Origin of the sequence: Actinomadura opuntiae, assembly GCF_030283205.1 — a bacterium.
Lineage (GTDB): Bacteria > Actinomycetota > Actinomycetes > Streptosporangiales > Streptosporangiaceae > Spirillospora.
The window spans coordinates 283,014-398,356 of sequence record NZ_JASNWF010000006.1 but is presented as its reverse complement, the minus strand read 5'-3'; the positions used below and the strand labels follow the sequence as shown (position 1 = coordinate 398,356).

General features: G+C 73.3%; 95 protein-coding genes and 1 tRNA gene (2 of these 96 cut by a window edge). 41 read left to right on the top strand and 55 right to left on the bottom strand.

What is annotated here, in order from left to right; translation table 11 throughout:
- Positions 1-2,768, bottom strand: partial view of a transcription-repair coupling factor gene (gene mfd, locus QP089_RS15590; protein WP_285912305.1) — the 5' portion only. Its footprint begins 859 nt before the window's first position; only the first 2,768 of its 3,627 coding nucleotides appear in the window; its start codon is at positions 2,766-2,768; its stop codon lies off the left edge, out of view.
- Positions 2,769-2,995: 227 nt separating this feature from the next.
- On the opposite strand from mfd, the gene QP089_RS15585 reads away from it, so the two are divergent.
- The 3 genes from QP089_RS15585 (at position 2,996) to QP089_RS15575 (ending at position 6,746) form a co-directional block, all read left to right on the top strand.
- Positions 2,996-3,943 (top strand): class I SAM-dependent methyltransferase, encoded by a 948-nt coding sequence (locus QP089_RS15585; protein ID WP_285912304.1) that lies wholly within the window; start codon positions 2,996-2,998, stop codon positions 3,941-3,943.
- Between the two features lie 105 nt (positions 3,944-4,048).
- A complete protein-coding gene (cysC, locus tag QP089_RS15580) occupies positions 4,049-5,623 on the top strand; it encodes an adenylyl-sulfate kinase (RefSeq protein ID WP_285912303.1) in 1,575 nt (524 codons plus the stop codon).
- 154 nt (positions 5,624-5,777) lie between these two features.
- A complete protein-coding gene (locus QP089_RS15575; RefSeq protein WP_285912302.1) occupies positions 5,778-6,746 on the top strand; it encodes a sulfite exporter TauE/SafE family protein in 969 nt (322 codons plus the stop codon).
- Here QP089_RS15575 and QP089_RS15570 read toward each other — a convergent pair whose 3' ends face one another.
- Genes QP089_RS15570 through QP089_RS15560 form a run of 3 tightly spaced genes read right to left on the bottom strand, consistent with a single transcriptional unit; the run spans position 6,747 to position 11,044 of the window.
- Positions 6,747-8,207, bottom strand: coding sequence for a lipopolysaccharide biosynthesis protein (locus QP089_RS15570; protein ID WP_285912301.1), 1,461 nt, complete (start codon positions 8,205-8,207; stop codon positions 6,747-6,749).
- Positions 8,208-8,230: 23 nt separating this feature from the next.
- Positions 8,231-9,865: a hypothetical protein gene (locus tag QP089_RS15565; RefSeq protein WP_285912300.1), complete on the bottom strand. Its 1,635-nt coding sequence runs from the start codon at positions 9,863-9,865 to the stop codon at positions 8,231-8,233.
- 18 nt (positions 9,866-9,883) lie between these two features.
- Complete coding sequence (locus QP089_RS15560) at positions 9,884-11,044, bottom strand: glycosyltransferase family 4 protein (RefSeq protein ID WP_285912299.1); 1,161 nt, start codon at positions 11,042-11,044, stop codon at positions 9,884-9,886.
- 160 nt (positions 11,045-11,204) lie between these two features.
- Between QP089_RS15560 and QP089_RS15555 the strand changes: the two genes are divergently transcribed.
- Together QP089_RS15555 and QP089_RS15550 are read left to right on the top strand one after the other, a co-directional pair.
- Positions 11,205-12,335, top strand: a complete 1,131-nt coding sequence (locus QP089_RS15555) for a DUF1972 domain-containing protein (protein ID WP_285912298.1) — start codon at positions 11,205-11,207, stop codon at positions 12,333-12,335.
- 4 nt (positions 12,336-12,339) lie between these two features.
- Complete coding sequence (locus tag QP089_RS15550; protein ID WP_285912297.1) at positions 12,340-13,257, top strand: phosphotransferase; 918 nt, start codon at positions 12,340-12,342, stop codon at positions 13,255-13,257.
- A gap of 76 nt (positions 13,258-13,333) precedes the next feature.
- On the opposite strand, the gene QP089_RS15545 is transcribed toward QP089_RS15550, so the two are convergent.
- From QP089_RS15545 to QP089_RS15535, 3 genes are all read right to left on the bottom strand, one after another.
- Complete coding sequence (locus tag QP089_RS15545) at positions 13,334-14,959, bottom strand: hypothetical protein (RefSeq protein WP_285912296.1); 1,626 nt, start codon at positions 14,957-14,959, stop codon at positions 13,334-13,336.
- Positions 14,960-15,239: 280 nt separating this feature from the next.
- Positions 15,240-16,883, bottom strand: a complete 1,644-nt coding sequence (locus QP089_RS15540) for a hypothetical protein (RefSeq protein ID WP_285912295.1) — start codon at positions 16,881-16,883, stop codon at positions 15,240-15,242.
- A 175-nt stretch (positions 16,884-17,058) separates the two neighbouring features.
- The gene (locus tag QP089_RS15535; RefSeq protein ID WP_285912294.1) at positions 17,059-20,316 is read right to left on the bottom strand and encodes a LamG-like jellyroll fold domain-containing protein; all 3,258 of its coding nucleotides are present in this window, start codon (positions 20,314-20,316) and stop codon (positions 17,059-17,061) included.
- 155 nt (positions 20,317-20,471) lie between these two features.
- On the opposite strand from QP089_RS15535, the gene QP089_RS15530 reads away from it, so the two are divergent.
- Entirely contained in the window at positions 20,472-21,053 is a 582-nt protein-coding gene (locus QP089_RS15530) for a hypothetical protein (protein WP_285912293.1), read from the top strand.
- Positions 21,054-21,149: 96 nt separating this feature from the next.
- The gene (locus QP089_RS15525) at positions 21,150-22,931 is read left to right on the top strand and encodes a right-handed parallel beta-helix repeat-containing protein (RefSeq protein WP_285912292.1); all 1,782 of its coding nucleotides are present in this window, start codon (positions 21,150-21,152) and stop codon (positions 22,929-22,931) included.
- Between the two features lie 259 nt (positions 22,932-23,190).
- Here the strand turns inward: QP089_RS15525 and QP089_RS15520 are convergent, their stop codons facing one another.
- Entirely contained in the window at positions 23,191-24,078 is an 888-nt protein-coding gene (locus QP089_RS15520; RefSeq protein ID WP_285912290.1) for a sulfotransferase, read from the bottom strand.
- A gap of 98 nt (positions 24,079-24,176) precedes the next feature.
- Here QP089_RS15520 and QP089_RS15515 point away from each other — a divergent pair, with 98 nt between their 5' ends.
- Positions 24,177-25,532 carry an O-antigen ligase family protein gene (locus tag QP089_RS15515; protein WP_285912289.1) on the top strand — a complete coding sequence of 452 codons (1,356 nt, stop codon included), beginning with the start codon at positions 24,177-24,179 and terminating at the stop codon, positions 25,530-25,532.
- On the opposite strand, the gene QP089_RS15510 is transcribed toward QP089_RS15515, so the two are convergent.
- Positions 25,476-26,402: a hypothetical protein gene (locus QP089_RS15510; RefSeq protein ID WP_285912288.1), complete on the bottom strand. Its 927-nt coding sequence runs from the start codon at positions 26,400-26,402 to the stop codon at positions 25,476-25,478. The genes QP089_RS15515 and QP089_RS15510 overlap by 57 nt on opposite strands.
- A gap of 162 nt (positions 26,403-26,564) precedes the next feature.
- On the opposite strand from QP089_RS15510, the gene rfbC reads away from it, so the two are divergent.
- Positions 26,565-27,164 carry a dTDP-4-dehydrorhamnose 3,5-epimerase gene (rfbC, locus tag QP089_RS15505; RefSeq protein WP_285912287.1) on the top strand — a complete coding sequence of 200 codons (600 nt, stop codon included), beginning with the start codon at positions 26,565-26,567 and terminating at the stop codon, positions 27,162-27,164.
- Here the strand turns inward: rfbC and rfbD are convergent.
- From rfbD to QP089_RS15445, 12 genes are all read right to left on the bottom strand, one after another.
- Entirely contained in the window at positions 27,137-28,012 is an 876-nt protein-coding gene (gene rfbD, locus QP089_RS15500; RefSeq protein WP_285912286.1) for a dTDP-4-dehydrorhamnose reductase, read from the bottom strand. The genes rfbC and rfbD overlap by 28 nt on opposite strands.
- Positions 28,009-28,941, bottom strand: coding sequence for a dTDP-glucose 4,6-dehydratase (gene rfbB / locus QP089_RS15495; RefSeq protein WP_285912285.1), 933 nt, complete (start codon positions 28,939-28,941; stop codon positions 28,009-28,011). Before rfbB ends, rfbD begins: the two co-directional genes overlap by 4 nt.
- A 65-nt stretch (positions 28,942-29,006) precedes the next feature.
- The gene (locus QP089_RS15490) at positions 29,007-30,074 is read right to left on the bottom strand and encodes a glucose-1-phosphate thymidylyltransferase (RefSeq protein ID WP_285912284.1); all 1,068 of its coding nucleotides are present in this window, start codon (positions 30,072-30,074) and stop codon (positions 29,007-29,009) included.
- A 63-nt stretch (positions 30,075-30,137) separates the two neighbouring features.
- Positions 30,138-31,400, bottom strand: coding sequence for a sulfate adenylyltransferase subunit 1 (locus QP089_RS15485; RefSeq protein WP_285912398.1), 1,263 nt, complete (start codon positions 31,398-31,400; stop codon positions 30,138-30,140).
- Between the two features lie 89 nt (positions 31,401-31,489).
- A complete protein-coding gene (gene cysD, locus QP089_RS15480; protein WP_285912283.1) occupies positions 31,490-32,407 on the bottom strand; it encodes a sulfate adenylyltransferase subunit CysD in 918 nt (305 codons plus the stop codon).
- A gap of 120 nt (positions 32,408-32,527) precedes the next feature.
- Entirely contained in the window at positions 32,528-33,511 is a 984-nt protein-coding gene (locus QP089_RS15475) for an inositol monophosphatase family protein (RefSeq protein ID WP_285912282.1), read from the bottom strand.
- A 108-nt stretch (positions 33,512-33,619) separates the two neighbouring features.
- A complete protein-coding gene (locus QP089_RS15470; RefSeq protein ID WP_285912281.1) occupies positions 33,620-35,095 on the bottom strand; it encodes a sugar transferase in 1,476 nt (491 codons plus the stop codon).
- A gap of 190 nt (positions 35,096-35,285) precedes the next feature.
- On the bottom strand, positions 35,286-35,861 hold the full coding sequence (pth, locus tag QP089_RS15465) for an aminoacyl-tRNA hydrolase (protein ID WP_285912280.1): 576 nt from the start codon (positions 35,859-35,861) through the stop codon (positions 35,286-35,288).
- A 75-nt stretch (positions 35,862-35,936) separates the two neighbouring features.
- Entirely contained in the window at positions 35,937-36,584 is a 648-nt protein-coding gene (locus QP089_RS15460; RefSeq protein WP_285912279.1) for a 50S ribosomal protein L25/general stress protein Ctc, read from the bottom strand.
- Positions 36,585-36,887: 303 nt separating this feature from the next.
- Entirely contained in the window at positions 36,888-37,868 is a 981-nt protein-coding gene (locus QP089_RS15455) for a ribose-phosphate diphosphokinase (protein ID WP_285912278.1), read from the bottom strand.
- A 190-nt stretch (positions 37,869-38,058) separates the two neighbouring features.
- Positions 38,059-39,549, bottom strand: coding sequence for a bifunctional UDP-N-acetylglucosamine diphosphorylase/glucosamine-1-phosphate N-acetyltransferase GlmU (gene glmU / locus QP089_RS15450; RefSeq protein WP_285912277.1), 1,491 nt, complete (start codon positions 39,547-39,549; stop codon positions 38,059-38,061).
- 162 nt (positions 39,550-39,711) lie between these two features.
- Positions 39,712-39,782: transfer RNA gene (locus tag QP089_RS15445), tRNA-Gln, on the bottom strand.
- 559 nt (positions 39,783-40,341) lie between these two features.
- Here QP089_RS15445 and QP089_RS15440 point away from each other — a divergent pair.
- Entirely contained in the window at positions 40,342-41,295 is a 954-nt protein-coding gene (locus tag QP089_RS15440) for an acyl-CoA desaturase (protein WP_285912276.1), read from the top strand.
- A gap of 53 nt (positions 41,296-41,348) precedes the next feature.
- Entirely contained in the window at positions 41,349-42,116 is a 768-nt protein-coding gene (locus QP089_RS15435; protein WP_285912275.1) for a TetR/AcrR family transcriptional regulator, read from the top strand.
- Positions 42,117-42,393: 277 nt separating this feature from the next.
- Here QP089_RS15435 and QP089_RS15430 read toward each other — a convergent pair whose 3' ends face one another.
- The gene (locus tag QP089_RS15430; RefSeq protein WP_285912274.1) at positions 42,394-43,188 is read right to left on the bottom strand and encodes a trans-aconitate 2-methyltransferase; all 795 of its coding nucleotides are present in this window, start codon (positions 43,186-43,188) and stop codon (positions 42,394-42,396) included.
- A gap of 127 nt (positions 43,189-43,315) precedes the next feature.
- Between QP089_RS15430 and QP089_RS15425 the strand changes: the two genes are divergently transcribed.
- Positions 43,316-44,116, top strand: a complete 801-nt coding sequence (locus QP089_RS15425; RefSeq protein ID WP_285912273.1) for a patatin-like phospholipase family protein — start codon at positions 43,316-43,318, stop codon at positions 44,114-44,116.
- On the top strand, positions 44,116-44,712 hold the full coding sequence (locus QP089_RS15420) for a Maf family protein (protein WP_285912272.1): 597 nt from the start codon (positions 44,116-44,118) through the stop codon (positions 44,710-44,712). Before QP089_RS15425 ends, QP089_RS15420 begins: the two co-directional genes overlap by 1 nt.
- A gap of 9 nt (positions 44,713-44,721) precedes the next feature.
- Here the strand turns inward: QP089_RS15420 and QP089_RS15415 are convergent, their stop codons facing one another.
- The 3 genes from QP089_RS15415 to QP089_RS15405 are packed head-to-tail and all read right to left on the bottom strand — an operon-like array spanning position 44,722 to position 48,739.
- Entirely contained in the window at positions 44,722-45,357 is a 636-nt protein-coding gene (locus QP089_RS15415; RefSeq protein WP_285912271.1) for a response regulator, read from the bottom strand.
- Positions 45,354-46,550, bottom strand: coding sequence for a sensor histidine kinase (locus QP089_RS15410; RefSeq protein ID WP_285912270.1), 1,197 nt, complete (start codon positions 46,548-46,550; stop codon positions 45,354-45,356). The genes QP089_RS15415 and QP089_RS15410 overlap by 4 nt, the downstream gene beginning before the upstream one ends.
- A gap of 5 nt (positions 46,551-46,555) precedes the next feature.
- On the bottom strand, positions 46,556-48,739 hold the full coding sequence (locus QP089_RS15405; protein WP_285912269.1) for an MMPL family transporter: 2,184 nt from the start codon (positions 48,737-48,739) through the stop codon (positions 46,556-46,558).
- A gap of 200 nt (positions 48,740-48,939) precedes the next feature.
- Between QP089_RS15405 and QP089_RS15400 the strand changes: the two genes are divergently transcribed.
- From QP089_RS15400 to QP089_RS15390, 3 genes are read left to right on the top strand one after another with little or no spacing between them, the layout of a single operon-like run.
- The gene (locus QP089_RS15400; RefSeq protein WP_285912268.1) at positions 48,940-49,860 is read left to right on the top strand and encodes a zinc-binding dehydrogenase; all 921 of its coding nucleotides are present in this window, start codon (positions 48,940-48,942) and stop codon (positions 49,858-49,860) included.
- A 20-nt stretch (positions 49,861-49,880) separates the two neighbouring features.
- Positions 49,881-50,279, top strand: a complete 399-nt coding sequence (locus QP089_RS15395; protein WP_285912267.1) for a nuclear transport factor 2 family protein — start codon at positions 49,881-49,883, stop codon at positions 50,277-50,279.
- A 50-nt stretch (positions 50,280-50,329) separates the two neighbouring features.
- Positions 50,330-50,818 carry a MarR family winged helix-turn-helix transcriptional regulator gene (locus tag QP089_RS15390; RefSeq protein WP_285912266.1) on the top strand — a complete coding sequence of 163 codons (489 nt, stop codon included), beginning with the start codon at positions 50,330-50,332 and terminating at the stop codon, positions 50,816-50,818.
- A gap of 8 nt (positions 50,819-50,826) precedes the next feature.
- On the opposite strand, the gene QP089_RS15385 is transcribed toward QP089_RS15390, so the two are convergent.
- The 11 genes from QP089_RS15385 to metG form a co-directional block, all read right to left on the bottom strand.
- Positions 50,827-51,942, bottom strand: a complete 1,116-nt coding sequence (locus QP089_RS15385; RefSeq protein WP_285912265.1) for an amidase — start codon at positions 51,940-51,942, stop codon at positions 50,827-50,829.
- Positions 51,943-52,018: 76 nt separating this feature from the next.
- Positions 52,019-53,800: an ABC-F family ATP-binding cassette domain-containing protein gene (locus tag QP089_RS15380; protein ID WP_285912264.1), complete on the bottom strand. Its 1,782-nt coding sequence runs from the start codon at positions 53,798-53,800 to the stop codon at positions 52,019-52,021.
- 42 nt (positions 53,801-53,842) lie between these two features.
- On the bottom strand, positions 53,843-54,133 hold the full coding sequence (locus QP089_RS15375; RefSeq protein ID WP_285912263.1) for a hypothetical protein: 291 nt from the start codon (positions 54,131-54,133) through the stop codon (positions 53,843-53,845).
- A gap of 36 nt (positions 54,134-54,169) precedes the next feature.
- The gene (locus tag QP089_RS15370) at positions 54,170-54,313 is read right to left on the bottom strand and encodes a hypothetical protein (RefSeq protein WP_285912262.1); all 144 of its coding nucleotides are present in this window, start codon (positions 54,311-54,313) and stop codon (positions 54,170-54,172) included.
- A gap of 181 nt (positions 54,314-54,494) precedes the next feature.
- A complete protein-coding gene (locus QP089_RS15365; RefSeq protein ID WP_285912397.1) occupies positions 54,495-55,415 on the bottom strand; it encodes a 4-(cytidine 5'-diphospho)-2-C-methyl-D-erythritol kinase in 921 nt (306 codons plus the stop codon).
- A 31-nt stretch (positions 55,416-55,446) separates the two neighbouring features.
- A complete protein-coding gene (locus QP089_RS15360) occupies positions 55,447-56,514 on the bottom strand; it encodes a glycoside hydrolase family 26 protein (protein ID WP_446474032.1) in 1,068 nt (355 codons plus the stop codon).
- Positions 56,495-57,601 carry a 16S rRNA (adenine(1518)-N(6)/adenine(1519)-N(6))-dimethyltransferase RsmA gene (gene rsmA, locus QP089_RS15355; RefSeq protein ID WP_446474030.1) on the bottom strand — a complete coding sequence of 369 codons (1,107 nt, stop codon included), beginning with the start codon at positions 57,599-57,601 and terminating at the stop codon, positions 56,495-56,497. The genes QP089_RS15360 and rsmA overlap by 20 nt, the downstream gene beginning before the upstream one ends.
- A gap of 18 nt (positions 57,602-57,619) precedes the next feature.
- Entirely contained in the window at positions 57,620-58,417 is a 798-nt protein-coding gene (locus QP089_RS15350) for a resuscitation-promoting factor (protein WP_285912260.1), read from the bottom strand.
- 659 nt (positions 58,418-59,076) lie between these two features.
- Complete coding sequence (locus QP089_RS15345; RefSeq protein ID WP_285912259.1) at positions 59,077-60,750, bottom strand: FAD-binding dehydrogenase; 1,674 nt, start codon at positions 60,748-60,750, stop codon at positions 59,077-59,079.
- 55 nt (positions 60,751-60,805) lie between these two features.
- Complete coding sequence (locus QP089_RS15340) at positions 60,806-61,633, bottom strand: TatD family hydrolase (protein WP_285912258.1); 828 nt, start codon at positions 61,631-61,633, stop codon at positions 60,806-60,808.
- Positions 61,630-63,432: a methionine--tRNA ligase gene (metG, locus tag QP089_RS15335; protein WP_285912257.1), complete on the bottom strand. Its 1,803-nt coding sequence runs from the start codon at positions 63,430-63,432 to the stop codon at positions 61,630-61,632. The genes QP089_RS15340 and metG overlap by 4 nt, the downstream gene beginning before the upstream one ends.
- A 197-nt stretch (positions 63,433-63,629) precedes the next feature.
- Here metG and QP089_RS15330 point away from each other — a divergent pair, with 197 nt between their 5' ends.
- A complete protein-coding gene (locus QP089_RS15330) occupies positions 63,630-65,240 on the top strand; it encodes an ArnT family glycosyltransferase (protein ID WP_285912256.1) in 1,611 nt (536 codons plus the stop codon).
- Between the two features lie 26 nt (positions 65,241-65,266).
- Here the strand turns inward: QP089_RS15330 and QP089_RS15325 are convergent, their stop codons facing one another.
- Both QP089_RS15325 and QP089_RS15320 read right to left on the bottom strand, forming a co-directional pair.
- The gene (locus QP089_RS15325) at positions 65,267-67,051 is read right to left on the bottom strand and encodes a hypothetical protein (protein WP_285912255.1); all 1,785 of its coding nucleotides are present in this window, start codon (positions 67,049-67,051) and stop codon (positions 65,267-65,269) included.
- A gap of 159 nt (positions 67,052-67,210) precedes the next feature.
- Positions 67,211-68,533 carry a glycosyltransferase family 2 protein gene (locus QP089_RS15320; RefSeq protein WP_285912254.1) on the bottom strand — a complete coding sequence of 441 codons (1,323 nt, stop codon included), beginning with the start codon at positions 68,531-68,533 and terminating at the stop codon, positions 67,211-67,213.
- A gap of 311 nt (positions 68,534-68,844) precedes the next feature.
- On the opposite strand from QP089_RS15320, the gene QP089_RS15315 reads away from it, so the two are divergent.
- Positions 68,845-70,635, top strand: coding sequence for a glycosyltransferase family protein (locus QP089_RS15315; protein ID WP_285912253.1), 1,791 nt, complete (start codon positions 68,845-68,847; stop codon positions 70,633-70,635).
- Between the two features lie 49 nt (positions 70,636-70,684).
- On the opposite strand, the gene QP089_RS15310 is transcribed toward QP089_RS15315, so the two are convergent.
- Together QP089_RS15310 and rsmI are read right to left on the bottom strand one after the other, a co-directional pair.
- Complete coding sequence (locus QP089_RS15310) at positions 70,685-71,005, bottom strand: hypothetical protein (protein WP_285912252.1); 321 nt, start codon at positions 71,003-71,005, stop codon at positions 70,685-70,687.
- Between the two features lie 167 nt (positions 71,006-71,172).
- Complete coding sequence (gene rsmI / locus QP089_RS15305; protein WP_285912251.1) at positions 71,173-72,012, bottom strand: 16S rRNA (cytidine(1402)-2'-O)-methyltransferase; 840 nt, start codon at positions 72,010-72,012, stop codon at positions 71,173-71,175.
- A 76-nt stretch (positions 72,013-72,088) separates the two neighbouring features.
- On the opposite strand from rsmI, the gene QP089_RS15300 reads away from it, so the two are divergent.
- Positions 72,089-73,849, top strand: coding sequence for a dolichyl-phosphate-mannose--protein mannosyltransferase (locus QP089_RS15300; protein ID WP_285912250.1), 1,761 nt, complete (start codon positions 72,089-72,091; stop codon positions 73,847-73,849).
- 55 nt (positions 73,850-73,904) lie between these two features.
- Here the strand turns inward: QP089_RS15300 and QP089_RS15295 are convergent, their stop codons facing one another.
- Positions 73,905-75,107 carry an MFS transporter gene (locus QP089_RS15295; RefSeq protein ID WP_285912249.1) on the bottom strand — a complete coding sequence of 401 codons (1,203 nt, stop codon included), beginning with the start codon at positions 75,105-75,107 and terminating at the stop codon, positions 73,905-73,907.
- A 93-nt stretch (positions 75,108-75,200) separates the two neighbouring features.
- On the opposite strand from QP089_RS15295, the gene QP089_RS15290 reads away from it, so the two are divergent.
- Both QP089_RS15290 and QP089_RS15285 read left to right on the top strand, forming a co-directional pair.
- Positions 75,201-76,232 (top strand): LacI family DNA-binding transcriptional regulator, encoded by a 1,032-nt coding sequence (locus QP089_RS15290; RefSeq protein WP_285912248.1) that lies wholly within the window; start codon positions 75,201-75,203, stop codon positions 76,230-76,232.
- An 85-nt stretch (positions 76,233-76,317) separates the two neighbouring features.
- The gene (locus tag QP089_RS15285) at positions 76,318-77,349 is read left to right on the top strand and encodes a magnesium transporter CorA family protein (protein WP_285912247.1); all 1,032 of its coding nucleotides are present in this window, start codon (positions 76,318-76,320) and stop codon (positions 77,347-77,349) included.
- A gap of 72 nt (positions 77,350-77,421) precedes the next feature.
- Here the strand turns inward: QP089_RS15285 and QP089_RS15280 are convergent, their stop codons facing one another.
- Entirely contained in the window at positions 77,422-79,077 is a 1,656-nt protein-coding gene (locus QP089_RS15280) for a penicillin-binding transpeptidase domain-containing protein (protein WP_285912246.1), read from the bottom strand.
- A 119-nt stretch (positions 79,078-79,196) separates the two neighbouring features.
- Between QP089_RS15280 and QP089_RS15275 the strand changes: the two genes are divergently transcribed.
- The 4 genes from QP089_RS15275 to QP089_RS15260 all read left to right on the top strand — a co-directional run bounded on the left by QP089_RS15275 (position 79,197) and on the right by QP089_RS15260 (position 85,517).
- Positions 79,197-80,159, top strand: a complete 963-nt coding sequence (locus tag QP089_RS15275) for a LysR family transcriptional regulator (protein WP_285912245.1) — start codon at positions 79,197-79,199, stop codon at positions 80,157-80,159.
- Positions 80,156-81,085 (top strand): serine hydrolase, encoded by a 930-nt coding sequence (locus QP089_RS15270; protein ID WP_285912244.1) that lies wholly within the window; start codon positions 80,156-80,158, stop codon positions 81,083-81,085. The genes QP089_RS15275 and QP089_RS15270 overlap by 4 nt, the downstream gene beginning before the upstream one ends.
- A gap of 118 nt (positions 81,086-81,203) precedes the next feature.
- A complete protein-coding gene (locus QP089_RS15265; RefSeq protein ID WP_285912243.1) occupies positions 81,204-83,912 on the top strand; it encodes an AAA family ATPase in 2,709 nt (902 codons plus the stop codon).
- 57 nt (positions 83,913-83,969) lie between these two features.
- Positions 83,970-85,517, top strand: coding sequence for a toprim domain-containing protein (locus QP089_RS15260; protein WP_285912242.1), 1,548 nt, complete (start codon positions 83,970-83,972; stop codon positions 85,515-85,517).
- Here QP089_RS15260 and QP089_RS15255 read toward each other — a convergent pair.
- On the bottom strand, positions 85,507-86,838 hold the full coding sequence (locus QP089_RS15255; RefSeq protein WP_285912241.1) for an amidase: 1,332 nt from the start codon (positions 86,836-86,838) through the stop codon (positions 85,507-85,509). The genes QP089_RS15260 and QP089_RS15255 overlap by 11 nt on opposite strands.
- 331 nt (positions 86,839-87,169) lie before the next feature.
- On the opposite strand from QP089_RS15255, the gene QP089_RS15250 reads away from it, so the two are divergent.
- The 6 genes from QP089_RS15250 to QP089_RS15225 all read left to right on the top strand — a co-directional run bounded on the left by QP089_RS15250 (position 87,170) and on the right by QP089_RS15225 (position 95,785).
- Complete coding sequence (locus QP089_RS15250; protein WP_285912240.1) at positions 87,170-88,765, top strand: gamma-glutamyltransferase; 1,596 nt, start codon at positions 87,170-87,172, stop codon at positions 88,763-88,765.
- Between the two features lie 120 nt (positions 88,766-88,885).
- A complete protein-coding gene (locus tag QP089_RS15245; protein WP_285912239.1) occupies positions 88,886-91,258 on the top strand; it encodes a phosphoketolase family protein in 2,373 nt (790 codons plus the stop codon).
- Positions 91,259-91,270: 12 nt separating this feature from the next.
- Entirely contained in the window at positions 91,271-92,332 is a 1,062-nt protein-coding gene (locus QP089_RS15240) for an acetate/propionate family kinase (RefSeq protein ID WP_285912396.1), read from the top strand.
- A gap of 100 nt (positions 92,333-92,432) precedes the next feature.
- On the top strand, positions 92,433-93,647 hold the full coding sequence (locus tag QP089_RS15235; RefSeq protein ID WP_285912238.1) for a PP2C family protein-serine/threonine phosphatase: 1,215 nt from the start codon (positions 92,433-92,435) through the stop codon (positions 93,645-93,647).
- Between the two features lie 21 nt (positions 93,648-93,668).
- Entirely contained in the window at positions 93,669-94,946 is a 1,278-nt protein-coding gene (locus QP089_RS15230) for a sigma-70 family RNA polymerase sigma factor (RefSeq protein ID WP_285912237.1), read from the top strand.
- Positions 94,947-95,005: 59 nt separating this feature from the next.
- Positions 95,006-95,785 carry an SDR family NAD(P)-dependent oxidoreductase gene (locus tag QP089_RS15225; protein WP_285912236.1) on the top strand — a complete coding sequence of 260 codons (780 nt, stop codon included), beginning with the start codon at positions 95,006-95,008 and terminating at the stop codon, positions 95,783-95,785.
- Here QP089_RS15225 and QP089_RS15220 read toward each other — a convergent pair.
- Positions 95,775-96,599, bottom strand: coding sequence for an alpha/beta hydrolase (locus tag QP089_RS15220; RefSeq protein ID WP_285912235.1), 825 nt, complete (start codon positions 96,597-96,599; stop codon positions 95,775-95,777). The two genes, QP089_RS15225 and QP089_RS15220, sit on opposite strands and share 11 nt — an antisense overlap.
- Complete coding sequence (locus tag QP089_RS15215; RefSeq protein ID WP_285912234.1) at positions 96,596-97,153, bottom strand: quercetin 2,3-dioxygenase; 558 nt, start codon at positions 97,151-97,153, stop codon at positions 96,596-96,598. The genes QP089_RS15220 and QP089_RS15215 overlap by 4 nt, the downstream gene beginning before the upstream one ends.
- A 91-nt stretch (positions 97,154-97,244) precedes the next feature.
- Here QP089_RS15215 and QP089_RS15210 point away from each other — a divergent pair, with 91 nt between their 5' ends.
- A complete protein-coding gene (locus QP089_RS15210; protein ID WP_285912233.1) occupies positions 97,245-97,688 on the top strand; it encodes a MarR family winged helix-turn-helix transcriptional regulator in 444 nt (147 codons plus the stop codon).
- Here the strand turns inward: QP089_RS15210 and QP089_RS15205 are convergent, their stop codons facing one another.
- The 3 genes from QP089_RS15205 to QP089_RS15195 form a co-directional block, all read right to left on the bottom strand.
- A complete protein-coding gene (locus QP089_RS15205; protein ID WP_285912232.1) occupies positions 97,689-98,936 on the bottom strand; it encodes an HNH endonuclease signature motif containing protein in 1,248 nt (415 codons plus the stop codon).
- Between the two features lie 353 nt (positions 98,937-99,289).
- Entirely contained in the window at positions 99,290-99,772 is a 483-nt protein-coding gene (locus QP089_RS15200) for a hypothetical protein (protein WP_285912231.1), read from the bottom strand.
- A gap of 69 nt (positions 99,773-99,841) precedes the next feature.
- Complete coding sequence (locus QP089_RS15195; protein WP_285912230.1) at positions 99,842-100,663, bottom strand: ArsR/SmtB family transcription factor; 822 nt, start codon at positions 100,661-100,663, stop codon at positions 99,842-99,844.
- A 223-nt stretch (positions 100,664-100,886) separates the two neighbouring features.
- Here QP089_RS15195 and QP089_RS15190 point away from each other — a divergent pair, with 223 nt between their 5' ends.
- On the top strand, positions 100,887-102,359 hold the full coding sequence (locus tag QP089_RS15190) for a DUF6882 domain-containing protein (RefSeq protein WP_285912229.1): 1,473 nt from the start codon (positions 100,887-100,889) through the stop codon (positions 102,357-102,359).
- 84 nt (positions 102,360-102,443) lie between these two features.
- On the opposite strand, the gene QP089_RS15185 is transcribed toward QP089_RS15190, so the two are convergent.
- Positions 102,444-103,007 carry a TetR/AcrR family transcriptional regulator gene (locus QP089_RS15185; protein WP_285912228.1) on the bottom strand — a complete coding sequence of 188 codons (564 nt, stop codon included), beginning with the start codon at positions 103,005-103,007 and terminating at the stop codon, positions 102,444-102,446.
- Between the two features lie 101 nt (positions 103,008-103,108).
- Between QP089_RS15185 and QP089_RS15180 the strand changes: the two genes are divergently transcribed.
- A complete protein-coding gene (locus tag QP089_RS15180; RefSeq protein WP_285912227.1) occupies positions 103,109-104,029 on the top strand; it encodes an SDR family NAD(P)-dependent oxidoreductase in 921 nt (306 codons plus the stop codon).
- Between the two features lie 125 nt (positions 104,030-104,154).
- Here the strand turns inward: QP089_RS15180 and QP089_RS15175 are convergent, their stop codons facing one another.
- On the bottom strand, positions 104,155-104,640 hold the full coding sequence (locus QP089_RS15175; protein WP_285912226.1) for an Lrp/AsnC family transcriptional regulator: 486 nt from the start codon (positions 104,638-104,640) through the stop codon (positions 104,155-104,157).
- Between the two features lie 128 nt (positions 104,641-104,768).
- Between QP089_RS15175 and QP089_RS15170 the strand changes: the two genes are divergently transcribed.
- Both QP089_RS15170 and QP089_RS15165 read left to right on the top strand, forming a co-directional pair.
- On the top strand, positions 104,769-108,251 hold the full coding sequence (locus QP089_RS15170; RefSeq protein WP_285912225.1) for an indolepyruvate ferredoxin oxidoreductase family protein: 3,483 nt from the start codon (positions 104,769-104,771) through the stop codon (positions 108,249-108,251).
- 165 nt (positions 108,252-108,416) lie between these two features.
- Entirely contained in the window at positions 108,417-108,953 is a 537-nt protein-coding gene (locus QP089_RS15165) for a hypothetical protein (RefSeq protein ID WP_285912224.1), read from the top strand.
- Between the two features lie 9 nt (positions 108,954-108,962).
- Here QP089_RS15165 and QP089_RS15160 read toward each other — a convergent pair whose 3' ends face one another.
- Positions 108,963-109,409, bottom strand: coding sequence for an HIT family protein (locus tag QP089_RS15160; protein ID WP_285912223.1), 447 nt, complete (start codon positions 109,407-109,409; stop codon positions 108,963-108,965).
- 70 nt (positions 109,410-109,479) lie between these two features.
- On the opposite strand from QP089_RS15160, the gene QP089_RS15155 reads away from it, so the two are divergent.
- Positions 109,480-109,923, top strand: a complete 444-nt coding sequence (locus QP089_RS15155) for a MarR family winged helix-turn-helix transcriptional regulator (RefSeq protein ID WP_285912222.1) — start codon at positions 109,480-109,482, stop codon at positions 109,921-109,923.
- 3 nt (positions 109,924-109,926) lie between these two features.
- Here the strand turns inward: QP089_RS15155 and QP089_RS15150 are convergent, their stop codons facing one another.
- On the bottom strand, positions 109,927-110,160 hold the full coding sequence (locus QP089_RS15150; protein WP_285912221.1) for a DUF3040 domain-containing protein: 234 nt from the start codon (positions 110,158-110,160) through the stop codon (positions 109,927-109,929).
- Positions 110,161-110,246: 86 nt separating this feature from the next.
- Positions 110,247-110,963 (bottom strand): helix-turn-helix transcriptional regulator, encoded by a 717-nt coding sequence (locus tag QP089_RS15145; RefSeq protein ID WP_285912220.1) that lies wholly within the window; start codon positions 110,961-110,963, stop codon positions 110,247-110,249.
- A gap of 118 nt (positions 110,964-111,081) precedes the next feature.
- Here QP089_RS15145 and QP089_RS15140 point away from each other — a divergent pair, with 118 nt between their 5' ends.
- Entirely contained in the window at positions 111,082-111,660 is a 579-nt protein-coding gene (locus tag QP089_RS15140; RefSeq protein ID WP_285912219.1) for a DUF2231 domain-containing protein, read from the top strand.
- The gene (locus QP089_RS15135) at positions 111,657-112,082 is read left to right on the top strand and encodes a hypothetical protein (protein WP_285912218.1); all 426 of its coding nucleotides are present in this window, start codon (positions 111,657-111,659) and stop codon (positions 112,080-112,082) included. Before QP089_RS15140 ends, QP089_RS15135 begins: the two co-directional genes overlap by 4 nt.
- Before the next feature lie 10 nt (positions 112,083-112,092).
- Here QP089_RS15135 and QP089_RS15130 read toward each other — a convergent pair whose 3' ends face one another.
- Positions 112,093-112,821: an SDR family oxidoreductase gene (locus QP089_RS15130; RefSeq protein ID WP_285912217.1), complete on the bottom strand. Its 729-nt coding sequence runs from the start codon at positions 112,819-112,821 to the stop codon at positions 112,093-112,095.
- 57 nt (positions 112,822-112,878) lie between these two features.
- On the opposite strand from QP089_RS15130, the gene QP089_RS15125 reads away from it, so the two are divergent.
- Positions 112,879-113,472 (top strand): TetR/AcrR family transcriptional regulator, encoded by a 594-nt coding sequence (locus QP089_RS15125; protein WP_285912216.1) that lies wholly within the window; start codon positions 112,879-112,881, stop codon positions 113,470-113,472.
- Between the two features lie 157 nt (positions 113,473-113,629).
- Here the strand turns inward: QP089_RS15125 and QP089_RS15120 are convergent, their stop codons facing one another.
- Complete coding sequence (locus QP089_RS15120; RefSeq protein ID WP_285912215.1) at positions 113,630-115,051, bottom strand: MFS transporter; 1,422 nt, start codon at positions 115,049-115,051, stop codon at positions 113,630-113,632.
- A gap of 67 nt (positions 115,052-115,118) precedes the next feature.
- Here QP089_RS15120 and QP089_RS15115 point away from each other — a divergent pair, with 67 nt between their 5' ends.
- Positions 115,119-115,343 carry the 5' end (the start) of a winged helix-turn-helix transcriptional regulator gene (locus tag QP089_RS15115; protein WP_285912214.1) on the top strand. 273 nt of this gene lie beyond the right edge of the window, so 225 of the gene's 498 nt are visible here — the first part of the coding sequence; its start codon is at positions 115,119-115,121; its stop codon lies off the right edge, out of view.

Here is a 115,343-nt window from a genome sequence, read left to right as displayed (position 1 = left end):
ATCGTGGTCGCGACCAGGACGTCGTAGTTCTTCTCCCAGAAGTCGACCATGACACGTTCGAGCTCGTGCTCGTTCATCTGGCCGTGCGCGGTCGCGACCCGCGCCTCCGGGACGAGCCGGGCGATGTTCGCCGCGACCTTGTCGATCGAGCGGACCCGGTTGTGCACGAAGAACACCTGGCCCTCGCGCAGCAGCTCGCGGCGGATCGCGGCGGCGATCTGCTTCTCCTCGTACGGGCCGACGAACGTCAGCACCGGGTGCCGCTCCTCCGGCGGGGTCAGGATCGTGGACATCTCCCGGATGCCGGTCAGGCCCATCTCCAGCGTCCGCGGGATCGGCGTCGCCGACATCGCGAGCACGTCGACCTGCGTGCGCAGCCGCTTCAGCTCCTCCTTGTGCTCGACGCCGAACCGCTGCTCCTCGTCGATGATCACCAGGCCGAGCTTCTTGAACTTCGTCTGCGCCGACAGGATGCGGTGCGTGCCGACCACCACGTCGACGGTGCCGTCGGCGAGGCCGCCCAGCGTCGCCTCGATCTCCCCGTCGGTCTGGAACCGGCTGATCGGTTTCACCACGACCGGGAACGCGGCGAACCGCTCGCTGAACGTCGACATGTGCTGCTGGACGAGCAGCGTCGTCGGCACCAGCACCGCGACCTGCAGCCCGTCCTGGACGGCCTTGAACGCCGCGCGCACCGCGATCTCGGTCTTGCCGTAGCCGACGTCGCCGCAGATCAGCCGGTCCATCGGGACGGGCTTCTCCATGTCGCCCTTCACCTCGTCGATGGCGGCGAGCTGGTCGGGCGTCTCCACGTACGGGAAGGCGTCCTCCAGCTCGCGCTGCCACGGGGTGTCGGGGCCGAACGCGTGCCCGGGGCTCGCCATCCGCGCCGAGTACAGCCGGATCAGCTCCCCGGCGATCTGCTTGACCGCCTTGCGGGCGCGGGACTTGGCCTTCTGCCAGTCGGCGCCGCCGAGCCGGTGCAGGCTGGGCGCCTCACCGCCGACGTAGCGGGTCAGCTCCTCCAGCTGGTCGGTCGGGACGAACAGCCGGTCGCTCTTGGCGTACTCCAGGATCAGGTACTCGCGGGTGGCGCCCTGCACCGTCCGGCTGACCATCTCCACGTACCGTCCGACGCCGTGCTGCTCGTGCACCACGTAGTCGCCGGGCTTGAGCTGGAGCGGGTCGATGCCGCCGCGCCGCCGCGACGGCATCCGCCGCACGTCCTTGGTGGAGGACTTCTGCCCGGACAGGTCCGTCTCGGTCAGCACCGCCAGCTTGACCGACTCCCAGACGAAGCCGTTCTCCAGCAGCCCGGTGGCGACGTTGACGACCGACGGCTCGGGCGCCCCGGGCAGGTCGGTCAGCCGCGCGCCGAGGCCCTCCTCGCCGACGAGCTGGACGAGCCGCTCGGCGGGCCCGTGCCCGGCGGTGACCAGGACGACGCGCCAGCCGCCGTCGATCCAGCCCTTGAGGTCGCCGACGACGCGGGAGGTGTCGCCCCGGTAGGCCTCGGCCGCGTGCACGCCGAGGGCCAGCGCCTCGCCCTGCCCGCCGGCGAGGGACGGGCCGCCGGGCTCGTCGCCGTCTTCCTCGCCGCGCATCCCGGGGTTGAGCGCGGTGACGCTCCAGCGCGGCAGGCCCAGCTCGGTGCTGTGCAGCCGCACCTCCTCCAGCGACCGGAACGCGGCGGCGCCGAGGTCGATGGGCGCCTCGCCGCCGGCGGCGGCGTTCACCCAGCTCGCCTCGAGGAACTCCTGGCTGGTGCGGACCAGCTCGACCGACCGGGTGCGGATCCGCTCCGGCTCGCACACCAGCAGCGCCGAGCCCTCCGGCAGCAGGTCGGTGAGCAGCTCCATGCTCTCGGCGAGGACGGGCGAGAACGCCTCCATGCCCTCGACGGTGTCGCCGTCGGCGATCCGGCCGAGGGTCTCCTCCAGCGCCGGGTGCTCCTGCGCCAGCAGCCTCGCCCGCTCGCGGACCTTCCCGGTCAGCGGCAGCTCGCGGCACGGCGGCGCCCACAGCCCGTCCTGCGCGACCTCGAGGGACCGCTGGTCGGCGGCCTTGAAGTAGCGGATCTCCTCGACGGTGTCGCCCCAGAACTCCACCCGCAGCGGGTGCTCCTCGGTGGGCGGGAACACGTCCAGGATCCCGCCGCGCACCGCGATCTCGCCGCGCTTCTCCACCAGGTCGACGCGGTGGTACCCGGCGTCCACGAGGCGGCGGACGGCGTCGTCCATGTCCGCGTCCGCGCCGGACACCAGCCGGACCGGCTCCAGGTCGGCGAGCCCCGACACGATCGGCTGCAGGACGGCGCGGACCGGCGTGACGACGACGTCCAGCGCGCCGCCCTTGCCCGGCAGGTGCGCGCCGGTCTCCTCCTCGGTGGGCGCGTCCGCCGCGTTCGGGTGGACGAGCCGGCGCAGCACCGCCAGGCGCTGCCCGACCGTGTCGGAGCGCGGCGACAGCTTCTCGTGCGGCAGCGTCTCCCACGCCGGGAAGTGCGCCACCCGGCCCGCGCCGATGAGGCTGGTCAGCGCGGCGGTGAGGTCCTCGGCCTCGCGGCCGGTCGCGGTCACCGCCAGCACCACGCCGTGCCGCCCGCCGGGACCGCCGGAGCCGGCGCCGACCGCGCGGCTCAGCGCCGCGGCGAGGATCGGCCAGGTGGCGGGGGGCGCGACGACCTCGGTGTCGAGGCGCGCCTGCTTCAGCGCGCGGTCGAGCCCGGGATCGGCGCACGCAAGGTCAACAAGTCCAGAAAGCGTCATCTTCGCCCGTAAGTTCGCGTTCACCCCGAGGGGCAGGGCAGCCCGAAGAACCGGAATCCGCGAGCGGACCCGGTTCCCGTACCAGACTACGCGCCCGCGACCACGCCCGCGCTGGCGGCGCCGCAGGCCGGGGCCCGGCCCGGGCGGGTCGCGCAGGGCGACACGGCGGTTACCAAGAATGGGCAAATAGCGGACAGAGCGCAGTCGGCCGGTTACGCTGCGAGATTGTGACCGATCTGCGTACGCCGCCGGTCAACGACGGCGATCTCTTCTCAGAACGCGCGAGGCAGTACGCACTGGAGAAGCCCCTGCAGCGGATCCACATCCTGGAGGCGGGCTGCGGCTGGGGCACCGGACTGGACCTCGGCGGCCGCGACCGCGTGGTGACCGGGGTCGACCTGGAGTCCCCGGAGCTGCGCGCGCACGCCTGCGAGCGGCCCGACCTCGACGAGTGGCACCTCGGCGACCTGCGCACGGTCCCGATGCCGCCGCGCGCCTACGATATCGTCCACGCGACCTACCTGGTCGAGCGGGTCCCGCACGCCGAGCTCGTCCTCGACCGGTTCGTCGCCGCGCTCAAGCCCGGCGGGCTGCTGCTGGTCCACCTGCGCGACCGCAACACCGCGTTCGGCTTCCTCGACCGGCACCTGCCGCGCTGGATGCACGCGTCCGGGCGGCGCAGGCGGGCCCGCCGCGCCCGTCCCGTCCGGGCCCCGCGGGGCGCGCACGCCCGCGTCCCGGCCCCGTCCGACGGCGCGGCCGGGGGCCCGGCGAAGACCGCGGGCCCGCCGGCCGAGCCGGAGCGGGCCGTCCTCGCGCGGGACGCGCAGGCGGAGCGGCCCGAGGAGCGCACGGCGCCCGCCGCGCCACCGGCGACACCGGCGGCGCCCGAGCCGCGCGCCGGACGGGCCCGGCCGCCGCAGCCGCCGCCCGCGATCTACGACCGGGTCGCGTCCCGGCAGGGCATGCAGTGGTACTGCGTGATGCGCGGGCTGATGGTCTCCGAGGAGTACACCTCCCGGCAGGCCATCGACGCGCTCGGGGCCGGAACCGGCCTCACCGACCTGCTGTGCCGGCTGGTGGCGGCGGCCAGCCGGGGCCGCCTCACCGCAGACCACAGCGACGTCACCCTCGTCATCCGCAAACCGGAGAACCGGTTCGCCCGGGTCATCTGACGGGGCCGGGGATGCGGGCACCGCCGCGACCGCAGTAATTTGGCGGGAAATCGTCCTTGACCTGCATCGGCCCGGCGCGCGCGCCGGGCGGGATCGGAGACCGCGGTGACCGCCGAAGCCGGCCTTCCCGACACGCTGCGCGACCTGCCCGGGTGGGCCCCGGACGCGGTGGAGCTCGCCGACCTGGAGCTGCTGCTGGCGGGGGTGTACCGGCCGCTGACCGGCTTCCTCGGCTCGTTCGACGCCGCGATGGTGATCGCCGGGGGGCGGCTCGCCGACGGGACGCCCTGGCCGGTGCCGGTCACCCTGTCGGTGCCCAAGGAGCTGACCGCGCACGAGCGGATCGTGCTGCAGGACCCGGAGGGCGTGCCGCTGGCGGTGCTGAAGGTCACCGAGGCGTGGCAGGACCCGACGACCCAGGGATGGCGCCTGGCGGGGCCGCTCGAGGCGCTCCGCTCCCCCGCCCACGGACCGTTCCACTCCCTGCGCCGCCGCCCCGACGAGCTAGACCCGGCGGACGCCCCGGCAGCGACCGGCGACCGCCTGCCTTCCGAGGGGGGGCGACCCCCCACACCCCCCGGCAACCGCCTGCCTTCCGAGGGGGGGCGACCCCCCACACCCCCCGGCAACCGCCTTTGTGTCGCCACCCGCGAACCCCTGCACCGCAAGCAGCTCGGCCAGATCCGCCAGGTCGCCGAGCGGCTCGGCGCGCAGGTCCTGGTGCTGCCGCTGCTGAGCGGCGAGCACGACGAGTCGCTCGTCCGGGCGCTGCTGGGCGTCCGCAAGGAGCTGCCGGACGGGACGCGGATCGTCCCCGTGCCGCTGCCCTGGCGCGGCGACCACGAGCGCGACCTGCTGCTGCGCGCGCACGTCGCCGCCGCGTACGGCGCCACGCACCTGCTCGCCGAGCAGGAGGCGGAGGGCACCGCGGTCCCGGTCGTGGTGCCCGAGCCGTGGGCCTACGACGCGGACGTGGAGATCTGGCGCCCGGTCGCGCGGATCGAGCCCGACCACGTGCAGGCGGAGCTGACGCCCGAGCGGCTCGGCGAGCTGCTGGACGCCGGCGAGCCCGTCCCCGACTGGTTCACCCCGCCGGCCGTCGCCGCGGAGCTGGCGCGGGCGCGCCCGCCCAAGCACTCGCGCGGCATCACGGTGTTCTTCACCGGCCTGTCGGGGTCGGGCAAGTCCACGGTGGCGCGCGGGCTGGCGGACGCCCTGGTCGAGCGCGGCGGCCGGACGGTCACGCTGCTGGACGGGGACGTCGTGCGGCGGATGCTGTCGGCGGGCCTGACGTTCTCCAAGGCCGACCGCGACCTGAACATCCGGCGGATCGGGTTCGTCGCGGCGGAGATCACCCGGCACGGCGGCGTGGCGATCTGCGCGCCGATCGCCCCGTACGCGGCGACCCGCGCCGAGGTGCGGCGGATGGTGTCGGCGGCGGGCGACTTCATCCTGGTGCACGTCTCGACGCCGCTGGAGGAGTGCGAGCGCCGCGACCGCAAGGGCCTGTACGCCAAGGCGCGGGCGGGGCTGATCCCGGAGTTCACCGGCATCTCCGACCCCTACGAGGTGCCGGACGACGCCGACCTCACGCTGGACACCTCGGCGATGGCGCCGGACGAGGCGGTCGACCGGGTGCTCGACCTGCTGGTCGCGGGCGGCTGGGTCCGCCCTGAGTAGTCCCGTTTCCCCACGTCAGAGGGTAGATCGCCAATTTCGACGGGTTTGTTGCGGTGCAGCCGGGTTAACAGACCCGGGTGCGGTCCCGTACTGTGTTAGGCGAGTTTTCCTATATAGCTGGTAGGTCATGCCGCCGTAGGGGGGTGAAGGCGTCGTGGACTTCGACTGGACCATGGCCCTCGGCTCGTTCCTGGTCGCGATCGTCGTCGGCCTGACGGGGATGGGCGGCGGCGCCCTGATGACCCCGATGCTCGTCACGTTCTTCGGGGTCAGCCCGCTCGCGGCGGTCTCCAGCGACCTCGTCGCGGCCGCGGTGATGAAGCCCGTCGGCAGCGCGGTGCACTACCGGCAGGGCACGATCAACATGCGGCTCGTCGGCTGGCTCTGCGCCGGCTCGGTGCCCGCGGCCTTCTCCGGCGTCCTGCTGGCCCGCGCCCTCGGCCACGGCAGCGGCGTCGAGGACCTCATCAGCAAGGCGATGGGCGTCGCGCTGCTGATCGCCGCCGGCGGCCTGGTCGTCCGCGGGCTGCTGTCCCGACGCGACCGCGACCGGCCCGGCGCCGCGGACGGCGAGGCGCCCGAGATCCGGGTCCGGCCGCTGCCGACCGTGCTGATCGGGCTCGTCGGCGGCCTGGTCGTCGGGATCACCTCGGTCGGCTCCGGCTCGCTGATCATCGTCGCGCTGCTCGCGCTGTACCCGGCGCTCAAGGCCAACCAGCTGGTCGGCACCGACCTGCTGCAGGCGGTGCCGCTGGTGTTCGCCGCCGCGATCGGCCACCTGCTGTTCGGCGACTTCCAGATGCAGGTCACCGCCGCGCTGCTGGTGGGCTCGATCCCCGGCGTCTACCTCGGCTCGAAGATCTCCTCGCGCGCCCCCGGCGGACTCATCCGCCGCGTGCTGGCGCTGGTGCTGGTCGCGTCCGCGCTGAAGATGTTCGGCGTCGGCGCCGTCCCGATCGCGTGGACGCTGACCGTGCTGGCCGCCGGCACCGTCGCCTTCTGGCTGGCCGGACGGCGGCGCGCGAACCGAACGGCGGCCGTCCCCGCCGGCGACGAGGCCGCGGACGGCGCTCCGTCCGCCCGCACGCCAGCCGCCGCGTCGGCCGACGAGTACGCCGCCTGATCAGGCGTTGCCGGCGGGGGCCCCGGACGGCCGGGAGGCCGCCAGCGGCTCTTCCGGCTCCGTGGCGGCCGCCGGGACGCCCCCGCGCGGCGGGTCGCCCCTGCGCAGCATCCGCCACAGCATCACGGCGGAGATGACGCCGCCGGCGCCCAGGCAGTAGGGGGCGATCGCGGCGTGCCCCGGGTCGGCGGCCAGCAGGCCGAGCAGCACCGCGAGGCCGGTGAGGCTCTCCACGCCGCGGATCACGAACACCGACCGGGACTGCTTGCGGGCCGTCGCGAGGCTGGCCAGCGGCAACGTGCAGGAGAAGCACACCGAGTAGAGCGCCCAGCCGCCGAGCGCCGTCCGGTCCACGTCGAACGACCCGCCGGTCACCACCGGGCCGAGCCAGCCCACCAGCGCGATCCCGCCGAGGCTCATCACCAGCGCGATCCCCGACATCAGCCCGCACGCCCGCACCGCCTGCCGGGCCCGCATCGGCCGGCCGGCCTTCTCCGCCTTGGCGAAGTCGCCGAGCAGGAACCAGCCGGCCCCGTTGACGAACGTCAGCGCGGGCGACAGCAGCAGCCGCGCCGCCTCCACCCCGGCCAGCGCGGCCGTGGACGCGAACCCGGCGATCATCACCCGGGCCAGCAGCAGCGCGGTCGGCCGGATGCCGGCCTGCACCGACCGCCACCACGAGAACGCGAGGATCTCCCGGAACGCGGTGCCGCGCAGCGGGGCGAGCGCGTACTCCTCGCGCGGCAGCCGCACCCGGGCCAGCAGGATCGAGGCCAGCGACCCCGCGCACATGGAGGCGAGCAGCAGCTCCACCGAGGCGTCCGCGCCGGCGCCGAGCGAGGCGCCGAGCACCGCGAGCGTCGTCAGCAGGTAGCAGCCGTCGTTGACGGTCAGCCGCCAGAACTCCATCCGGGCGGTGAAGATCCGCCGCCCGGTCTCCTCCAGCAGCCACAGGGCCACCGAGAGCGCGAACAGCGCGATGCCGAGCGGCCCGGCGAGGCGCATGACGGCCGCGACGGCCGCGCCCACGGCCGCGCCGGCGACCACGGTGCCGCCGACCGACAGCAGCAGCGCGCCGCGCACCCGCGGCTCGAACCGGTCGAACACCGTGAGGGTGTCGCCGACCCAGCTGGTCTGCACCGAGGTGATCATGACGATGATGGAGAAGAGCAGCGCGTACGCGCCGTAGCCGGACGCGCCGAGCGTGCGGGCGGCCAGCGACTGCACCACCAGGCTGCCGCCCGCGGTGACGAACTGCACGGCGACCGCGCCGCCCGCGGACGCCAGCAGCCGCCCGGCCTTCCCCGCGACCCGCCCGCCGCGGCCTGCGCCCGCCACGGCCGCGCCCCCGGCCCCGCCGCCGGGGGCCGCGCCACCGGGGCCCCCGGCGGCGGGGAGCACGCCGTCCGGAAGGGCGGGCATGTCGACGGCCGTCTCGACCGAGCTCTCAGGGGTGCTCAAGCTCCGTCCCGAAGCCCCCTGCGTCACCTGTCCAGGTCGTAGTGCATCAGGGACGTGTCGCCTTTTCCCTTGCCGGACCCGCTGCCCGGCTCGGGCTTGCCGCCCCTGCCCTTGTCGGGCGCGGGCTTGTCGGACACCGGCTTGTCGGCGGACGGCTTGTCCGCGCCGGGCGCCTTGCCGCCGAGCAGGTACAGCGGGTCCTCGGCGGTGCGGGTCGGGTCGCCGCCGTCGGGCCACAGCTCGGCGGCGATGTCGGAGGCGGGCCGCTTGTCGGCCTCGGCGGGCGCGTCGCCGCGGCCCTTGGGCGCGGCCTTGCGCGGCGCCTTGCCGGACGGCGGCTTGGCCGGCGGCGTCTTGGGCGCGCCGGACGCCCCGTTCCCGGTGGAGGCCCCGTTGCCGGCCACCCGCGTGCCGCGCGGGCCGGACGACGAGCGCGACGACGACCCGGACGTCCCGGCCCCGTTCGCCCGCGACGACCGGCCGCGCTCCGGCGGGAGGGGCGGCGGGGCGGCGGGGATCGCCTGGGTGGCCGACGCGGGCGGCGCGACCTGGCCGCCGCGCCCCTCCTCGGGGCCCCAGGCCCCTCCGGCGGTGGGGTCGGCGGGCGGCGCGGACCGGCGCGCGCGGCGGCCGCGGCCCCGCTCGGGCGGCTGCTGCTCGTCGGCGTAGCCGCCGTAGGCGTCGGACCGGTAGTCGGCGCGGTAGCCGTCGTCCGCCGGCGCGGGCGGGCGCCCGTCGCCGAGGGACCGGCGGCCCTGGTAGGACCGGCCCGCCGGAAGCTCGGGCATCGGCGTGCCCGGGCCGCCGAGCGCCCCGCCGGGCGTGCCGCCCGGGGCCCCGCCCATCGCGGCGGACGGCCCGCCGAGCACCTGGGCGCGGGGCCGGGACGAGGCGCGCAGGAACGACACGATGCACGCCAGGATCGCGCCGACCGCGAAGCCGATCGCGCCGTTCTGCGGCAGCTTGCTGGGGGTCGGCGCGGTCGGGTCGGCGGTGTCGGTGAACTGGACGCCGTCGTTGTTCTTCGACCGGGCCGACAGCAGGCCGCTCTCGTCCGACTGGATCTTCGCCAGCTGGCTCGCCAGCACCTTGTAGCCGTGCGTGCCCGCCTGCGTCGACTGCATCTGCTCGGTGATCTTCGTCTCCTGCTCCTTCAGCCCCTTGATCTGCTCGTCGAGGTTGCTGTTGTTCGTGGAGACGGTGACGTCCTGGTAGGCCTGCAGCACCGCGTTGGCGATGACGGCGGCCTCGGGCATGTTCGAGCCGTTGGCGGTGACGACGACGACGCCGCCGTCCGGCTTGCTGGAGGTCTTGACCCGGCCGCGCAGCTGCTCGCCGGTGAGGCTCGGGCCGTGCTTGCTCTTGACGATCTCGGCGGCGCGGGCCATCACCGGGGTGGAGCCGGCGAACGCCGCGCGCTGCGCGGTGTAGGCGGCGTAGCCCTGCCCGGAGACCACGCCCATGCGCAGCGCGTTGTTGTTGTTGGTGGGGTCGGTGACCGCGAACCTGGCGGTGGCGGTCGCGCCGCCGAACAGGATCTGGGTGGCCGCGACCGAGGCGAGGACGCTGGCCAGCACGATGATGAGCGACATCAGCCGGTAGCGCCAGACCGCCTCGACGAGGCTGATCTCCGGTGTAACGGGGGTCTGTGCTGTCATCGGATGCTCTTGGAGTCCTCAGGAGGCCGTGGGCGGGTGGGGGGCGGCTTCGGGTCCGGCGAGTCCGCGGACGGTGTCCCGCAGCTCGCGGTGGTAGCGGTCCTTGCCGAACCGCCGGGCGGCGTCGGCGCCGGCCCGCTTGGCCATCGCCAGCGCGCCGTTCCAGTCGTCCAGCAGCCGGGCGATCCCGGCCGCCAGGGCGTCCGGGTCGTCCGGAGCGACCAGGACCCCGTTCTCCCCGTCGGTGACGATCTCCACCAGCCCCTGGGTGGCGCTGGCGACGACCGGCCGGCCGGCGAGCATGGCCTCGACGGCGACGTTACCGAAGGGTTCGACGCGCGAGGGGACGATCGCGATGTCCGCCTCGGCGAACGAATTCCACACCGACGGGCGGAAACCAGCGAACGCCACCGCGCCGTCGTCGCCGGCCAGGGCCCGCAGCTCCTCCTCGAACCATTCATATCCAGGGAAGACGCTGCCGACCAGGGTCAGGTTCGCATCGTAGCCGCGATCACGCAGTGCTCGGACGGCGCGGACCGCGACGTCGGAGCCCTTGCGCGGCGACAGCCGGCCGACCAGCACGATCCGCGCGGGCCCGGTCAGCTCGGCGCGCGGCGGCTCGACCGGCCCGGGGGGCTCCTCGACGCCGTTGTAGATGATCTGCGCGTTCCGCCCGGCGGAGCCGAGCGCGGCGGCGCTGGCGCGGCTGTTGACGACGACGGAGCGGGCGAGCCGCAGCGGCATCGACAGCGCGGCGCGCACCGGGCCGGGCACGTCGTCCTCGGCCTCGTGGACGTGGCACAGCGCGGGCACCCGGGCGAGCCGCGCGGCGACCAGCCACAGCGGGATCGTGACGGTGTTGACGTAGAGCGCCGCGGCGCGCTCGCGGCGCAGCAGCCGCCAGGCCCGGGGCAGCGCCCGGGTCGCGGCGAACGCCAGGCGCACGAGCCCGAACGGCGACATGTACGCCTTGCGCAGCACCGGGACGGGCAGCACGACGACCTCCGCGCCCGCGTCCCTCAGCACCGGCGAGAGCGGCCCGTCCGCCGGCAGCGCCACGATGACGCGGCGGCCCGGGACCAGTGCGCGCACCGACTCCACGAGCATCCGGTCGGAGCCGTAGAGGTCGGGCGACGGGTGCGCCAGCACCACCGCGGACCTTGCGTCCCGTTCGGCCACTTGCCCTCCTTCTGGTGCTCCAGCCCCCTGGATACCAGTCTCCCGCAACCTTCAGATTAACTGTCGTTCACCGCTGGGACGCGCAGCAGCCCTTCCGCATAATCTGTGCGGATCAATCACAAAGCGACGGTAATGGCTGGGGGTCAGGGTGCGCATCGCCATGGTAGGGACGCGCGGGGTACCGGCGAGGTACGGCGGTTTCGAGACGGCGGTCGAGGAGATCGGCAGGCGGCTGGTGGCGGGCGGGCACGAGGTCACCGTCTACTGCCGGGGCGAGCGCCACCCCGAGCCGGAGTACCTGGGCATGCGGCTGGTGTACCTGCCGGCGATCGAGAAGAAGGTCGCCGAGACGCTCAGCCACACCGGCCTGTCGGTGCTGCACGCCTTCCGCAGCAAGATCGGCAAGGAGGGCGCGGACGTCGCGCTGCTGTTCAACGCGGCGAACGCGCCGATGCTGCCGATCCTGCGGACGCTGCGGATCCCGGTCGCCACGCACGTCGACGGCCTGGAGTGGAAGCGCACCAAGTGGAGCGGGACCGGGCAGAAGTACTACCGCGCCGCCGAGGCGATGGCGGTGCGCTGGTCGGACGCGCTGATCGCCGACGCCGTCGGCATCCAGGACTACTACCGGGAGCGGTTCGACGCCGACACGGTGTTCATCCCGTACGGCGCGCCGATCCTGAGCGGTACCGACACCGGGAAGCTGGCGGACGCGGGGTACGAGCCGGGCGGGTTCCACCTGGTCGTCGCCCGGTTCGAGCCGGAGAACCACGTGCACCTGGCGGTGGAGGGCTACCGGCGCAGCAAGGCCGAGAAGCCGCTGGTCGTGGTCGGTTCGGCGCCGTACGCCGACGAGTACACCGCGCAGGTGAAGGAGCTGGCGGGCGACGACCCGCGCATCACCTTCATGGGCGGCGTGTGGGACCAGGACCTGCTGGACGCCCTGTACGCGGGCGCGCTCACCTACATCCACGGCCACTCGGTCGGCGGGACGAACCCGTCGCTGCTGCGCGCCATGGGCGCGGGCGCGTCGGTGCTGGCCTACGACGTGAACTTCAACCGCGAGGTGCTGGGCGAGGAGGCGGGCCGGTTCTTCGGCGACGCGGCGGAGCTGGCGGCGCAGGTGGAGGCGGCGGAGGCCGATCCGGGCGCGGCGGGCGACCGGGGCGCGGCGGCGCGCAAGCGGGCCGCGGAGCGGTACGTGTGGGACGACGTCGCGGCGTCCTACGAGCGGCTGTGCGAGGACCTGCTGGCCGGTCGCCGTACGCGCAAGACCGTTCGCGGTAAGTGACGGCATGAGCGAGCAGATGACCACATCTGGTCATGAATTCGTCCGGCCGCGGATGGGGACCGGCAACGTCCTGGTCCCGGCCGGGTCGCGGCGCGGGGCGCTCGCCGGCGTCTCGCTGTTCACCCGCTCCAAGCTGCCCGCGCTGGCGGCGCAGTGGGCGATGTACGGCGCCGTGGCGGTCGCCGGGCCGCGCGTGCTGCCCGGCCCGCGCGTCCGCTGGGAGCCGCCGGGCGGGCCGGAGCGCTGGCGGACGCTGGTGGAGCGGATCGGCACGTTCGACGGCCTGGCCCTCTACGAGCGCCCGCAGGCGTCCCGGACGGGCCTGGCGGCGGTGCTGCTGCGCGGCGGACGGCCGACCGGGTTCCTCAAGCTGCGCGACGACGCGGGCGAGCTGGACCGAGAGGAGTGCGCGCTGTCGGCGTTCCCCGAGGGCCGCGCGGAGGGGTTCCGCGTCCCCCGCGTGCTGGACCGCGACGAGACCGCCGGCTGGCACTGGATGGTGATCGAGGCGATGCCGCCGCGCCCGGCCCGCCCGGTGCGCGGCGTCGCGCTGGCGCCGCTGCTGGCGGACCTGCAGCGGCGGCTCGCGGCGGTGCTGCCCCGCCCGTCCGGGACCCCGGACCACTGGGCGCCGATGCACGGCGACCTGACGGCCTGGAACCTGCGGCACTGCGGCCGGGGCCTGCCGTGGCTGATCGACTGGGAGGACGCGGCGTGGGCCCCGCCGGGCGCCGACCTCGTCTACTACGAGGCGACGCACGCCACGGTGTTCGGCAAGCCGTCCGGGCGCGACGACGTGAGCGGCTGCGGAGAGGCCGCGGAGTTCTGGCTGAAGCGGGTCGCGCAGCGCTCGGCCGGCGACCACGACGCGGCCTTCAACACCCGCCTCGGCGACATCCTGAGGCGGCTGGGCGCCGCCTGACCCCCGCGGACATGGAACGCCCCCCGGTGGAGCTCCACCGGGGGGCGTTCCGTATCACGCGCTCAGTTCGTCCGGCTCACCGCGTCACGGCGGCGGACGCCGGGCCGGTGATGGTGTTGCCCAGCGGGTCCTTCACGCGGATCCGGTAGGTGTGCTTGCCCGCGGGGGCCTTGGTGTCGGTGAAGGTCATCGACGGCTCGGCCCAGAACTGCGACAGCCGCTTGACGCTGGTCAGCGCGGTGGTCGAGCTGTCGCGCAGCACCTCGTAGTGCAGCCAGCCGTTGTCCATGTCCCAGGTGCCCTTCCAGGACACCTTGAGGCCGGTGGACGTCCGGGTCACGGTCGGCGCCTTCATGCCGGTCGTCGGGCCGACCTTGTTCGGCGCCTTGGCCTTCACGGCGAACCGCACCAGGCCGGCCTGCGCCTTGCCGTTCACGTTCGGGAACTCGCCGCCCATCGCGACGTAGCCGCTGTTGCCCGTGACGGCCCAGGCGGCCTGGAACTGCTGGGTGAAGGTGCCCATGCCGAGCTTGGGGAACCAGTCCAGCAGCGCCGGGATCGGCTGCTTGCTGTAGTTGCTGTTGGTGCCCGGCTTGGCGTGGTCGGTGCCGCGCGCGTCGAAGGTCTCGGCGATCGTGCGGTGGAAGGTCTTCGGGTCGGTCTCGGGGAACGCGCCGAGCGAGGAGCAGTCGTGCGGGTGCCCGACGCTGTAGACGGTCTGGCCGACGGGCAGGATGCCGTAGGTGGCGCCGTAGCAGTTGTCCAGCCACACCAGGGCGCCGGTGTCGGCCTTGGCGGCGAACCGGCCGTCGAACCAGTGGTACCGCTCGCCGTCGGCCGCGCCGTAGACGACGCCGTCCTGGATCCGCAGGTCCGTGACGTAGGAGAAGCCGTACTTGCCCTCGCTGTCGGGCTCGGTGGCCTTGGTCGGGATCGGCTTGCTGCTCCACGGCAGCGTGCCGCCGTTGGTCGCGCTGACCGCGCCGATGCCGACCTGCTTCTGGCCGTTCAGCTGCTGGAACCGGCCGCCGACGATGACGCGGTCGCCGGAGACGGCGAGGGCGTACACCTCGTCGTCGTTGGCGACGGGCCGCCAGGTGTCGATGTTCGAGCCGTCGGAGGCCTTCACCGCGGCGAGCCGCGTCCGCGCCTTGCCGTTGACGTTGAAGAAGTTGCCGCCGACGTACACGGTCGAGTTCGTCGCCGCGATGGCGCGGACGCGGTTGTGCACGTTGGGCGCGAACGAGTCGATCAGCGCGCCGGTCGTGGTGTCGAACGCGGCGAGGTGGTTGTGCGCCTTGCCGTCGACCTTGGTGAAGTCGCCGCCGACGTAGACGCGCTTGCCGTCCGGGGACGCCATGAGCCGCAGGCCCTGGCCGTCGAGCGTGTGCACGAACGAGGTGCTGAGCTTCCCGGTCGTCAGGTCGAACGCCATGATGTTGCCGCGGGCGACCTCGCCGGCCCCGCCCGCCCTCACGCCGGCCGGGCGCGCCTTGGTGAAGTTCCCGGTCGCGTAGACCGTGTTGCCGACCGTCGCCATGCTCCACACGACGCCGTTCACCTGGGCCGTGGGCAGCGGGTCGGCGCTCACGGTCGCGGGCAGCGTCGCCGGCGGCATGGTGTCGGCCCCGGCCGTCCCGGCCGGCAGGAGTGCGGCGCCCACGAGCGAGAGCGCGGCGGCGGTCCCCAGGCCCGCGCGCACGCTGGAACGGCGCGGTCGTAGATGAGCTCTCACGAGTCGGATCCCCTAAAGCACGTGACCCCCGGTGGCCCCGACGGCCACTCCGGTCTGGCGATCTTAGTGCCAATCCCGCGCGGCCTATCCGCCGTCTTATGAAATCGTGACGCGAACCGCTCACGCTGCGCTTGAAGTCGGCTGCTCAGCGCAGTATGGCCGCATCCGGAAATAGAAAAGTGCTCCGAGGTGTAAACCTCGGAGCACTTTCAGGCGTCGGGGCCGATCACCTTTCCGGGGCCGCCGTTCACCGCCGGACGGAGTTGGACGCCGCGCTCGTCGCCGCGTTCCCGTTGGCGTCCACGGCGCGGATCTTGTAGGTGTGGGCGCCGCTCGGGGCGGTGGTGTCGGTGTAGACCAGGCTCGCCGGGTTCCAGAACGCGGCGGACCTGGTCAGCGTCCCGATCGCGGTCTTGCCGCCGTCGCGCAGCACCTCGTACCTCAGCGAGGCGTTGTCCATGTCCCAGGTGGTCTTCCACGTCACGCGGATGGAGCCGCCGAGCCGGGCGCTCGCCGTCGGAGCCTTGAGGCTGGCGCCCTCCGGGCCGACCTTGTTCGGCGCCTTCGCCTTCAGCGCGAACCGCACCAGCCCCTGCTGGGCCTTGCCGTTCACCTTGGGGAACTCGCCGCCCATGGCGACGTAGTCGCCGCTGCCGGTGACGGCCCAGGCCGCCTGGGACTGCTGGGTGAACGAGCCGACGGCGAGCCTGGGGAACCAGTGCAGCAGGCTCGGGACCGGCTGCCTGCTGTAGTTGCTGTTCGCGCCCGGCAGGCCGCGGTCGGTGCCGGTCGCGGCCTTGGTCTCCGACAGCGCCCGGTGGTTGGTCTGCGGGGTGGTGTCGGGGAACGCGCCGAGCGAGGTGCAGTCGTGCGCGTGCGAGACGCTGTAGACCTCGTTGGCCACGGGGTAGACGCCGTAGGTGGCGCCGTAGCAGTTGTCCAGCCACACTAGGTCGCCGGTGTCGGCCTCAGCGGCGAACCGGCCGTCGTACCAGTGCCAGCCCTCCCCGTCAGCGCCGGCGTAGACGATGCCGTCGTCGACGCGCAGGTCCGTCACGTACGAGAAGTGGGTGCTGTCGCTCCTGGTCGGGATCGGCCTGCTGCTCCACGGCAGCGTGCCGCCGTTGGTCGCGCTGACCGCCGCGATGCCGACGTGGGACTGGCCGTTGACCTTCTGGAACTTCCCGCCGACGATCACGCGGTCGCCGTACAGCGCGAGCGCGTAGACCTCGTCGTCGTCGGCGGTCGGCCGCCAGGTCCCGATGTTGGACCCGTCGGAGGCCTTCACCGCCGCCAGCCGCGTCCGCCCGCTGCCGTTGACGTTGAAGAAGTTGCCGCCGACGTACACGGTCGAGTTCGTCGCGGCGATGGCGCGGACGCGGTTGTGCACGTTGGGCGCGAACGAGTCGATCAGCGCGCCCGTCGTGGTGTCGAACGCGGCGAGGTGGTTGTGCGCCTTGCCGTCGACCTTGGTGAAGTCGCCGCCGACGTACACCCGGCTGCCGTCGGGGGAGGCGATGATCCGCAGGCCCTGGCCGTCGAGCGTGTGCACGAACGAGGTGCTGAGCTTCCCGGTCGTCAGGTCGAAGGCGAGGATGTTGCCGCGCGCGACCTCGCCCGCCCCGCCCTCGGCGACGCCCGCGGGGCGCGCCTTGGTGAAGCTCCCGGTCGCGTAGACCGTGTTGCCGACCGTGGCCATGCTCCACACGACGCCGTTGATCTGCGCGGTCGGCAGCGGGTCGGCGCTGACCGTGGCCGGCGTGCCGGACGGCGGGTCGGTGTCGGCGGCGGCCGGGCCGGCCGGCATGAAGGCCGCACCCGCCAGCGAGAGGGCGGCGGCCGCCACGCCCGCGCGGACGCCCGTCCGGCGCTGTCGCATAAGAGCTCTCACGAGTCGGCTCCCCAAGACCTCGGCCCGGTGACCCCGACGGCCACTGCGGTGCAGGGATCCTATTGGCCTCCACGTCCGATACATCCGCTGTCTTATGAAATCGTGACCCAACTCGCATTTTTCGTGACTTACGGTCAGCCGGTGACGCGGGCCGCCCGCAGTTCGTGACTTACGGTCAGCCGGTGACCCGGGCCGCCCGCAGGTCGTCGACGGACACGACCGCGGGCGCGTTCGTGGCGTTGCCCGCCAGGTAGGCCCGGATCCCGACCGCGCCGGCGGCCTGCAGCCCGCCCGTCGCGTCGGTCCCGGTGGCCTGCCAGTCCGGCTCGGCCGCGCCGTCCGCCCACACCTTCGCCTTCAGCGCGGTCGGCGACCCGCCGGTCACCTGGAGGCGCATGTGCAGCGGCACGCCCGCCCGGTAGGTGAGGCCGGAGACGGTCTGCTCGGCGCCGACGGCCGTCTCGACGTTGCTCGCGTCGGTCCGGCTGAGCTGCAGCGACACCACCCCGGACGGGCGCAGCCTGAGCCGGGCCCGGTAGTCGCCCTGCCCGGCGACGCGCCGCCCGATCGCCCACACGTAGACGCCGTTGCCGGTGCCCTCCTTGTCGGTCGCGACGGTGAACGTCAGGTCGGTGTCCTGCGACGACACCGCGTTCAGGTTCGCGCCGCCGTCGTTCTTGGCTGCCGGCAGCTCGATCTGCCCGGTCCCGCCCGCCGACAGCACACCGCCGGAGCCGACCTTGCTCCAGGCTCCGCCGGTGTCGGCGGCGCCCCAGCCGCCGGTGACCGTCCGGCCGAACGCGTCCGACGCCAGCAGCGACGACGTCGCCCCGACCGCGTGCACGACCTCGCCGGTCGCGTCCTTGTCGTCGGTGACGGTGAGCTTGACGGTGTAGTTCCCGGCCGCCGCGTAGGTGTGCGACGGCTTGGCGCCGGTGCCGGTCGTCCCGTCACCGAAGTCCCAGGCGTAGGCCGCGACCGTCCCGTCCGGGTCGGCCGACGCGGAGCCGTCGAACGTGCAGGCCAGCTCGTCGCACGCCGAGGTGAACGCGGCGGTCGGCGGCTGGTTCGGCTTGACGGCGCCGGTGCCGAGGCCGTGGTGGCGGGCTACCTGGTCGGCGGTCAGCGCCCGCGGGTACACCGCCGCCTCGTCGATCGTCCCGTTGAAGTAGTCGTTGAACGGCCGGTTCGGCCAGCCGCCGAGGTTGTCGCCGCCGATCCGCCAGTAGCCGGAGTAGCTCTGCGCCGACGTCACGCCGGCGTCCGCCGCGGCCTGCGCGCCGTCGACGTACAGCTTCATCCCGGCGCCGCCGTCCAGGGTCCCGACGACGTGGTGCCACTTGCCGTCGTTCAGCCCGGCCGCGCTCTGGACCGTCTTCGTGGAGCCCGGATAGACGCCGAACACGACCCGGCCGTCGTTGGTCATGTACAGGTGCCGGTCGTAGGACGAGCTGTTGCCGGACGCGCTGCTCCCGTACCCGATGATCTTCCCGCCGCTGCCGGACGTCGTCCGCACCCACGCCTCGACGCTGAAATCGCCCGGCGCGGCAGCGGCGCCGCTGCCCGCGGACGAGCCGAAGAAGCCGCCGAAGCCCACCGCCTTGTCGGCGTCGCCGGAGATCGCGCCGTCCTGGCCCTGGGTGACGCCGAGGCCGAGCGTGAGGTCGTTGGAGCCCGCGTAGTCGTAGGCGGGACCGCTCGGCTCGCCGAGCCGCCAGTACGCCTGCGCGCCGTCGGCCCTGATCTGGCTCGAATACGGGCCCGGCGTGCCGTTCCCCGTCGTCGCCGCGTTGGACGCCGCGCTGGTCACGGCGTTACCGGCGGCGTCCACCGCGCGCACCTTGTAGGTGTGGGAGGTGCCGGGCGCGGCGGTGGCGTCGAAGTAGGCGGCGTTCGGCTCGTCCCAGAACGTTGACGTCCGGTCGACCGTCCCGATCGGCGTGCTCCCGCCGTCGCGCAGCACCTCGTACTTCAGCGACGCGTTGTCCATGTCCCAGGTGGTCTTCCAGCCCACGCGGACGCTGCCGTCCGCCATGGGGGTCGCCGTCGGGGTGCCGAGGTCGGCGGCCTGCGGGCCGACCTTGTTCGGCGCCTTCGCCTTCACCGCGAACCGCACCAGGCCCTGCTGCGCCTTGCCGTTGACGTTCGGGAACTCGCCGCCCATCGCGACGTAGTCGCCGTTGCCCGTGACGGCCCACGCCGCCTGGTACTGCTTGGTGAACGACCCGATCGCCAGCCTCGGGAACCAGTGCAGCAGGCCCGGGATCGGCTGGCCGCTGTAGCTGCTGCCGACGCTCGGGGACCCGTGGTCGGTCCCGGTGGGGGCCGTCGTCTCGGCCAGCGCGCGCTGGAACGTCTGCGGGCTGGTGTCGGGCCAGGCGCCGAGCGAGGTGCAGTCGTGCGCGTGCGAGACGCTGTAGACGGCCTGCGCCTGCACGAACATCCCGTACGTCGCGCCGTAGCAGTTGTCGAGCCACACCAGGTCGCCGGTGGCGGCCTTGGCGGCGAACCGGCCGTCGAACCAGTGCCAGCCCTCCCCGTCCGCGGCGCCGTAGACGGTGTCGCCGGACACGTACAGGTCCGTCACGTAGGAGAACATGCTGTCGCCGAGCTTGCCGGGGATCGGCGTGCTGCTCCACGGCGCCGTCCCGCCGTTGGCCGCGCTGACGGCGCCGATGCCGACGTGCCTCTCGCCGTTGAGCTGCTGGAACCGGCCGCCGACGATCACCCGGTCGCCTGCGGGCGCGAGCGCCAGCGCGAAGACCTCGTCGTCGTCCGCGGTGGGCCGCCAGGTGTCGATGTTGGAGCCGTCGGCGGCCTTCACCGCCGCGAGCCGCGTCCGCCCGGCGCCGTTGACGTTGAAGAAGTTGCCGCCCAGGTAGACGGTCGAGTCCGTCGCCGCGATCGCGCGGACCTTGGCCGACACCGAGGGGGCGAACGACGTGACGAGCGCGCCGGTGGCGGTGTCGAAGGCGGCGACGTGGTTGCGGGTCTGGCCGTCCACGGTCGTGAAATCGCCGCCGACGTAGACGCGCTTGCCGTCGGGCGAGGCGACGATCCGCAGGCCCTGCCCGTTCAGGGAGTGGTCGAAGGACGAGATGAGGTTCCCGGTGGTGAGGTCGAAGGCGAGGATGTTGCCGCGCGCGACCTCGCCCGCCCCTCCCTCGGCGACGCCCGCGGGGCGCGCCTTGGTGAAGTTCCCCGTCGCATAGACGGTGCCGCCGACCGTCGCCATGCTCCACACGACCCCGTTGACCTGCGCGGTCGGCAGCGGGTCGGCGCTGACCGTCGCGGGCGTGCCGGACGGCGGGTCGGTGTCGGCCGCGGCCGGCACGGCGGCGGCGCCGAGAAGCGCCGTCGAGAAGGCGGTGAACGCGGCTATCGCCGTTTTACGGACGCGCCACGCGCGCCGGTGCGAAAGTACAGATCTCACTGGGCCGGTCCCCTGCCGCTCGTCTCCGGTGGCCCCCTCGGTCACGGAAGTAAAAGCAGGGTAATCCGGTATCCCTGTTTACACTGTTCTGCTCCGGAAGTTTCTGTTCGTTGTCGCTTGACGACGTTCGCCGTCACTGGATAGGAGAGAGCCGGATGTCCCATCGGGGAGCGCGTCCGCGCAGGCATCTCGCCGCGACGGGCGCCGTGCTCGCCCTCGCGCTGGCGCTGACCGGATGCGGCGGGGGGAAGAAGAAGGCGGCGACCCCGACCCCGCCCCCGCCGCCGAGCGCGCAGCCGACCGAGCAGGCCAACGCCGCGCCCGGCTCGGCCACGCTGAAGTCCTCCGGCGGGCTGAGCAAGCCGGTCACCTACGACGACAAGGTCAGCGTGGCGATCAGCAACATCCGCTACGTCAAGAACAAGGACCAGGGGCCCGGCGAGCTCACCGGCAAGGTGCTCACCATCTTCACGCTGAAGTTCGACAACGGCTCCAGCAAGCCCCTCGACCTCAACAAGGTGCAGGTCACCGCCGTCTACGGGGCGAAGAAGACGCGCGCGCAGCACACCTCCTACGCCAACCTGAACGACTTCTACGGCACCGTCCCGCCCGGCGGGCGCAGGTCGGCGTCCTACGCCTTCGACCTGCCGTCGTCCGGATACAAGTCCGTCAAGGTCGGTGTCAAGTTCGACGCCCAGCACAAGACCGCACTGTTCGCGGGGGCCCTGCACAACTGAGGGTTCGGCGGGGTACGTTCGTGATTCCAGCGTTCCCCGGGGGTAAAGGGTCGTGCCATGCCTAGCTCGAACCGGTCTCGCAGCTCGAACCGGACGATGATCGTCAGGGTGCTCGCCCTGCCGGTCATCGCGGGAGTGGGCTTCCTGGGCTGGCAGCTGCCGCGCAGCCACGACGCGGCGCCCCAGCTGCCCTCCCCCGTCCAGGGGCCGCCCGGCGCGGCGCCCATGGGCTCCACGGCCTACCCGGTCCCGGACGGCGCGCTGTTCGTGTCGCCGTCCGGGAACGACGGCGCGGACGGCACCCGCAAGCACCCGCTGCGCACGCTGGCCAGGGCCGTCGCCAAGGCGCACCCCGGCGGCACGGTCGTGCTGCGCGGCGGCGTCTACCACGAGTCGGTCACCGTGCCCGGCGGCAAGAAGCTGACCATCCAGTCGGCGCCGCGCGAGGCCGTCTGGCTGGACGGCAGCTCGCCGGTCGGCGGATGGCGGGCCGGCAACGACGCCTGGGTCCGCGAGGGCTGGACGACCCGCTTCGACGCCAGCCCCACCTACACCGCGGGCGCCAAGGCCAGCGGGGACGGCGACTTCCAGTTCGTCTCCCCCGACCACCCGATGGCCGCCCACCCCGACCAGGTGTGGCTCGACGGCGCCCCGCAGCGGCAGGTCGGGGCGCGTGCCGACGTCAAGCCCGGCACCTTCTACGTCGACGAGGGCGCCCGCAGGCTCTACCTCGGATCCGACCCGCGCGGGCACGACGTGCGCGCCAGCACGCTGTCGGAGGCGATCACCGTCGGCGGCGCCGGCTCCCGGCTGCGAGGCCTCGGCGTCCGCCGCTACGCCACCTCGCTTCCCCAGCTCGGCAGCGTGAAGGTCACCGCGCCGCGCGTCACCGTCGAGAACGTCGCCGTGGACGACTCGGCCACCACCGGCCTCAGCGTGCTCGCCGCGCACGCCCGCGTCCGGCACGTCACCGCCGACGGCAACGGGATGCTCGGCGTCCACGCCAACTACGCCGACGACCTGCGGCTGGAGGGGGTCCGCAGCACCGGCAACAACGCCGAGCACTTCAAGTACTCGCCGGTCTCCGGCGGGGTGAAGGTGACCCGGTCGCGGCAGGTCGCGGTGACCGGCGGCGTGTTCGCCGACAACCTCGGCAAGGGCGTGTGGATGGACGAGTCCGTCTACGACATCACCCTCACCGGCAACCGGATCCTGCGCAACGCCGACCACGGCGTCTCGCTGGAGCTGAGCGCCAAGGCGGTCGTCGCCGGCAACGTGATCGGCGGCAACGCCGGGGACGGGCTGAAGGTCAACAACACCTCCGACGTCCAGATCTGGAACAACTCGATGGCGGGCAACGGCCGCACCATCCACCTCGCGCAGGACCCGCGCAGCCCGTCCGACCCGCACGCGGCCGGCCGCGACCCGCGGCAGAAGAACGGCGACCCGGCGATGACCTGGCAGGTGTCCAAGGTCGTGATCAGCAACAACACCCTCGCCGACGCCCGCCCGCGCACCCCGTGCCTGCTGTGCGTCGAGGACGGCACGCACCGGCGCGGCGGCGGCCAGATGGGCCTCACCGTCGACGGCAACGTCTACGTCCGCCCGGACGGGAACCCGCACGCCGTCGTGCGGTGGGCGCGCGGTTCCGGCGGCACCTCCGACTTCACCGACCTTGGCCGGTTCCGGTCAGAGACCGGTCAGGAGAAGCGCGGCGTCCTGAAGACCACCGGCGGCGCCGCCGGCCAGGACGGCGCCCTGGAACGCAGTTTCGCCACCCAGGCGGACACCGGCACCGCCCTCCCCCTCCCAGCCCCCATCGCCGCCCTCCTCAACAAACCCACCGGCACCCGCCACGTCGGAGCGTGGACGTCCTGACGGGGATCGTTGCCCCTCCTCAGCCGTCAGCGACCCGGGCGTTGCGATCGCGTGCGAAGCCGGATTCGAGCTTGCGAGAATCCGATCGCGCAGCGAGGCCCCCAGGGCCGAGTCGGAGCGATGCAGCGATCGCACGCAGCGCCCGCCGAAGGGAGGGCGTCCAACGCCCGACCGCCAAGGGCGGTGCAATCAACACAGCGATCGCCGCAGTGCCCGCCGAAGGAAGGCGCCCCAGCGCCTGACGCCAAGGGCAATGCAATCAAGCACGCGCCCAGGGGAAGGTGCGGCCTAGGAGCGCTTCCAGGTCGGTGTTGAAGGGGGCGTAGTGCTCGGCGAGGGCCTGCCGGGTGGCGGGGGCGAGGTCCTGGCTGGGCGCCGCGTTCCACACCTTGATCGCCGACGGGGGCAGCGGCGCGGGGTCGAGCCCGAGGAAGCGCGCCACGGTGTCGCAGGCGGCCTGCGGGTCGGCGTAGAACTCCTCCGCCGCCAGCACGCAGAACCGCTCGGCCGGGAAGTGCTCCATCCAGCGCCGCAGGTGCGGGGCGTACTCGCCCTGCGCCCGGTAGGACTGCTGCTCGTGCGCGTAGCTGGCGTAGCCGGGCTGCTCGGCGACGATCCGCTCCTCCTCGCCGGCGAGCCGGTCCGCCTCGGCGGCCAGGGCCTCCTCGAACGTGGGCAGGTCCTCGGCGTTCTGCCGCCGCCGCTCCCGGTAGTGCGAGAACGCCCGCTCGATCGGGTCCCGCAGCACCAGCAGGATCTTGGCGTCCGGGACGTCCCGCCCGGCCCGCTCCGCCGCCAGCGGGTGGAACAGGTAGTACGGCGAGCCCTCCCCCACGACCTTGCCGGCGCGGCGCGCGGACGCCGGGAAGTGCGACCGGTACCAGGCGCCGCCCTTGTCGTAGTTGGTGTCGAAGTAGTGGACGCCCTTGGTGTGGTTGTCCTTGGGCAGCAGCCGCGCGTTCGGGAACAGCGGCATGACCTGCGGATGCTCCAGCAGCGTGTAGTACAGCGAGGTGGAGCCGCCGCGCTTGGCGCCGATCAGCAGGAAGTCGGGGCCGGGGCGCAGCGCCGCCGTGCTCATCCCGTACCCACGGATCACGCTACGGCCCGCGGCGACGACCGGGCCGGGAAGAGTCCCTCGATTCACGGGGGACAGGCTACCGGTCCGCCACCCGTATCCTTGGTCTCGTCTTTAACGAGCCCGTGCGGGCACGGCGGCGGCCGGACTCACCCAGGGAGGGCCTCATGACCGTCAAAGGCATCTTCCCGCGCCGCCGGCCGCCCGCGCCGAGCGCCGGGTGGTGGGCCTACGCGCTGCCGCTGGCCCTGATGCTCGCCAGCGACTACAAGCTGCGCAGCCGGGACGTCGACAACGCCGTCAGCGGCAGCGCCGACATGACCGTCCTGCTGGAGATCGCCGTCTACGGCGCGGCGGCGCTGTACCTGGTGTGGCGGTTCGGGCTCTACCTGCCGCGGCGCCGCACCACCGGGCTGCTGCTGGCGGCCTGGTGCTTCTGCGGGTACGTGGCGTTCTCGGCGCTGTGGTCGCCGTTCAAGTCGCTCGGCATCGTCCGCGGCGTCCAGCTGCTGATCACGATGCTGGTGGCGCACGCCATCGCGACCCGCGCCACCCCCGCCGACCTGCGCAAGCTCGCGCACATCTTCATCGGGATCGTGCTGGTGTCGGTGGGGATCGGCGCCGCGCACCCGTTCCCCCGCACGCTGCACACCGAGTCGCGGTTCAACTGGCTGTACGTCCACCCCGTCATCGCCGGCGTGTACCTCGCCGTCGCGATCCTGCTGGTCGTCGGCTACCTGATCCGGTGGAACCGGCCGCAGGACCGGCTGTGGCACCCGGTCGTCTACGTGGTGGCGCTGGCGGTCCTGACGGGCGCGCTCGTCGCCACCGGGACGCGCGGCGCGGCGCTGGGCTGCGCCGCGGGGCTGCTCGTCCTGCTGGCCACCGCGCGCGGCCCCAAGGGCCGGATCGACGTGATCGTGATGGGCGCCGCGGTGGCCGTGCTGGCGGTGCTGGCGTTCTCCGACAAGATCCTCGCGTTCGTGTCGCGCGGCGAGAGCACCGAGCAGCTCGCCACCCTGAACTCCCGCACCGAGCTGTGGTCGCTGGCGATGGACGCGTTCCGGGAGGAGCCGATCTTCGGCCGGGGCCTCGGCGCGTCCCGCGGCCTGTTCCTGGACAGCATCGGCCTCGGCGGCGGCCACAACGCGTTCATCAACGCGCTCGTCGACAACGGCGTCGTCGGCACGATCGCGTTCGCGGCGCTGCTGCTGACGCTCGGGTTCGTGCTGCTGACGCTCTGCCGGCACCGGACGCTGCGCGCCGACGCCGGCATGCTGCTGGGGATCTTCGGCTGCTTCCTCACCGACAGCATGACCACCGAGGGCCTCGCCGCCCCCGCGAACGTGTCGTCGGTGTGGCTGTTCATCCTCGTGGCGTGGACGGAGGCGCTGCGCCGGCAGGGCGGCGACCCCGCGCCCGTCCAGCGGCGGCCCGAGGAGGCGCTGGAGCTGCCGGGCGGCCGCTCAGGCACCACTGTGACGGCGACCCCGTACGTAGAACACGCCCCCCAGGAGCCCTAGCAGCACCAGGCCGACGAGCGCGCCGGTGCCGATCAGGCCGCCGGGCATCCCCGACTTGGACGGGTACGCGACCGGTGATCCGTCGTTCGCCGCCGGGGACGCGGACGCGTCCGGCTGCGTCGCCGCGTTCACCGCCGGCAGCGCCAGCGAACGGAACACCGGCCTGCTGCTGCTCGCGTTCGACAGGTACACCTTCCTGCCGTCCGAGGACACCCCGAACGCGTGCCCGGCCAGCGACGCCGACGTCTTGACGACCTGCCCGGCGTCGTCGCGGATACCGCCGAGGATCCGCACGTCCGTGGTCGTCTTGAGGATCACCCGGCCGTCCCGGGCGAAGGCGCCGCCGCGCACCGGGAACGGCAGCGTCCGCAGCCGCGTCAGCGCGTTCGTCGCCGGGCCGAGCACCCCCGGCAGCGCGAACACGCCCGCGGCCGTCGCGTCCCGGGTGATGATGTAGACGCGGGTCTCGGCCGGGTCGGCCAGCAGCGCGGCGCCCCGGTGCCCGCCGTCGGGGTACTTCACCTTGAACGACTTGGCCGCCAGCGCCCCGCCGGTCAGCGTCTTCGGCTCGGCCACCCGGTGCAGCACCAGGCTCCCCGCCCGGCCCGCGCTCAGGTCGCCGACGAACAGCCCCGACTCCCCGGCCCCGTTCTTGACGACCGTGATGGCGTCCCAGCGGCCCGCCGGGACGCCGGTCAGCGTGTAGGCGGCGCGGGTGCGGCCCTTGCCGTCCAGCGCGTACAGCCGCGACCCGGCCACGCCGGACGCGACCGTCCACCAGATGTCGGGATGCACGACGCCGGCGACCATCGCGGCGGGAGCGGCCACGGCGGGCCGGAACGCCGTGCGCGCCGCGGCCGTGCTCGTCACTGCGGGACTCGGCGACGGCGACTGCTCCGCGACCGCCGCCGGCCCTGTCAGAACCACGAGCACCGCCGCCGCACTGCCTGCGGCGAGCCGGAGCCTGAGGGGGTGCGTTCTCACAGTACTGACGTCCATCTCTGCGGGGGACCGTGTGGCATTCTTGCGCATGTGGATCCACTCGGCATCAAAGGTACTTACTCCTTCGACCCGCGCGTGCACGGTGACCAGCGGGGATCTTTCCATGAGTGGTTCCGTGACGACGTCCTGCGCCCGGTGGCCGGCCACGGGCTGAACCTGGCGCAGGCCAACTGCTCGGTGTCGGCGAAGGGCGTGCTGCGCGGCGTGCACTTCGCCGACGTCCCGCCGGGGCAGGCCAAGTACGTCACCTGCCTGCGCGGCGCGATCCTCGACGTCGTCGTCGACCTGCGCGTCGGCTCCCCCACGTTCGGGCAGTGGGAGGGCGTCCGGCTGGACGACGAGTCACGCCGCTGCCTGTACGTCGCCGAAGGCGTCGGGCACGCGTTCATGGCGCTGACCGACGACGCGACCGTCGTCTACCTGTGCTCGGAGCCCTACGCGCCCGGCCGCGAGCACGGCGTGCACCCGCTCGACCCCGGCCTCGGCATCGAGTGGCCCGCCGACATCGAGCCGCTGCTGTCCGACAAGGACGCCCAGGCTCCGACGCTCGAAGAGGCCCACCGGGCCGGCCTGCTGCCGTCCTACCAGGACTGCCTCGACCACTATGCCAAGCTGGGGCTGCCGCGCTGAGCCTCGGCCCAACAGGCCTGCAGCGACGGCCAGGCGGCGTGCAGCGCGTCCCGCCAGTCCCGCATGGGGTCCAGGCCGGCGGCCGCCCAGCGGCCGTGCCCGAGCACGCTGAACGCCGGACGCGGCGCGGGCCGCACGAACTTCTCGCTCGTCGTGGCCCGCACCCGCTCCGGGTCGAGGCCGAGCAGCGCGAAAACCTCGCGGGCCAGGCCGTACCAGGTCGTCCGGCCCGCGTTCGTGCCGTGGTAGGCCCCGGCGGGGGCGTCCGCGCGGGCCAGCGCGATGATCCGGCCGGCGAGGTCGCCGGTCCAGGTCGGCTGGCCGGCCTGGTCCTCCACCACCTCGACGGTGTCGCGCTCCCCCGCCAGCCGCGCCATCGTCCGGACGAAGCTCGGCCCGTGCGCCCCGTACAGCCACCCGGTCCGCACGACGTATCCGCGCTCGTAGGCGAGCACCGCCCGTTCACCGGCGAGCTTGGTGCGGCCGTAGGCGTTGACGGGCGCGGCCGGCGCGTCCTCCGGGTACGGCTCGGTGGCGGTGCCGTCGAACACGTAGTCGGTGGACACCTGGACGAGCTTCGCGCCGATCTCCGCGCAGCCCGCGACGAGCACCTCGACGCCCGTGCCGTTGACGGCGAGCGCCGCGTCCTCCTGGGTCTCCGCGTCGTCCACGGCCGTCCAGGCCGCGCAGTTCACCACGATCCCGGGCCGGTGCCGCCGCAGCGCCTCGCGGACCGCGCCGGGGTCGGTCAGGTCCAGCTCGCCGCGCCCCGGCGCCACCACGTCGTCCAGCCGGGCGACGACGTCGGTGCCGAGCATCCCGCCCGCCCCGGTGACCAGCCAGCTCACTTGGCGTCCTTCGACCGCTTCTTCAGCGGCTCCCACCAGGCGCGGTTCTCCTGGTACCAGCGGACCGTCGCGGCCAGGCCGTCCTCGAACGCCACCTGCGGCGCGTACCCGAGGGCCCGCAGCCTGGCGTCCGACAGCGAGTAGCGGCGGTCGTGGCCCTTGCGGTCCTCGACGCGCTCGACCATGTCCCAGCCGGCGCCGACCGCCTCCAGCAGCCGCCGCGTCAGCTCCAGGTTCGTCAGCTCCGCCGTGCCCGCGATGTGGTACACCTCGCCGGGCTCGCCGCGCTCGGCGACCACCTGGATGCCGCGGCAGTGGTCGGCGGCGTGGATCCAGTCGCGGACGTTGCCGCCGTCCCCGTACAGCGGCACCGTGCGGCCGTCCATCAGGTTCGTGGCGAACAGCGGGATGACCTTCTCCGGGTACTGGTACGGCCCGTAGTTGTTGCCGCAGCGGGTGATGCTGACCGGCAGCCCGTGCGTGCGCGCGTAGGCGCGGGCCATCATGTCGCCGCCCGCCTTGGCCGCCGAGTACGGCGAGTTGGGCGCGAGCGGCGCGTCCTCGTCCCACGAGCCCTCGTCGATGCTGCCGTACACCTCGTCGGTGGAGACCTGCACCACCCGCGGCGTCCCCGCGTCCAGGCACGCCTGCATCAGCGTCTGGACGCCCAGCACGTTCGTCCGCGCGAACTCCGCGCCGCTGGCGATCGACCGGTCCACGTGCGACTCGGCCGCGAAGTTCAGCACCACGTCGTGCCCCGGCACCAGCTCTGCGAGCAGCCCGCCGTCGCAGATGTCGCCGTGCACGAACGTGAACCGCCCCTCGACGGGCTCCAGGTTCGCCAGGTTCCCGGCATAGGTCAGCTTGTCCAGCACGGTGATCTCGGCACCGTCCCAGGCGGGATAGGCCCCGGACGCCAGGTCCCGCACATACTGCGACCCGATGAACCCGGCCCCACCCGTTACGAGAACGCGGGGGGCGCTCCTGCTGCCGCTCACTTGCTGATCTGCACTTTGCTGTGGTCTCCCAGGACGAGACGGTGGGCTTTCGGCACCCGGGGGGCGGGCGTGACCTCGGCCTCGCGGCCGATCAGGGAGCACTCGATGCGGCCGACGCCGTCGATGGACGCGCCGCGCAGCACGATCGAGTACTCGATCTCGCTGTCGAGGACCGCGCAGTCGCGGTCGATGGAGGTGAAGGGCCCGACGTAGGAGTCGCGGACGAGCGAGCCGGCGCCGACGATGACCGGGCCGACGACGCGGGACCCGGCGACGCGCGCGCCGCGCTCCACCACGACCCGGCCGATCAGCTCGCTGGCCTCGTCCACCACGCCCTCCACATGAGGTTCGACGCCCTCCAGCACGAGGCGGTTGACCTCCAGCATGTCGGTGACGTTGCCGGTGTCCTTCCAGTAGCCGGTGATCACCGTGGACTCGACCCGGTGGCCGTGGTCGATCAGCCACTGGATCGCGTCGGTGATCTCCAGCTCGCCGCGCGCGGACGGCTTCAGCTCCGCGACCGCCTCGTGCACCGCCGCGCTGAACAGGTACACCCCGACCAGCGCCAGGTCGCTCTTGGGGAACTCCGGCTTCTCCTCCAGCGCGACGACGCGGCCCGCGTCGTCGAGTTCGGCGACGCCGAACGCGCGCGGGTCCGAGACGTGCGTCAGCATGATCTGCGCCTGCGGGCGCTCCGCCCGGAACCGGCCGACGAGCCCGTCGATGCCGCCGACGATGAAGTTGTCGCCGAGGTACATCACGAAGTCGTCGCCGCCGAGGTACTCGCGGGCGATCAGGACGGCGTGCGCGAGGCCGCGCGGGGCGTCCTGGCGCAGGTAGGTCACGTCGAGGCCGAACGCCGAGCCGTCGCCGACGGCGCCGCGGATCTCGGCCTCGGTGTCGCCGACGACGATGCCGACCTCGCGGATCCCGGCGTCCCGGATCGCCTCAAGGCCGTAGAACAGGACCGGCTTGTTGGCGACCGGGACGAGCTGCTTCGCCGAGGTGTGGGTGATCGGGCGGAGCCGGGACCCGGCCCCGCCCGCCAGCACGAGGGCCTTCACGGCGCGACGGCGTAGGTCGGGCCCTGGGGGGCGGGCAGGTGCACGGGGGGCTCCAAGGGGTGCTTATCGGGCGCCGGTGATCATCCCGGCGCCGACGGTGTTGTTGGTGGCCTCGTCGATCAGGATGAACCCGCCGGTCAGCCGGTTGCGGGCGTAGTCGTCGACGAACAGCGGCTGCGTCACCCGCAGCGAGACCCGGCCGATCTCGTTCAGGCCGAGGCCCGGCGCCTGCTCGTCGCGGTGCAGGGTGTTGACGTCCAGCCGGTAGTGCAGCTCCTTCACCAGCGCCTTCGCGGTGCGGGTGGTGTGCTTGATGATCAGCTTGGAGCGGGGCGTGAGGGCGCGGTCGGGGGTCATCCAGCACACCATCGCGTCCAGGTCCTGCGCCGTCTCCGGCCGGTTGTGCGGACGGGCGATCATGTCGCCGCGGGAGATGTCGATGTCGTCGGCGAGCCGCAGCGTCACCGACATCGGCGCGTAGGCCTCCTCGACCGGGCCGCCGGGGCCGTCGATCCCGGTGATCGTCGTGGTCAGCCCGGACGGCAGGTGCACGACCTCGTCGCCCGGCTTCAGCACGCCGCCCGCGACCTGGCCGGCGTAGCCGCGGTAGTCGTGCAGCTCGGGGTCGGTGGAGGCGTGCGGGCGGATCACGTACTGCACCGGGAACCGCACGTCGATCAGGTTGCGGTCGGAGGCGATGTGCACGTGCTCCAGGTGGTGCAGCAGCGACGACCCGTCGTACCACGGCATGTTCACGCTGCGCTCGACGACGTTGTCGCCGTGCAAGGCCGAGATCGGGATGAACGTCAGGTCGGAGACGTCCAGCTTGGAGGCGAACGCGGTGAACTCGTCGACGATCCGCTCGTAGACGGCCCTGTCGTAGTCGACCAGGTCCATCTTGTTGATCGCCACGACCAGGTGCGGGACCTGCAGCAGCGTGGTCAGGAACGCGTGCCGGCGGGACTGCTCCAGGATGCCCTTGCGGGCGTCCACCAGGATGATCGCCAGGTCGGCGGTGGACGCGCCGGTCACCATGTTGCGGGTGTACTGGATGTGCCCGGGGGTGTCGGCGATGATGAACTTGCGGCGCGGCGTCGCGAAGTAGCGGTACGCCACGTCGATGGTGATGCCCTGCTCCCGCTCGGCGCGCAGGCCGTCGGTCAGCAGCGCGAGGTTGGTGTACTCCTCGCCGCGGTCGACGCTGGTCTTCTCGACCGACTCCAGCTGGTCCTCGAAGATCGACTTGGAGTCGAACAGCAGCCGCCCGATGAGGGTGGACTTGCCGTCGTCGACGCTGCCGGCGGTGGCGAAGCGCAGGAGGTCCATGGACTTGGCCGGCCCGCCCGTGGTGGACGTGCCCGTGGTGGACGTGCCCGTGGTGGACGTGCTCGCGGCGGGCTCGTTCGTGCTGGCCATTAGAAGTAGCCCTCCTTCTTGCGGTCCTCCATGGCGGCCTCGCTGGTGCGGTCGTCGGCGCGGGTCTGGCCCCGCTCGGTGATCCGCGTCGCGGCGATCTCCGCGATGACCTCGTCCAGCGTCGCGGCGTTCGACTTCACCGCGCCGGTGCAGGACGCGTCGCCGACCGTCCGGTACCGGACCGACGCCTCGAACTCCGGCTCGTCGTCGCCGCGGTTGGCGAACCCGGTCTCGGCGTCCAGCAGCAGCCCGTCGCGCTCGAACACCCGGCGGGTGTGCGCGAAGTAGATCGGCGGCAGCTCCAGCTCCTCGCGCCGCACGTAGTCCCAGATGTCGAGCTCGGTCCAGTTCGACAGCGGGAACACCCGGACGTGCTCGCCCTGCGTGATCCGCGTGTTGAACAGGTTCCACAGCTCCGGGCGCTGGTTCTTCGGGTCCCACTGACCGAACTCGTCCCGGAACGACACCACGCGCTCCTTGGCGCGGGCCTTCTCCTCGTCGCGGCGCGCGCCCCCGAACGCCGCGTCGAACTGGTGCTCCTCGATCGCGTCCAGCAGCGGCGTGATCTGCAGCCGGTTGCGCGACGCGCGGCGCCCCTTCTGCTCCACCACCCGGCCGGAGTCGATCGCGTCCTGCACCGACGCCACGACCAGCCGGACGCCCAGCTCGGCGACCCGCCGGTCGCGGTACTCCATCACCTCGGGGAAGTTGTGGCCGGTGTCGACGTGCATCACCGGGAACGGGATCGGCGCGGGCCAGAACGCCTTCTGGGCCAGGCGCAGCATCACGATGCTGTCCTTGCCGCCCGAGAACAGCAGCACGGGCCGCTCGAACTCGGCCGCCACCTCCCGGAAGATATGGATCGACTCGGCCTCGAGGACGTCTAGCTGGGACAGCAGATAATCGCAACGCTGCATGGTCTGGGGCTCTCTCCACGCTGTTCTGGCAGATAAACCGGTGGCACGGGACGGGCGCCCGCGCTTCCCACCGGATCGAACGTCGGCCCGCCGCCGGTCAATCCCGCCCGGCAGGGCGGCCTAGGCGGGCAGGCTGTCGCCCACTTCCCGTATGCCGGTCAGCAGCGTCGACGCCGACACAGGGTGGCACACCAGGATATCCGGGAGCCGCGGGTCCTTCCGGTTGTACTCCAGCGGAGCGCCGTCGACGCGGGACGCGTGCGCGCCCGCCGCCAGCGCGACCGCCGCCGGCGCGGCCGAGTCCCACTCGTACTGGCCGCCCGCGTGCACGTAGGCGTCCACCTCGCCGAGCAGCACCGCGGAGATCTTCGCCCCCGCCGACCCGATCGGCACCAGCTCCACATCGAGGCCCTCCGAGGGAGGACGACCCCCCACGCCCCCCTTTTCGAGCTTCTCGGCGAGACGCTGGACGAACTCGGGGGGACGCGTCCGGCTGACCGCGATCCGCAGCTTGCCCGTGTCCGGGGCGGGCGCGTGCAGCGGCACCTCCCGCGGCAGGCCCCGGCGCGCCGCGTCCGTTCCCGCGGTCACCGGGTCGGGCTCGCCGGCGTCGTCGCGGACGAGCACCGCGCCGCCGGTCGCGCAGGTCCGCAGCGTCAGGCCCTGCGCCGGCAGCGCCACCGCGCCCGCCGACAGCCGCGCCGCGCCCGCCGCGTCCCGCTCCCACAGCGCCACGTGGACCGCCCAGTCGCGGCGGCCCTCCTCGGAGAACTCCCGGGTGCCGTCGAGCGGGTCGATGATCCACACCCGCCGCGCCGACAGCCGCTCGGCCTCGCCGGTGTTGCGGGTCGGGGCCCGGTCGTCGTCCTTGGAGCGCTTGCCCGCGACCGACGAGCGGCCCTCCTCGGAGAGCACGGCGTCGCCGGGACACCGCTCCGCCAGCGCCGCCATCAGGTACTCGTGCGACCGCAGGTCGCCGGTGTCCTTCAGGGCGCGCCCGTCGGCGAAGCCCACCTCGTCCCGCACGCCCAGCAGCAGCCGGCCCGCCGCCGCGGCGAGCTCCGCCGCCAGCGCGTGGTCGTCCGCCGCCGCTGTCTCGGTCATCCGTTGATCACATTCCCGACTCGACTGGTCTGCCCGGTCTACTTTCTCATGGATACCGCACCGCGACCGGTGCCAGGGCCGCGGTCCCGGTCGGCGGGAGTCCCGCGGCTAGTACGCGCCGGACCCGCGGAACACCGCCGACCACGTCTTCCACATGATCTGCAGGTCCAGCGCCAGCGACCAGTTGTCCACGTACCGCAGGTCGAGCCGGACCGACTCGTCCCACGTCAGGTCCGACCGGCCGCTGACCTGCCACAGCCCGGTCAGCCCCGGCTTCACCACCAGCCGCCGGTACACGTCGCCGCCGTACTGGGCGACCTCCTCCGGCAGCGGCGGGCGCGGCCCCACCAGCGACATGTCGCCGCGCACCACGTTGATCAGCTGCGGCAGCTCGTCCAGCGAGTACCGGCGCAGCCACCGCCCCACCCGCGTGATCCGCGGGTCCTCGCGCATCTTGAACAGCACGCCGTCGTTCTCGTTGTGCTGCAGCAGCGCGACCTTGCGGGCCTCCGCGTCCTGCACCATCGTGCGGAACTTCAGCACCGTGAACTCGCGGCCCCCGCGGCCCACCCGGACCTGCTTGAACATCACCGGGCCCGCGCTGGTCACCTTGATCAGGAACGCGACCACCAGCATCAGCGGGCTCAGCAGCAGCAGCCCGGACAGCGCCGCGGTCCGGTCGAACAGGCCCTTCAGCACCCGGCGGCCGCCGTCCAGCTCCGGATGCTCCACGTGCAGCAGCGGCAACCCCGACACCGGCCGGATCGAGATCCGCGGGCCGGTGACGTCCATCAGCGCCGGCGCCACCACCAGCTCCACGTCGTCCCGCTCGATCTGCCACGCCAGCCGCCGCAGCGCCACGCCGTCCATCTCCGGGCAGGCCAGCACCGCGACCGAGTCCGCGCCGATCCGCTCGGCGACCGCGGCCGTCTGGGCGAAGTCGCCCAGCACCGGCACGCCCTCGACCTCGCGGACCGCGTCCTCACCGGACGCCAGCGCCGGCGGCAGGCACACCGCCACGATGTCCATCCCGTGGTAGCGCTTCTGCCGCAGCAGCCGGATCAGATCCGCGACGGACGTGCGGTGCCCCGCCACCACGACCCGCCGCATGCACTCGCCGTTCCAGCGCTTGCGGTGCAGCCACTTGCGCAGCCGGTACCGCGCGACGAGGTTCAGGAACGTGCCGAGCGGCATCGCCATCACCACGTAGCCGCGCGCGACCTCGGTCTTGGTGGCGTACGCCAGGATCGCCAGCGTCGCGGTGAAGATGAACCCCGCCCGGATGACGCCCTTGAACTCCTCGTACCCCACGCCGATGTAGCGCGGCTGGTACGCCCGGCACAGCGCCAGCATCGGGATCCACAGCACCGGCAGCGCCACCGTCAGCGCCACGTACGGGGCCGTCGGGTCGCTCGGCACGCCCGGGAAGCGGAGCACGAACGCGATCACCCCGGCCGCGAGCATGCTGAAGAAGTCCAGCCCCCCGGCGAACCGGCGGTACCATCCACTCCAGCTCTGCGCATCCGGGCGACGTTGCTCGTGGCGGATCGGTGACTCGGCCTGAACCTTGTCAACGACGGCCATACGACCTCACCCAACCCATGTAACGCGCGCCCCGAAAAGCTCGATCCACCCCAGAGACGGTTGAAGAGCGCTCAAGGTTCACATAAAACACGAACCTCATGCACGCAGAATTTTACGTGCGCCTCACCGTGTCGGGGCCACCACGGGCCGCATCCGGCCGATCCCCCGAAAACGCCCACGCGGCCGCGGATCACCCCGCATGGAAGACGTTCTGCGCCGCCTCCAGCCCCCCGGTCAGCAGCGCCTCGACCGCGTCCGCCGCGCGGTCGACCTCCAGCTCCAGCACCTTCTTCTCGGCCGCCGAGAAGTCCTTGAGCACGAACGCCGCCGGATCCATCCGGCCCGGCGGCCGCCCCACCCCGAACCGGACCCGCAGGTACTCCCGGTCGCCCAGCGACTTCGTCAGCGACCGCAGCCCGTTGTGACCGTTGTCACCGCCGCCGCGCTTCAGCCGCAGCGCCCCGAACGGGACGTCCAGCTCGTCGTGGACGACGACCAGCCGCTCGACCGGCACCTTGTAGAAGTCCCGCAGCCCCTTCACCGGGCCGCCCGACTCGTTCATGTACGTCCGCGGCTTGGCCAGCACCGCCCGCGCGCCCGCGAGCCGGCCCTCCAGCACGTCCGCCCGCGACCGGTGCGCCTTGAACCGGCCGCCGGCCCGGCCGGCGAGCTCGTCCAGCACCATGAACCCGGCGTTGTGCCGGTTGCCGGCGTACGACGGCCCGGGGTTCCCCAGGCCGACCACCAGCCACACGTCCGCGCTCACCCGATCTCCTCACGGCCGACGGCCCCCGCAGGAGCTCCTGCGGGGGCCGTTCGCCGGTTTCGCCGTTCCGCGTGCCTACTCGGCGGACTCCTCCGCGGCCTCCGCCTCCGCGGCCTCCTCCTCGGCGGTGGCGGCCGCCTCGGCGGCCTCCGCCTCGGCCTCGGTCTCGGTCTCGCCCGCGGACGCCGTCGCGTCCGCGATCTGCAGGATCAGCGCCTCCTCGTCGAGCGACAGCGTGGTGCCCGACGGCAGCTTCAGGTCCTTCGCCAGCACCTGCGTGCCGACCTCGAGGCCCTCGATCGACAGGTCGACCGCCTCGGGGATGTGCGTCGCCTCGGTCTCCACCGAGACCTGCACGACCTCCTGCTGCACGACGCCGCCCGGGACGACGTCGCCGACGACGTTCACCGGGAGGTCGACCGTGACCTTCTCGCCCCGCTTGACCAGCAGCAGGTCGACGTGCTCCAGGAAGCCCTTGATCGGGTCGCGCTGCACGTCCTTGGGCAGCGCGAGCTCCGCGCCGCCGCCGAGGCCGTCGATGGTCAGCAGCACGTTCGGGGTCTTCAGCGCGAGCATCAGCTCGTGGCCCGGCAGCGCGATGTGCTGCGGGTCGGTGCCGTGACCGTAGAGGACGGCGGGCACCTTGCCGGCCCGGCGGGTGCGCCGCGCGGCACCCTTACCGAACTCGGTGCGCGGCTCGGCGGCGATGCGTACCTCGGACACGGCGGAAACTCCTTGCTTGTTGCGATCCACGGCCGTCCCGCAGGACGTCCGCTACGGACAGAGCGTTGCGATCCTCGCACGCCGACTCGGGGCGGGCGCCAAGATTCTTTGCGTTACCCGGGGAGTACGGGCCTGAACGGCGCCGTACTGGCGACCCGGGGCATACGCGGATTCAAGAAGTCTAGCCGATCGTTTCCCCGCGCAACGCCAACACCCCCAGGGGGGCGCCCGCCGGCGCCCCCCGTCCGCGCCGCCGGCACGCTCCTGAAACGGCGGTCCGGCACCGGCCCGGGAAGGGCCGGCTCAGCTGTGCCCGCCGAAGAGGCTGGTGACCGAGCCGTCGCTGAACACCTCGTTGATCGCGCGGGCGACCAGGGGGGCGATCGACAGCACCGTCAGCTTGTCGAACTGCTTGTCCTCGGGGATCGGCAGCGTGTTGGTCAGCACGACCTCGGAGATCCGCGAGTTCTTCAGCCGGTCCACCGCCGGCCCCGACAGCACGCCGTGCGTCGCCGCGACGACGACCTTGTCGGCGCCCTGCTCGAACAGCGCGTCCGCCGCCTTCACGATCGTCCCGCCGGTGTCGATCATGTCGTCCACGACCACGCAGGTGCGGCCCTTGACCTCGCCGACGACGTCGAACACCTTGACCTCGTTGGCCACGTCCGGGTCGCGCTTCTTGTGGATGATCGCCATCGGGACGCCGCCGAGCCGGTCCGACCAGCGCTCGGTCACCCGCACCCGGCCCGCGTCCGGCGCCACCACCGTCACCCGGGAGGTGTCCAGCCGGCTCTCGAAGTGGTGCGCCAGCAGGTCCAGCGCGAACAGGTGGTCGACCGGGCCGTCGAAGAACCCCTGGATCTGCGCGGTGTGCAGGTCCACCGCGATCAACCGGTCGGCGCCCGCCGTCTTGAACAGGTCCGCCATCAGCCGGGCCGAGATCGGCTCGCGGCCGCGGTGCTTCTTGTCCTGCCGGGCGTACCCGAAGAACGGCGCCACCACCGTGATCCGCTTGGCGGACGCCCGCTTCAGCGCGTCCACCATGATCAGCTGCTCCATGATCCACTGGTTGATGGGAGCCGTGTGGCTCTGGATCACGAAGGCGTCGGAGCCGCGGACCGACTCCAGGAACCGCACGAACGTCTCACCGTTGGCGAAGTCGTAGGCGGACGTCGGCGTGAGGTCGACGTGGAGGTTGTCGGCTACTTCCTTGGCCAGGTCCGGGTGGGCTCGGCCGGTGAAGAGCATCAGCTTCTTCTGGCCGCTCGCTTTGATCCCACTCACCTCTGACAACTCCCCCTCAATGGAACTGTGCACTCGTGTGGGTTGTTGTCCCCACACACCAGGCATCACAAGAGTCCCTCCCGCGATGCCCGGCCGTCTGTTGTCCGTGGGGGACGCCGCTGTCCTCCACCTCCCCGCCGCTCGGCGGGGCAGTCCTCTCGGCGCGCCGGACGCCCGGCGCGCGTCACCGTCAGGCCGGCTCGTCCCGGCCCTCGGCGGCGCGCCGCGCCGCCTCCGCCGCCTCCGCGGCCGGCGTCCCGGGCCGCCTGCGCTCGACCCAGCCCTCGACGTTGCGCTGCCGCGCCCGCGCGACCGCCATCGCGCCCGGCGGGACGTCCTGGATGATCACCGAGCCGGCGGCGGTGTAGGCGCCGTCGCCGACCGTCACCGGCGCGACGATCATGTTGTCGCTGCCGACCTTCACGTGCGAGCCGATGACGCTGCGGTGCTTCTGCACGCCGTCGTAGTTCACGAACACCGAGCTCGCGCCGATGTTGGAGTGCTCGCCGATCTCGGCGTCGCCGACGTAGGTCAGGTGCGGCACCTTGGTGCCCTCGCCGATGTCGGCGTTCTTGGTCTCGACGTAGGTCCCGATCTTGCCCTTGCGGCCCAGCCGCGTCCCCGGCCGCAGGTAGGCGAACGGCCCCACCGACGCCTCCGGCCCGATCTCCGCCTGGACGCACACCGCGTTCACCACGGACGCGTCCGCGCCGACCCGGGTGTCGGTCAGCGTGCAGTTCGGCCCGACGCTCGCGCCCGCCTCCAGATGGGTGCGGCCGTGCAGCTGCGTCCCCGGGTGGACGACGGCGTCCGGCTCGGCGGTCACGTCCGCGTCGATCCAGGTGGACGCCGGGTCGACGATCGTGACCCCGGCCCGCATGTGGGCCTCCAGGATCCGGTCGTTCAGCTGCCGCCTGGCCTGCGCGAGCTGGACCCGGTCGTTGACGCCCTGCGTCTCCACCCAGTCGGCGACCAGGTGCGCGCCGGCCCGGTGGCCGTCGCCGCGCAGGATCGCCACCACGTCGGTGAGGTACTCCTCGCCGCCGGCGTTGTCGGTGGTCACCCGCTTGAGGGCGTCCTCCAGCAGGGTGCCGTCGAAGGCGTACATGCCGACGTTGATCTCGTTGACGGCCCGCTGCGCCTCGGTCGCGTCCTTGTGCTCGACGATCGCCTCGACGCTGCCGTCCGCCGCGCGGATCATCCGCCCGTACCCGGTCGCGTCGGGCATCTCGGTCGTCAGCACGGTGACGGCGTTGCCCTCGTCCTCGTGCGTGCGGACCAGCGCGGCGAGGGTCTCGCCCCGCAGCAGCGGGTGGTCGCCGTTGGTCACCACGACGATCCCGTCGAGCGAACCGGTCTGCTCCAGCGCCATCCGGACGGCGTGCCCGGTGCCGCCCTGGACCTCCTGGACGACCGGCTCCACGTCCGGGGCCTGCTCGCCCAGGTAGGCGACGGCCTGCTCGCGCCGGTGCCCGACGACCGCGACGAGGCGGCGCGGCTCCAGCTCGCGGGCGGCGGCCAGCACGTGGCCGAGCATGGCGCGCCCGCACAGCTCGTGCAGGACCTTCAGGGTGCGGGACTTCATCCGTGTGCCCTCGCCCGCGGCGAGGACGATGACGGCGGCCGGGCTGTCGGCCCGACTCCGTGTACGGCGGGCACTCACGAGGAGGCTCCTCGGCATCGCGGGCGGGATCGGCTGCGAGCGCACCCACCTGCGACATCACGGCACGGCAGGCCGAGGCGCACCCGACACCGGAAGGATACCGCCCGCCGGGCGCGGGTCACCCGGAGGGCCGCCTCACCAGGACAGACACCCCAAAGTGCGGCCTTCCAGACAAATCGGCTCCCGGGGGAGGAATCGAACCTCCGTTGACTGAACCAAAATCAGTTGTCCTGCCCCTAGACGACCCGGGAAGGGCGGTTCGGCCCTCTCGGCACGGGAGGACCGGGCTCGCGCGGGACCAACGATACCGAGTGGACCCGCGTGATCCCCACGGCTTTACGCCTCGCGCAGGACTCTACTGCGCGAGGCGCCCCGGACGCGGCCCCCGGTCCTCGACCCCACGGGCACGGAAACCCCAGGCCACGCCGGGGTGTCTCGGCCGGTTCGCCCGAATCGGTTTAGAACGGCCTTCACCGAGCACCCCATCTGCGTGCCGCCCGACCACCCCAGGTCGCCGGCGGCATACCGCCACCGCGGACGCGCACCGGCCGGCCGGGCGAACCGGTCTCCGGACGGGTCGGCGGTGGACGGGCCCGCCAGGGAGGCGTGGGCGCGGTTCGCGCGCCGGCCCAGGGTCCGGGGGCATGGGTTCCCTTCCGCGGCGGGCGGTCAGGTCCGCAGGAGAGTTTTGTGGCTCATGAGACAGATTCTCGCTGAATTTACCGGCCGTCCCTGTCCAACTTACGGAAGCGTAGGTTACGTTGGCGTAGGTAGGCCTCCCCGAGTCCCAGGAACAGGAAGTGATGACGCATGACAACGGCCCCGACCATGGCTCCTCCTCAACCGGAACGGCGACCCGAACTCGCGCCCGAAAAGCAGGGCAACGGCGAACGCCTGCTCGTCGCGGTGTTCACGGGCGTCCCGTTCCTGGCCCTGTTCGCGGCGGTCCCGCTCGCCTGGGGCAGGTTCCTTGGCTGGACCGACGTCGCGCTCACGGCCGTCTTCTACGTGCTGTCCGCGGGCGGCATCACCGTCGGGTACCACCGGTACTTCACGCACGGCTCGTTCAAGGCGAACCGGGGACTGAAGATCTTCCTGGCGCTGGCCGGGAGCCTGGCCATGGAGGGCCCGGTGATCACCTGGGTCGCCGACCACCGGCGCCACCACAAGCACTCCGACCAGGAGTTCGACCCGCACTCGCCGTGGCGGTTCGGCGACGACTGGAAGGCGCTGGCCAAGGGCCTGGTGTGGGCGCACTACGGCTGGCTGTTCGACGCGAACCGGACCTCCAAGCCGCGGTTCGCCAAGGACCTGCTGAACGACCGCGACATCCGCCGGATCCACCTGGCCTTCCCCGGCCTCGTGGCGGTGTCGTTCCTGCTGCCGGCCGCGCTCGGCGGGCTGATCACGATGTCGTGGCTCGGCTTCTTCACCGCGCTGTTCTGGGCCGGGTTCGTGCGGATCACGCTCGTCCACCACGTGACGTGGGCGATCAACTCGATCTGCCACACGTTCGGCAAGGAGGAGTTCGAGGTCCGCGACAAGTCCCGCAACGTGTGGTGGCTGGCGATCCCCTCGCTCGGCGAGTCGTGGCACAACCTGCACCACTCGGACCCGACGTGCGCCCGGCACGGGGTGCTGAAGGGGCAGGTCGACATCAGCGCGCGGATCATCTGGGCGTTCGAGAAGCTGGGCTGGGCCCGCGACGTCCGGTGGCCGAAGGATGACAGGCTCGCCGCCAAGCGCACGAAGCAGGCTGCGTGACCGTCACAATTGATCCCGTGACAGATCCCGCTCCCAGGCCGCGCAGAAAGCGGATGACCGGTAAGGAACGCCGCGAGCAGCTCCTCGACATCGGTCGCACGCTCTTCGCCGAGCGCGGCCTGGACGGCACCTCGGTGGAGGAGATCGCCTCCGCCGCGGGTGTGTCGAAGCCCGTGGTGTACGAGCACTTCGGCGGCAAGGAGGGCCTGTACGCGGTCGTCGTCGACCGGGAGTTCGAGGGCCTGCTGAGCCTGGTGACCGAGGCGCTGAACTCGGTGATCCACTACCGGAGCAAGCTGGAGAAGGCGGCGCTGGCGCTGCTGGAGTACATCGAGGACCACCCGGACGGGTTCCGGATCCTGGTGCGCGACTCGCACGGCGGCACCGGCACCGGCAGCTACGCGAGCCTGCTCAGCGAGATCGCCGGCGAGGTCGAGTACATCCTGGCGCAGGAGTTCGACCGGCACGACTACGACGACAAGTTCGCGCCGCTGTACGCGCAGAGCCTGGTCGGCATGGTCGCGCTGACGGGCCAGTGGTGGCTGGACGTCCGCAAGCCGAAGCGCGAGGAGGTCGCCGCGCACGTGGTGAACCTGGCGTGGAACGGCCTTGCGGGGCTGGAGCCGAAGCCGTCGCTGGATCCGCGGCAGCGCCGCAAGGAGATGGAGCGCGCGGAGCGGCGGGCGGAGAAGGCGGCCGCGAAGGCCGAGAAGGCGGAGGAGAAGGCGGCGGCGCGGGCCGAGAAGGCGCAGCGCAGGAGCCGCCGGGACGCGGAGGCCGACTTCGTCGAGCCGAGTCCGAGGCCCCATCCCTCGATCTGATCCGTTCACGGGGCCGGTCGTGCGCGTGCTGCGCACGGCCGGTCTCGTGCTTTCCGGGCCTCCTGCGGACGGACGCCGGTGGCCGTCCGGAGTTCGTCCGGGCGGCCACCGGCAGGGGTCGCCGGCGTCGGGTCGCGAAGCCGGGGTTCGGTGCCGGGCCGCGCGCTCCGCGATCCTGTCGCGGTCGCGTCCGCGGCGGCCTGGATGCCGCCCGCCGGCCGAGGAGCACACCGCAGGGGAACGATTGGCTTTCCTCGGCCGGCGGGCGGCACCCCGTCTACGGGGCGTGCCGTGTGGCGATCACGAACACCCTCCTGAACGGGAAGACGGTGCCGTAGGGGCGGGCGGGGTAGGCGGCGCGGAGCCGGTCGCGGTAGGCGGTGAGGAACTCGCCGGTCTCGTCCGGCGCGAGGGCCGACAGGACGGGGCGCAGCGCGCTGCCCTTGACCCATTCGAGGACGGGGTCGTCGCCGGTGAGGACCTGCATGTAGGTGGTCTCCCAGGCGTCGACGGCGCAGCCGAGGCCGGCGAGGCGGTCGAGGTAGCCGGCCGGGTCGAGGACGGGGTCGTCGCGGACGGTGCCGGAGAGGCGGTCGCGCCAGCGCGGGGAGCGGCACAGCTCGCGGAGCTGGACGTGGCTCTGGGCGGCGAAGTTGCCGGGGACCTGGAAGGCGAGGCGTCCGCCGGGCGCGAGGGCGTCGATCCAGCGCGGCAGCAGGTCGAGGTGTTCGGGGACCCATTGCAGGACGGCGTTGGAGACGATGAGGTCGACGGGGTGCGCGGGCTCCCAGGTGGCGACGTCGCCGACGCGGAAGGCGAGGCGTCCGGGGATCTCGCGGGCGCGGGCGGCGGCGATCATCTCGGGGGAAGAGTCGAGGGCCTCCACGACCGCGCCGGGCCAGCGGCCCGCGAGGGTCGCGGTGAGCTCCCCGCTCCCGCACCCGAGGTCGACGACGTGCCGGGGCTCGACCGGCCCGAGCCGGCCGACCAGTTCGGTGAACGGCCTGGCGCGCTCGTCGCCGTAGACCCCGTACTGCGCGGGGTCCCAGACGGCCTCGGCTTGTCTCGACATCAAGAGACATGATGCCCCGCGCTTATCTTGATGTCAAGAATGTTGGGCCCGTCCCCGGAAACCGGCGCACCGGGACCGGTCGGGTGACGGATGCCGCGCCGTCCGGCCGCTCCCTAGGGTCGGCGGCATGGAGCGAGGACAGCGAGGGAACTGGGCGCTCGTGCTCGGCCCGGGAGGCCCGGTCGGCACGGCGTGGCTGGCCGGGCTCGCGGCCGGGCTGCGCGAGGCGGGCGTGGACCCGGCGGCCGCGGAGCCGATCGCCGGGACGTCGGCGGGCGCGATCGCCGGCGCGATGATCGCCGCGGGCCGCGACCTGGCGGCGGTCGCGGAGCTGCCGCCGCCGGGCGGTCCGCGCCCGGCGGCGGATCCGTCGGTGATGGAGCGGGTGTTCGGGCTGCTGCGCGATCCGGCGCTCGCCCCGGACGAGGCGCGCCGGCGCGTCGGCGGGCTGGCGATGGAGGCCACCGCGCTGCCCGCCGAATGGCATCGCGAGCGGATGCGGTTCCTCGTCGGCACCGACGACTGGCCGGACCGGCCGCTGCTGATCACCGGGGTGGACGTGGCGTCCGGGGAGCCCGTCGTCTGGGACCGGACGTCCGGCGTCCCGCTGTCCGCCGCCGTGGCGGCCAGCAGCGCGGCGCCCGGCTACGCGCGTCCGGTCGAGATCGGCGGGCGGTTCTACATGGACGGCGCGTTCGGCGGCGGCTCGTGGCCGTGGCTGGCGGAGGGCGCGGACGCGGTCGTCCTGATCGAGCCGTTCGCGCACATGTCGGACGGCTCGGGCGGGGACGTCCGGATCGTCCCGGACGAGGCGGCGCTGGAGGCGTTCGGCGGCGACGTCGGCGACGTGACCCGCTGGTCGCGGTGCTACCGGGCGGGCGTCCGGCAGGCCCCCGAGGCGGCGAGGCTCCTGGCTACTGTGACCTGATGCGGAAACTGGTGCTGGCGTCGGCCTCCACGGCGCGGTTGCGGATCCTCCGGCAGGCCGGGGTCGAGCCGGAGGTCGTCGTCAGCGGCGTCGACGAGTCGGCGGTCGCGGCCGGATCGGTCGCGGGGCTGGCAGGCGCGCTGGCGAAGGAGAAAGCGGGCGCGGTCGCGGGCGGAGTCGCGGACGCGATCGTGATCGGCTGCGACTCCCTCCTGGAAGTGGACGGACGCGCATTCGGCAAGCCGGGATCGCCGGAGCAGGCCGCCGCGTGGTGGGCGGAGCGGCGCGGCGCGGCGGGCGTCCTGCACACCGGCCACTGCGTGGTCGACACGGCGTCGGGACGGGAGGCGCTGGAGGTGGCGAGCACCCGGATCCGGTTCGGCGACCCGTCCGACGAGGAGATCGCCGCGTACGTCGGCACGGGCGAGCCGCTGCACGTCGCGGGCGCGTTCACGCTGGAGGGGCTCGGCGCCTGGTTCATCGACGGCATCGACGGCGACCCGGGCACGGTGATGGGCCTGTCGCTGCCGCTCCTGCGCCTGATGCTGACCGGTATCGGCGTGCCCCTCACCGAGATCTGGCCGGTCAGCGCTTGATCAGTCCGGTCAGCGCTTGATCAGGCCGCGTTCCAGCGCGACGACGACCGCGCGGGTCCGGTCGCTGACGTCGAGCTTGGCGAACACGCGCAGCAGGTGGGTCTTCACCGTGGCCTCCGCGATGACCAGCCGCCGCCCGATGTCGGCGTTGGACAGCCCGTCGGCGACCGCGTTCAGCACCTCGGCCTCGCGGGCGGTCAGCACGACGGGCGCGGGCTGCCGCATCCGGGCGACGAGCCGCTGCGCGACGCGCGGGGCGAGGACGGTCTCGCCGCGCGCGGCGGCGCGCACCGCGTCGGCGAGCTGCTCGCGGGTGGCGTCCTTGAGCAGGTAGCCGATGGCGCCGGCCTCCACGGCGCGCTCGATCTCGGCGTCGGTGTCGTAGGTGGTGAGGATCAGCACGCGGGTGCCGGGGCAGCGGGCGAGGATCTCGGTGGTTGCCGACACCCCGTCCAGCACGGGCATCCGCAGGTCGACCAGCGCGACGTCGGGGCGGAGCCGTTCGGCCAGGGCGACCGCCTCGCGGCCGTCGCCCGCCTCGCCGGCGATCTCGATGCCGGGCTCGCCGGCCAGCAGCGCGGCGACGCCTGCGCGCATCACGGTGTGGTCGTCCACGAGGATCACGCGGACCGGTGCGTCGTTCATGGGGTGCCTTCGCGGGGAAGCAGCGCGAGGACGCGGGTGCCCTCGCCGGGGGCGCTGGTGACGGTGAGCCGGCCGCCGAGCTCGGCCAGGCGGCGGCGCATCCCGTCCAGCCCGAACCCGCCGGACGCGGCGCCGGGGACGAAGCCGCGGCCGTCGTCGGTGATCTCCAGTTCGACGCCGTGCGGGTGCGCGGCGAGGACGACGCCGACGGTGGTGGCGGCGGCGTGCTTGCGGACGTTCGCCAGGGACTCCTGCGTGCAGCGCAGCAGCGCGACGCGGGTCGGCTGGTCGCAGTCGACGTCGGGCAGGTCGGCGTCGACGGCGAGGCCGGTGTCCTCGGCGAACCGGTCGAGGGTGCGGCGCAGGGTGGCGGCGATGGAGCCGGCCGCGACCCCGCCGCCCGGGACGGAGCCGCCCGGGGCGGAGCCGACCAGGACGCGGGCCTCGGCGAGGTTCTCGCGGGCGGTGCGCTCGATGGACACCAGCTGCCGGGCGCTCGCCGCCGGGTCGGTGCCGATGCCCTCGCGGGCGGCCTCGGCGAGCACGACGATGGACGCCAGGCCCTGCGCGAGGGTGTCGTGGATCTCGCGGGCGAGCCGTTCGCGCTCGTCGGCGGCGCCCTGCCGGCGCTGCGCCTCGGCCAGGCGGCGCTCCGCCTCCTCCAGGTCGGCGGCGAGGTGGCGGGCGCGCTCGGCGTGGCGGGCGACGACGCGGGTCATCCACAATCCGGCGAGGATGCTCGCGCCGTAGCCGGTGAGGGCGGCGACGGTGTTGCCGGTGAGGGCCGGGCCGTCGGGGTTGGCGGCGATGCCCGCGACGGCGGCCGCGGTGGCGAGGCCGCTGAGGGCGATCGCGCGCCGCGGGCCGCCGCCCTGGATCCAGAAGTGCGGCAGCGAGACGATCAGCAGCGACGCGGCGCCGTCCAGCAGGCAGGACACCGCGCCGATGCCGGCGATCAGCGCCCCCAGGAACGTGTACCGGCGGACCGCGAGGTCGCCCGGGAACGTTCCGGTGATCGGGTAGCAGACGGCGAGCAGGGCCAGCAGCGCGAGCGTCGCGGACCGGGTGCCCTCCGCGTGGTCCCACACGGCGATGCCGGGCGGGACGAGCCCGAAGCACACCCAGAGGGTGGCGTACCAGCGGCGGAGGGCCCGCGCCTGGAGCCGGTCGTCGTGCTGTGGCCCTTGCTCCATGCCGGTCAGCCTACTTTCGCCGGTTCGGGGGCGGATGCGGCGGTACGTCCTGGACGGGACGGCCACCACGTGCGCTCCCCCAGCAGCAGCATCAGCGCGGGCAGGATCACGACGCGGATGACGAACGCGTCCAGCAGCACCGCCACGGCCAGCGCGAACCCCATCTGCTTCATCTCGATGATGTGCAGCGGGATGAAGCTGGCGAAGACGGTCACCATGACGAACGCGGCGCTGGTGACGACGCCGGCGGAGCGCCCGATGCCGTCCAGGACGGCCGTGCGGGTGGACGCGCCGGCGAGCCTGGCCTCCCGGATCCGGCTGATCACGAAGACCTGGTAGTCCATCGACAGCCCGAAAAGGATCACGAACAGGAACAGCGGGACGCGGGAGCCGATCGTCCCGGTGGAGGTGAAGCCGAGCAGGCCCTCCGCCCACGTCCCCTGGAACGTCAGGACGAGCAGGCCGAGTGCGGCGCCCGCCGACAGCAGGTTCAGCAGCACGCCGACCACGCCGAGGACCACGGACCGGAACGCCCAGACCGTCATCGCGAACGTCACCAGCAGGAGCGAGGCGATGATGAGCGGCAGCTTCTGCTTCTGGTGCTCGGGGTAGTCGGCGTAGCGGGCGACGTCGCCGGTGACGGCGACCTTGGCGCCGGGCAGCTTCCCGACCGTCGCGGGCACGTAGTCGTGGCGGACGGTCTTGAGCGACGCCACCGCCGCCGAATCGCTGACGTAGTGCGGGACGGGCAGCTCCAGCAGGCTGATCCGCCCGTCCGGCGAGGTGCGCAGCTCGGACGTCCCGGACATGCGCGGGTCGTGCTTCGCGCGGCGGGAGAGGTCGCGGAGCGCGCCCGCGACCTGCGTCCGGCGGGACGGGTCGGCCTTCACCACGACCTGGTGCATGGCCTTCAGGTCAGGGAACGCGGCGTTGAGCCGGTCGTAGCCCCGCATCGCCGGGATGGAGCGCGGGTGGGTCTCGCGGCCCATGTCGGTGAGCTTCATGCCGAGCAGTGGCGCGGCGAGCGCGAGCATCGCCAGGACCCCGACGGCCAGCGTGACGCCGGGATGGCGGCCGGTCGGCCGCAGCAGGGCGCGGGTGAGCCGTCCGCCGCTCTCCGATCGCGTCCCGCGCACCGGCCTGCCGCGCCGGATCCGGCGCTCCCTGCGGTTCTCCGCCCACTGGCCGAGCTTGGCGAGCAGGGCGGGCAGCACCGTGAGGGAGCTGAGGACGGCGACGACCGTCACGACGATCGCGCCGGTCGCGATCGAGGAGAAGATCACGTCGTCCGCGAGGTACAGCGTGGCACTGGAGACGGCGACCGCGAGCCCGGACACGACCACGGCCCGCCCGGACGTGGCGGCGGCGAGTTCGACGACGGCCGCGGCCGGCAGCCGCCCGCCCGACCTGGCCCGTTCCTCCCGTTCCCGCTTGAGGTAGAAGAGGGTGTAGTCGACGCCGACCGCCATGCCGATGAGCAGGATGACGTTGGTGCCGACGCCCGCGTCCGGGAAGACGTGCGAGGCGAGCATCGACAGCCCGACGGCCGCCGCGATCGAGGACAGCGCGAGCAGCATCGGCACCACGGCCAGCGACACCGAGCCGAACACGACGAGCAGCGTGACCAGCGTGACCGGCAGCGCGATCATCTCGGTGCGCGACAGGTCGCGGTCGCGCAGGTCGTCGACGCCCTTGCTGACGGACGGCCCGCCGGTCTCCTCGACCCGGAGTCCGGGATGCGCGGCCTGCACCCGGGCGGTCGCGGCGACCAGCGTCGCGACGTGCTTGTCGCCGTCCAGCTCCGCTCCCCGCATGGTGACCTCGACGCGGACGGCCGTCCCGTCGGCCGAGCCGATCGGCCTGGACACCGACTCCACCTCGGGCAGCCGCGCCATCCGGCCCGCCGCGTCGCGTGCGGCGGCGTTCGCGGCGGCCGTGTCGAGCCGTCCGGTGCCGGGCTTCGCCGTGATCAGGATCTGCTCGACCGGCTTCTGCTGCAGTCCGCCCTCGGCCGCCATCGCCTCGGCCCGGCCGGCCTCGCCGATCCGGAAGTCCTCGGTGGTCGCGGGGTGGCCGCCCACCGAGATCCCGACGCCGAGGCACACCACCACGAACAGGAACCAGCCGGCGATCGCCCGCCAGGGGTGCCCGGCGCTCCACCGGGCCATGCGCACAGGAAGATCTCTCATACCGGAGATGCTCGCGGCGCGGCCCCCTCCCGCATGAGCCTCGACCGGCTGAACCTGCCGTCCACCACCCGGTGGACAAGCCCTGACAACCGCCGGTTGTCGTTCCTGCTCAATGGCTGTTGGACGCGGGTGCACGGGGCGCGGTCAACTGGGTCCACCGCACCGGCGGAGGCCGCCGGGCAGGGACCTGAGGAGGAACCGTGAAGGCACTCGTGCCGACCGGCGACGCGCGGGAGACCGTCGCGTTCGCCGACGTCGACGAGCCGGTGCCGCAGGCGGACGAGGCGCTGGTGAAGGTGGCGGCGTTCTCGGTCAACCGCGGCGAGACGTTCCAGCTGGAGGGCGACCGGCCGGGCTGGCGGCCCGGCAAGGACGTGGCGGGCCTGGTCGTGCAGGCGGCGGCGGACGGGTCGGGCCCCGCGTGCGGGACGCGGGTCGTGGGGCATCCGCCGGCGGCGGGCTGGGCCGAGTACGTCGCGGTGCCGACGCGGTCGCTGGCCGAGCTGCCCGGCGGCGTGCCGGCCGATACGGCGGCGGCGCTGCCGCTGGCGGGGCTGACCGCGCTGCGGCTGCTGCGCGCCGCCGGGTCCCTGGCGGGCCGGAGGGTGCTGCTCACGGGGGCGTCCGGCGGCGTCGGGCACTACGTCACCGAGCTGGCCGCGGCGGCGGGCGCGCAGGTCACCGCGGTGTCGGCGACGCCGGAGCGGGGTCGGCGGCTGGCGGAACTCGGCGCCGAGGTGGTGCCGGACGCCGCGTCCGCGCGGGGCCCGTTCGACCTGGTGCTGGAGTCGACCGGCGGCGCGCAGTTCCCGGCCGCGCTGGCGCGGCTGCGCCGCCGGGGCACGCTGATCTGGTTCGGGCAGGCGTCCCGGACGCCGGTGACGCTGGACTTCTTCCGGTTCTTCGACGGGCCGGAGTCGGCCACGATCCGGCACTTCCACTACGAGGACGCCGACACCGCGAACGCCGACGACCTGGCCGTCCTGGTCCGGCTCGTCGCGGAGGGGCGGTTGCACCCGGAGATCGGGCGGACCGGCGACTGGGCCGACACCGCCGCCGTCCTCACCGACCTGCGCGAACGCCGCGTGCGCGGCAACGCCGTCCTGACCATCGACCGCTGAACGCACAAGAGGAGATCGAAATGAACGCCAAGGATGTCGTCGTCCGCTACGTCCAGGCCGTCGCCGACGGGGACCTGGAGACGATCAGGGACAGCTTCGCCGAGGACGCGACCTGGACCTACCCGGGCGACCTGCCGCTGACCGGCACCTGGAGGGGCCGCGACGCGATCGTCGACGACTTCCTCGGCGCCGCGACCGGCGGCCTGTTCAAGCCGGGCACCGCGCCGGAGGTCGCGCTGGTCAACGTGTTCGCCGAGGGGGACCAGGTCCTCGCCGAGTGGACGGCGAAGGGCGTCACCCGGTCGGGCAAGATCTACGACAACCGGTGCGCCGGGATCTACGTCGTCCGGGACGGCAGGATCGTGTCGGTGAAGGAGTACGCCGACACCCAGCACGTCGAGCGAACCCTGTTCGGATAGCCCGCCCCCGGCCGCAGGTCCCTCGATATCAAGACAGGTAGGCTGGCGGCATGGAGGATGAGGTCGACCGGCTGGTCGCGGCGTGGCAGACCGAGCGCCCGGACCTGGACGTGCGGCCGCTGCAGGTGCTCAGCCGCGTCTCCCGGCTGGCCCGCCACCTCGACCGCGCCCGCCGCGCCGTGTTCGCCGCCCACCAGGTGGAGTCGTGGGAGTTCGACGTGCTCACCGCGCTGCGCCGGGCCGGCGCCCCCTACCAGCTGAGCCCCGGCCAGCTGCTGCGCGCGACGCTGGTGACGTCGGGCACCATGACCAACCGCATCGACCGGCTCGCCGCCGCGGGCCTGGTCGAGCGGCATCCCGACCCGCAGGACAAGCGCGGCGTCCAGGTCCGCCTCACCGAGGCGGGCCTGACGCGCGTGGACGCCGCGTTCGCCGACCTGCTGGCGCGCGAGCAGGCGATCCTCGAGGCGCTCAGCCCCGAGCAGCGCGAGACCCTCGCCCTCCTGCTCCGCACCCTCCTCATCCCCTTCGACGCCTGACCCGCCCCTCAACGCAGCGCGGACTCCAGGGCCGCGGCGACGGCGCAGAGCCGTTCCTCGCCGCCGGCCGGGCCGATGAGCTGGACGGACGCGGGCAGGTGCGAGCCGGGCAGCGGGACGGGCAGCGCGAACGCCGGCAGCCCCGCCACGTTCACCGAGCCGGTGAGCATCGTCAGCAGCAGGTCGTCGTCGCCGTCCGGCGGCTCCGGCGCGACGGCGGCCAGCACCGGCAGCGCGAGCACCCCGTGCCGTTCCAGCAGCGCGTCGAACTCCGCCCGGACCGTCTTCTGGATCTGCTCGGCCCACGCCCGCTTGCCAGAGGCGGCCTCCTTCAGCACGGTCAATCGCCGGCGCATCCGCTCGCTGACCGCGGACGGGTCGCCGGCCAGCAGATGCCCGTTCTGCGCGTGGGCCTCCTCGCCGACGAACACGCCGCCCGCGAGCGCCGCGTCCTGGAAGTGCTCGCAGGTCGCGTCGGTGATCGGGCCGAGGCGGCGGAGCGCGTCGTCCACGGCCGCGTCGATCGCCGGGTCCACGTTCGGGACGCGCAGCCGCCCGATCGGCATGCCGGGGTCGTAGGCGTCCGGGGTGAAGCCGGGCTCGATCAGCCGCATGCCAGTGACGACGGCCGCGACGTCGCGGCCCATCGGCCCGACCGTGTCGAGCGTCGGCGACAGCGGGTACACGCCGTCCAGCGGGACGCGCCCGTTCGTGGTCTTCAGCGACGCGATGCCGCAGCACGCCGCCGGGATCCGCACGGACCCGGCGGTGTCGGTGCCGAACGCGACGTCGGCCTCCCCGGTCGCGACCGCGACCGCCGATCCGCTGGACGACCCGCCCGGCACCCGCGACGGGTCCAGCGGGTTCACCGGTGTCCCGGACCACGGGTTGACGCCGTCGGCGCCCAGGCAGAACTCGGTGAGGTTGACCTTGCCCGCGATCCGGGCGCCCTGCGCGCGGGCCGAGGCGACGACGGCCGCGTCGGCCGCCGCCGGCGCGGCGCGCTCGGCCACCGCCCGGCTGCCCGCCGTGGTGGGCAGCCCGGCCACGTCGATGGCGTCCTTCACCGCGAGCCGCGGCCCGTCCCCCGGCGCGTCGTCGATCTTCACGATCCAAGTCGTCATTGCTGGATCATGGACGATCCCGGCCGCCGAGCACCAGGGTTTCGGGTGATATGCGGCCGCCGGCCGACGGTCGCGGCTAGTCGATGTCCTCGGCGAGCATCAGCCACTCCTCCTCGACCCGGGCCGCCTCCGCCCGGATCTCCTTCAGCCGCCCGTCCAGTTCCTGGAGCTTGACGAAGTCGGTGGCGTGCGCGGCGAGCTTCTCGTGCAGCTCCGCCTCCTGGCCCGCCAGCTTCTCCAGGCGGCGTTCGAGGCGGTCCAGCTCCTTGCGGGCCTTCCAGTCCTGCCCGCCCTTCGGCTTCGGCGGCGCGGTGGCCGGCGCGTCCTGCGCGCGGGCCTGCGCGGTCCGCGTCTGGGCGGTGCCGGCGGCGCGGCGCTCCAGGTACTCGTCGACCCCGCCGGGCAGCAGCGACACCCGGCCGTCGCCGAGCAGCGCCACCACATGGTCGGTGATGCGCTCCAGGAAGTACCGGTCGTGGCTGACGACGACGAGGGTGCCGGGCCAGCCGTCCAGCAGGTCCTCGACCTCGGTGAGCGTCTCGATGTCGAGGTCGTTGGTCGGCTCGTCCAGCAGCAGCACGTTCGGCTCGCCCATCAGCAGCCGCAGGATCTGCAGGCGGCGCCGCTCCCCGCCCGACAGGTCGCCGATCGGCGTCCACTGCCGGTCGCCGGCGAACCCGAGCCGCTCCAGCAGCTGGCTCGCCGTCCACTCCCGCTTGCCGACCGTGATGCGGCGGCGGATCTCCTCCACCGACTCCAGCACCCGGCGCTCCGGGTCCAGTTCCTCCAGGTTCTGCGTCAGGTGCGCCAGCTGGACGGTCTTGCCCCGCACGACCTTGCCCGACACCGGCTCCACCGAGCCGTCCAGCAGCCGCAGCAGCGTGCTCTTGCCGCTGCCGTTGACGCCGACCAGCCCGACCCGGTCGCCGGGGCCGAGCCGCCACGTCATCCGCTCGAAGATCGCCCGGCCGCCGGTGTCGTCCGCCAGCCGCACGGTGACGTCCTCGACGTCGTAGACGGTCTTGCCGAGCCGCGCCGTCGCGAACTTCGTCAGCTCCACCGAATCGCGCAGCGGCGGCTCGTCGGCGATCAGCGCCTGCGCCGCGTCCACCCGGAACTTCGGCTTGGACGTGCGGGCCTGCGGGCCGCGCCGCAGCCACGCCAGCTCCTTGCGCAGCAGGTTCTGCCGCTTGGCCTCCGTCGCCGCCGCGATCCGGGACCGCTCCGCCTTCGCCAGCACGTAGGCGGAGTAGCCGCCCTCGTAGCGCTCGACGGCGCCGTCGACGACCTCCCACGTCCGGTCGGTGACCTCGTCGAGGAACCAGCGGTCGTGCGTGACGACCAGCAGCGCGACCCGGCGGCCCTTCAGGTGCCGGGCCAGCCACGCGATCGCCTCGATGTCGAGGTGGTTGGTCGGCTCGTCCAGCATCAGCAGGTCGGACTCGGGGACCAGCAGCCGCGCCAGCGCGATCCGGCGCCGCTCCCCGCCCGACATCCCGGCCAGCGGCGCGTCCAGGTCGACGTCGGCCAGCAGCCCGGCCAGCACGTCGCGGACCCGGGTGTCGCCCGCCCACTCGTGCTCGGCGCGGTCGCCCAGCACCACCGACCGGACCGTCGCGCCCTCCGGGAACCAGTCCCGCTGCGTCAGGTAGCCCAGCCGCAGGCCCCGCGCGTGCGTGACGCGGCCCCCGTCCGGCTCCACCTCGCGCGCCAGGACCCGCACCAGCGTGCTCTTGCCGCCGCCGTTGCGGCCGACGACCCCGACCCGGTCGCCCTCGTCGAGCCCGAGGGACACCGCGTCCAGCAACGGCTTCGGCCCGTACGCCTTGACGACGTTCTCAACGTTGATCAGATTCACGACGCGGTCCAGCCTATTGCCCCGCGCGCCCTGCCCGGACGGTCAGCCCTGCGGCGGTGGCGGAGGGCCCGGCGGCCCGTACGGCGGCTGGGGCGGGCCGGGCTGCCCGTACGGCGGACCTTGAGGCGGGCCGGGCTGCCCGTACGGCGGGCCTTGGGGCGGGCCGGGCATCTGAGCGCCCGGAGGCCGATACGCCGAAGAGGCCGCGGCGCCCTTGCGCGACTTCACGACGACGAGCACGATCACCAGCGGCACCGCGACGACGACGGCGAGAAACAAGAGGATGACCAGCAGTTCGACCACGCTGATACCCGATCCTGACGAATGGTTCACTGTCGGCTCCTCATATGAAGGCGCCCGGGGTCGGCATCAGCGTAGCGGCGGGCGGCGGGCGGCGATCACCGCGTCCGGGGCGTCGCGGCGGATCGCCCGGTCGCGGCGCACCGCCCGCACGGCGAGCGTCGCCACCATGGCGACCGCCACCAGCGCCAGCAGCCCCGTCAGATACGTCATCGCTCCACCTCGTCGCGGAATCGGCGTCATCGATCAAGACGCCCGCGGCGCGCCGGGAGTTCGCTTGTGTGCCGAGAGCACACAGTGATCGGCTCGGAACGCAGCGGCGACGGTCAGAGCACAGGACCGGTCAGAGCACGGAGCCGGTCAGAGCACGGGGCCGGTCAGAGCACGGGGCCGGTCAGAGCACGGTGGCGCCGGGCACCGGGCCCTGCGCCCGGACGATCTGCTCGGCCACCCCCGCGCCGTCCAGCGCCACCGCGAGGTCGGCGGCGTCCTCGTCGCTCTCGGCGAGGAACGCGCACGTCGGGCCGGACCCCGACACCAGCGCGCCGATCGCGCCGAGGTCGCGCCCGGCGTTCAGGGTGCGCGCCAGCGACGGCCGCAGCCGCAGCGCGGCCGGCTGGAGATCGTTGGCGAGCGCGGCGCCGAGCCCCTTGGCGTCGCCGGTCGCCAGCGCCGTCATCAGGTCCTCCGCGACCGTCGGCCGGGGGGCGCTCTCCCCCGCCGCCTCGCGCAGCCGGTCGCACTCGGCGTAGACGCGGGGCGTGGACAGGCCGCCGTCGGCGGTCGCGAACACCCAGTGGAACGTCCCGCGGGTGAGGGCCGCGGTGAGCCGCTCGCCCCGCCCGACGCCGATGGCGGTGCCGCCGAGCAGCGCGAACGGCACGTCGCTGCCGAGGTCGGCGGCCATCTCCAGCAGGTCGTCGCGGGCCAGCGCCGGCCGCTCCCGGTCGTCCCACAGCCGGGCGCAGGCGACCAGGGCCGCCGCCGCGTCCGCGCTGCCGCCCGCCATGCCGCCGGCGACCGGGATCGCCTTGCGGATCCGCAGCCGCACCCGCGGCTCGACGCCGAGCCGGGCCGCGACCATGACCGCCGCCCGCGCCGCCAGGTTTCCGGCGTCGGTCGGGACGCGGCCGACCGCCACCCGCGAGTACGGCGCCGCCTCGACGGCGAGCTCGAGGCCGTCGGCCGGCTCCGCGGTCAGCTCGTCGAACAGCGACACGGCGTGGAACACGTTCACGAGGTCGTGGTAGCCGTCCTCCCGGATCGGCCCGACGCCGAGCTGGAGGTTGACCTTGGCGGGGACGCGTACCCTCACTGCGCTCACGTCCAGAACCCTAAGGCAGGGATCAGCCCCCGCTCGTCACCGGGAGGTTGCGGGGATTGAAGTAAGGCGCGGTCGCCATCTCCCGCAGCGCCGACACCGCGTGCGTGTCGCCCGCCAGCGAGTAGGCGCGCCGCTCGTCGCGGGGGCCCTCGGCCTGCTCGTCGGAGTCGAAGTACACCACGGCCTTGACCTGCGGGTCCTCCAGCGTCCTGGTGGCGGCGCGCAGCCATTCGGCGCGGCGCTGCCCGTAGGACTTCGGCACCCCGAACTCGGCGATCATGATGGGCTTGTGCCGGCCGCGGGCCCACTGCATGAACAGCTTCAGCGTCTCCGACAGGTCCCGGTACTCGTAGTCGGCGCCGGGCGGCGCGTCCGCGCAGATCCAGTCGACCTGGTCGTCGCCGGGGTAGTAGGCGCCGGCGTTGGGCGCGCCGAACCCGCGGGCGCTCGGGCACCACACCCAGGCGACGTTGTCGACCCGCTCCGCGGTGAAGATCTGCCGCAGGTGCTTCCACGCGGCGACGAAGTCGGCGGGCGAGTGCACGCGGTCCTTCAGCGACGAGCGGTCCATGTCGCGGGACCAGCGCAGGAAGACCGGCTTGCCCGTCGCCTTGATCGCCTTGGCGCGGGCGCGGATCATCGCGTCGTACTTGCCCTGCACGATCTCCTTGGTGTCACCGCCCGCCCAGGTCAGCAGCAGGTACCGGTTGCCGCCCGCGACGGAGGAGTCCAACCCCGTGGGAAAGTCGGACTTCCAGCCCCGGTAGCTCTGCACGATGTCGAGCTGGCGGCCCATGTCGCGCTCGAACGCGGCGACGGGCGCCATGCCCGGCTTGTCGGCGTCCTTGCCGGTCGGCCCGCCGGACGCGGTGCCCGTCGGAGTGCCGGACGCGGTGCTCGACGACGCCGTGCCGGACGGGCTCTCCGAAGCGCTGGACGAGGGCGACTTCGTGGCCGCGCCCCGCACCTCCGGCGGCACCCACGCGCCGAAGTAGGCGCCCTTCGCGGGCGGCGTCGGGGCGATGCCCGCCCGCGCCGTCGTCGTTATCTTCGGTGCCGCCCCCGCGCCGTCACTGCACCCCGCCGCCATCGTCGCGACCAGCCCGCCCACCGCCACCAGCGCCGTCGCCGCCACCGGCAGCCGGGCCGCGCGCGCCGCGCCGGGCCGGAGGGCGCGCGCCGTCCAGGCCCGCCCGATCGCCGCCCGCGCCGTCCGCGAACGCGCCTTCACCATCGTCCTCCGACTCTTCCGTGTCCATCGCCCCGTCGGCGTCCGTAGCGCCCGTGGTGGCGGTACCGGCGTTCCGCGCGCCGTCCCCCACGTCTGAAGGACCATACTCGGCAATACGGGCGAAGGCGGCCACGTCCAGCGCTTCGCCCCGGGACCGCGGATCGACGCCCGCCGCGCGCAGCGCCCGCTCCGCCTCCGCCGCCGAGCCGGCCCAGCCCGCCAGCGCCGCCCGCAGCGTCTTGCGGCGCTGCGCGAACGCCGCGTCGACCACGGCGAACACCTGCTCGCGGGACGCGGCGGAGGGCGGCGGGTCGCGCCGGGTGAACGCGACCAGCCCCGAACCGACGTTCGGCGCCGGCCAGAACACCGCGCGCCCCACCGCCCCGGCGCGCCGCGCCTCGCCGTACCAGGCGAGCTTCACCGACGGCACCCCGTAGATCTTGCTCCCGGGCGCCGCGACCATCCGGTCGGCGACCTCCGCCTGCACCATGACCAGCGCGGACCGCAGCGACGGCAGCACCGCCAGCAGATGCAGCACCACCGGCACCGCGACGTTGTAGGGCAGGTTCGCCACCAGCGCGGTCGGCGGCGGGCCCGGCAGCCGTGTGATCTTCATCGCGTCGGCGCGGACGACCTCCAGCCGCCCCGCCAGCTCCGGCTCCCGCGCGGCCACCGTCGCGGGCAGCTCCGCCGCCAGCACCGGGTCGATCTCCACCGCGACGACGCGGCGCGCCTGCGGCAGCAGCGCCAGCGTCAGCGACCCCAGCCCCGGCCCGACCTCGATGACCACCTCGTCCGGCCCCAGGCCGGCGGTCCGCACGATCCGCCGCACGGTGTTGGCATCGATGACGAAGTTCTGCCCGAGCGTCTTGGTCGGCCTGATGCCCAGTCGTCCCGCCAGCTCCCGCACGTCCGCCGGCCCGAGCAGCCCCTGTCCGTCCCCCACGAGAACAAGTGTGGCAGGTCAGGAGAACAGGAACTTCCCGCATACCGGCCACTGCCCCTGCCAGCGCCCGTTCACCCGGTTGTAGAGCAGCTGCGCCCGGTACGTCTGCTCCGCCGCGCTCGCGTCCGACGGCCTGCCCTTCCCGCCGACCGACGCCCACGACGACAGCGAGAACTGGTACAGCCCGTAGTACCCGGACGGGTTCACCGCCTTCGGATTGCCGTGCGACTCGCAATTGGCCAGCCCGCTCCAGTTCAGCCGCGCCGCCGCGCCCGTGCCCGCCGCCTTCGGGCCGACCGCCACGATCCGCGCGACGGGCTTGCGCTTCACCTTCTGCGCGATGACCGCCTTGACCTTCTTGCCCTTCCGCCGGACGTAGGCCGTCTGCACGATCTTGACGCCGGACCGGCCCTTGCGCAGCTCCTTCTCCGACCACGGCGGCACCGACGAGCTCTTCTTCTCGATCGTCGGCGCCGGCACATGCACCGTCCGGGTGACCGGCTTCGACAGCAGCCGCAGCACCTTGACCGTGTCCCCGGCGGGCTGCTCGCGCGCGGGCTTCACCAGGTCGTAGCGGCCGAGCCGGAGCCCGGCCTGCTCCAGCACCTGCTGGACGGTCGTCCCGGTCGTCATCGTGGTCGTCTTCTTCCCGTCCACGACGATGACGACCTTGCGCGGCGCCGGGGCGCTCGTCCGCGGCGCGTCCGCCGCCCGCACCGTCGAGCGCGGCTTCGGCGACCCGCCGCCGCCTCCGCACGCCGTCGCCGACAGGACCATCACGACCAGGACGGCAGAAGCCGCGGGGACACGACGCACCGTTCCTCCAGGGGGGCGAGCGGGCCGGGGGATGCCCGCCGGACGTGCCCGACCCCGGCCCGCACCCGCCCGCCTGGCGGCTGCACCTGGACCGCGATCGGACGAGCGCGAACTCGCGCGACGGCTGATCGATCGCGACAGACCCTAGAGCGGAACGCCCCTCCCCGCCACCCCAACGCCCACAACCGACCCCGGCCCCCGGGGTAAGAGGAAGCGAACCTGGACGGCCATATTCAGAAAGTCATCATCTGACTACTCTCAGTAATCGAGAGTCCGCCTGCAAGAGAAGGGAGCCCACGCCGACCGCGGGTGTCCAGGGCGCGGAAGCCCGCGACGAGGCCAGGGGGCCGGTGCGGACGGCCAGAGCCCGGCCGTCCGCACCGTCCTTATTGCTTTGTCCTTGGCGGTCGGGCCCTGAGGGCCCTCCCTTCGGCGGACAAAGCGGCGATCGCTGCATCGCTCCGACTCGGCCCTGGGGGCCTCGCTGCGCGATCGGATTCTCGCTTCGCTTGAATCCGGCTTCGCACGCGATCGCAACGCTCGGGTCGCTGCAACCTGAGCTTACGGACGATCACCTTTCCGTCGGCTCGGGGTGACGGAGCTGCCTGCACACCGCCCTCGCGTGTGGGCGTGATTGGGCAGGTGGTGGTGCGCGGGGGTTAGGCGGTTGCTTGGGTTGTGGCTTGGGCTGCGGCTCGGGCGGAGAAGAGGCAGCCGCCCAGGAAGGTGCCTTCCAGGGCGTTGTAGCCGTGGACTCCGCCGCCGCCGAAACCCGCTACCTCTCCTGCGGCGTACAGGCCGTCTATCGGGTTGCCGTTCGGGTCCAGGGCGCGGGAGTCCAGGTCGGTTTGGATGCCGCCCAGGGATTTGCGGGTGAGGACGTGCAGCTTGACGCCGATGAGCGGGCCGGCGGACGGGTCGAGGATGCGGTGCGGGGCGGCGGTGCGGCTGAGGCGGTCGCCGAGGTAGCGGCGCGCGTTGCGGATGCCCTGGATCTGGGCGTCCTTGCTGAAGGGGTTGGCGATCTGCAGGTCGCGGGCTTCGATCTGGCGGCGTAGCCGGGCGGCGTCCAGGAGGGGTTCGTCGGTGAGGGCGTTCATGCCGTCCACGAGTTCGTCCAGGGTGCGGGCGACGACGAAGTCCGCGCCGTGGCGCTTGAACGCCTCGACCGGGGCGGGCGCGCCCTTGGACAGGACGCGTTCGCGCAGCACCGCCCTGCGGTCGCCGCTGGTGATGTCGGGGTTCTGCTCCGATCCCGAGAGCGCGAACTCCTTCTCGATGATCTTCTGCGTGAGGACGAACCAGGAGTGGTCGTAGGCGGCGATGTCGGGGGTGGTGCGCAGGTGTTCGAGGGTCGAGAGGGTGTCGTAGCCGGGGAGGCAGGGGGCGGGGAGGCGCCGGCCGAGCGCGTCGAACCACATGGAAGACGGGCCCGGCAGGATCCTGATGGCGTGGCCGGGCCAGATCGGGTCCCAGTTGCGAACGCCCTCGGTGTAGTGCCACATCCGGTCGCGGTTGACGAGGCGGGCCCCGGCGGCGGCGCTGATGTCGAGCATCCGGCCGTCCACGTAGGCGGGCACGCCCGTGATCATGTGGGTGGGTGCGGTGCCGAGGCGTTCGGGCCAGTAGCGGCGCACCATCTCGTGGTTCCCGCCGATGCCGCCGCTGGTGACGATCACCGCCTGCGCCGACAGCTCGAAAGTCCCGGTCTCCTCGCGGCTGGACGCGACGCCGCGCGGGGAGTCGTCGGCGGCGAGGACGGTGCCGTGCACGCCGGTCACGGCGCCGTTGGTCAGGGTCAGGCCGTCGACGCGGTGCCGGTGGCGGAAGGTCAGCAGGCCCTCGTCGGCGGTGCGGCGGGCGCTGCGCACGAAGGGCGCGACGACGCCGGTGCCCGTCCCCCAGGCGATGTGGAAGCGCGGCACCGAGTTCCCGTGGCCGCCGGCGCGGAGGTCGCCGCGCTCCGCCCAGCCGACCACCGGGGTGAACGTGATGCCGTGGGACGCCAGCCACGACCGTTTCTCCCCGGCGGCCCACTCCACGTAGGCGCGGGCCCACCGCACCGCCCAGGCGTCCTCGTCGTCGAGCCGGTCGAAGGCGGCGCTGCCCTGCCAGTCGTTCCAGGCCAGGTCGAAGGAGTCCCGGACGCGGAGCCGCCGCTGCTCCGGGGTGTCCACCAGGAACAGCCCGCCGAGCGACCAGAACGCCTGCCCGCCGAGGTTCGCGGCGTTCTCCTGCTCGACCAGCGCGACCCGGCGGCCGCGCGCGGTCAGCTCGTGCGCGGCGACCAGCCCGGCCAGGCCCGCACCGACGATGATGACGTCCGCGTCCATACCGGCCCTATGCCCCGAGAAAAGCGCCTCAACTAGTGGGCCGTCACTCGGCGGGTCACCAGGGGCCGAAGGTCCGTTCGCCGGTGGCGGCTATGGCGGTGCAGAGGTCGGCCAGGTCGACGTTCTTGACCTCGGCCATCGCGCGGACGGTGTGCGGGATCAGGTACGAGGCGTTCGGCTTGCCGCGGTTGGGGACGGGGGTGAGGAACGGGGCGTCGGTCTCGACGAGGACCAGGTCGAGGGGGGCGACGCGGAGGGCCTCGCGGAGCGGGTCGGCGTTCTTGAAGGTGACGTTGCCGGCGAAGCTCATCACGTAGCCGCGGTCGGCGCAGACCTTCGCCATCTCGGCGTCGCCGGAGAAGCAGTGGAACACCACCTTCTCGGGCGCGCCCTCCTCCCGCAGGATCGCCAGGACGTCGTCGTGGGCCTCGCGGTCGTGGATGACCAGGGCCTTGCCGGTGCGCTTGGCGATCGCGATGTGCGCGCGGAACGAGGTGTGCTGGTCGGCCTCGGGCGCCCAGTCGCGGTAGTAGTCCAGGCCGGTCTCGCCGATCGCCCTCACCTTGGGGTGGGCCGCCATCACCTCGATGTCGTGCAGGACGTCGTCGTTGATGCCCGTGGTCTCGTTCGGGTGGATCGCCACGCCCGCGTAGACGTCGTCGAACTCCGCGGCGGTGTCGACGGCGAACCGCGACGACGGCAGGTCGCAGCCGATCGTGACGATCCGCGCGATGCCCGCCGCCTTCGCCGAGTGCAGCTGCTCGCTGACCGGCGTCTCGACGATGTCGAGGTGGCAGTGGCTGTCGAAGACGTCGACCGGCAGCCGCTCGGGCAGCGGCGGGAAGGACCGGGCGGCCTCCCCGCCGTGCCCGGCCGGGCTCACTCGGCCTCCAGCCGGGCGAGCTCCTCGTCGACCACGGACGTGTCGAGCTTCTTGAACAGCGGCGTCGGCTTCGCGAGGGGGACGCCGGGCTTGATCGGCGTCGACTCCCAGCGCGCCGCCGTGTCGTAGTCGCCGGTCAGCACGCGGTAGTCGGGGCCGCCCTCCTCCGAGACCGTCTCCAGCCGCGGCATCCCGCTCCACACGCCCTCGCCGCCGAGCAGCTCGTACACCTTCTGCGAGGAGTTCGGCAGGAACGGGGTGAGCAGCGACTTGGCGTCGTCGACGACCTGCAGCGCGGTGTGCAGGATCGACTGGACGCGGGCCGGGTCGTCCTTGAGCTTCCAGGGCGCCTGGTCGGACAGGTACTTGTTGGCGTCCCGGACGACGTCGAGCGCCTCGGTGATCGCGTTCTTGAAGCGGGACCGCTCGAGCTCGGCGCCGACCCGCGCGAACGCGGTGCGGCTGCGCTCCATCAGGGCGCGGTCGGCGTCGTTGAGGTCGCCGGGCTCGGGGATGGCGCCGTAGTTCTTCGCCGCCATGTTCACCGAGCGGTTGACGAGGTTGCCCCACGCGGCGACCAGCTCGTCGTTGTTGCGGCGGACGAACTCCGACCAGGTGAAGTCGGTGTCCTGGTTCTCGGGCCCGGCGACGGCGACGTAGTAGCGCAGCGCGTCGACGTCGTAGCGCTCCAGGAAGTCCTTGACGTAGATGACGACGTTGCGCGAGGAGGAGAACTTCTTGCCCTCCATCGTCAGGAACTCCGACGACACGACCTCCGTCGGCGTGTTCAGCGCGCCCATCGACCCGGGCTTGCCGCCCTTGTCGCCCTGGCCGCCGTACCCGAGCAGCATCGCCGGCCAGATCTCGGCGTGGAAGACGATGTTGTCCTTGCCCATGAAGTAGTACGACAGGGCGTCCGGGTCCTGCCACCAGGCGCGCCACGCCTCCGGGTCGCCGGACCGCCGCGCCCACTCCACCGAGGCGGAGAAGTAGCCGACGACGGCGTCGAACCACACGTACAGCTTCTTCGCCGGGTTGTCGCGCCAGCCGTCCAGCGGGATCGGCACGCCCCAGTCGAGGTCGCGGCTGATCGCCCGCGGGTGGATGTCGTCCAGCAGGTTCAGCGCGAACTTCAGCACGTTCGGCCGCCACGCCAGCGCGCCGTTCTGCTTGCCGCGCAGGTACCGGCCGAGCACCTCGGTGAAGGCGGGCAGGTCGAGCATGAAGTGCTCGGTCTCGACGAACTTCGGCGTCTCGCCGTTGATCCGCGACACCGGGTTGATCAGGTCGACCGGGTCGAGCTGGTTGCCGCAGTTGTCGCACTGGTCGCCGCGCGCGCCGTCGTACCCGCAGATCGGGCAGGTGCCCTCGATGTAGCGGTCCGGCAGGGTCCGGCCGGTGGACGGCGAGATCGCGCCCATCGTGGTGGTCGGGAAGATGTAGCCGTTGTCGTACAGGCCCTTGAAGATCTCCTGGACGACCGCGTAGTGGTTGCGCGTGGTGGTCCGGGTGAACAGGTCGTAGGTCATGCCGAGGCCGCGCAGGTCCTCGGCGATCACGCCGTTGTAGCGGTCGGCCAGCTCGCGGGCGGTCACGCCCTCCTTGTCGGCCTGCACCTGGATCGGCGTGCCGTGCTCGTCGGTGCCGCTGACCATCAGGACCTTGTTGCCCGCCATCCGCTGGTAGCGGCTGAACATGTCGGCGGGCAGCGCGAAACCGGAGACGTGCCCGATGTGACGGGGCCCGTTGGCGTACGGCCAGGCGGGCGCGGTCAGGATGTGTCGGCTTGACGAGGACATGAAATCAAGGGTAGTCGTGCCGCCCCGTTGAACCGCACCAATATCGCCACCTGTGGATAACCCGCCGCGGTGATCGTTCCCTGGAAGGTTGCCGAGCGTCCGGGCCCGGCCGGACGCGGCCCGCCCGGCACGCGAGTAGCCTGGTCCGGCGTTCAGCGCAGTCCAGCCTGTCGTCCATCCAGGGGCAGAAGCCAGCCATGCCGCAGACCACGGCCGACCAGCCGGCCGTCACGCACGAAACGACCACCGGACGGGCGGACGGAGCGCCCGGGAGGCTGATCGCCAGGATCCGCCGCACCCGCCGGGTGTGGTGGCTGGCGCTGCTCGTCGGGGCGTGCGCGGTCGCCGTGCAGTGGGTGCTGATGACGCCGCCGCTGTACTTCGACCCGTACTACGTGTGGCTCGCCGCCCGCGACTGGCCGGACGTCCCGCTCGGGGTGTTCCCGTTCGACGAGGTCCCGCACCAGGTGACCCGGATCGGGCTGGTGCTGCCGGCGCGGCTCGTCCAGGACGTCCTCGGCCCCGGCCAGGCCGCCTACTTCGTGATCGCCGCGATCGGCGGGATCGCGTTCTTCGTCGGCACGTACCTGGTCGTGCGGGCGCTGTTCGGCGACGTCGCCGGCCTGCTGTCGGCGGGCGTCCTGCTGGTCCACCCGTTCTTCACGATGACCAACCCGTACGGCCACGAGATCACCTGGTCGACCGGGGTGATGCTGCCCGACATGCCGGGCGCCGGGCTGTTTGCGATCGGGATGGCGGCGCTGGTGGTGGCGGGCCGCCGGGAGGGCCGCGTCCAGACCCGGTTCCTGCTGGCGGCCGGGCTGCTGTTCGGCTGGTCGTTCCTGGTCCGGGAGTTCCTGGCGTTCCTGTTCCTGGCGATCCCCGCCTACCTGGCGCTGCTGCGGATCCCGTGGCGCCGCAACATCACGGTCGGCGCGCCGATGGCGCTCGTGCTGGTGTTCAACTTCGTCCACAACCAGATCGTGTGGGGCAGCCCGCTCGCCGGGCTGATCTCGGCGGCCGAGCACGGCGGCGAGTCCCGCGACTACGTGACGCGGGGGCTCGCGGCCCGCTCGTTCCTGCGCGCCATGCACGACTGGAACCCGCTCGGGACGGTCTTCATCGCGGCGCTGGCGCTGACCATCGTCGGCTTCGCGGTCACCCGGGACCGGCGGCTCGCGCTGGTGCTGGTGTGGTTCTTCACCCTCGCCGTCCCGCTGACGGTCTTCTCCGGGGTGCTCGACCCGCACAGCATCTCGCTGCGCGCCTGGCTGCAGCGGTACTGGTTCGGGGTGCTGCCCGCGCTGCTCGCCGGCGGGTTCGGGTCGCTGGTCCTGATGTTCCGGATGATCCCGGACGGCCTGGTCGCGCGGCTGCGGCTGCGGGCCCTCGTCCCGGTGGCGGCGGTGCTGCTGGGCGGCGCGTACGTGGTCGCGGCGGTGACGGCCGTCCCCGAACTGCCGCGCGACACGGCGTGGAACCAGCTGCGGATCTACCTCGGCGAGCACCGGGACCTGAAGCTGATCTGCGCCGACCGGCGCCTCGCGCAGACGCTCACGTTCTACACGCGCGACATGTGGGGCACGCCGATCTGGCACGGCAAGATCCGCGACTTCCCGCACTACGTGCCGTCCCTCCCGCGCGACGTCCTCGAAGGGCCGATGCTGTACACGCACTGGCGCGGCCAGGAGTCGCAGATCGCCGGCGGGTGGAGGCCGGACCCCGCGCAGGGGTGGCGGCTGATGTGGCGGTCCTCCGACGGCGTCCTGCAGCTGTGGAACCCGCCGCCCGGCGCCGCCGACGGCTGACCCCGCGCCCGCGTCTCAGATAAGGGCTAGCGGGTCCAGGCGACCCAGTCGCCCTCGACGGTGCGGCGGCTGTCGACGACCTTCCAGCCGTCCGGCGCGCCGTGCGGCCACGACCGCTCCGCCGGGACGTTCTTCGGCCACCACATGATGACCATGTCCGCGTTCCGCGGCACCGGCGTGGTCTGGGCGTTGAAGACGCCGCCGTCGCTCCACCAGGCCCAGTAGTACTGCGACAGCCGGATCGTCCACGGGACGTTCCAGTCGATCGCGAGGTGCCGCGTGTCGCGCAGCCCCGGGATCTGCCGCAGGTCGGTGTGGGCTATCTCCGCGCGGACGAGCGGGTGGGCGATCCGGTCCGTCGCGGTCACCGACATCGTCAGCGCCACCACCGCAAGGAACCCCGCGAGCAGCGCCAGGCCGTGCCGGCGCAGCAGCACCGCCGCCACGGCGGCGCCGAGGAGCACCAGCGCGGCGACGGTGGCGTGCCACAGATGGAAGGCCTTCCAGTCCCAGGTCAGGAAGGACGTCTCCGGGAAGTCGTACGACGTGAACGTGTACCGGGTCAGCCGGCTCCCCGCGTACCACTCGACCACGCACGCCGCCAGGACGGTCAGCGCGGCGGACGATCCCGCCGCGAGCGCCAGCGTCCGCCGCGACGCCCGCAGCAGGACGGCGACCCCCACCATGAACAGCACCGGCGTGATGCACGCCAGGTAGCGGCCGTAGACGTAGTTGCCGATGCGGTACTCGTCCGGCAGCGCCGCCGACGTCGCGAACGCGATGCCCGCCACGATCACCAGCACGCCGAGCGCCAGCGCCCGCTCGCGGAGCGGCGTGCCGCGCCGGGCGGCGACGAACGCGACCGTGACCAGGCCGATCGCCGCGATCCCGCCCGTCGCGACGGCCTGGTACCAGAGCTGCCCGGTGCCGAGCGACAGCATCCAGCCCCAGCCGTCCTGCGTGGTGACCCGCCGGACGAGGTTGCCGCTCAGGTCGTTGTCACCGGCCGGGTACATGTCCGGCAGCAGAGAACGGTTCAGCAGCGTCCCGGCGCCGACGGCGGCGGCGAGGGCGAAAGTCGACACCGCCACGCCGCGCCAGGGGCGCCACCGGAACACCAGCGCCGCCGCCAGCAGCACGACGTACACGCCCAGCAGGATCGTCCCGCGCGTATGGGAGGTGTACGCGAATGCGACGAGCAGCGAGGCTCCGACCCCGTACAGCGTCACGCGCTGCGTATCCCCGCCGCCGGTACGGCCGGCGTGCAGCCACGCGCGCACGAGCAGCAGCCAGCCGACCACGACCACCGGGAGGACCGCGTCGGTCAGCACGAACTCGGAGTAGAACAGCACCCCCGGCAGGAACGCCGTGACGTGCGCGAACAGGTACGCCCAGCGCGCGCGCACGTGAAGCACCCGCAGCATCAGGTACGCCAGCGGCATCATCAGCGCGCTGATGAGGGCGTTGACGACGAGCGCACCGCGGTAGACGCCCACCGGATCGTGCGCGAACCACAGCACCGGCGTCAGCAGCAGCGGATAACCGCCGCGATAGACCGTCCCGTAGGACATGTCGGCGTCGGTGCCGCCGGTCAGCACCCGCGCGGCGAACAGGTACCCCGACTCGTCCGGCGTCGCGACGGGCATCGTCTGCCCGGACGCCAGCCACAGCCGCACCGCGACCTGCACGGCCCAGCCGAGCAGGAACAGCAGCACCCAGCGGCGCCGCCGCGCGGACGGCGCCGCGCCCCGTCCCGCCGGCGGCGCGGCGGGCGGGCGGGACAGGACCGGCGGCGCGGCCTCGGTGCTCACGGCCGTCCGGTCCGCCGGCCGCGTGCGGTCAGGGAACGAAGATCCATGGTCATGTCAGCCTGTCACAGCGCCGGACGGGCGAGCGCCCGGGGCCGGGAAACCCTCAGCAACTTCTCGGCTTCGGACGCGCCCGGCCGGGCTCCGCGGCCCGGCGCGCCGCTAGCGCTCCTCGGACGTGCCGGCGGTCTCGGCGGCGACCTCCGCCGGCTCCCCGGCGTCGTCCGCGGCGGACTCGCCGTTCGCACCGGCGGCCTCGGCCCTGCGCTCGCCCGCGACCTTCTGCGCGGCGGCGTCCACCACGCCGGCGGCCTCCTCGGCCGGGTCGGTCAGCGGCGGGTGCTGGCGGCGGCGGATGCCGAGGATGCTGACGAACAGCGAGGCGAAGATCGCCTGGAGGCTCATCACCAGCGCGGTCGCGGCGGGCACCACGATGCGCAGCGAGTCGCGCGGCTCCAGCTCGCCGAAGCTGTGCACCCGCCAGTGCAGCAGCGAGGCGACCAGGCCGGCCAGGCCGGCGATGGCCAGCAGCCCGCCGAGCAGCAGGCCCCGCTCCAGGCTCCACCAGTCGATGATCTTCTGCACCCGGCGGTCGTGCGGCAGGAACCCCTCCTGCATCGCGTACACCTTGGTGAGCAGCGCGAACAGCACCGCCTGGAAGCCGATCACCAGCGCGGCGGACGCGCCGACGAGGGTGTCGACGTCGAAGGCGATCTCGCCGACCGTGACCGGCCCGGTGGACAGCGCGGCGCCGGCGAGCAGCCCGAGCGTCATGAACAGCAGGCCCGGGATGAGGAACAGCCAGCGCGGGCTGTACAGCATCAGGAACCGCAGGTGGCGCCAGCCGTCCCGCCAGGTGTTCAGGTGCGGGGGGCGCGTCCGGCCGTCGGGCGCCAGCGTGGTCGGGACCTCGCGGATGTCGTACTTCTGCAGGGTCGCCTTGACGACCATCTCGCTGGCGAACTCCATGCCGCCGGTCTGCAGCCCGAGCCGCAGGATCGCCTCCTTGTCGAAGGCGCGCAGCCCGCAGTGGAAGTCGCCGATCTTGCTGCCGAAGAACAGCCGGCCGACGAAGCTCAGCACCGGGTTGCCGAGGTAGCGGTGCAGCGGCGGCATGGCGCCCGGCGCGATGCCGCCCTTGAACCGGTTGCCCATGACGAGGTCGGCGCCGTCGCGCAGCTCGTCCAGGAACGGGCCCAGGGTGGTGAAGTCATAGGAGTCGTCGGCGTCGCCCATCGCGACGTACTTGCCGCGCGCGGCCCGGATCCCGCCCATGAGGGCGTTGCCGTAGCCCTTGTCGATCACCGGCACGACGCGCGCCCCCGCGTCCCGGGCGAGCTGCTGGCTGCCGTCCGTGCTGCCGTTGTCGGCGATGACGACCTCGCCGTCGATACCGCTGTCCTCGAAGAAGCCGATCGTCTTGCGGACACAGGTCTCGACGGTTTCGGCCTCGTTCAGGCATGGCATCACTACGGAGAGTTCCACGCGATCTCCTTCGTTACCCCTGGTGACCGTCTGCGGTGCTGTTCACTAATCTCATGGTGTATCCGCCCGGCGGCCCGTTGTCGTTCATGATGCCTGCCCTGGACGGGTGATGGTGGCCGCTCTCCATAAGAGCACCCGTATCGTGTTGCCTAGTTGCAACCGAAAAACCCTCTCCGCCGCGAACCGGGCGGCAGGCTAGGACGTCAAGCATACGGGTAAGGCGGCCCGGAAAGGGTGGGTCGACTGTGACGCGCGGTGCGGAACGCGGTGCCGGCGGTCCGAGATGGAAGCGGTGGAGGGGAGGTGCCGAAGTGGCCGTCGAATCGCCGCGCGGTGCCGAGCTGAAGGGGACCGCGGCGGACGCGGGCACGGCGGAGAGCGCCGAGGTCGCGGCGGACGCCGGGGACGTCGCGGCGGACGGCGGGACCCCCCGCGACACGCCCGGCGAACCGAAGATCGAAAAGTCTTCCGAAGCGGTGCCGGAGACGGCCTCCGCTTCCGCCGCGCAAGCGGAGCGATCACCCGGCGAAGAATCCGGCGCGGCGGGCGGTGCCACGGCGGCGGCGGCCTCCGGCGGGGTCCGCCGGATCCTGCGGCGCATCGACGTCCGCGGGCTTCCCGCCCGGTCCTGGGCGCGGGCCCGGCGGCATCCGGTCTTCAGTGTGATCATTGCCACAGCGGCGCTGCTGCGGGTGGTCGTGATGGTCGGCTACCAGCCGGCGATGTTCTTCAACGACAGCTTCGACTACCTGCACGTGGCGATGGGGCCGTACCCGCATCCGCTGCGGCCCGACGGCTACTCGTTCCTGCTGTGGGGGCTGAAGCCGTTCCACAGCTTCGCGCTGGTCGCCGGCGTCCAGCACCTCATGGGCCTGTCCATGGGCGTGATGATCTACGCGCTGCTGCGCCGCCGGTTCGGGCTGCCCGGCTGGGGCGCCGCGCTCGCCACGGTGCCGGTGCTGTTCGACGCCTACCAGATCCAGCTGGAGCACCTGGTCCTGTCCGACACGGCGTTCACCTTCCTGGTGATGCTGGCGGTGACGCTGCTGCTGTGGCGCGACCGGCCGTCCTGGAAGATCGCGCTGGCGGTCGGGCTGATCATCGGGTTCTCCTGGCTGACGCGCTCGGTCGGCGCGCCGGTGCTGCTCGGCGTGCTGGTGTTCATGCTGATCCGCCGGGCCGGGTGGCGGATGATGGCGGTCACGGCGGCGGCCTGCGCGCTGCCGGTGCTGTCGTACATGACCTGGTACAAGGTGGACAGCGGCAAGTTCGCGATCACCGAGAGCAACGGGATCTTCCTGTACGCCCGGGTCTACAAGTTCGCCGACTGCCACAAGATGCACGACCTGCCGGTCAGCGAGTACCCGCTGTGCACCGAGCCGGTGAACCGGCTGCCGAACTCCCAGGACGGCATCTGGAACGCGGCCTCGCCGCTCAACCGGTTCCCCGGGACGAGGTTCAGCCCGGAGAACAACGCCCTCAGCAACGACTTCGCCAAGCGCGCCATCGTGGGGCAGCCGGACGACTACCTGAAGGTCGTCGCGCACGACTTCTTCCGCGTGTTCCGCTGGAACCGGACGGTCTTCCCCGACAAGGCGACCTACTCGCAGTACGAGTTCGGCAAGAAGAGCAACGCGCTGCCCGACTGGCGGATGGACGCCGATTCGACCGCGTCCGGCGAGGCGCGCGCGTACGAGCACGGCGACGCGCGCACCCACGTGATCGAGCCGTTCGCCGGGTTCATGCGCGGCTACCAGGACGCGATCTACCTGCGCGGGACGATGCTCGGCGGCGTCCTGCTGCTCGGCCTCGGCGGCATGGTCGCGCTGTGGCGGCGGTTCGGCGGCGAGGCGCTGCTGCCGTGGACGCTGGCGACCGGGCTGCTGCTCGCGCCCGCCGCGACCGCCGAGTTCGACTACCGGTACGTGCTGCCGGCTGTCCCGCTGGCCGCGCTGGCCGCCGGGATGGCGTTCACCCCGGAGGTCCGGCACCGGCTGGACGGCTGGTGGCGGCGGCTGCGCGGCCGTCCGGGCCCGGCCGGGTCGCTGGAGGTCCCGTCCGAGCCCGTCGGGCAGAAGGTCCCGGAGGTCACGGCCGGCTGACGGCCGCGCCGCCGCCTCACTCCGATGCCGTCGCCACCTGTCGCCGCCGCTACCAGGCGTGGATGCGGCGGAGGTGGTACACCAGCGCCACGTCGCTCCCGTCGCGGGCCGGCGGGATCTCCCCGGCCTTGCGGGACGCGGCCCACGCCTTGACGTTGCGGCTCTGGCACTTGGGACACAGGCAGTCCGTCCACGGTGTCGTGCACGGCTGCCCGTTCCGCTGGTAGATGACGGCCTCGTTGCCGTGCCCGTCGCCGACATGCCGGACCTCGAGCACCTCGTCCCAGGTCGTCTCACAGCACAGGCACTCGTACACCCATGCCTCACGGCTCGACCATGCGTCCTGCACGGCCCTCACCCCCTCGGTCACGCCTTCTCGCGCTACCGGCGGCATCTCGTGCCGTCTCCCCGGCTCGCGCCGGGCACTGAGCCGCGGGGTCCCCAGTTCGGTGGCTCCGCCGGTCCCATAGTGGTCCAGCGCGGGCCACCGATGGACCTATTCCCCGGAATCCCGCATATGGATCGTTCCGCCCCGGGTCATTGTTTCCTGGCCGCGACGACAGCGTCGTAGACGGTCCCGCGTGGTACGCCGTTCTCCCTGGCGACCTCCCGGATCGCCTGGTTGCGCGGGGTCCCGGCGTGCTCCCGGGCGGCGACCGCGGCGACCAGGTCGGCCGGGTCCGACAGCCCGGCGGGCTTCGGGGCGCCGCCGACCACGAGCGTGATCTCGCCGCGCGCCTCGCGGTCGGCGGCCCACGCGGCCAGCTCGCCGAGGCCGCCCCGGCGGACCTCCTCGTAGGTCTTGGTCAGCTCCCGGCAGACGGCGGCCGGACGGTCCGCGCCGAACGCCTCCGCCATCGCGCCCAGGGTGTCCTTCAGCCGCCGCGGCGACTCGAAGAACACCATCGTGCGGGGCTCGTCCGCCAGCGCCGCCAGCCGCCGCGCCTGCTCGCCCTTCTTGCGCGGCGGGAACCCCTCGAAGCAGAACCGGTCGGTCGGCAGCCCCGACACGACCAGCGCGGTCGTGACGGCGGACGGCCCGGGCAGCACCGTCACCGGCACCCCCTCCGCCACCGCCGCGCGCACCAGCCGGTACCCGGGGTCGGACACGCCCGGCATCCCGGCGTCGGTGATGACCAGCACGTCCCGTCCGGCGAGCAGCTCGGCCAGCAGCTCGGCGGCGCGCGCCTGCTCGTTCTGGTCGTAGTACGACACGACGCGCGCGGCGATCCCCACCCCGAGGTCGGCGGCGAGCCGGCGCAGCCGCCGGGTGTCCTCGGCCGCGATCACCGGCGCGTCCGCCAGCGCGGCCCGCAGCCGCGCCGACGCGTCCTCGGGCCGCCCGATCGGCGCCGCCGCCAGCAGCAAAGTCCCCATCACGGTCTCATCCTCCCAGGGGCGGCGGGCGCCGGGCGCAGACCGGACCGCCCGGGGCCGGCTTTACGATTGCGAGATGGCGACGACGGATCTGACTCCGGCGAACGCGTCCCGATGGCGGCCGCCCTCCCCGCGCGAGTGGCTGGCGCCGGCGGTCCCGGGCGGCGCGCCGGCGGGCTGGCTGGGCCCGCTGCTGGTCACGCTGTTCGCGGGCTTCCTGCGGTTCTACCGGCTCGGCGAGCCCAAGGCCGTGGTCTTCGACGAGACCTACTACGCCAAGGACGCGCTGGCCCTGCTGAAGTTCGGCTGGGAGCACAACACCGTCGACAACGCCGACAAGATGCTGATCGCCGACCGGCACGCGCACATCTGGGGGCAGGGCCCCTCGTTCGTCGCGCACCCGCCGTTCGGCAAGTGGATGATCGCGATGGGCGAGTGGGCGTTCGGCGCGACGCCGTTCGGCTGGCGGTTCGTGCCCGCGCTGGCCGGCACGCTGTCGGTGCTGATCCTGTGCCGGGTCGCCCGCCGGATGACCGGGTCGACGCTGCTCGGCTGCGCGGCCGGGCTGCTGCTGGCGCTGGACGGGCTGGAGTTCGTGACGAGCCGGGCCGCGCTGCTGGACGTCTTCGTGATGTTCTGGATCCTCGCCGGGTTCGCCTGCCTGGTGAACGACCGGGAGCGGTCCAGGCGCGCCCTCGCCGACAGGATCGAGGCGGGGGCGGCGTCGGTGTACGGGCCGTTCCTGGCGCACGGGTGGCGCTGGGCGGCGGGCGTCTGCCTCGGCCTGGCCTGCGCGACCAAGTGGACCGGCGTGTTCTACGTCGCCGCGTTCGGGCTGATGGTGGTGTTCTGGGACTACGGGGCGCGGCGCGCGGCCGGGGTCCGGGAGCCGCTGGGCGGGACGCTGCTGCTGGACGCGGTGCCCGCGTTCGTCCAGCTCGTCGTCGTGGGGCTGATCGCCTACCTGGCGACCTGGTCGGGCTGGATCTTCAAGCCCGGCGGGTGGGGGCGCGGCCACGCGTCCGCCCACTGGTGGTGGCGGCCGTTCGAGGCGATGCCGCACCTGTGGGACTACCACCGGCAGATGCTGGACTTCCACACCGGCCTGGACGCCAAGCACCCGTACCAGTCGTGGCCGTGGGGCTGGCCGATCCTGCGCCGTCCGGTGGCGTTCTTCTACACCGAGCCGAAGACGTGCGGCGCGCCTCGGTGCTCGCGGGAGATCCTCGGGATCGGCACGCCCGCCCTGTGGTGGGGCGCGCTGGCGGCGCTGATCGTGGTGCTGTTCATCTGGCTGCTGCTGCGCGACTGGCGGGCCGGGGCGATCGTGCTGGGGTTCCTCGCCGGCTGGCTGACCTGGTTCCCGTCGGCGTTCCACGAGCGGACGATGTTCCTGTTCTACGCGACGCCGCTGATCCCGTTCATGGTCCTGGCGGTCGTGCTGGTGCTCGGGTACCTGATAGGCCCCGCTTCGGGACTGGTGGGCGCGCATGCGGCGGCGGCCGGGCGGTCCCCGGACGCCGGCGCGCAGCCCGCCGGCGGGACCGACACCGCGCCGCGGGACACCGGGTTCCCCGACACGACGTTCCCGGACGAGGCGTACGGGCCGGGTGGCGCGCGGGTCGCGCCGGTGCCGTCCTCGGTGCCGTCCCCTGTGCCGTCTACGGTGCCTCAGCCGCTGCCGCCGGGGGTGCGGCGGCTCGTCGGCGCCGCCGCCGCGGGCGCGTTCCTGCTGGTGGTGCTGGCGAACTTCGCCTACTTCTATCCGATCCTCGCGGCGCAGACGCTCACCTACGACGACTGGCACGCCCGGATCTGGTTCAAGTCCTGGATCTGACGGCCGCCCGGCCGCCGCGCCAGCCGAAGGAGCCGTGCCAGCCGAAGCACCCGTGTCAGCCGAGGACGCGCGCCGGGACGGGGCGGGCGGCGGCGGGACGCAGCGTCCGGGCGCCGAGCAGGCACAGCGCGAGGGCCAGCACGCCGCCGATCCCGGCGCCCGCGAACGCGCCCGGCACCCCGGCGAGCTTCTCGCCGAACCCCGCGACGGCGGACCCGGCCGCGCCGCCCGCGCCGACGGCCGCGACGACCCACGCGAACGCCTCGGTGACGGTGCCGGCCGGCGCGAGCCGGTCGACGAGGGTGAAGCTGCAGGCCAGCACGGGTGCGAGGAACACGCCGCTGACGAAGGCCAGCACCGACATCGCGCCCAGCCCCGGCGCGAGGACGAGCGGGACGTAGCCGGCGGCGAGCGCGGCGAGCAGCCAGGGCAGCCGCCGGTGCGGCTCGCCCGCCCACGGCCGCGCGCCGTAGACGATGCCGCCGGCCAGCGCGCCGCCCGCCATGCAGGCCAGGAGCAGCCCGGAGGCGATGCCGCTGTCGAGGCGTTCGGCGTAGGCGACGACGGCGACCGCGTAGACGCCGAGCGCGATGCCGGCGCAGGCCAGCGAGGACAGCAGGACGCGCAGCCCGCGCGAGCGCAGCGGCCCGGCCCAGTCGGCGGCGCGCGGCCGGCCCGTCCAGCGGCGCGACGGCCCCGACAGCGCGACGACGAGCGTGCCGGCGACGCCGACCGCGCCGGTGAGGACGAGCGCGGCCTCGGTTCTGACGGCGGCCGCGGCGACGACGAGCAGCGGCCCGACGGAGAACAGGATCTCCTGGGCGGCGGCGTCGAGGGCGTAGGCGGCGTCGACCTGCTCGGGGCCGTCCAGGACGTCCGGCCACAGCGCCCGCAGCCCCGCCTCAAGCGGCGGCGTGGCGAACCCGGCGAGGACCACCGCGGCGACCGCGACCGGCAGCGGGCGCGCGCCGACCGCGGCGAGCAGCACGAACCCGGCGGCGGCGAGGCAGGCGGCGGGCAGCAGGACGCGCGGCTGGCCGTAGCGGTCCATCGCGCGGCCGAGGACGGGCTGGCCGGCGGCCATCGCCAGGCCGAGGACGGCGGCGAGGGTGCCGGCGAGCGGGTAGCCGCCGCCGTCGGCGCGCACGTGCAGCACGACGGCGAGCGCGCCCATCCCGTTGGGCAGCCGGCCGAACAGCGTGCCGGCGAGCAGCCGCGCCGCGTGCGGCCGGCGCAGGAAGTCGACGTAGCCCCGCATCCCGTGTCCCCGTCGCGTTAGTCATACGTATTACCCCGTGGGTCATACGTACCACTTCCCGGGTGTCCGGCTCTAGTCTGTTTTCCGTGTCCGATGTCCGCGAGGGAGGCCGAGGTGCCGCTGGCCGGCCGTCCCACCAGTAAGGACGTCGCGCAGGAGGCCGGGGTCTCGCAGTCGACGGTGTCGCTGGTGCTGGGCGGCAAGTGGAGCGGCCGGGTCTCCCCCGCCACCGCGCGCAGCGTGCGGACCGCCGCCGAGCGGCTCGGCTACCGGCCCAACCAGGCCGCGCGGAACCTGCGGCTCGGCACGACCCGGACCGTCCTGCTGATGGTGCCGACGCTGACCGCGCCGTTCTTCGGCCCCGTCTACACCGGCGCGGCGCGGGTCGCCGCGCGGCACGGGTTCGGCGTCGTGGTGTCCACCTGGCCCGACGACGCGGACGGCCCGGCCGAGAGCCCGTTCCCCGCGCCGCACGAGGCGATCGACGGCGTGCTGGCGTCCTCCATGCCGGCCGCCGCGCTGGAGCGGTTCCAGGGCACGCCCGCCGTGCTGCTCGACAGCGGCCCGGACGCCGACGTCCCGACCGTCGACTTCGGGGTCGCGGACGGGATGCGGGCGATCGCCGCGCATCTGGCCGGCCTCGGCCACCGCCGGTTCGGCCATGTCGCGGCGGGCGTCGACCAGTGGACGTTCCGGGCCCGCGCCGGGACGCTCGCCGCCGAGGTCGCGGCGCTGCCCGGCGGCACCCTGGCCCGGTCGGCGTGCGCGATCGACGTCGCCTCGGCGCGGGACGCGGCGCACCGGCTGCTCGCGCGGCCCGACCCGCCGACCGCGCTGGTCTGCGACGACGACCTGATCGCGGCGGGCGCCTACAAGGCGGCGCGCGCGCTCGGGCTGGACGTGCCGGGCGAGCTGTCGGTCACCGGGTTCGACGACGTGCTGCTGGCGACCGCGCTGGAGCCGGAGCTGACGACCGTCCGGCTGCCCGCCGAGGAGATGGGCGCGCAGGGCATGACCGCGCTGCTGGAGCTGCTGGACGGCGGCCGTCCGGCGCCGCGGGTGCTGCCCGGGCGGCTGGTGGTGCGCGGCTCGTCGGCGCCGCCCCGCTCGTCGGCGGCGCCGTGATCCCCGGTGCCGCCGTGATCCCCGGTGCCGCTGTGATCTCCCGGACACTCCGTGATCTCTGCGGAGCAGGGGTATAAGGGGCCGCATGGCGCATCCCTCCGGAGCCGGCCCCCGGCCGGACGCGGCCGCCCCGGCCGAGATCCCCCCGCCCCGTACCCGCGTCTGGCGCGCCGGGAAGCTCGAGGCCGAGGGCTTCCCGGTCGCCGAGGTGAGCGACTACCTCGACCAGGACGACACGGTCGTGTGGGTCGACCTGTGCGCGCCGCAGCGCGCCGACTTCCAGGTGATCAGCGACGAGCTGGGGCTGGACCCGGTGGCGGCCGAGGACGCGGTGTCCCGGCACGAGCGCGCGAAGATCGACCGCTACGAGCGGTACGCGTTCCTGAACGTCTACGTCCCGCGGGTGGAGGACGGCGAGCTGGAGCTGGACGAGGTGTCGGCGTTCCTGGCCGAGCGGGCGCTGGTCACCGTCCGGCAGGGCCCCGGCTTCGACATCGACGCGCTGGTGAGGCGGTGGGACGAGAGCCCCGGCGTGGACATCGGCGAGACCGGCGCGGGCTACCTGCTGTACGGGCTGCTCGACCTGGTGGTCGACCTGCAGCTCGGCGCGGTGCAGTCGCTGGACGACGAGGCCGACGAGGTCGAGTCGATGATCTTCGACGAGGCGTTCCCGGTGCGCGAGATCCAGCGGCGCAGCTTCCGGCTGCGCAAGAACCTGGTCGCGCTGCGCCGGGTGGCGCTGCCGATGCGCGAGGTCGTGAACACGCTGCTCCGCCGGGACCTGCGGATGGTCGCCCCGGCGCTCGCGCCCTACCTGCAGGACGTCTACGACCACACGCTGCGGGTCGGCGAGTGGACCGACAGCCTGCGCGACCTCGTCGCGAACCTGCTGGACACCCGGATCGCGCTGCAGGGCAACCGGATGAACGAGGTGATGAAGAAGGTCACCAGCTGGGCGGCGATCATCGCGGTGCCGACGGCGGTCACCGGCTTCTACGGGCAGAACGTCCCGTATCCGGGGTTCTCCTCGCATTCGGGGTTCATCGTCAGCTCGGTGATCATCGTGGTGTGCAGCCTCGGCCTCTACGCCGTCTTCAAGCGCCGCGACTGGCTCTGACGTCCGGCCGGGTTCCGGCGGCGCGCCGCTCCGCCGCACGGAGGCGGAGCGGCGCGCCGGAAGCGGGGCCGGTCAGAGGGAGTTGAGGAAGCTCGCGGCGATGGGCGCCGCCGCCTCGGCGCCCGTCCCGCCGCCCTCGACGATCACGGCGAAGGACAGGTCGCCCCGGTAGCCGATGAACCAGGCGTGCGTCGGCGGGTTCGTGCCGGACCCGTACTCGGCGGTCCCCGTCTTGCCGGCCGTGCCGGACGGGAAGTCCACGCCGGACGCGGTGCCCTCGCTGACGACGGCCGGCATCAGCGAGTGCAGCGCCGACTTCACCGCCGGTTCCAGCCTGTGCGGGGGCTCGGGCTTGCGCCCGCCCGCGTCCACGGCCTGCCCGGCCAGCGACGCGTCGACGAGCCGGGGCGAGCGCCACACGCCGCTCGCCGCCGCGCCGGCGACCGCGGCCATGTTCAGCGGGCTGGTCAGCACCTCGCCCTGCCCGAACGAGGCGGCGGCGAACGCGGTGTCGTCCTTGGCGTCCGGGAACGAGGCGCGGACGGCGGGCAGCCCGGCGATGACCGGGGCGTTGAAGCCGAACTGGGAGGCGACCTGGGCGAGCCGCTTCTCCCCCAGCTTGTCCACGGCCAGCCGCGCGAACGTGGTGTTGCAGGAGTGCGCGAACGCCTCGCGCAGCGCGACCGTCCCGAAGTCCTCGTGCTTGTAGTTGTGGAACGAGCGGCCACCGACCGTCGTGGTGGCGGGGCAGGGCACCTTCGTGGACGGCGACATGCCGCCCGCGACGAGTGCTGCGGCGGTGACGACCTTGAACGTCGAGCCCGGCGGGTAGCGGCCCATCAGCGCCCGGTTGTAGCCGCCCGGCTTGTTCGCGACGGCGAGGATCTCGCCGGTGGACGGCCGGAGCGCGACCAGCGACGCGGGCTTGGACGCCGCCCCGAGCGCCTTCCCGGCGGCGGTCTGCACCTTCGGGTCGAGGGTGGTCGTCAGCGGCTTCCCGTCGGCGCCGCCGAACCGCTTCAGCGTCTTCACCGGCTTGCCGCCGGCGTCCACGATCTGGACGGCGAGGGCGGGCGTGCCCGCGAGCCGCTTCTCGTACTGCTTCTGCAGGCCGTCGGCGCCGACGGTGTCGCCCTTGCGGTACGGGGCGCCGAGCTTGCCGGCGGCCTCGGCCGTCGCGGGGCCGAGCGGCCCGGTGAGCTGCTGGACGGACCCGGACGGCGACCCGGCGAGGCTGCTGCCGTCGGCCGCCTTGATGTCGGCGCGGGCGGGCCAGGCGCGCGCGGACCGCAGCCGCTGCCCCTCCTTGAGCCCCGGGTACAGCACGTCGGGCGACCAGGAGACGCGCCACTTGCCGTCGCGCTTGGTGAGCGGCAGCGCGCCCTCGTAGCTCCAGGTGCGGTTCCCGGCGAGGGTCAGGGCGGCGGTGTAGGAGCCGCCGGCGGTGTCGCCCTTCGGGTCGCCGACGGAGGCGACGGTGTAGCGCTGCCCGGTGACGCCGAGGTCGTCGTGCAGCCGGCTGAACCGGGTGGTGAAGTCGGCGGGCGGATCGGCGGTCAGGGCGCGCATCGCGGTGTAGTCGGCGCGGCTCCAGGCCGCCAGGTAGCGTTTCGCGGCGTCCCCGGGACTCTCCCCGTCCCGCAGGAACCACACCGCTCCCGCCCCCACGAGCACGGCCGCGACCGCCACCGCGGCGACGGTGACCACGCGGGATCGGCGCATGTTCATGTCCTCTCTTCTCCGAGACTCGCCATCGGCCGGATGCCCAAGAACACCAGGTGAGCGGCCGGATGTCCAAGATTGATATCCGGGTGACAGTGATATGGCTTTTGATATGGTTCCTGGTCGTGAACGTCGTCGGCCATCTGACCTGCTTCGTCGCGGTCGCCGAGGAACTGCACTTCGGCCGCGCGGCGGAGCGGCTCGGCATGGCCCAGCCGCCGCTCAGCCAGCGGATCCAGCGGCTGGAGCGCGAGCTCGGGGTGCGGCTCTTCGACCGCTCCAGCCGCAAGGTCGAGCTGACGGCGCCCGGGCGGCTGCTGCTGGAGGACGCCCGTGACATCCTCGCCCGCGTGGACCGCGTCTACTCCGTCGCCGAGCGGGCCCGGCTCGGCGAGGTCGGCACCGTGCGCGCCGGCCTGCCGAGCGACCTCGGCGGCCCGATCGTCGCCGCGCTGATCGCCGCGTTCCGGGACCGCCGCCCCGACCTGCGGCTCGACCTGCGCGAGACGGGGACGGCCGAGCAGGTCCGGGCGCTGTCGGACGGCGCGCTGGACGCCGGGATCGTCCGGCACCCGTGCGACTCGCGCGGCCTCGGGCTCGGCCCGATGCTCGGCCAGCCGGTCGGGGTGCTGCTGCCGGAGGGCGCCGGCCTCGCCGCGTCCCCGGAGGTGCACCTCGCCGACCTCGGCGGCCGCGACCTGGTCGTCTTCCCGCGCGAGGAGGCGCCGGGCGCCTACGACGAGGCGCTGGCCGCGTGCCGCCGGCACGGGTACGCGCCGCCCGCCGTGCACGAGGCGCGGCATCCGCAGTTCGCGCTGGGCCTCGTCCTCGCCGGGACGGCCGTGGCGCTCGTCCCGCGCACCGACGACACCGCCGGGGTGACGTGGCGGCCGCTGGTCGGCGAGCCGCTGGCGTGGCGGACGTCGTGCGCGTGGCGGCGCACCCGCGACCCCGAGCACGAGCGCGCCATCGCCGACTTCACCGCCGTCGCGACCGAGGTGCTGCGCCGCGAGGCCGGCATGGCGCCGCTGGACGGCGCGCCCGCCCGCCGCGTCGTGGCCCGCCCATCGTCGGGGTTCCTGGCATGACCGGCACGCGGGAGAAGGGCGCCCGGACGCGCGGGACCGCGACCGGGGAGACCGCGGTGCGGATCGAGGCGGCGTTCCGCGACGCCGGGGTGACCGGTTACCTGCACGCCGCCGACATCGACACCGGGCGGGAGCTCGGCGTGCGCGCCGACGATCCGGTGGTGCTGGCGTCGGTGTTCAAGGTGCCGCTGCTGGTGGCGTTCCACCGCCGGGCCGCCGAGGGGCTGCTCGACCCGGCCGAGCAGGTCACGGTGCCCGCCGCGGACCGCACGTCCGGCCCGACCGGCCTGTCGGCGCTGCTGGACGACGTGCGGATGTCGCTGCGCGACCTGGCCTGCCTGATGATCACGGTGAGCGACAACGCGGCGGCCGACGTCCTGCTGGACCGGGTCGGGCTGGATGCGGTCAATGCGGCCGCTACCGCGCTCGGGCTGCGCGGGACGGTGGTGACGGGCGGCGGCCGGCAGCTGTTCGACGACCTGCTGGCCGACGCGGGCGCGGCCGGGTTCCCCGAGGTGTGGGCGCGGCTGGACGAGCCCGGCATGATCGGCCGGCTGCGCGCCCTCGACCCCGCCCGGACGAGCCGCAGCACGCCCCGGGAGATGACCCGGCTGCTCGGCGCCGTCTGGCGGGACGAGGCCGCGCCGCCGGACGGGTGCGCGGCGATGCGCCGGCTGTTCGGCCTGCAGGTGTGGCCGCACCGGCTGTCGTCCGGGTTCCCCTACGACGACGTGCTGGTCAGCGGGAAGACCGGGACGCTGCTGACCGTCCGCAACGAGGTCGGCGTGGTGGAGTACCCCGACGGCGGACGGTACGCGGTCGCGGTGTTCACCCGGTCGGCGCTGCCCGTCGCGGTGCGCCCGGAGGCCGACGCGGTGATCGGCACGGCGGCCCGGATGGCCGTGGAGTCGCTGCGCCGCCGCTGAACAGGGGCGTGACCGAACGTGGCCGACCCGATACCGGCGATCCGGCCGACCGCTCGACCAGCACTCCGCGCCTGAACGTAGGCTGTACCCCTGCTTTGATCTCTCTTGGAGGAACGCGTTGCGGCTGCCGGAGCATCTGGAGCTACTGCTCACCGACGAGCCGGTGCTCGACGTCTACGCGCACGGGCCGTGGCGCGTCCCGGACGGGCTGTTCGAGGAGATCTCGGCGCGGATCGACGCGCTGGCGAACGACCCCCGCGCCGCCGAGCTCACCACCGACGAGCACAAGCTGCTGACGCTGCCCGCCTCGCTGGTCACCGCGGAGATCTTCGGCATGCTGGCGTTCCTGCCGGGCGGCGGCGCGATCAAGGCGGGGTCGTGGTCGCAGCTGCCGGAGCGGCTGCTGCACCGGCACCTGGCCAACCCCGGCACGCTGAGCACCCGGATGACCCGCTGGGACGCGCCGGGCGGCCGGTGGCGGCCCCCGGTGGACTGGCTGATCGAGGCGCCCGACCGGGAGCTGGCGATCGAGCTGGCCCGCGAGTGCCTGGGCGTGCTGGAGGGCATCGAGCCGCTGGAGGAGCGCCGCAAGGCGCTGGTGCGGCTGTACTCCGACCCGCCCGAGTGCGACATGAACCTGCCCAAGATGGAGCTGCGCGAGCACTGGCACGCGCACGCCGGGGACGACATCGTCGCCGCCGTCCCCGAGCTGCTCGGCCCCGTCGGCTACCTCGACTGGGTGTGCGACGGCCTGCTCGCGGCGTACGCGATCCTGGCGGAGGCCGCGCCGCGCGAGGAGTCGGTCGAGTCGCATCTGATCCAGCTGCTGCTGCAGGGCAGCATGGAGCACGTCCCGGCGGAGCTGGCCGCCGCCCTCGGCGAGGACCGCTACCACGACCTGCAGCAGCGCTTCCCCGCCGAGCGCCGCGGCTTCAAGGCCGACGCCTGGCAGCAGCGCACCCGCGCCTGGCTCGTCCGGGCGCTGGTCGCGGGCGCCGCCGACGCGTGCCGCGCCTGGCTCGACATGGCGATGCGGTTCGTCGCGATCGTCCAGGGCCTGCCCGGCGACCCGTGGTTCCCCAAGGCCGAGTGGATCCCGGTCGGGCAGTTCCAGACCGACCTGCGGCGGCTGTACGCGCCGCGCCGCCGCGTCGTCAACCCGCTCACCGAGTCCCTCAAGGCGCCCGCCGCCACCGAGGCCGGTCCGGACGGCGCGCCGGCCGCGGCGGCGTCCGGGACGCGCGCCGAGCTGGCCAGCGCGCTGGTCGAGCAGCCCGAGCTGACCGCCGCGCTGGAGGAGCTGACCCGCGGCAGGGAGCCCGTCCGGCTGCTGATCGCCGGCCCGGACGGCACCGGTAAGCGGGACGCGGCGCAGGAGCTCGGCAAGGCGCTCGCGCTCGGCCGCGACCCGCTGTGGGTCACCGACAACCTGTACGCCGGGCAGCGGCTGTCGGACGCGGTCGCCAAGCTGCACGCCGACGCCCGCGACTGCGCCGGCGACCGGCTGCTGATCATCGACGGGCTGGACGGCATCGTCGCCGACCCCGGCAACGGCGAGGCCATCGCCGACGAGCTGCACCGGCTGCTGGCCATCCACGCCGACCTGAACCTGGTCGTGCTGTGCGACGCGGGCGGCGACGAGCGGATCCGCGACGTCAACCCGGTGCTGCCCGGTCGGTTCCGGATCGCGCGGACCCGGCCGTTCACCGCGCGGGGCCACGCGGAGCTGTTCCGCCGCGCGCTGGAGCGGCACGGTGCCCGCGCCACCCGGCAGGCCGTCGAGGCGGCGGGGGCGCTGCTGGCCGCGACGCCGCCGATGCAGTCGCTGCGCAACGCGCGGCTGGCGCCCTACCTCGCCGACCAGGTCGTCGCCGCGGTCCGGGCCCGCACCGAGGGCGGCGCCGAGATCGTCGTGCGCAAGGGCGACATTCCCGCCGCGCTCGACACCGCGCAGTCGGCCGGGAACCCGCTGCACGAGCTGCGCGACCTCACCGGCCTGGAGACCGTCAAGCACGAGATCGCGCTGCTGGTCGCGGGCACCCACGCGGCCCGGCTGCGCAGCGAGTCCGGGCTGCGGATCACCCCGCCGACGCGGCACATGGTGTTCACCGGCAACCCCGGCACCGGCAAGACGATGGTGGCGCGGCTGCTCGGCCGGATCTACAAGAAGCTCGGGGTGCTGTCGTCCGGGCACCTGGTCGAGGCGTCCCGCGCGCACCTGGTCGGCGAGTACATCGGCCAGACCGCGCCGCGCACCCGCCGGCTGGTCGAGCGGGCGATCGGCGGCGTGCTGTTCATCGACGAGGCGTACACGCTCACCCAGTCGCCGCTGAAGGGCGACTACGGCCACGAGGCCATCGCCGAGCTGGTCAAGCTGATGGAGGACCACCGCGAGGACCTCGTGGTGATCGTCGCCGGCTACCAGCAGGAGATGGCCGAGTTCCTGGCCGCCAACCCCGGCCTGGACTCGCGCTTCCCCAAGCAGATCCACTTCCCCGACTACACCGACGACGAGCTGATCACGGTGTTCGGGCAGCTCGCCGAGGCCGACGGGTTCCGCCTCGCGCCCGGCACCGAGGACGTGCTGCGCTCGATGCTGCGCAACGCGCCGCGCGGCCCGTCGTTCGGCAACGGCCGGCTGATGCGCAACCTGCTGGACGTCGCCGTCGCCAACCAGGCCGACCGGATCGCCTCCGTCGCCGTCGGCGCGTCCGGTGACGCGGTGCCGGCGAAGCCGCCCGCGAAGAAGGACCTGATCACCCTCACCGCCGAGGACCTGCCGCCGCTGCTGGAGCATCCGGAGGAGTTCTTCGGGCTGTACCTGTGACGCACCGGGTATGACGTAAGCGGCTTCCCCGTCCGACCGCGAAGGCGAGGGAGACCCGTGACCGCGACCCCCTGGGAGGACGACCGCCGGCGGCTGGCCGCGCTGCTGCGCGACATGGCCGCCCACGAGACGGCACTGCTGCGCGACGGCACCCGTCCGTGGACGTGGTGGCTCGACCGTGCCGTACTGCACGGGCGCCGCCACGGCTACGTCAACACGCTGCTGATCGGCGCCCAGTGGCGCGCCGCGACCGACGTCCGGACCTACGAGGACTGGCGGGCCGCCGGACGGCAGGTCGGCCGGGGCGAGACCGGCATCCGCGTGCTGTCGCGCACGGGGCGGCCGTACGCGGTGTTCGACATCGCGCAGACGACCGGTCTGCCGCTGCCACCTGCCGCATCCGGGCGGTCGCCGGTGTCCGAAGGGCTCGTCCGCCGGTTGGCCGGTGAGCTTTGCCAGGGTGACCAGGGCGTCCGGCGGGTGGAGGCGGACTCGGTCGCGTACCTGGTGCTGGCGTGGCTGGGTCTTGATCCGGAGCCGCCGGTGTTCCCGGTGAACGCGTTCTGGGCGGGCCCGGCGGTCGGCGACCGGATCCTGCGGACGGCGCGCCGCGTCCACGACCGCGCGCGCGATCCGTCCGGCGGGGTGCTGCCGGACGCGCAGCGCTTCTTCCGGTCCCGCCTCAAGGGCAGCTGGGTGCCCGGCTACCTGGACGGGCGCGGGTTCCCGCCGTCGGTGCAGCGCCGCCACCAGATCGGCTACGCGCCGGACGCCCCGCACGCGCTCGCCGACCACCTGCGATCCCTCGGCCACGCCGACGAGGCGATCGTGGCGGCGGGGCTGGCGCGTCCCGGGCATGCGGGACGGCTGCACGACATGTTCCGGGACCGCGCGATGTTCGCCATCCGGCGGCCGGACGGCGCGGTCGCCGGGTTCATCGGCCGCCGCCCCGACGCGGCGGAGGGCCCGAAGTACCTCAACGGCCCCGACACCGACTTCTTCCACAAGCGCGAGCTCCTCTACGGCCTGCACGAGGCCCGCGAGCGGCTCGCGGCGGGCGCGCGTCCCGTGCTGGTCGAAGGGCCGCTGGACGCCGTCGCCGTAGCGATGGCGGGGTCGCGCGAGTTCGCACCGGTCGCGACCTGCGGCCTGTCGCTGACCTCGGCCCACCTGGCCGCGCTGGCGGACGCCGCCGACCTCGCGGCGACGGGCGTCGTGGTCGCCTTGGACGACGACCCGGCCGGGCGCTCGGCCGCCGTCCGCGCGTGGGACGTGCTGAGCCGGATCTCCGGCCCACTCGACCGCGCGCGGCTGCCCGAGGGCCGCGACCCCGCCGGTGTGCTGGCCGGGCAGGGCGGCGCGGCGCTGCGTCAGGCCCTGCGGGAGACGGTCCCGCTGATGGACGCGGTCGTGGACGCGGCGGCGGCCCGCGCGGGCGGTTCGCTCGGCACGCCGGAGCAGCGTCTCGCGGCCCTGCGCGCCGCCTGCGCTCCGATCGCGGCGCGCCCGTCCGGGGCGGCCCGTCAGGTCGTCCGCCTCGCGGCCCGCACCGCGCTCCCGCCGTCCCTGGTCACCGAGGCGCTCACCGAGCACCTCACGCGGTGATCCTTTCGGCGAGGTCGAACAGCAGGTCCTCGTCGCCCGCGCGGGTGACGAGCTGCAACCCGGCGGGCAGTCCGCGGACGGTCCCGGCGGGGACGCTCAGCGCGGGCAGGCCGAGGACGTTCCAGGCGCAGGTCAGGCTCAGCAGGGCGGGCTGGACCGGGCCCAGCTCGCAGTCCGGCCGCCCGATCTCCGGCGCGACGATCGGGACGGTCGGCGAGGCCAGCACCTCGTACCGGCGCATGAGGTCGGCGACCTCGGCGGCGTAGCGCGTCCGTTCGCGGGCGGCGCGGACGAAGCGCCAGCCGCGCGTCTCTCCGGCGCGGCGCAGCCGGTCGAGCGTGACCGGCTGGAACAGCTCCGGCGCGTCCGCGACCCGCTCGGCGTGCACCTCGCAGGCCTCGCTGTCCTGGATCGCGGCGAAGATCCGGCGCAGTTCCGGCAGGTCCAGCCGCACCGCGTCCGCGCCGGGGACCAGCCGCCGGACGGTCTCGGCGACGTCGGGCGCGACCGGCGTCCCCTCGATCCACGCCACCCGGATGCCGTCGGGTAGCCGGGACTCCCCGCCGTGCGCGGGCCGCCCGAGGACCCGGTAGGCCGTCCGGCAGTCGGCGGGCGTCGCGGCGAGCACGCCCACGTGGTCGAACGAGGTCGACAGCGGGAAGACGCCGCCGGTGGGGATCTCGCCGTAGGCGGGCTTGAACCCGGATATGCCGCAGAGGGCCGCGGGAATGCGGACCGACCCTCCCGTGTCGGTGCCGATGGCGAGCGGCACCATCCCTGCGGCGACCGCCACCGCGCTGCCGCCGCTGGACCCGCCGGAAATGCGGGACGGGTCGTGCGGGTTGCGGGACGGTCCGTTCACGGCGGTGTCGCCGCTCGCGCCGTAGGCGAACTCGTGCGTGGTGGTCTTGCCGACGATGACCGCGCCCGCGGCGCGCAGGGCCTCGACGCAGGCGGCGTCGCGTCCGGCGACGTGCCCGGCGAAATGGGCCGAGCCCATCCCGGTGGGCAGGCCGGCGACGTCGATGATGTCCTTGACCGCGACGGGGACGCCGTGCAGCGGGCCGCGGTCGCGGCCGGCGGCGAGCTCCTCGCCTGCGGTGCGGGCGGCGGCCGCCGCGCCCTCGACGTCCACGGTGGCGAACGCGTTGAGGGACGGGTCGATCGACTCCAGCGCGCGGTCGAGCAGGCCGGGGGCCGTCGCGGCGCCCGACCGCAGGTCGCGGCCGAGGCCGTCGAGCGTCCGTCCGGCGAAGAAGCCGGCCATCGCACCTCCCGTGGTGCCGCCGCCGAAGGGCTTGCCCAAACGTTCGGACAGCATGCCAGGCCCCCCGCTCGCCGCAGGAAACCGGCCGTTCGTCGACGGAGCCGCCGGACGCGTGAACCTACGCGCGGGTACACGGCAAGCTTCATCGCACCTTGTGGAGGCGTTCCCGCCGGTTCGCTGGGGGGCGGGGCGGCGGCCCCGGCCGCCGCCCCTGTAACCGGTGCCGTCCACAGCCGGGTGGGGGGACGGGGCCACGGCGGCGCGGTCCGAAGGCGCGCACCCGCCGCCGTGGCCTCCCCGCCCGCCCTCACCGCACCCCGGTTCCGCTGTCAAATGCGCTGACAAGGCCTTTCATCTGGGGCTTTCGGCAACTACCGTCGAGTACGTGAACGCGCCGGTGGATCAGCAGGAGATCACCGGCACCGCCGACCGGGCGATGATCTGCACCGGCGATCACCGCGCGTCGTCGGCGGGCCTGGCGATCCTGCGGGCCGGCGGGTCCGCGGCCGACGCCGCGGTGGCGGCGAACGCCGTGCTGGCGGTGGTCGCGCCGCAGTGCTGCGGGATGGGCGGCGACCTGTTCGCGCTGGTCCACGCACCCGGGCGGGACGGCCCCGGGCCGCCCGTCGCGCTGAACGCCTCCGGCCGCGCCGGGTCGGGCGCGGACGCCGCGGCGCTGCGCGCGGAGGGCCGCCGCCGGATGCCCGTCCGGCACGACGTCCGGTCGGTGACCGTCCCCGGCTGCGTGGACGGCTGGCTGGCGCTGCACGACCGCTACGGCCGGATGCCGCTCGCCGAGGTGCTGGAGTCGGCCGTCCTGCACGCGGAGCGGGGCTTCACCGCCACGCCCGGGCTCGTCGCCGCCTGCCGGGACGCCGCCGGTGCGCCCGGCACGGACGGGCTCGCGTGGCCGTCCCGCCCCGGCGAGCAGGTGAGGCGGCCCGGTATCGGCCGCGCGCTGCGCGCCGTGGCCGCGGCGGGCCGCGCGGGATTCTACGAGGGCGAGTTCGGCGCCGGCCTGCTGCGCATGGGCCGCGGCCTCTTCGCGCCGTCCGACCTCGCCGAGCCCGCCGCCGACTGGCAGCACCCGCTCGGTGTCCGCGCGTTCGGGCACGACGTGTGGACGGCGCCGCCGAACTCGCCAGGCCACGTGCTGCTCACCGCGCTCGCCGTCGCCGCCGGCCTCGACCTGCCCGATCCCGCCGACCCCGGCTGGGCGCACCTGCTGGCCGAGTCCCTGCTGGCCGCCGCCGTCGAGCGTCCCGGGACGCCCGTTCCGCCGGGCCGCGTCGACGCGCTCCGCGCCGCGATCGACCCGGACCGGCACGAGCGGCGGCGCGGGACGATCGCGTCCGGCGACGCGACCTGCGTCTGCGTCGTGGACGGCCGGGGCACGGCGATCTCGCTCCAGCAGTCGAACGGCAACGGCCTCGGCGCGCTGCTGTTCGAGCCCGCGACCGGGATCAACCTCCACAACCGCGGCACCGGTTTCACGCTGGCGCCCGGCGCGCCCGCCGAGTACGGGCCGCGGCGCCGCCCGCCGCACACCCTCGTCCCGGTCCTCGCGACCGGTCCCGATGGCACGTTCCGCGCGGTCGCCGGCTGCACCGGCGGCGGCATCCAGCCGCAGATCGTCCTGCAGGTCCTGGTCCGGCTGCTGACCGGCGCGGAGCCGGAGGACGCCCTGGCCGCGCCCCGGTGGCGGCTCGCCAGCGGGCTCGGGCCGTTCGAGACCTCGCAGGCCGGCTCCCCCATCCGGCTCGACCTGCAGGCCGGCGCCCCGGACGGCTGGGCGCGCCGCCTGCCCGGTTACGGCCATCTCGTCCGCGCGGCCGCCGAGGACGAGGAGTTCGGCGAGGCCCAGCTCATCGCGGCCTCCCGCGGCGGCGGGCTGCGCGGCGACGGGCCGTGCCCGTTCGCCCTGCCCTGGGCGCCGCCGCCCGCCGCCCCGCCGCGTCCGAGGCTCCGCCGCTGCGGTTGACCGGGCCGCTGCGGTTGACGGGGCCGCTGCCGTTAACCGGGGGGCCGCTGCGGTTGGCGGGGGCGATTGCGGGGAGGTCGTCCTTTCCGGGCGTCCGCCGAGTACCGAAGGGACCGCGCCATGACCGAGGCCGCCACCGCGTCCGTCCCCCTGTCCGACGACGAGGTCCGCCGGATCGACGCGTACTGGAGAGCCGCGAATTACCTTTCGGTAGGGCAGATCTATCTGCTGGGCAACCCTCTGCTGCGCGAGCCGCTCCGGCGCCGGCACATCAAGCCGCGGCTGCTCGGGCACTGGGGCACCTCGCCCGGCCTGAACTTCTGTTACGCCCACCTGAACCGGGTCATCAGGGCCCGCGACCTCGACATGATCTACATCATGGGCCCCGGGCACGGCGGCCCCGCGGCGGTCGCGAACGCGTGGCTGGAGGGCACTTACAGCGAGGTCTATCCGGACGTGTCGCGCGACGGGACGGGGATGCGGCGGCTGTTCCGGCAGTTCTCGTTCCCCGGCGGCATCCCGAGCCACGTCGCGCCGGAGACGCCGGGCTCGATCCACGAGGGCGGCGAGCTGGGCTACTCGCTGGCGCACGCCTACGGCGCCGCGTTCGACAACCCGGACCTGGTCGTCGCGTGCATCGTCGGCGACGGCGAGGCCGAGACCGGGCCGCTCGCGGCGTCGTGGCACTCCACCAAGTTCCTCGACCCCGTCCGCGACGGGGCGGTGCTGCCGATCCTGCACCTGAACGGCTACAAGATCGCGAACCCGTCGGTGCTGGCGCGGATCTCCGAGGAGGAGCTCGTCCAGCTCCTCGACGGCTACGGGCACCGGCCGATCATCGTCAGCGGCGACGAGCCGGAGTCGATGCACCGGAAGATGGCCGTCGCGCTCGACCAGGCGCTCGACGAGATCGCCGACATCCAGCGGGCCGCCCGCGAGGGCGGGGACGTCCCGCGGCGCCGCTGGCCGATGATCGTCCTGCGGTCGCCGAAGGGCTGGACGGGCCCGAAGGAGGTCGACGGCCTGCCGGTCGAGAACACGTGGCGTTCCCACCAGGTGCCGCTCTCGGGGGTCTGCGACAACCCCGAGCATCTGGCCCAGCTGGAGGACTGGCTGCGCTCCTACCGTCCCGACGAGCTTTTCGACGAGGAGGGGCGCCCCATCCCCGCGCTGACCGAGCAGGCGCCCGAGGGCGAGCGGCGGATGAGCGCCAACCCGCACGCCAACGGCGGGCTCCTCCTGCGGCCGCTGACGCTGCCCGACTTCCGCGAATACGCCGTCCCGGTCGGCAAGCCCGGCACGACGACGTCGGAGGCGACCCGCGTGTTCGGCTCGTTCCTGCGCGACGTGGTGAGGGCCAACCCGTCCAACTTCCGCATCATGGGCGCCGACGAGACCGCGTCCAACCGGCTCGGCGACGTCTTCGAGGCGACCGACCGGGTCTTCGAGGGCGAGCGGCTGGACACCGACGAGCACCAGGCGCCGCACGGGCAGGTCATGGAGGTGCTCAGCGAGCACCTGTGCCAGGGCTGGCTGGAGGGCTACCTGCTGACCGGGCGGCACGGGCTGTTCAACAGCTACGAGGCGTTCGTCCACATCGTCGACTCGATGTTCAACCAGCACGCCAAGTGGCTGAAGGTCACGCGGCACCTGCCGTGGCGGCGGCCGATCGCGTCGCTGAACTACCTGCTGTCGTCGCACGTGTGGCGGCAGGACCACAACGGCTTCACCCACCAGGACCCCGGCTTCCTCGACGTGGTCCTGAACAAGAAGCCGGAGATCGTCCGGGTCTACCTGCCGCCGGACGCCAACACGCTGCTGTCGGTCGGCGACCATTGCCTGCGCTCCCGCGACTACGTCAACGTCATCGTCGCCGGGAAGCAGCCGGCGCTGAACTGGCTGCCGATGGACCAGGCGATCGCCCACTGCACGCGCGGCATCGGCATCTGGGAGTGGGCCTCCACGGATGGCGGCGCCGATCCCGACGTCGTCATGGCGTGCGCCGGCGACATCCCCACGCTGGAGACGCTCGCCGCCGTCGACATCCTCCGCCAGCTCTTCCCCGACCTGCGCGTCCGCGTGGTGAACGTGGTGGACCTCATGCGGCTGCAGCCCGACACCGAACACCCGCACGGGTTGCCCGACCGCGACTACGACGCGCTCTTCACCACCGACAAGCCGGTCATCTTCGCGTTCCACGGGTACCCGTACCTGATCCACCGGCTCGCCTACCGCCGCCACGGCCACGAGCACCTGCACGTCCGCGGCTACAAGGAGGAGGGCACCACCACGACCCCGTTCGACATGGTGATGCTGAACGACCTGGACCGCTTCCACCTCGTCATGGACGTCATCGACCGCGTCCCGTCGCTCGGCGGCCGCGTCGCCCACATCCGCCAGCGCATGGCCGACCAGCGCCTAGCCCTGCGCGCCTACACCCGCGAGCACGGCGAGGACGCGGCCGAGGTCCGCGACTGGACCTGGCCCTACTAGGGGGACGTGCCGATGCGCATCCTCACCGTCAATCCGGGGTCGAGCAGCCTCAAGCTGAGCCTCCTCGACCCCGACGGCACCGTCGTCACCGAGAACGCCGGCGCCCGCCACGAGATCGCGCCGATGGTCGCGGACATGCCCCGGCCGGACGCGGTCGGCATCCGGTTCGTGCACGGCGGCCCCGACTTCACCGGACCGGTCGTCGTCGACGCGGCGGTCGCCGAACGCCTGCACGCGCTCGCCGACCTCGCGCCGCTGCACCAGCCCGCGTCGCTGCACGCATTGTCGGAGATCACCGACGCGCTGCCGGACGTCCCGGCCGTGGCCTGCTTCGACACCGCCTTCCACGCCACCCTGCCGGACGCCGCCGCCACCTACGCGCTGCCCGCCGAGTGGCGCGAGCGGTTCGGCCTGCGCCGCTACGGCTTCCACGGCCTGTCGTACTCCTATGCCGTCCGCCGCACCGGCGAGCTCCTCGGTTCCGTCCCGTCCCGGATGGTGATCTGCCACCTCGGGTCGGGCGCGTCGCTGGCCGCCGTCGCCGAGGGCAGCTCCGTCGACACCACGATGGGCTTCACGCCCCTGGAGGGCCTCGTCATGGCGTCCCGCGCGGGCAGCGTCGACCCCGGTATCCCGCTGTGGCTGATCAAGCACGGCGTCCCCGCACCGGAGGTGGACGACGCCCTGGAGAGCCGCTCCGGCCTGCGCGGGCTCACCGGGACCGGCGACATGCGCGAGATCCGCCAGCGCGCCGAGGCCCGCGACGCCACCGCCCTCGCGGCCCTCGACGTCTACCACCACCGCCTGCGCGCCTGCGCCGCCGCGATGGCCGCCACCCTCGGCGGCCTGGACGCGCTCGTCTTCACCGGCGGCGTCGGCGAGCACGACCCGTCCGTCCGGCACCGCCTCGCCGAGGACCTCGCGTTCCTCGGCGTCTCCGTCGACCCGCACCGCAACGACGACGCCCGCGGCGACACCGACGTCACGGCGCCCGGCGCAGCAGTCCGCACCCTCGTCGTCACCGCCCGCGAGGACCTGGAGATCGCCGGGGGCGTCCGGCGGTGCCTCCGGTGAGACACCCACCGGAATCCGGCCATTCCGGAAAAGCAATGACTTCCCCCAAACCCCCGGCACCATCGGTAAAGGGCCAGGTATCAGGCATACGATGACGGGGATGGAGAGACCCGCCGACGCCCTGGAAGGCCTCGCCCGCAAGCTCGAGAACATCCAGGCGATCACCGATGAGGCGTTCGCCCATATGGGCGTCGACGAGTTCCTCGACACCCTCCTCGACCGCGTCCGCTCCATCCTCGAGGTCGACACCGCCGTCGTGCTGCTCCTGGACCGGCAGGGGCGGTTGCTCGAGGCGACGGTGGCGAAGGGCATAGAGGAGGAGGTCAGCCAGGGCGCGCACGTGCCCGTGGGCCAGGGCTTCGCCGGACGCGTCGCCGCCGAGCGCCGGCCGGTCTACATCGCCGACGTGGCCCACGCGGGCGTGTTCAACCCGCTGCTGGTCCAGCGGGGCCTGCACTCCCTGCTCGGCGTCCCCCTCATCGGCGGCGGGCACCTGGTCGGGGTCATGCACGTCGGCACGCTGGCACCGCGCCGGTTCACCGCGGACGAGACCGAGTTCCTGCAGCTCGCGGCGGCGCGCGTCGCCATGGCCGTGCAGACGCTGACGAGCCGGGCCGAGCGCGCCGGCGCCCTGGAACTGCAACGCAGCCTGGTCCCGTCCAGCCTCCCGGACATCCCCGGCCTGGAGATGGCCGCCCGCTACCGTCCCGGCAAGGAGAACGTCGGCGGCGACTGGTACGACGTCTTCACCCTCCCCTCCGGCGAGATCGGCATCGTCATGGGGGACGTGGCGGGGCACGGGCTGCCGGCCGCCGTCGTGATGGGCCGGATGCGCAGCTCGCTGCGCGCGTACGCGCTGGAGACGGCCGATCCGGCGCAGGTGCTGGGCAAGCTCGACCGGAAGATGCTGCACTTCGAGCCCAACGCGACGGCGACCGTGCTGTACGCGATCTGCAGCCCGTCCCTGGACCGGGTCCGGGTCTCCTCGGCCGGCCACCCGCCCCCGGTCATCGCCCTGCCGGAGAGCCCGGCGGAGACCGTCGACATGAAGCAGGACCTGCTGATCGGCTTCACCACGGAGACCCCCCGGACGACCACCGTGTTCGACCTCCCTCCCGGCGCCCTGTTGTGCTTCTACACCGACGGGCTGATCGAGCGGCGGGACAACTCGGTCGACAGCGGCATCGCGCGGCTGTGCGACGCCGTCTACGCGGGCCCGCCCGAACAGGTCGGCGCGGCGGTGATGGCCGCGCTGATCGGCCGCGAACGGGCCTCCGACGACGTCGCCGTCCTGCTGCTCCAGCGCAAGCCCTGACGTGCCCTAGGCTCTGGGCGCATGACGGAGGGCACGTGCCGGGTGTGCGGGAAGGCGCTGGCGCGCCCCGACGGGCGGCCCGGACGCGCGTCGGTGTACTGCTCGGCCGCGTGCCGGCAGAAGGCGTACCGGACGCGGCAGGCCGGCGGCGAGACCGTCCACGACCTCATCTCCGACATCGAGCGCCGCGTGAAGGGGCTCGCCCCCGAGGAGCCCGCGCCGTTCTACTCCGACGTGCGGGACCTGTCGTCGTCGGTCGGGCGGCTGCGCCGCATCGCGCGCGTGGCGAAGGACGCGGCGCGATCCGTCACGCCGGAGCCCGTGACGAATCCGCTCCGGGACGGCGACGAGCTCGACTTCGCCGGGCTGGTCGAGCCGTACCGCCGCGAACTCCAGGTGCACTGCTACCGGATGGTCGGCTCCTACGACGACTCGGAGGACCTCGTCCAGGAGACGCTGCTGAAGGCGTGGCGGAACCGCGACGGCTTCGAGGGGCGCTCCAGCCCGCGCACCTGGCTCTACACGATCGCGACGAACGCGTGCCTGGACTTCCTGCGCCGCGCCGAACGCCGCCCGCAGCAGTACGCCCCGTCTCCCGTCCCGCCGTCGAACGACGTGGCCGCGCCGCCGTTCCTGCCCTGGTTGCAGCCGTTTCCCGACGACCCGGAGACGGCGGCGGAGACCTCCGAGACGCTGGAACTGGTGTTCCTCGCCGCGATCCAGCACCTGCCGCCGAGGCAGCGCGCCGTCCTGATCATGCGGGACGTGCTCGGCTGGACCGCCGCCGACACCGCCACCGCGCTCGACCTGACCGTGGCCTCGGTCAACAGCGCCCTGCAGCGGGCCCGGCCCGCCCTCCGAGATCGTCTCCCGGAACGGCGTGACGAATGGGCGCGCGGCACCGACCCGTCCGAGGCCGAACGCGCCCTCCTCGACCGCTACATGAAGGCCGCCGTCGGCGGCGACACGTCCGCGATGACCGCCATGCTGCGCGAGGACGTCCGCATCACCATGCCCCCGAACCCGCTCTGGTTCGGCGGCCGCGACGCGATCATCGGCATGCTCTCGCAGACCTTCGACCCGTCCTCACCTGCGTACATCGGCCGCTGGCGCCACCTGCCGACCCGCGCGAACGGGCAGTTCGCCCTCGGCGGTTACGTGCAGCGGCCCGGCACTCGCGTCTACCGGGCGCAGGTCCTGGACGTGTTGCGGATCGAAGAGGGCTTGATCGCCGAGATCACCTCGTTCGAACCCCACCTGTTCCCGGCCTTCGGGCTGCCGCTGACGGTGACCGATTAGTTTCCCGGCCGCGTGCGTCTCCATAGACGTCCCACAACGACGCGAGAACGGAACACGCCATGCTGCTGGAGAACAAGAACGCGATCATCTACGGTGCGGGCGGCTCGATCGGGACCGCCGTCGCGACGGCCTTCGCCCGCCAGGGCGCCACGGTCTTCCTCGCCGGCCGGACCCGCGAGCCCCTCGACACCGTCGCCGCCGCCATCGCCGCCGACGGCGGCCGCGCGGACGTCACCGTCCTGGACGCCCTCGACGAGAAGGCCGTCGAGGCGCACGCCCGGCGCGTCGCCGACGCCGGCGGCATCGACGTCTCCCTCAACCTGATCACGCGCGGCGACGTGCAGGGCATGCCCCTCACCCAGATGCCGGTGGACGACTTCGTCAGCCCGATCACGACCGGCGTCACCACGAACTTCATCACCGCGCGGACCGCCGCCCGGCACATGGCCGAGCGCGGCTCCGGCGTCGTCCTCGCGCTGAACAGCGGTTCCGCGAAGGGCAGCCCGATGATGGGCGGCACCGGACCGGCGGACGCCGCGATCGACGCGCTCGTCCGGAACCTGGCGCAGGAGTGCGGCCCGAGCGGCGTCCGCGTCGTCGGCATCTGGACGTCCGGCCTCCCCGAGACCCTCTCGCCCGAGAAGCTCGCCCAGTTCGGCCCGCCCATGGAGGAGGCCGCCTTCCAGGCCCTGCTGACCCGCCTGGACGAGATGCGCCTGCTGCGCCGCTCCCCCACCCTCGCGCAGATCGCCGACACCGCCGCGTTCCTCGCCTCCGACGGCGCCGCCGCCATCACCGGCACCTTCGTCAACGCCACCAGCGGCGTCTTCACCGACTGACATCCAGCGCGAACCGCAGCGAGACGTCGAAGATCGACTCGACCACCTCGTCGGAGACGCCGTGCCAGCCATGCTCGGCGGACGGGACGAGACGCAGGTCAACCGGCGCGCCCACCTCCCGCAACCGCCCCGCGAGGGCCTGCGAGTGCGCGCACGGCACCAGCGTGTCGTCCTCACCATGAACGAGCAGAAAGGGCGGCGCACCAGCATGGACATGGGCAACGGGCCCGGCCGCCCGAGCCTTGTCGGCCGGATCACCACCAAGCAGCAGCGATTCCGGCGGCCCGGGCGACAGCGTCAGGTCGGCCGGCCCGTACCAGACGACAGCCCCGGCGAGACGCGGCTCATCCGAAGTGAGGGCGAGAAGGGAAGCCAGATGCCCACCCGCCGACTCGCCCCACACGACGATCCGCCCCGGGTCGACACCGAGTTCAGCGGACCGGAGCACGAGCCAGCGCAGCGCGGCGCGGACGTCGTCGAGCTGGGCGGGGAACGTCGCCTCGCCGCTGAGCCGGTAGTCCGCGCACGCCACCGCGAACCCGGCGGCGGCGAGCCGGGCGAACGGCCCGGGCGACCACCCGCGGGTGCGCATGCCCATGTCGTCCCGCCGACCGCGCCGCCACGCGCCCCCGTGCAGGAACAGCACCAGCGGGGCGTTACCGCCCGGCAGCCACAAGTCGACCTCGAGCGGACGGGCCCCATCCAGCTCGGCGTACGGAACACCCCGGATGACCCGCACCCCGGGCGGCGCGACGTCCGGCAGGGGCGCGACGTCCGGATGCGGGGCGACGATGAGGTCCCGGAGCGCGCTCACCGCGTCCGCCACCGGTGGTCGGGCAGGAAGGTCACATCGAACCGCTGCGGCACGATCCCGAACTTCTCCGGCTCCGGAACGTACGGCCGGTTCGGGAGCCCGAGTTCCTCGGTGGGCGTGCCGAGGTTCTCGAAGAAGCGCTCGAAGGTCCCGCCCGGCCCCGCCGCAACACCGACGATTCGACTGTGATGGCGCTCGATGCGGTAGGCGTGCGTGCAGTTCTTGGGCACAAAGCCGAAGTCCCCCGACGACAGCAGCTTCTCCTGCTGGCGCCCCTCAGCGTCCTCGACGAACACCCGGACGGCCCCGTCGGTGACGTAGAAGACCTCGTGGGTGTCGTGGTGGCGGTGCGCGGGGATCAGGTCGCCCTCGGGCCCCTCGACGGTGAAGAAGTTGAAGGCGTTCTCGGTCTGCTCCCCGCCCGCGTAGACGGTGACCAGGTCGCCGAAGAGGTGCGCCCGGTCACCGAGCCCCTTCTCGATGAAGTAGGGCGTCCCCGGCCCGGCCGGGATCCGCGAGGCGCGGCGGTACGGCGTGGAGTACTCGATGGTCATGGCGTGTCCCTCCGTTCAATGTCAGGCTACCTGACATTATCGTCAGGCCGCCTGACATGAAAACCGACCGCCCCCGCTAGGCTTCACCCCGATGACGACCACCGGCCACGACCTGCCACGGCTGCTCGCAAACGCCCGCCGCTGGTTCGACGAAGCGCTCACCGAGGCCATGCGCGACACCGGCGAGCAGCCCGTGTCCCCACCCCAGGTCGGCCTGTTCGCGGTCCTGGACGACGACGGCACCACGGTCTCGGAACTGGCCCGGCGAATGGGAGTGGCGCGGCAGACCGTCCACCAGGCGGTGCACGGCCTGGTGGACGCGGGCCTGCTGGAGCAGGTCCCCGACCCCGGCTCGGCGCGGCAGCGACTGATCCGCCGCACCACCGAAGGCGAGCGCATCCACCGCCGCGCGCTGGCCGTCCTGGACCGCCTAGAACGGACGCTCGCCGAACGCATCGGCGCGGAAAAGGTCGAGGCCCTGCGCTCAGCCCTCGAAGCCCCATGGGGACCACCCCCCACGACACCAGCCCCTTGATCAGGCAGCAGCCCAACCGAGACCAGGCGGGCTGGTCGCGCGAAGCGCCGCTCTGTCTCGGGGTGGAAGGAGGCGGTAGACGTACCGCCCGTCGGGATCTTTGCTGACGCCGATCTGGCGTGGAGTGCTGTGTTTGAAGCGGTTGTGCCATCCGCAGGTGAGGGTGAGCTGATCGATGTCGGTGGGTGAATTCCCGAGTGCCCAGCCGTGGACGTGGTCGACCTCGCACAACGTCCCCGGAATCTCACACTCCCGCACCGCGCAGGTCGGATACAGCGTCTCCAGCACTTGCCGCTGCGCCGCACTGGCGAACCGCTCCCGATAGCCGAGGTAGAGCGGGGTGTGGCCACGCCCGAGGATCAGCGGCGAGACTCCGGCCGACAGGGCGATGCGGCGCACCTGCTCCGCCGGGATGGGCGTCCCGTCAGTGAGGCGACCCGGAGCGTTGCCGCCAGTCAGCGTTTCGAGGTCGCAGATGACGGTGACCTTGGTGGCCTTGTGCCCACCGGACAGCACACTGGACAGGGCTGCGGCGGTGCGTTCGGCGACGTCGCGGTGGTCGTCGGGTCCGGCCGGCTTGGCCAACGGGGCGAGCGTGCCGTCCCAGATCGCGGCGTCTTCGGCGTTCAGCCAGCCCTTGATGTAGCGGCCACCGTCCAACGAACCAGAACTGCTGATCCAGGACTTGGCGTAGCCCCGCCTGGCGTCCTCGGGTTCGCGCTCGGTGCCGTTGTTCTCGGCGATCACGTCGCGGATCCGGTGACCGAACACCGCGATCTTCCCCGGAGAGAACCCCTGACCGACCATCTCCAACAACTTGCGCTCAGCCTTGGCGCAGTCAATGTCATCCAGCCGCGCCACCGAGTCGGCGACCGTGGCGGCATAGCCGTACGACAGCTCTCCTGCCGCCAACCGCTCAGCTACCTGCGGCAGCCGATGCCGCTGCCGGGCGAGAGTGAGGCGTTCCTTGGCTCGGTTCTCGCGCATGCCCAGCCTCGACCGCAGCCATGCCCGTGTGGAGGGGAATCCCCACCTTTGCTGCTCGCCGGTGGCGTCGACACGGCCGATGAAACCGGCCAGCGCGCTTTCTTGCAGATCGCAGGCGGCGGCCAGGTCTTCGGTGAGTTCAAGGCACGCGGCCGCCGATTCCGGAGCCTGGCGCTGGGCGAGTTCAGTGGCGATCACTGAGAGCGCGTTCACCAATTCCATGGTGGACGCGCCCTCAAGGTCGACCGCCACTGACTGCATACCTAAAGTGTACCCTAAGTAACCGACAATTGCACGCCGAAACCAGCCGCATTCCTGCTGCTCGCGGAAAGGTACGGCCAGGCATACCGATTTGTCGAACACGCGGACGTGGGCGGGCGGTGGGGGCGGCGCGACCAGGCGGGGCAGGCGGAGCCTGCCCTTAGGCGCTGCCTCAGGGGCCGCAGAGGCTCCAAAGTCAAGGGTGGACGAAGTCCATCGCGAAGCGACGCCGAAGGCGCCCTTGACTTTGGAGGGGCGGCCCCGTACGCAGCGCCGCCCCCACCGCCCCTTTCAACCTCTTCGCCCTACCCCACGCACACCCCACACCCCACACCCCACACCCAGGCAGCGTTTCACGCAGGCAAGAGAGCCAGAAGCTGCGCAGCATGCCCAGGCAATTCATTTTCCGCCAGGCCAGTGATCAGCTCTCTCAGCGGCACGGGCTGATCAACCAGAAGCGCGCCGTTGGAAACGAGCCGAGTAGGCACAACCGTTTCCAATTCACCGTCGCTCAACATCGGACCGGCCAGGACGCAGAGCGCTTCCCCTTTCAAACGAATGCGATCACGGAGCCCCGCGTTGCCGCCAGCCGCCGCAATGGCTCGGTCGATGGTCCAGGCATCCTGGGCTATGCGGTTGTCGTACGTCGCGTTCATCCCCGAAGCGACGGCGGCAACGGCAGCGATGGTGACGCCGTTGATGATCGTGACGTGCGCCAGGATCTGGTCGGCGTCCCATTCACCGGGCGGCGGAACGACATCTACCGCAGCGTCGGCCACCTTGGCGGCAGCATCCAACAGAGTGCGATAAGCATCCTGAAGCGGTGTGATGTCCATTCCTCATCCTTTGCGGTCACAGCGATCGCTGCGGTCATGCGCGGAGTGAAGGCGCGAGAAGCGCACCGATCAGGTGTGCGCGGGAGACATCTCCCACGGCGCCTGCGGGAGGACGTCGCCGGTCTCCAGCAGCGACTTGAGGTTCGCCAGCACGGTCGGCCAGCCGCTCGAGATGCCGTTCAGCATCTCCCGGTTGGGGAGGTTCTCGTGGGTCACGGTGAGGCGGACGATGTCCTGGTGGGGCTCGACGAGGAACGTCACGACCGACGCTTCCCTGCCCCCTCCGGCGTCGGAGGCCTCGGAAGCATCGGGAGCGTCGTCGAAGGTGACGACCAGACGCGTCGGCGGCTCCGTCTCGATGACCCGGCCGACGACGTCGACGACGCCTGACCCGTCCGCGCGCCGGTGCTCCCAGGGCGAGCCCGGCTGCCAGTCCGAGATGTTCGCGTGTCCCCAGTACCGCGCGGTCAGGTCCGCGTCCGTCAGGGCCTGCCACACCTGCTCCGCGCTGGCACGGATGTAGGTGACGTAGACGTAGTTCGGCACGGTGTTGGTTGCATCGTTCATGGCGTACTCCTCTGCCCGGTTCTTGATGGCACTGAGCGTTTGCAGGCGCGGCTTGTCGAACTCCGAGATCCAGCGCTGCTCGATCTCGTGGATCGGCGCGGGGTTGAGGTAGTGCAGCCGTTCCCGTCCGCGCCGTACGACGGTCACGAGATTCGCCCGGACGAGAACGTCCAGATGCTGGGTGGCCGACTGGCGCGCCATGTCCAGGCGTTCGCACAACTCCCTCAGCGTCTGCCCGTCCTGCTCGCGCAGCCGGTCGAGCAGGAGCCGCCGGGTCGGGTCGGCCAGCGCCTTGAAGGCCGAGTCCATCGCTTCGAAGCTCACACGACCTATTATGCAGGTATTTACCTGCCTATTGTCAACACATCGGAGCACCACCGTCTCCGCCACCCACCCAGCCAGCCAGCCACCCACCCAGCCAGCCAGCCAGCCAGCCGCACGCGACCACGGCGATGCCCCCGAAGCCCGGTCCAGATTTCAGAGGAATCGGACGGAAGCGATCCCCTACGCTCTGGTGATCGCGATCGTCACGAACACGGGGGTTCATGTGGACACGTTCAGCGACGCGCTCCTGGCCCTTGCCGCGCCGCGGCTGGGGGTGGCCGCGGAACGGTCGGAGCGGCACAACCGCGCGCTCGCGGGAACGGCCTTCCGCAGGAACCTGGACGCGGGAGTGGCGTGGTCCGGCGACCGGAGGATGGACGCCGGCGCCCTCGGCAGCTATGCAGAGGACAACACCTTCCAATGGAGCTGGGTCGTCCCCGGATTCGCCGGGACGCCCATCGCCGCGCACGCCGAGCGACTCCGCGAGATCGGCGAGCGGCACCGCATCCCGGAGCTTGCCGAGCCGCTGCTCGACCTCGGCGGGTTCTACGATCCCCGCGCCGCCGCCGACGACCTCGCCTTCCTGGCGGTCGCGCTGCTGGACGCGAGCGCCGCGATCCGGCACGGCCACGGCGGCCGGGCGCTGACGTTCATCGTCACCGACGCGCCCGAGATGACGTCCGGCGCTCCGGACGCGGACCGGGCCACGACCTGCCTGCGGCGCGCCGCCGACCTCCTCGGCGACTACGACGCCCAGCAGTACACCGACGCGTTGGTCCGCGGCTACGCCGAGCACCACGGCCTGACCGTCCGCGGGCAGGACATCGAACTGCCGACGGGCCTGATCGCCGTACCCGGCAAGGACGACAGCCGCTCCGACCTGCTCCTCGTCAACGAACTGGAGGTGGACGCACCCGTCCCCGCCTCCCTGCTGGCCACGGCCGCCCCCGCCGTGGCCTGCGCCCTCGCCGGCCAGAACGCGCTGATCGACCACCTGAACGAGAACGGCCGAGACTGGCGGACACCCCCCACCTGGACCCCGACCACCACAGGCCCAACCACCCCCACCCCAACCACCCCAACCACCACGACCCCGCCCACCCCAGACCAACCCACCCCAGACCCGACCACCGGACTCCTCCGCTTCGGCGACGCCCCGCCGCTGCAAGCCCAAGAGATCGGCGTCCTCCGTCCGGACGGCACGTGGGCATGGTCGGCATGGGACGGCGCCACACGAGCGAGAGAACTGGTCGCAGGCAACGGCGAGGCGTCATGGGCCGCCGATGAGGTCGATCTGAGCGGGCATCCGCGACCCGCGCACGTCGCCGAACTGCTGGCCTGCTCGGCCGCGCGTCTCGGCGGCGCCTGGGGCGTGTGGTCGGTGTCCAGCCCCGCCGGAGAACGCCGGTTCGCGCTCGTCGACCCCGAGCGTCCGGGCACCGGTACCGACGCCATGCTGGGCGCGCTGCACACCGCCGCCAACATCGTCCAGCAGCTCGTCCTGCGGCGGGACCGCTATGAGGTGACGCGCGCCATGACCCTCGCACTGTTCGAGCAGTGCGGCTTCACCCCCTGGCATGCGGGCGAACCCGAGTTCTTCATGGGCGTCCAGGGCCTGTACCAGGCACGCGCCTACGTGAGCGTGGACGGCACCATCTACCGCCTGTCCTCGGGCCTCTTCGGCCAGCCCGGCTAGCCCGGCTAACCCGCCCAACCCGGCTAGCCCGGCCAGCCCGGCCAGCCCGGCGAACCCCGGGCCACGACCAACCCGACCGCGCCGTCAAGCCAGCAGGGCGGCCACCGCGTCCACAACGAGCCGCCGCCGCCTGGCCGGCGAGTCGTCGTCGAGCAGCGCCTCCAGCTCCGGCATGCTCGCGCTCCACAGGCTCGACAGGTGGATGACCAGGCCGAGGAGCTCCGCGGCGGAGAAGCGCGCCGGAACCGTGCCGTCGGCCTGCGCCGCGGCGATGGCCTGCACCTTCGCGGTGTTGCTGGCCACGACGGCGGACAGCAGCTCGGTGGACCCGGCGCGTTCCAGCCGGTACCAGGTCGCGATGCGCTGCACCCAGGGACGCTCGCGGTAGGAGTCGTGCAGCCGGCCCGCGTACTCAGGGAGGTTCGCGGCGTCGATGGGGACCTCGTCGAGCGTCTCCCGCACCATGGCGTCGAAGACGGCGTCGAACAGGCCGTCCTTGCTGCCGAAGTAGTGGTAGATCTGCGCCTTGTTGCTGCGGGCGGCGGCGGCGATCCGGTCGACGCGGGCGCCCGCGATGCCGTGCGCCGCGAACTCCTGTCGCGCCGCGTCCAGCAACCGCCGCCGCGTGGCGTCCGCGTCCCGTGCCATGCCGCCACCCTATATCAACTAACCATTCAGTTGACAACGCGCCCGAAACGAGGTCTCCTGTACCTAAACAACCAGTTAGTTAGTAGCCCAGGAGGACGACGATGCCCATCACAACCCCACTGACCTTCTTGATCAGCGGAGCGTCCCGCGGCCTCGGCGAGCAGATCACCCGAGCCGCACTGGAGGCCGGCCACCGCGTCGTAGCCGGCGTCCGCACGCCGTCCACGCCATCCGCGCCGCCCACGCCGTCCGCGCCGTCCGCGCTGGACGAGCTCGCCGCCGAGCACGGCGACCGGCTCGCAATCGTGCGGCTGGACGTGACCGACGACCGCGCCGCCGAGGAGGCCGTGCGGACCGCGACGTCCCGGTTCGGCCGGCTGGACGTCCTGGTCAACAACGCCGGCTACGCCAACATCGCCCCGATCGAGGATGTCGGCTTCGACGACTTCCGCGCCCAGCTCGACACCAACCTGCTCGGCGTGGTGCGGCTGACGCGGGCGGCGCTGCCGGTGATGCGCGAGCAGCGGGCCGGGCGGATCATCCAGATCTCGTCGGTGGGAGGCCGGCTCGCCACGCCGGGGCTGGGCGCGTACCAGACGGCGAAGTGGGCCGTCGGCGGGTTCTCCTCGGTGCTCGCCGCCGAGGTCGCGCCGCTGGGCATCAAGGTCACCGTGCTGGAGCCGGGCGGGATGCGCACCGACTGGGCCGGATCGTCCATGCGGATCGACCCCGTCCGCCCCGAGTACGCCGGGACCGTCGGGGAGATGGCGGCGAGGCACGGCGACGGCAGCGTGACGGCGGCGAGCGACCCCGCCAAGGTGGCGCGGCTGGTGCTCGAAGTCGTCGCGCTGGACGACCCACCGCTGCGCCTGCTCGTGGGCGCCGACGCCTACAAGTACGCCACCGCCGCGGGCCGTGCCCTGCTCGCCGAGGACGAGCGGTGGCGCGACCTCAGCGAGTCGACCACCGCGGACGACGCCACGACACAGCACCTGGACCCACTCGGCACCACTTCCAACTGACCCCGACTCAGCACGCCAGGCCCAGCACGCCGGCTCAGCGCACCCGGCTCAGCACGCAGCGCACCCCGCTCAGCGGGCTCGACTCACCAAGCCCGGCTCAGCAAGCCCGGCTCAACGCACCCGGCTCAGCGGGCCCGGCGTTCCTCGTCCTCCAGCAGCGGCCCGAGCCGGAACGGCACCTGCTCGGTCAGCACGATCGACGTGGTGCTGCGCCGAACGCCAGGGCAGGCCAGGATCGAGTCGATCACCTCGTGCAGCTGCTTGCCGTTCGGGGCGACCGCCCGCACCAGCAGGTCGCCTTGACCGGTGATGCCCAGAACCTCCAGCACGCGCGGGATCGCAGCCAGCGCCTGGGCGGCCTCCCGGAGCCGCCCCTGCGCCACCTCCAGGGTGACGAACGCGGTCAGCTCGAAGCCGAGGGCGCCGAGATCGACGTCGCGCCCGCGGTGGCCGATGACGCCGTCCCGCTCAAGCCGTTCGACGCGGGCGTGCGCGGTGTTGCGGGCGATGCCGAGCTTGGCGGCCAGCTCGGTGATGCCGATGCGGGGCTGGTCGACCAGCCGGCGCAGGATCTGGATGTCGAGGAGGGTGGCACGCGTCACAACGCTCATCTCCGGCCGGTAACTCGGTTCTGACTTGAGCAATCCGCTCAATTATCGCCCCGCCATCTTGCACTCCGCTCAGCACAGCGTGCTGAATGTGGCTGAACGGCTCGACCGCCGGGAGAGGGGCACGCATCATGACCAGTACCTCGACGTCCGCGCTCCGCGACCGCCTGGAGCTGGAGCGGGGCCGGATCGCGCTGGGCGGCGTCCAGGCGCTGGTCCGGCTGCTGCTCGACCAGCGGCGGGCGGACGCCCGGCGCGGCTGGACGACCGCCGGGTTCGTGTCCGGCTACCGGGGCTCCCCGCTCGGCGGGCTCGACCAGCAGCTGATGCGCGAGAAGAAGCTCCTGGACGGCCACGACATCCGGTTCATCCCGGGCGTGAACGAGGAGCTGGCGGCCACGGCGGTGTACGGGTCGCAGCTCGTCGAGCACCTCCCCGGCCCGCGCTACCAGGGCGTCTTCGGCCTCTGGTACGGCAAGGCGCCCGGCGTCGACCGGTCGCTCGACGCGTTCAAGCACGCCAACTGGCTCGGCACCGCCGAGCGCGGCGGGGTCCTCGCCGTCGTGGGCGACGACCCGTCCTGCAAGTCCTCGACGCTGCCGTCCGCGACGGAGGGCGCGCTGGCCGAGGCGTTCATGCCGGTGCTCGCGCCCGGATCGATCACCGACGTGCTGCGCCTCGGCCGGCACGGGTTCGAGATGTCCCGGTTCAGCGGTGCGTGGACCGGTTTCAAGCTCGTCACGGACGTCGCCGACTCGCTGGAGATCGTGGACGTCGCGCCCGTCCCGGACCCGGTCGTCCCCGAACTGGAGTGGCGCGGCCGCCCCTGGAAGCCGACCCGGCGCCCGGGCGTCGACCTCAAGGACACGACCTCGCTCGAAGCCGAAGTCCTGCACGGACGGCTGCGCGCCGCGACGGCGTACGCGTCGGCGAACGGCCTCGACGTCATCGAAGGCGCGACCGGCGAAGCGGCGGCCATCGGCCTCGTCGCGTCCGGCCGCACCTACCTCGAGCTGCGCGAGGCCCTCGACCGCCTCGGCCTGGACGACGAGGCGCTCGCACGGCGCGGCGTCCGGCTGCTCAAGCTGGCGCTGATCCACCCGCTCGACCCGGTGCGGCTCCGCGAGTTCGCGACGGGCCTCCGCGAGATCGTCGTCGTGGAGGAGAAGCGCGCGTTCGTCGAGACGCAGATCCGTGACCTGCTGTACGACGCGCCGGAGCGTCCCGCCGTGCTCGGCAAGAACGGCCCGGACGGCGCGCCGCTCGTCCCCGCCGACGGCGGCCTCACCGCCGACCGGATCGTCAAGGCGCTCGCCCGCCTGCTCGCGGACCGCGTCGGCGAGGAGCACGTCGACCTGCGCGACCCTGCGCTGCGCCCCCGCAAGCCCGCGATCAACCTGCTCGCGCCCGCCCGCACCCCGTACTTCTGCTCCGGCTGCCCGCACAACCGGTCCACGGTCGTCCCGGACGGGTCGATGGCGGCGAGCGGCATCGGCTGCCACGTCATGACCGTCTTCCAGGACCGCAGCATCGGCACCACCCAGATGGGCGGCGAGGGCGCGATGTGGGTCGGCGCGGCGCCGTTCACCGAGACCGGGCACATGTTCCAGAACCTCGGCGACGGGACGTTCTTCCACTCCGGCAGCCTCGCGATCCGGCAGGCCGTCGCCGCCGGCACGAACATCACCTTCAAGCTGCTCTACAACGCGGCCGTCGCGATGACCGGCGGGCAGGACGCCGACGGCGGCACCGACCCCGCGTCCATCACCCGGATGCTGCACGCCGAGGGCGTCGCGAAGATCGTCGTGGTCGCGGACGACCCGTCCCGCTACCCGCGCGGCACGGACTGGGCGCCGGGCGTCCGGATCCGGCACCGCGACGACCTCGACGCCGTCCAGCGGGAACTGCGCGAGATCCCCGGCGTGACCGTGCTGCTCTACGACCAGGCGTGCGCGGCCGAGACGCGGCGCAAGCGCAAGCGCGGCCTCGTCCCCGACCCGCAGACCCGGGTGATGATCAACGAGGCGGTCTGCGAGGGCTGCGGCGACTGCGGCACCAAGTCCAACTGCCTGAGCGTCGAGCCGGTCGAGACCGAGTTCGGCCGCAAGACGCAGATCAACCAGACGTCCTGCAACAAGGACTACTCCTGCGTGGACGGCGACTGCCCGTCCTTCCTCACCGTGATCCCCGGCGAGAAGAGGAAGGCCGCGCCGTCGCTGCCGAAGATCGGCGACCTGGCGGAGCCCGCGTCCCGGCCGGTCGCGGCGGACGTCCTGCTCGTCGGCATCGGCGGCACCGGCGTCGTCACCGTCAACCAGGTCCTCGCGACCGCCGCGCTGCTGGACGGCCGGCACGCCCGCGCGCTCGACCAGACCGGGCTCAGCCAGAAGGCCGGCGCGGTCGTCTCGCACCTGCGGATCGGTGACGCCCCGGCCGAGCGTCCCGGCATGATCGGGGACGGCGGCGCCGACGCCTACCTGGCGTTCGACGCGCTCGCCGCCACCACCGAGACCAACCTGCGGCGCTGTGCCCCCGGCCGCACCGCCGCGGTTGTGTCGACCAGCGAGGTGCCGACCGGCCGGATGATCACCGACGTGACCGCCGCGCTGCCGCCGAGCGCGTCCCTGGTCCGGCAGATCGCCGCCCGCACCGACGGCGCCCGGCTCGTCGCGCTCGACGCCCTCGACCTGGCCGAACGCTGGTTCGGCGGCACGACCACCGCGAACTTCGTCGTCGTCGGCGCCGCCTACCAGTCCGGGCTGCTGCCGCTGTCGGCCCGGGCGATCGAGGAGGCGCTCACGCTCAACGGCGTCCAGGTCGAGGCGAACGTGCAGGCGTTCCGGGCGGGCCGCCGGCTCGTCCTGGAGCCCGGCTGGGCCGAGCCGCCCGCGACCACCCCCGTCCAGCGGCCCCTCACCACGAACGCGCCCGCCGCGATGAATCTCGTGGACGCCTCCGGCGCGGACGACGAGCTGGCCCGCGTGCTGCGGATCCGCGTCCCCGACCTCGCCGCCTACCAGGACCTCGCACTCGCCAAGCGGTACCTGGACACCGTCCTGCGCGTCGCCGCCGCCGAACGCGACGCCGTCGCGTCCGGGCAGCGGCTCGCCGTCGCGGTCGCCCGCCACCTGCACAAGCTGATGGCCTACAAGGACGAGTACGAGGTCGCCCGCCTGCACCTGGACCCGGCGCTCGCCCGCCGGGTGGAGGAGCAGTTCGGGGCGGGCGCGACCGTCCGGTACATGCTGCACCCGCCGCTGCTGCGCGCCATCGGCGTCGACCGCAAGATCGCGCTCGGCCGGACGGCCCGTCCCGCGTTCCACGCGCTGCGCGCGATGCGCCGCCTGCGCGGCACCCCGCTCGACCCGTTCGGCGCCACCGCGCAGCGCCGCGCCGAACGCCGCCTGGTCGCCGAGTACCTCGCGGTCGTGGACGAGCTGGTCGCCGGCCTCGACAAGGACAACCACGACCTCGCCGTCGAGATCGCCGAACTGCCCGACATGATCCGCGGCTACGAGGACGTCAAGACCGCCAACATCGCCCGCTACCACGAGAAACTGCGCAACCTCCTCGCCGCCTGGCGCGCGGAGCAGCCGCTCGCCGTGCGCGGCTAGAGACCGGCCGGCCGCGGCCCGCACCCCAACGACGTGGTGCGGGCCGCGGCCGGTTCTCTTCTCCCGGACGCCCGCATCGAACCGCCGCCCGGCCGGACGGCGTACTCCCCGACATGGATCGGCCGGTGCCGCACCGGCCGCCACCGGGCTCGACCGGGAGGACGCATGGCAGCCGAGTCGGCGGGGAGCGAGTGGCGCGCCGCCCTGCCGCGGACCCGGCGCCGCTCCTCGGTCCTCTGGCTCGCCTTCGCCGGCGTCGTGGCGACGGTCGCCGCCGCCGGAACGCTCGTCCTCGGGCTCGGCGACACCCTCACCGGCGCGGACCGCTCACGCGGCCGCCTCCTCCCCCTCCAGGCCGCCTCCCCCGCGACCCAGCAACCCGCACACCCCGAACCCCACACGGACGCGCCCCGCACGAACGCACCTCGCACGGAGGCGCCCGCCGACCCGACCCCTTTCGTGCCGCTCCGCCAGGCCCTTCTCCGGCTCCGCTTCGCGGTGGGTCAGGGCGTCGCGGCCGGGGACGTCCGCGCGGACGTGGGCGTCGACCTCACCAACGTCATCCAGGGCATGCTCGCCCACCCGCACCCCGGCACCGACGTCACCGCCCTCCACGCCAAGATCACCACCCGCACCCGCGAAGGCGCCATCACCGCCCCCCGCGCAACCGAACTCCACCACATCCTCGCCCACACCGGTTGATCCCCCAGCTCACAGATGCCGGCGGACGGCCAGCGCCAACTCGTCCCGCCGCGTCTCGCTCAGATCCTCCTCCGGCGGGCGCCCGAGCAGCGCGAACACCCGCGGCCCCCGCAGGTCGGTCGGCAGATCCGCCATGCGCGGGACGAGGTGGAAGTGGACGTGCGCGAACCCCTCGGTCTCGGCGAACTGCGCGAGGTAGGTCTTGCGGCACCCCGTGACGGCGTGCACCGCCCGCGACAGCCTCACCTGCCAGGGCCCCAGCGCGGCGGCCTCGGCGTCGGTCAGCTCGGCGATGGCCGTGACGTGCCGGCGCGGTGCGAGCACGAGCCAGCCGGGGGTGGCGGTGCCGAACGCGTGCGCCACCCGCCAATGCTCGTCGAACGCGACGACCTCACGCGGCGGCAGCGAATCCATGCTGGCGTTGTGGTCGCATACGAGACATCCGGTGGGGGCCATGGCGGTGATGGTAGGGAGGGGCGCTGACAGAGCGCCCGGTGGGCGGGTGGGGAGGTCATACACTGCGCGTGTGGACGGGGGGTCGTTGGACGAGCTGAGCCAGGAGGACTTCGCGTCCCTGCTGGCCTTCCGGACGGGGCTGCGCCGCTACCTGCGGTGGAGCGAGACCCGCGTGCGGGAGGCGGGGCTGACCCCCGCGCAGCACCAGCTGCTGCTGGCGATCAAGGGGCACGGCACGCGGCGGGCGCCGACGGTCGGCGAGCTGGCCGGGTACCTGCTGCTGCGGCACCACAGCACGGTGGAGCTGATCGACCGGGCGGAGCGGGCGGGCCTGGTGCGGCGCGGGCGCGACCCCGAGGACAACCGGGTGATCCGGGTGTCGCTGACGCCGACGGCCGACCGGGTGCTGCACGAGCTGACGCGGCTGCACCTGGCGGAACTGCAGAGCCTCGCGCCGATCCTGGAGCGGCTGAGCGCCGAGCTGAAGCACCTGGAGGGCCCGCAGGGCGGGTAGCGGCTACCGCGAGACCAGGGTGGCGAGGACCCCGATCGCGACCATCGCGACGAGCAGGGCCGCCGTCATCGCCCAGCACGTCCACCGGCTCGGCTCCACGCGCTCGCGGCCGGGCGGCGTCTCGGCCTCCACCAGCCGGTTGAACATCGCGAACCGGGCGGCGAGCTCCTGGTCCTGCTTGCAGAGGCCCATCTCGATGACCGCGAGGACCCGGCTCTCGTGCAACGGCAGGCTCATCGCCCCTCCAGCCACTCTTCCGTTCACCCCCGGCTCCGCTGGGCGTCCGCGGGGTGTCCCCGTTATGTAACCGGAACGGGCAAGATCTATCGCTCCGCGATAGGCCGGTTGCGGCGCGGGCCGAACTCGACGCAGCAGTAGCCCTCGTGGGGGGCGAGCGTCGCCTGGACGGACGACGCGCCGAGGCCGTCCACCATGCCGGACAGGAACGCGTGGTTGACGCCGCAGACCAGGTCGGGATCGTCGGCGGCGAGCGGATGGAACGGGCAGTTGCGCAGCCGCAGCCGGGTGGGGCTCTCGCGCTCGGGCTCGAAGCCGTGCCGGGCCAGCACGTCCGCCGCGCCGGTGAGCGCGCGCTCGGTGCCGAGCCGCCCGCCCCGGACGGGCCGGCTCTCCGCCTCGCCCAGCGCCCGGCCGCGCTCGGCCGCCGCCCGCAGCGCGGCCTGCTCGCCGGTCTCGCCCGCCGACTGCGAGCGGACGGCGTCCAGCAGGATGCCCGCGAGCAGCCCGTGCTCCCGCTGCGGCACGCTGACCTGCACGTCCATGCCGGACGGCTCGTACACCTTCGGCGTCCGCCCGACCCGGCGCACGCCGGACGGCTTGGCGTAGCCGGCCCGCAGCAGGCCCGCCGCCACGAGCTTGTCGAGGTGGAAGGCGGCGAGCTTGCGGGAGATCCCGACGCTGGCGGCGGCCTCGTCGCGGGTGACGGGCGCCTTCGCGGCGCGGATGAAGGCGTACATGTCGCGGCGCAGCCCGTCGCTGAGGATCGCGACGGCCTCGAGCGCGGTGGGATCGGCGGGCACATCGCCACCTTACGCCGAGAAAACTGTCTGAAACCAGGACGACATGCCCGGCTTCCCGCCCACCCGTTGACGGCCCTCCCTAAAAGACCAATACTTGTTGGCGAAACAGGAGGTCGCCATGGACGCCCTGCGGCAGGCCAAGCGGCCGGTGAGCGCGCTCGCCGGACCGTACGGCCATCCCCTGCACCCGCTGCTGGTGACGGTCCCCATCGGGGCATGGACGTGCAGCCTGGTCTTCGACGTCGCCTCGCACCTCGCCGGCGACCCCGCGTTCCTCGCGAAGGGGTCGCTGTGGCTCATCGGGATCGGTGTCGCCGGCGCGCTGGCCGCCGCGTCCGCCGGGTTCCTCGACCTGCTCGCGATCGCCCCGGGCACGCCCGCCTTCCGGACGGCCCTCGTCCACATGACCCTGAACCTCACCGTGACGCTCGCGTACGTGGCGGGGTTCGGCTGGCGGATGGGCGACGACCGTCCGGGCGCGGTGGGCGCGGGGCCGCTGGCGCTGTCGGCCGTCGCGCTCGCGGTGCTGGCCGTGTCGGGGTTCCTCGGCGGACGGCTCGCCTACCGCTACGGCGTCCGCGTCGCCGACGAGAGTGTGCAGGCCGAGGGGTTCGCCGCGTCCGCGGCACCGGCCCACGAGCCGCCCGCCGACGAACCGGCGGGCGGGCGCTCCACCGAACAAGAGGGATCACCATGACCATCGCGGCACTGATCGCCTGGCTCGTCACCGCGCTCGGCGGCTTCTACATGCTCGGCACCTGGATCGCGCGCGGCGGCACCCGCCCCGGCCGGTCCCGGCTCCCCGTGCCGGTGATCGCCGGCCACTTCCTGCTCGCCGCCACGGGCCTGGTCGTCTGGATCGTCTACCTGTTCGCCGACCGCGCCGCGCTGGCCTGGACGGCGTTCGGCCTGCTGCTGCCCGTCGCGCTGCTCGGCTTCGTCATGTTCGCCCGCTGGCTGCCGTCGCAGCGCGCCCGCACCGTCGAGGCCCACGGCGCGCCCGGCGCCGCGGAGACGGCCCCCGCCGAGAGCGCGTTCCCGCTGCCGGTCGTCCTCGGCCACGGCCTGTTCGCCGTCATCACCCTCGTCCTCGTCCTCCTCACGGCCCTGCGCGCCTAGCCCGCACCCGTCACCAGGGGACCGCGCCCTGCTCGCGGAAGAACCCGCCGGTCGGGCCGTCCGCGGGCAGGGTGGCGAGCTCCACGACGACGCGGGAGCCCTCCTCGACGGTGCGGGTGCCGCGGTACGCGCTCATGTCCGTCGCGACGTACCCGGGCGTCGCCGAGTTGATCTTGATGTGGGCGAGCCCGGGGTCGGCGGCGAAGGCCGCCGCGTACTGGACGGTCAGCATGTTCAGCGCCGCCTTGGAACTGGAGTAGGCGAGCCGCAGGTGCGCGTCGCCGCCGAAGTCGGTGCCGCCGCCGGTCAGCGTGAGGGACGCCGTGGTGCTCGAGACGTTCACCACGCGGGCCGCCGGCGACCGGCGCAGCAGCGGCAGCAGCGCGTTCAGCACGGTCACGACGCCGAACACGTTGATCTCGTAGGCGCGGCGCAGGTCGTCGGCGGTCGTCTCCACGGCGGGCGCCTCGACCATGACCCCGGCGTTGTTGACCAGCACGTCGAGGCGGCCGTGCTCGGCGCCGATCCGCTCGGCGGCGGCCGCCACGCCGGACGGGTCGGTCACGTCCACCGGCAGCGGCCGCACGTCGCCCTCGCCCGCGAGGTCCCGCGCCGCCCGCGCGCCCCGGTCCGCGTCCCGGCTGCCGAGCAGGACGGTCATCCCGCGCCGGGCCAGCTGCCGTGCGGTCTCCCTGCCCAGTCCCCTGTTCGCCCCGGTCACCAGTGCCACCGTCGCCATGACGCCCTCCTCGTGATACAGCCTGTATCTCAATATACAAGCTGTATCATCTTCGCCATGGAGAGAGCCGCCGCGGCCGAGCGCACCCGCCGTGCGATCGTGGGCGCCGCCCGGCGCCACCTGATCGACACCGGGTACCACGGGCTCAGCATGGAACGGGTCGCCGCCGGGGCCGGGGTCACCCGGGTGACGGTCTACCGGCGGTTCGGCTCCAAGCTCGGCCTGCTGGAGGCCGTCGCCGACGACCTCGCACGCCGCTCCGAGGTCGTCGCGCGCCTGCGGGAGGCCCTCGGTCTCCCGCGCGCGCCGGACGCCTTCCGCGCGACCGTGACCGGGATCTGCCGGTTCTGGGCGACCGATCCGGACCTGTTGCGCCGCCTGGTGAGCCTCGCCGCGGTCGACCCGGAGGTCCGCGACGTCGTCGCGGACCGCGAACGCTGGCGGCTGGCCCAGGTGACCGCGGCCGTCGAGCGCCTGGACGGCGAGGGCCGCCTGCGCCCGCCGTTCGGTGTGCCGGAGGCGGCCGCCGTCGCCGGCGCCGTGACGTCCTTCCCGTCCTGCGACGCCATGGCCGCCGACCTCGGCCGCGACGTCGGCGGCCTTTCCCCGCTCCTGCTGGCCCTCCTGGGCTCCGTCGCCGAGCTGGGGTGAGACGGCACGATGGGCATCCCGTCCGGATCGGGATGCCCATCATGTGTCGGGGCGGGGGACGAACCGGGCCGTTGGGGGTCCGGGTCAAGGCTTCGTCCGCGCCCTCGTCTCGCCGATGTCAAGGGTCAGCGAGATGGCTGTGTCAAGCAGGGTGTCTTCAGGTGCCGGCGACCACTTCCTTCTCGGTTTCGGGGACGGGGGCGAGGGGCCGGTGGCGGCGCGGCGTCATGCCGAGGGCGGCGATCGCGGCGATGACCATGAACGCGCCGACCATCAGCCAGGCGTGCACGTAGGCGCGGTGGGCGTCCACGTAGCCGTGGGGGTCGCCGAGGGCGGCGACGGCGAGGCTGACGCCGAGGACGGTGCCGATCTGCCGGCTCATGTTGACGACGGCGCTGCCCGTCGCGAACCGGTGGTCGGGCAGGTCCGCGGCGGCGGCGGACAGGATGGTGGGCAGCGCGAGGCCGACGCCGACGCCGCCGACGAGCCAGCCGGGCAGCAGCTCGGTGGCGTAGGCGGGGGTCGCGCCGAGGCTGACCGCGACCATGGCGGCGCCGAACGCGCAGAGCATGCAGCCGACGGCGGTGATCAGGCCGACCGGGACGCCGCGCGCGGCCATCTTCCCGGCGATCAGCGCCATCAGCGGGACCAGCAGCGGCCCGGGGGCGACGCCGAGGCCGGTGCGCACCGGCGAGTAGTGCCAGACCTGCTGCATCCACAGCACGCCGAGCAGCAGGTACGCGGCGAACGCGACGGCGAACAGCAGGATCGCGGCGTTGGACCAGGCGAAGGTGCGGACGGCCAGCAGCGACGGCTCGATCACGGGGGCGGGGTGCCGGCGGGAGCGGCCCCAGAAGAAGGCGAGGGCGATCAGCGCCGCGCCCACCACGATCGCGGTGCGCTGCCCCGGCCAGTCGTTGATCTTCACCAGGCCGAGCGCGAGCAGGGCGATCGCGCCGGTCAGCACGGCGGCGCCGGGCAGGTCGGGGACGCGCGCCGCCGCGCCGTCCCGGCTGTCGGGCACGAACCGCAGCGCCAGGGCGATCGCGAGCAGGCCGATCGGCACGTTCACCTCGAACACCCAGCGCCAGGACGAGTCGACCAGCACCCCGCCGACGGCCGGCCCGGCGGCGGCGGCGAGCGCGGACGCGGCGGACCACAGCCGCACCGCCCCGGCGCGGCGTCCGGGCGGGAAGACCGACAGCAGCAGGCCGAGGCTGGTCGGGATGAGCGCCGCCGCGCCCGCGGCCTGCAGGACGCGGAAGCCGACCAGCCACCACAGCGACGGAGCCGCGGCGCAGGCCTGGGAGGCGAGGGTGAACACGGCGAGGCCGAGGACGAGGCCGCCCTTGCGGCCGTAGCGGTCGGCGAGCCTGCCGAGCGGGACGAGCAGCGCCGCGAACACGATCGCGTAGCCGTTCAGCACCCAGGACAGGTCGGCCAGGGACGTCCCGGCGAAGTCGCGGCCGATGTCGTCGAAGGCGACGTTGACGATGAACAGGTCGAGGCCCGCCATGAAGGAGGCGACGGAGAGCACCGCGAGCAGCAGCCCCGGGCGCACCTGACTTTGTTTCACCATAGTCAGGGACGCTAACCCCGCCGCCTGACTTTGGTCAAGCGAAGTCAGCAGGTTTATAGTGGGCGGCGTGACGATCACGCTTGAGGGGCATTTCGCCGACCGCGACACCTGGTCGATGCAGAACTGCCCGGTCGCGCGGACGCTCGCCGCGCTCGGCCCGCCGTCGGCGGTGCTGGTGCTCAGCGAGGCGTACTTCGGGACGAACCGGTTCGGCGACTTCGTGAAGAACCTCGAGATGACCGAGTCGGCCGTCACCGCCCGCCTGCGCCACCTGGTGAACGCCGGGCTGCTC

Excerpts from the sequence above, each read along its gene's own strand:
- QP089_RS15565 (WP_285912300.1), bottom strand. The coding sequence starts at position 9,865 with ATGACAGCACAGACCCCCGTTACACCGGAGATCAGCCTCGTCGAGGCG.
- QP089_RS15555 (WP_285912298.1), top strand. The coding sequence starts at position 11,205 with ATGGTAGGGACGCGCGGGGTACCGGCGAGGTACGGCGGTTTCGAGACG.
- QP089_RS15550 (WP_285912297.1), top strand. The coding sequence starts at position 12,340 with ATGAGCGAGCAGATGACCACATCTGGTCATGAATTCGTCCGGCCGCGG.
- QP089_RS15530 (WP_285912293.1), top strand. The coding sequence starts at position 20,472 with ATGTCCCATCGGGGAGCGCGTCCGCGCAGGCATCTCGCCGCGACGGGC.
- QP089_RS15525 (WP_285912292.1), top strand. The coding sequence starts at position 21,150 with ATGATCGTCAGGGTGCTCGCCCTGCCGGTCATCGCGGGAGTGGGCTTC.
- QP089_RS15515 (WP_285912289.1), top strand. The coding sequence starts at position 24,177 with ATGACCGTCAAAGGCATCTTCCCGCGCCGCCGGCCGCCCGCGCCGAGC.
- QP089_RS15485 (WP_285912398.1), bottom strand. The coding sequence starts at position 31,400 with ATGGACCTCCTGCGCTTCGCCACCGCCGGCAGCGTCGACGACGGCAAG.
- cysD (WP_285912283.1), bottom strand. The coding sequence starts at position 32,407 with ATGCAGCGTTGCGATTATCTGCTGTCCCAGCTAGACGTCCTCGAGGCC.
- QP089_RS15475 (WP_285912282.1), bottom strand. The coding sequence starts at position 33,511 with ATGACCGAGACAGCGGCGGCGGACGACCACGCGCTGGCGGCGGAGCTC.
- QP089_RS15470 (WP_285912281.1), bottom strand. The coding sequence starts at position 35,095 with ATGGCCGTCGTTGACAAGGTTCAGGCCGAGTCACCGATCCGCCACGAG.
- glmU (WP_285912277.1), bottom strand. The coding sequence starts at position 39,549 with ATGCCGAGGAGCCTCCTCGTGAGTGCCCGCCGTACACGGAGTCGGGCC.
- QP089_RS15440 (WP_285912276.1), top strand. The coding sequence starts at position 40,342 with ATGACAACGGCCCCGACCATGGCTCCTCCTCAACCGGAACGGCGACCC.
- QP089_RS15435 (WP_285912275.1), top strand. The coding sequence starts at position 41,349 with ATGACCGGTAAGGAACGCCGCGAGCAGCTCCTCGACATCGGTCGCACG.
- QP089_RS15430 (WP_285912274.1), bottom strand. The coding sequence starts at position 43,188 with ATGTCGAGACAAGCCGAGGCCGTCTGGGACCCCGCGCAGTACGGGGTC.
- QP089_RS15425 (WP_285912273.1), top strand. The coding sequence starts at position 43,316 with ATGGAGCGAGGACAGCGAGGGAACTGGGCGCTCGTGCTCGGCCCGGGA.
- QP089_RS15420 (WP_285912272.1), top strand. The coding sequence starts at position 44,116 with ATGCGGAAACTGGTGCTGGCGTCGGCCTCCACGGCGCGGTTGCGGATC.
- QP089_RS15415 (WP_285912271.1), bottom strand. The coding sequence starts at position 45,357 with ATGAACGACGCACCGGTCCGCGTGATCCTCGTGGACGACCACACCGTG.
- QP089_RS15410 (WP_285912270.1), bottom strand. The coding sequence starts at position 46,550 with ATGGAGCAAGGGCCACAGCACGACGACCGGCTCCAGGCGCGGGCCCTC.
- QP089_RS15405 (WP_285912269.1), bottom strand. The coding sequence starts at position 48,739 with ATGAGAGATCTTCCTGTGCGCATGGCCCGGTGGAGCGCCGGGCACCCC.
- QP089_RS15395 (WP_285912267.1), top strand. The coding sequence starts at position 49,881 with ATGAACGCCAAGGATGTCGTCGTCCGCTACGTCCAGGCCGTCGCCGAC.
- QP089_RS15390 (WP_285912266.1), top strand. The coding sequence starts at position 50,330 with ATGGAGGATGAGGTCGACCGGCTGGTCGCGGCGTGGCAGACCGAGCGC.
- QP089_RS15385 (WP_285912265.1), bottom strand. The coding sequence starts at position 51,942 with ATGACGACTTGGATCGTGAAGATCGACGACGCGCCGGGGGACGGGCCG.
- QP089_RS15370 (WP_285912262.1), bottom strand. The coding sequence starts at position 54,313 with ATGACGTATCTGACGGGGCTGCTGGCGCTGGTGGCGGTCGCCATGGTG.
- QP089_RS15360 (WP_446474032.1), bottom strand. The coding sequence starts at position 56,514 with ATGGCGGCGGGGTGCAGTGACGGCGCGGGGGCGGCACCGAAGATAACG.
- QP089_RS15345 (WP_285912259.1), bottom strand. The coding sequence starts at position 60,750 with ATGGACGCGGACGTCATCATCGTCGGTGCGGGCCTGGCCGGGCTGGTC.
- metG (WP_285912257.1), bottom strand. The coding sequence starts at position 63,432 with ATGTCCTCGTCAAGCCGACACATCCTGACCGCGCCCGCCTGGCCGTAC.
- QP089_RS15330 (WP_285912256.1), top strand. The coding sequence starts at position 63,630 with ATGCCGCAGACCACGGCCGACCAGCCGGCCGTCACGCACGAAACGACC.
- rsmI (WP_285912251.1), bottom strand. The coding sequence starts at position 72,012 with ATGGGGACTTTGCTGCTGGCGGCGGCGCCGATCGGGCGGCCCGAGGAC.
- QP089_RS15300 (WP_285912250.1), top strand. The coding sequence starts at position 72,089 with ATGGCGACGACGGATCTGACTCCGGCGAACGCGTCCCGATGGCGGCCG.
- QP089_RS15295 (WP_285912249.1), bottom strand. The coding sequence starts at position 75,107 with ATGCGGGGCTACGTCGACTTCCTGCGCCGGCCGCACGCGGCGCGGCTG.
- QP089_RS15290 (WP_285912248.1), top strand. The coding sequence starts at position 75,201 with ATGTCCGCGAGGGAGGCCGAGGTGCCGCTGGCCGGCCGTCCCACCAGT.
- QP089_RS15285 (WP_285912247.1), top strand. The coding sequence starts at position 76,318 with ATGGCGCATCCCTCCGGAGCCGGCCCCCGGCCGGACGCGGCCGCCCCG.
- QP089_RS15280 (WP_285912246.1), bottom strand. The coding sequence starts at position 79,077 with ATGAACATGCGCCGATCCCGCGTGGTCACCGTCGCCGCGGTGGCGGTC.
- QP089_RS15270 (WP_285912244.1), top strand. The coding sequence starts at position 80,156 with ATGACCGGCACGCGGGAGAAGGGCGCCCGGACGCGCGGGACCGCGACC.
- QP089_RS15255 (WP_285912241.1), bottom strand. The coding sequence starts at position 86,838 with ATGCTGTCCGAACGTTTGGGCAAGCCCTTCGGCGGCGGCACCACGGGA.
- QP089_RS15245 (WP_285912239.1), top strand. The coding sequence starts at position 88,886 with ATGACCGAGGCCGCCACCGCGTCCGTCCCCCTGTCCGACGACGAGGTC.
- QP089_RS15240 (WP_285912396.1), top strand. The coding sequence starts at position 91,271 with ATGCGCATCCTCACCGTCAATCCGGGGTCGAGCAGCCTCAAGCTGAGC.
- QP089_RS15235 (WP_285912238.1), top strand. The coding sequence starts at position 92,433 with ATGGAGAGACCCGCCGACGCCCTGGAAGGCCTCGCCCGCAAGCTCGAG.
- QP089_RS15230 (WP_285912237.1), top strand. The coding sequence starts at position 93,669 with ATGACGGAGGGCACGTGCCGGGTGTGCGGGAAGGCGCTGGCGCGCCCC.
- QP089_RS15225 (WP_285912236.1), top strand. The coding sequence starts at position 95,006 with ATGCTGCTGGAGAACAAGAACGCGATCATCTACGGTGCGGGCGGCTCG.
- QP089_RS15215 (WP_285912234.1), bottom strand. The coding sequence starts at position 97,153 with ATGACCATCGAGTACTCCACGCCGTACCGCCGCGCCTCGCGGATCCCG.
- QP089_RS15210 (WP_285912233.1), top strand. The coding sequence starts at position 97,245 with ATGACGACCACCGGCCACGACCTGCCACGGCTGCTCGCAAACGCCCGC.
- QP089_RS15205 (WP_285912232.1), bottom strand. The coding sequence starts at position 98,936 with ATGCAGTCAGTGGCGGTCGACCTTGAGGGCGCGTCCACCATGGAATTG.
- QP089_RS15200 (WP_285912231.1), bottom strand. The coding sequence starts at position 99,772 with ATGGACATCACACCGCTTCAGGATGCTTATCGCACTCTGTTGGATGCT.
- QP089_RS15185 (WP_285912228.1), bottom strand. The coding sequence starts at position 103,007 with ATGGCACGGGACGCGGACGCCACGCGGCGGCGGTTGCTGGACGCGGCG.
- QP089_RS15180 (WP_285912227.1), top strand. The coding sequence starts at position 103,109 with ATGCCCATCACAACCCCACTGACCTTCTTGATCAGCGGAGCGTCCCGC.
- QP089_RS15175 (WP_285912226.1), bottom strand. The coding sequence starts at position 104,640 with ATGAGCGTTGTGACGCGTGCCACCCTCCTCGACATCCAGATCCTGCGC.
- QP089_RS15170 (WP_285912225.1), top strand. The coding sequence starts at position 104,769 with ATGACCAGTACCTCGACGTCCGCGCTCCGCGACCGCCTGGAGCTGGAG.
- QP089_RS15165 (WP_285912224.1), top strand. The coding sequence starts at position 108,417 with ATGGCAGCCGAGTCGGCGGGGAGCGAGTGGCGCGCCGCCCTGCCGCGG.
- QP089_RS15160 (WP_285912223.1), bottom strand. The coding sequence starts at position 109,409 with ATGGCCCCCACCGGATGTCTCGTATGCGACCACAACGCCAGCATGGAT.
- QP089_RS15150 (WP_285912221.1), bottom strand. The coding sequence starts at position 110,160 with ATGAGCCTGCCGTTGCACGAGAGCCGGGTCCTCGCGGTCATCGAGATG.
- QP089_RS15140 (WP_285912219.1), top strand. The coding sequence starts at position 111,082 with ATGGACGCCCTGCGGCAGGCCAAGCGGCCGGTGAGCGCGCTCGCCGGA.
- QP089_RS15135 (WP_285912218.1), top strand. The coding sequence starts at position 111,657 with ATGACCATCGCGGCACTGATCGCCTGGCTCGTCACCGCGCTCGGCGGC.
- QP089_RS15130 (WP_285912217.1), bottom strand. The coding sequence starts at position 112,821 with ATGGCGACGGTGGCACTGGTGACCGGGGCGAACAGGGGACTGGGCAGG.
- QP089_RS15125 (WP_285912216.1), top strand. The coding sequence starts at position 112,879 with ATGGAGAGAGCCGCCGCGGCCGAGCGCACCCGCCGTGCGATCGTGGGC.
- QP089_RS15120 (WP_285912215.1), bottom strand. The coding sequence starts at position 115,051 with ATGGTGAAACAAAGTCAGGTGCGCCCGGGGCTGCTGCTCGCGGTGCTC.